The 111,959-nt window shown below is 73.8% G+C and carries 105 protein-coding genes and 1 pseudogene (2 of these 106 only partly in view); 45 read left to right on the top strand and 61 right to left on the bottom strand.

What is annotated here, in order from left to right; all coding sequences use genetic code 11:
• The 3 genes from FKD65_RS08015 to FKD65_RS08005 form a co-directional block, all read left to right on the top strand.
• Positions 1-449, top strand: partial view of a MarR family winged helix-turn-helix transcriptional regulator gene (locus FKD65_RS08015; RefSeq protein ID WP_141576869.1) — the 3' portion only. It extends 28 nt beyond the left edge of the window; the window shows 449 of its 477 coding nt (coding positions 29-477); its start codon lies beyond the left edge, outside the window; its stop codon occupies positions 447-449.
• Positions 450-556: 107 nt separating this feature from the next.
• Positions 557-1,492 carry an LLM class flavin-dependent oxidoreductase gene (locus FKD65_RS08010; RefSeq protein ID WP_141576868.1) on the top strand — a complete coding sequence of 312 codons (936 nt, stop codon included), beginning with the start codon at positions 557-559 and terminating at the stop codon, positions 1,490-1,492.
• A gap of 33 nt (positions 1,493-1,525) precedes the next feature.
• Positions 1,526-2,026 (top strand): hypothetical protein, encoded by a 501-nt coding sequence (locus FKD65_RS08005; RefSeq protein WP_141576867.1) that lies wholly within the window; start codon positions 1,526-1,528, stop codon positions 2,024-2,026.
• Here FKD65_RS08005 and FKD65_RS08000 read toward each other — a convergent pair.
• Both FKD65_RS08000 and FKD65_RS07995 read right to left on the bottom strand, forming a co-directional pair.
• Positions 1,965-3,362: an alpha/beta fold hydrolase gene (locus tag FKD65_RS08000; RefSeq protein WP_141576866.1), complete on the bottom strand. Its 1,398-nt coding sequence runs from the start codon at positions 3,360-3,362 to the stop codon at positions 1,965-1,967. The two genes, FKD65_RS08005 and FKD65_RS08000, sit on opposite strands and share 62 nt — an antisense overlap.
• Positions 3,359-4,270, bottom strand: coding sequence for a zinc-binding dehydrogenase (locus FKD65_RS07995; RefSeq protein ID WP_141576865.1), 912 nt, complete (start codon positions 4,268-4,270; stop codon positions 3,359-3,361). Before FKD65_RS07995 ends, FKD65_RS08000 begins: the two co-directional genes overlap by 4 nt.
• Before the next feature lie 89 nt (positions 4,271-4,359).
• On the opposite strand from FKD65_RS07995, the gene FKD65_RS07990 reads away from it, so the two are divergent.
• Complete coding sequence (locus tag FKD65_RS07990; protein WP_141576864.1) at positions 4,360-5,292, top strand: LysR family transcriptional regulator; 933 nt, start codon at positions 4,360-4,362, stop codon at positions 5,290-5,292.
• On the opposite strand, the gene FKD65_RS07985 is transcribed toward FKD65_RS07990, so the two are convergent.
• A complete protein-coding gene (locus tag FKD65_RS07985; protein WP_141576863.1) occupies positions 5,289-6,038 on the bottom strand; it encodes an FkbM family methyltransferase in 750 nt (249 codons plus the stop codon). The two genes, FKD65_RS07990 and FKD65_RS07985, sit on opposite strands and share 4 nt — an antisense overlap.
• 285 nt (positions 6,039-6,323) lie before the next feature.
• On the opposite strand from FKD65_RS07985, the gene FKD65_RS07980 reads away from it, so the two are divergent.
• Entirely contained in the window at positions 6,324-7,295 is a 972-nt protein-coding gene (locus tag FKD65_RS07980) for a hypothetical protein (protein WP_141576862.1), read from the top strand.
• Between the two features lie 16 nt (positions 7,296-7,311).
• On the opposite strand, the gene FKD65_RS44070 is transcribed toward FKD65_RS07980, so the two are convergent.
• The 7 genes from FKD65_RS44070 to FKD65_RS07945 all read right to left on the bottom strand — a co-directional run bounded on the left by FKD65_RS44070 (position 7,312) and on the right by FKD65_RS07945 (position 15,797).
• A complete protein-coding gene (locus FKD65_RS44070; protein ID WP_168220981.1) occupies positions 7,312-7,503 on the bottom strand; it encodes a hypothetical protein in 192 nt (63 codons plus the stop codon).
• A 429-nt stretch (positions 7,504-7,932) separates the two neighbouring features.
• Positions 7,933-8,685 carry an IPT/TIG domain-containing protein gene (locus FKD65_RS07970; protein WP_168220980.1) on the bottom strand — a complete coding sequence of 251 codons (753 nt, stop codon included), beginning with the start codon at positions 8,683-8,685 and terminating at the stop codon, positions 7,933-7,935.
• 97 nt (positions 8,686-8,782) lie between these two features.
• Positions 8,783-9,559: an IPT/TIG domain-containing protein gene (locus FKD65_RS07965; protein WP_141576859.1), complete on the bottom strand. Its 777-nt coding sequence runs from the start codon at positions 9,557-9,559 to the stop codon at positions 8,783-8,785.
• A gap of 600 nt (positions 9,560-10,159) precedes the next feature.
• On the bottom strand, positions 10,160-11,308 hold the full coding sequence (locus FKD65_RS07960; protein ID WP_141576858.1) for an acyl-CoA dehydrogenase family protein: 1,149 nt from the start codon (positions 11,306-11,308) through the stop codon (positions 10,160-10,162).
• Between the two features lie 3 nt (positions 11,309-11,311).
• Positions 11,312-12,241 (bottom strand): hydroxymethylglutaryl-CoA lyase, encoded by a 930-nt coding sequence (locus FKD65_RS07955; protein ID WP_141576857.1) that lies wholly within the window; start codon positions 12,239-12,241, stop codon positions 11,312-11,314.
• Positions 12,238-14,175 (bottom strand): biotin carboxylase N-terminal domain-containing protein, encoded by a 1,938-nt coding sequence (locus FKD65_RS07950; RefSeq protein ID WP_141576856.1) that lies wholly within the window; start codon positions 14,173-14,175, stop codon positions 12,238-12,240. Before FKD65_RS07950 ends, FKD65_RS07955 begins: the two co-directional genes overlap by 4 nt.
• Before the next feature lie 8 nt (positions 14,176-14,183).
• Positions 14,184-15,797, bottom strand: coding sequence for a carboxyl transferase domain-containing protein (locus FKD65_RS07945; protein WP_141576855.1), 1,614 nt, complete (start codon positions 15,795-15,797; stop codon positions 14,184-14,186).
• Positions 15,798-15,874: 77 nt separating this feature from the next.
• On the opposite strand from FKD65_RS07945, the gene FKD65_RS07940 reads away from it, so the two are divergent.
• Complete coding sequence (locus FKD65_RS07940) at positions 15,875-16,468, top strand: TetR/AcrR family transcriptional regulator (protein WP_141576854.1); 594 nt, start codon at positions 15,875-15,877, stop codon at positions 16,466-16,468.
• 9 nt (positions 16,469-16,477) lie between these two features.
• On the opposite strand, the gene FKD65_RS07935 is transcribed toward FKD65_RS07940, so the two are convergent.
• Both FKD65_RS07935 and FKD65_RS07930 read right to left on the bottom strand, forming a co-directional pair.
• Positions 16,478-17,869 carry an extracellular solute-binding protein gene (locus tag FKD65_RS07935; RefSeq protein ID WP_168220979.1) on the bottom strand — a complete coding sequence of 464 codons (1,392 nt, stop codon included), beginning with the start codon at positions 17,867-17,869 and terminating at the stop codon, positions 16,478-16,480.
• Positions 17,870-17,877: 8 nt separating this feature from the next.
• Entirely contained in the window at positions 17,878-19,953 is a 2,076-nt protein-coding gene (locus FKD65_RS07930; protein ID WP_141576852.1) for a vWA domain-containing protein, read from the bottom strand.
• Between the two features lie 222 nt (positions 19,954-20,175).
• On the opposite strand from FKD65_RS07930, the gene FKD65_RS07925 reads away from it, so the two are divergent.
• Positions 20,176-21,723, top strand: coding sequence for an AMP-binding protein (locus tag FKD65_RS07925; protein ID WP_141576851.1), 1,548 nt, complete (start codon positions 20,176-20,178; stop codon positions 21,721-21,723).
• Between the two features lie 76 nt (positions 21,724-21,799).
• The gene (locus FKD65_RS07920) at positions 21,800-23,230 is read left to right on the top strand and encodes a chromosome segregation ATPase (protein ID WP_141576850.1); all 1,431 of its coding nucleotides are present in this window, start codon (positions 21,800-21,802) and stop codon (positions 23,228-23,230) included.
• A 106-nt stretch (positions 23,231-23,336) separates the two neighbouring features.
• Here FKD65_RS07920 and FKD65_RS07915 read toward each other — a convergent pair whose 3' ends face one another.
• The 4 genes from FKD65_RS07915 to FKD65_RS07900 form a co-directional block, all read right to left on the bottom strand.
• Positions 23,337-24,017: an adenosylcobinamide amidohydrolase gene (locus FKD65_RS07915; RefSeq protein WP_240810300.1), complete on the bottom strand. Its 681-nt coding sequence runs from the start codon at positions 24,015-24,017 to the stop codon at positions 23,337-23,339.
• A gap of 2 nt (positions 24,018-24,019) precedes the next feature.
• Complete coding sequence (locus FKD65_RS07910; protein WP_141576849.1) at positions 24,020-24,790, bottom strand: ABC transporter ATP-binding protein; 771 nt, start codon at positions 24,788-24,790, stop codon at positions 24,020-24,022.
• Entirely contained in the window at positions 24,787-25,797 is a 1,011-nt protein-coding gene (locus tag FKD65_RS07905; protein ID WP_141586557.1) for an iron ABC transporter permease, read from the bottom strand. The genes FKD65_RS07910 and FKD65_RS07905 overlap by 4 nt, the downstream gene beginning before the upstream one ends.
• Positions 25,798-25,939: 142 nt before the next feature.
• Positions 25,940-26,860, bottom strand: a complete 921-nt coding sequence (locus tag FKD65_RS07900; RefSeq protein ID WP_240810022.1) for an ABC transporter substrate-binding protein — start codon at positions 26,858-26,860, stop codon at positions 25,940-25,942.
• Between the two features lie 275 nt (positions 26,861-27,135).
• Between FKD65_RS07900 and FKD65_RS07895 the strand changes: the two genes are divergently transcribed.
• Together FKD65_RS07895 and FKD65_RS07890 are read left to right on the top strand one after the other, a co-directional pair.
• Positions 27,136-27,756, top strand: a complete 621-nt coding sequence (locus tag FKD65_RS07895) for a TetR/AcrR family transcriptional regulator (protein ID WP_240810021.1) — start codon at positions 27,136-27,138, stop codon at positions 27,754-27,756.
• Positions 27,753-28,139, top strand: coding sequence for a VOC family protein (locus tag FKD65_RS07890; RefSeq protein ID WP_141576848.1), 387 nt, complete (start codon positions 27,753-27,755; stop codon positions 28,137-28,139). The genes FKD65_RS07895 and FKD65_RS07890 overlap by 4 nt, the downstream gene beginning before the upstream one ends.
• Here the strand turns inward: FKD65_RS07890 and FKD65_RS07885 are convergent.
• From FKD65_RS07885 to FKD65_RS44065, 3 genes and pseudogenes are all read right to left on the bottom strand, one after another.
• Positions 28,117-29,022, bottom strand: coding sequence for an LLM class F420-dependent oxidoreductase (locus FKD65_RS07885; protein WP_141576847.1), 906 nt, complete (start codon positions 29,020-29,022; stop codon positions 28,117-28,119). The two genes, FKD65_RS07890 and FKD65_RS07885, sit on opposite strands and share 23 nt — an antisense overlap.
• A 177-nt stretch (positions 29,023-29,199) precedes the next feature.
• Positions 29,200-29,349: pseudogene (locus tag FKD65_RS07880) on the bottom strand (RNA-guided endonuclease TnpB family protein); the annotation flags it as partial.
• A gap of 44 nt (positions 29,350-29,393) precedes the next feature.
• Positions 29,394-29,726 (bottom strand): hypothetical protein, encoded by a 333-nt coding sequence (locus tag FKD65_RS44065; protein WP_168220881.1) that lies wholly within the window; start codon positions 29,724-29,726, stop codon positions 29,394-29,396.
• Positions 29,727-30,063: 337 nt separating this feature from the next.
• Between FKD65_RS44065 and FKD65_RS07875 the strand changes: the two genes are divergently transcribed.
• The gene (locus FKD65_RS07875; RefSeq protein WP_141576846.1) at positions 30,064-30,894 is read left to right on the top strand and encodes an alpha/beta hydrolase; all 831 of its coding nucleotides are present in this window, start codon (positions 30,064-30,066) and stop codon (positions 30,892-30,894) included.
• Positions 30,895-30,976: 82 nt separating this feature from the next.
• Positions 30,977-31,888 carry a hypothetical protein gene (locus FKD65_RS07870; protein ID WP_141576845.1) on the top strand — a complete coding sequence of 304 codons (912 nt, stop codon included), beginning with the start codon at positions 30,977-30,979 and terminating at the stop codon, positions 31,886-31,888.
• A 970-nt stretch (positions 31,889-32,858) separates the two neighbouring features.
• On the opposite strand, the gene FKD65_RS07865 is transcribed toward FKD65_RS07870, so the two are convergent.
• The 3 genes from FKD65_RS07865 to FKD65_RS07860 all read right to left on the bottom strand — a co-directional run bounded on the left by FKD65_RS07865 (position 32,859) and on the right by FKD65_RS07860 (position 35,003).
• Positions 32,859-33,230: an MmcQ/YjbR family DNA-binding protein gene (locus FKD65_RS07865; protein WP_141576844.1), complete on the bottom strand. Its 372-nt coding sequence runs from the start codon at positions 33,228-33,230 to the stop codon at positions 32,859-32,861.
• A 41-nt stretch (positions 33,231-33,271) separates the two neighbouring features.
• A complete protein-coding gene (locus FKD65_RS46570; protein ID WP_368367231.1) occupies positions 33,272-33,655 on the bottom strand; it encodes a VOC family protein in 384 nt (127 codons plus the stop codon).
• Between the two features lie 397 nt (positions 33,656-34,052).
• Complete coding sequence (locus tag FKD65_RS07860) at positions 34,053-35,003, bottom strand: alpha/beta hydrolase (RefSeq protein ID WP_141576843.1); 951 nt, start codon at positions 35,001-35,003, stop codon at positions 34,053-34,055.
• A 464-nt stretch (positions 35,004-35,467) separates the two neighbouring features.
• Here FKD65_RS07860 and FKD65_RS07855 point away from each other — a divergent pair, with 464 nt between their 5' ends.
• The 5 genes from FKD65_RS07855 to FKD65_RS07835 all read left to right on the top strand — a co-directional run bounded on the left by FKD65_RS07855 (position 35,468) and on the right by FKD65_RS07835 (position 40,202).
• The gene (locus tag FKD65_RS07855; protein WP_141576842.1) at positions 35,468-36,112 is read left to right on the top strand and encodes an ABC transporter permease; all 645 of its coding nucleotides are present in this window, start codon (positions 35,468-35,470) and stop codon (positions 36,110-36,112) included.
• A complete protein-coding gene (locus FKD65_RS07850) occupies positions 36,109-37,119 on the top strand; it encodes an ABC transporter ATP-binding protein (protein ID WP_141576841.1) in 1,011 nt (336 codons plus the stop codon). The genes FKD65_RS07855 and FKD65_RS07850 overlap by 4 nt, the downstream gene beginning before the upstream one ends.
• A complete protein-coding gene (locus tag FKD65_RS07845) occupies positions 37,116-37,889 on the top strand; it encodes an ABC transporter permease (RefSeq protein ID WP_141576840.1) in 774 nt (257 codons plus the stop codon). The genes FKD65_RS07850 and FKD65_RS07845 overlap by 4 nt, the downstream gene beginning before the upstream one ends.
• A 19-nt stretch (positions 37,890-37,908) precedes the next feature.
• Complete coding sequence (locus tag FKD65_RS07840) at positions 37,909-38,865, top strand: glycine betaine ABC transporter substrate-binding protein (RefSeq protein WP_205718598.1); 957 nt, start codon at positions 37,909-37,911, stop codon at positions 38,863-38,865.
• Between the two features lie 122 nt (positions 38,866-38,987).
• Entirely contained in the window at positions 38,988-40,202 is a 1,215-nt protein-coding gene (locus FKD65_RS07835; RefSeq protein WP_141576839.1) for an RNA-guided endonuclease TnpB family protein, read from the top strand.
• Between the two features lie 27 nt (positions 40,203-40,229).
• Here FKD65_RS07835 and FKD65_RS07830 read toward each other — a convergent pair whose 3' ends face one another.
• Positions 40,230-41,648, bottom strand: a complete 1,419-nt coding sequence (locus FKD65_RS07830; protein ID WP_141576838.1) for a GntP family permease — start codon at positions 41,646-41,648, stop codon at positions 40,230-40,232.
• A 138-nt stretch (positions 41,649-41,786) separates the two neighbouring features.
• On the opposite strand from FKD65_RS07830, the gene FKD65_RS07825 reads away from it, so the two are divergent.
• Positions 41,787-42,488, top strand: coding sequence for a FadR/GntR family transcriptional regulator (locus tag FKD65_RS07825; protein WP_141576837.1), 702 nt, complete (start codon positions 41,787-41,789; stop codon positions 42,486-42,488).
• Between the two features lie 4 nt (positions 42,489-42,492).
• On the opposite strand, the gene FKD65_RS07820 is transcribed toward FKD65_RS07825, so the two are convergent.
• The gene (locus FKD65_RS07820; protein ID WP_141576836.1) at positions 42,493-43,344 is read right to left on the bottom strand and encodes a DUF72 domain-containing protein; all 852 of its coding nucleotides are present in this window, start codon (positions 43,342-43,344) and stop codon (positions 42,493-42,495) included.
• A gap of 149 nt (positions 43,345-43,493) precedes the next feature.
• On the opposite strand from FKD65_RS07820, the gene FKD65_RS07815 reads away from it, so the two are divergent.
• From FKD65_RS07815 to FKD65_RS07805, 3 genes are read left to right on the top strand one after another with little or no spacing between them, the layout of a single operon-like run.
• A complete protein-coding gene (locus FKD65_RS07815) occupies positions 43,494-44,636 on the top strand; it encodes a glycosyltransferase family 1 protein (RefSeq protein ID WP_205718596.1) in 1,143 nt (380 codons plus the stop codon).
• Complete coding sequence (locus FKD65_RS07810; protein ID WP_168220978.1) at positions 44,633-45,373, top strand: DUF2334 domain-containing protein; 741 nt, start codon at positions 44,633-44,635, stop codon at positions 45,371-45,373. The genes FKD65_RS07815 and FKD65_RS07810 overlap by 4 nt, the downstream gene beginning before the upstream one ends.
• The gene (locus FKD65_RS07805) at positions 45,370-46,458 is read left to right on the top strand and encodes a glycosyltransferase (RefSeq protein ID WP_141576833.1); all 1,089 of its coding nucleotides are present in this window, start codon (positions 45,370-45,372) and stop codon (positions 46,456-46,458) included. Before FKD65_RS07810 ends, FKD65_RS07805 begins: the two co-directional genes overlap by 4 nt.
• A gap of 17 nt (positions 46,459-46,475) precedes the next feature.
• On the opposite strand, the gene FKD65_RS07800 is transcribed toward FKD65_RS07805, so the two are convergent.
• The 12 genes from FKD65_RS07800 to FKD65_RS07745 all read right to left on the bottom strand — a co-directional run bounded on the left by FKD65_RS07800 (position 46,476) and on the right by FKD65_RS07745 (position 63,039).
• The gene (locus tag FKD65_RS07800) at positions 46,476-50,894 is read right to left on the bottom strand and encodes a cation-translocating P-type ATPase (protein ID WP_141576832.1); all 4,419 of its coding nucleotides are present in this window, start codon (positions 50,892-50,894) and stop codon (positions 46,476-46,478) included.
• A gap of 80 nt (positions 50,895-50,974) precedes the next feature.
• Positions 50,975-51,322, bottom strand: coding sequence for a barstar family protein (locus FKD65_RS07795; protein WP_141576831.1), 348 nt, complete (start codon positions 51,320-51,322; stop codon positions 50,975-50,977).
• A 15-nt stretch (positions 51,323-51,337) separates the two neighbouring features.
• Entirely contained in the window at positions 51,338-51,748 is a 411-nt protein-coding gene (locus FKD65_RS07790; RefSeq protein ID WP_141576830.1) for a ribonuclease domain-containing protein, read from the bottom strand.
• A 205-nt stretch (positions 51,749-51,953) separates the two neighbouring features.
• Entirely contained in the window at positions 51,954-52,364 is a 411-nt protein-coding gene (locus FKD65_RS07785) for a VOC family protein (RefSeq protein WP_141576829.1), read from the bottom strand.
• A gap of 128 nt (positions 52,365-52,492) precedes the next feature.
• On the bottom strand, positions 52,493-53,275 hold the full coding sequence (locus tag FKD65_RS07780; RefSeq protein WP_240810020.1) for a SigB/SigF/SigG family RNA polymerase sigma factor: 783 nt from the start codon (positions 53,273-53,275) through the stop codon (positions 52,493-52,495).
• Between the two features lie 161 nt (positions 53,276-53,436).
• Positions 53,437-54,309: an alpha/beta fold hydrolase gene (locus tag FKD65_RS07775; RefSeq protein WP_141586548.1), complete on the bottom strand. Its 873-nt coding sequence runs from the start codon at positions 54,307-54,309 to the stop codon at positions 53,437-53,439.
• A gap of 74 nt (positions 54,310-54,383) precedes the next feature.
• Positions 54,384-54,830, bottom strand: a complete 447-nt coding sequence (locus FKD65_RS07770; protein ID WP_141576827.1) for a response regulator — start codon at positions 54,828-54,830, stop codon at positions 54,384-54,386.
• Positions 54,827-56,623, bottom strand: coding sequence for a CHASE3 domain-containing protein (locus FKD65_RS07765; RefSeq protein WP_168220977.1), 1,797 nt, complete (start codon positions 56,621-56,623; stop codon positions 54,827-54,829). The genes FKD65_RS07770 and FKD65_RS07765 overlap by 4 nt, the downstream gene beginning before the upstream one ends.
• Entirely contained in the window at positions 56,620-57,885 is a 1,266-nt protein-coding gene (locus tag FKD65_RS07760) for a PP2C family protein-serine/threonine phosphatase (RefSeq protein ID WP_141576825.1), read from the bottom strand. The genes FKD65_RS07765 and FKD65_RS07760 overlap by 4 nt, the downstream gene beginning before the upstream one ends.
• A gap of 213 nt (positions 57,886-58,098) precedes the next feature.
• Positions 58,099-58,467 carry an STAS domain-containing protein gene (locus tag FKD65_RS07755; RefSeq protein WP_141576824.1) on the bottom strand — a complete coding sequence of 123 codons (369 nt, stop codon included), beginning with the start codon at positions 58,465-58,467 and terminating at the stop codon, positions 58,099-58,101.
• Positions 58,468-58,534: 67 nt separating this feature from the next.
• Positions 58,535-58,867, bottom strand: a complete 333-nt coding sequence (locus FKD65_RS07750; RefSeq protein ID WP_141576823.1) for an STAS domain-containing protein — start codon at positions 58,865-58,867, stop codon at positions 58,535-58,537.
• On the bottom strand, positions 58,864-63,039 hold the full coding sequence (locus tag FKD65_RS07745) for a SpoIIE family protein phosphatase (RefSeq protein WP_141576822.1): 4,176 nt from the start codon (positions 63,037-63,039) through the stop codon (positions 58,864-58,866). The genes FKD65_RS07750 and FKD65_RS07745 overlap by 4 nt, the downstream gene beginning before the upstream one ends.
• Positions 63,040-63,318: 279 nt before the next feature.
• Between FKD65_RS07745 and FKD65_RS07740 the strand changes: the two genes are divergently transcribed.
• Positions 63,319-64,638, top strand: a complete 1,320-nt coding sequence (locus tag FKD65_RS07740) for a PP2C family protein-serine/threonine phosphatase (RefSeq protein WP_141576821.1) — start codon at positions 63,319-63,321, stop codon at positions 64,636-64,638.
• The gene (locus FKD65_RS07735) at positions 64,635-64,994 is read left to right on the top strand and encodes an STAS domain-containing protein (RefSeq protein WP_240810018.1); all 360 of its coding nucleotides are present in this window, start codon (positions 64,635-64,637) and stop codon (positions 64,992-64,994) included. The genes FKD65_RS07740 and FKD65_RS07735 overlap by 4 nt, the downstream gene beginning before the upstream one ends.
• A gap of 27 nt (positions 64,995-65,021) precedes the next feature.
• On the opposite strand, the gene FKD65_RS07730 is transcribed toward FKD65_RS07735, so the two are convergent.
• Together FKD65_RS07730 and FKD65_RS07725 are read right to left on the bottom strand one after the other, a co-directional pair.
• On the bottom strand, positions 65,022-65,681 hold the full coding sequence (locus FKD65_RS07730; protein ID WP_141576820.1) for a response regulator transcription factor: 660 nt from the start codon (positions 65,679-65,681) through the stop codon (positions 65,022-65,024).
• Positions 65,678-66,835, bottom strand: coding sequence for a sensor histidine kinase (locus tag FKD65_RS07725; RefSeq protein WP_141576819.1), 1,158 nt, complete (start codon positions 66,833-66,835; stop codon positions 65,678-65,680). The genes FKD65_RS07730 and FKD65_RS07725 overlap by 4 nt, the downstream gene beginning before the upstream one ends.
• A gap of 165 nt (positions 66,836-67,000) precedes the next feature.
• Here FKD65_RS07725 and FKD65_RS07720 point away from each other — a divergent pair, with 165 nt between their 5' ends.
• Complete coding sequence (locus FKD65_RS07720; RefSeq protein ID WP_141576818.1) at positions 67,001-68,452, top strand: MFS transporter; 1,452 nt, start codon at positions 67,001-67,003, stop codon at positions 68,450-68,452.
• Between the two features lie 97 nt (positions 68,453-68,549).
• On the opposite strand, the gene FKD65_RS07715 is transcribed toward FKD65_RS07720, so the two are convergent.
• Entirely contained in the window at positions 68,550-69,041 is a 492-nt protein-coding gene (locus tag FKD65_RS07715; RefSeq protein ID WP_141576817.1) for a flavin reductase family protein, read from the bottom strand.
• Positions 69,042-69,126: 85 nt separating this feature from the next.
• Between FKD65_RS07715 and FKD65_RS07710 the strand changes: the two genes are divergently transcribed.
• The 7 genes from FKD65_RS07710 to FKD65_RS07680 all read left to right on the top strand — a co-directional run bounded on the left by FKD65_RS07710 (position 69,127) and on the right by FKD65_RS07680 (position 75,361).
• Positions 69,127-70,284, top strand: a complete 1,158-nt coding sequence (locus FKD65_RS07710) for an FAD-dependent oxidoreductase (RefSeq protein ID WP_205718595.1) — start codon at positions 69,127-69,129, stop codon at positions 70,282-70,284.
• A 47-nt stretch (positions 70,285-70,331) separates the two neighbouring features.
• The gene (locus tag FKD65_RS07705; RefSeq protein WP_240810017.1) at positions 70,332-70,871 is read left to right on the top strand and encodes an SMI1/KNR4 family protein; all 540 of its coding nucleotides are present in this window, start codon (positions 70,332-70,334) and stop codon (positions 70,869-70,871) included.
• Between the two features lie 221 nt (positions 70,872-71,092).
• Positions 71,093-71,566, top strand: coding sequence for a hypothetical protein (locus tag FKD65_RS07700; RefSeq protein WP_141576815.1), 474 nt, complete (start codon positions 71,093-71,095; stop codon positions 71,564-71,566).
• Between the two features lie 149 nt (positions 71,567-71,715).
• A complete protein-coding gene (locus FKD65_RS07695) occupies positions 71,716-72,402 on the top strand; it encodes a DUF4389 domain-containing protein (protein WP_141576814.1) in 687 nt (228 codons plus the stop codon).
• A 91-nt stretch (positions 72,403-72,493) separates the two neighbouring features.
• Positions 72,494-73,534 (top strand): zinc-dependent alcohol dehydrogenase family protein, encoded by a 1,041-nt coding sequence (locus FKD65_RS07690; protein ID WP_141576813.1) that lies wholly within the window; start codon positions 72,494-72,496, stop codon positions 73,532-73,534.
• A 70-nt stretch (positions 73,535-73,604) separates the two neighbouring features.
• Positions 73,605-74,438, top strand: coding sequence for a universal stress protein (locus tag FKD65_RS07685; protein ID WP_168220976.1), 834 nt, complete (start codon positions 73,605-73,607; stop codon positions 74,436-74,438).
• Positions 74,439-74,494: 56 nt separating this feature from the next.
• On the top strand, positions 74,495-75,361 hold the full coding sequence (locus FKD65_RS07680; RefSeq protein ID WP_141576811.1) for a universal stress protein: 867 nt from the start codon (positions 74,495-74,497) through the stop codon (positions 75,359-75,361).
• A 126-nt stretch (positions 75,362-75,487) separates the two neighbouring features.
• Here FKD65_RS07680 and FKD65_RS07675 read toward each other — a convergent pair whose 3' ends face one another.
• Together FKD65_RS07675 and FKD65_RS07670 are read right to left on the bottom strand one after the other, a co-directional pair.
• The gene (locus FKD65_RS07675; RefSeq protein WP_141576810.1) at positions 75,488-75,913 is read right to left on the bottom strand and encodes a pyridoxamine 5'-phosphate oxidase family protein; all 426 of its coding nucleotides are present in this window, start codon (positions 75,911-75,913) and stop codon (positions 75,488-75,490) included.
• 114 nt (positions 75,914-76,027) lie between these two features.
• Positions 76,028-78,445 carry a glycoside hydrolase family 65 protein gene (locus FKD65_RS07670; RefSeq protein ID WP_141576809.1) on the bottom strand — a complete coding sequence of 806 codons (2,418 nt, stop codon included), beginning with the start codon at positions 78,443-78,445 and terminating at the stop codon, positions 76,028-76,030.
• 183 nt (positions 78,446-78,628) lie between these two features.
• On the opposite strand from FKD65_RS07670, the gene FKD65_RS07665 reads away from it, so the two are divergent.
• Entirely contained in the window at positions 78,629-79,516 is an 888-nt protein-coding gene (locus FKD65_RS07665; protein WP_141576808.1) for a universal stress protein, read from the top strand.
• Here FKD65_RS07665 and FKD65_RS07660 read toward each other — a convergent pair whose 3' ends face one another.
• Complete coding sequence (locus FKD65_RS07660; RefSeq protein WP_141576807.1) at positions 79,517-80,041, bottom strand: HPP family protein; 525 nt, start codon at positions 80,039-80,041, stop codon at positions 79,517-79,519.
• On the bottom strand, positions 80,038-82,764 hold the full coding sequence (locus tag FKD65_RS07655; protein ID WP_141576806.1) for an HAD-IC family P-type ATPase: 2,727 nt from the start codon (positions 82,762-82,764) through the stop codon (positions 80,038-80,040). Before FKD65_RS07655 ends, FKD65_RS07660 begins: the two co-directional genes overlap by 4 nt.
• A gap of 199 nt (positions 82,765-82,963) precedes the next feature.
• Here FKD65_RS07655 and FKD65_RS07650 point away from each other — a divergent pair, with 199 nt between their 5' ends.
• Genes FKD65_RS07650 through FKD65_RS07640 form a run of 3 tightly spaced genes read left to right on the top strand, consistent with a single transcriptional unit; the run spans position 82,964 to position 85,205 of the window.
• On the top strand, positions 82,964-83,848 hold the full coding sequence (locus FKD65_RS07650; protein WP_141576805.1) for a universal stress protein: 885 nt from the start codon (positions 82,964-82,966) through the stop codon (positions 83,846-83,848).
• Entirely contained in the window at positions 83,845-84,342 is a 498-nt protein-coding gene (locus FKD65_RS07645) for a flavodoxin domain-containing protein (protein ID WP_141576804.1), read from the top strand. Before FKD65_RS07650 ends, FKD65_RS07645 begins: the two co-directional genes overlap by 4 nt.
• A complete protein-coding gene (locus tag FKD65_RS07640) occupies positions 84,339-85,205 on the top strand; it encodes a universal stress protein (RefSeq protein WP_141576803.1) in 867 nt (288 codons plus the stop codon). The genes FKD65_RS07645 and FKD65_RS07640 overlap by 4 nt, the downstream gene beginning before the upstream one ends.
• 56 nt (positions 85,206-85,261) lie before the next feature.
• Here the strand turns inward: FKD65_RS07640 and FKD65_RS07635 are convergent, their stop codons facing one another.
• Positions 85,262-85,954 (bottom strand): response regulator transcription factor, encoded by a 693-nt coding sequence (locus FKD65_RS07635; RefSeq protein ID WP_141576802.1) that lies wholly within the window; start codon positions 85,952-85,954, stop codon positions 85,262-85,264.
• A 202-nt stretch (positions 85,955-86,156) separates the two neighbouring features.
• On the opposite strand from FKD65_RS07635, the gene FKD65_RS07630 reads away from it, so the two are divergent.
• Positions 86,157-87,176, top strand: coding sequence for a hypothetical protein (locus FKD65_RS07630; protein WP_240810016.1), 1,020 nt, complete (start codon positions 86,157-86,159; stop codon positions 87,174-87,176).
• Here the strand turns inward: FKD65_RS07630 and FKD65_RS07625 are convergent.
• A complete protein-coding gene (locus FKD65_RS07625; protein ID WP_141576801.1) occupies positions 87,157-87,591 on the bottom strand; it encodes a pyridoxamine 5'-phosphate oxidase family protein in 435 nt (144 codons plus the stop codon). The two genes, FKD65_RS07630 and FKD65_RS07625, sit on opposite strands and share 20 nt — an antisense overlap.
• Before the next feature lie 145 nt (positions 87,592-87,736).
• Here FKD65_RS07625 and FKD65_RS07620 point away from each other — a divergent pair, with 145 nt between their 5' ends.
• Positions 87,737-89,404, top strand: a complete 1,668-nt coding sequence (locus FKD65_RS07620; protein ID WP_240810015.1) for a GAF domain-containing protein — start codon at positions 87,737-87,739, stop codon at positions 89,402-89,404.
• A gap of 13 nt (positions 89,405-89,417) precedes the next feature.
• Here the strand turns inward: FKD65_RS07620 and FKD65_RS07615 are convergent, their stop codons facing one another.
• Positions 89,418-90,017 carry a hypothetical protein gene (locus FKD65_RS07615; protein ID WP_141576799.1) on the bottom strand — a complete coding sequence of 200 codons (600 nt, stop codon included), beginning with the start codon at positions 90,015-90,017 and terminating at the stop codon, positions 89,418-89,420.
• A 224-nt stretch (positions 90,018-90,241) separates the two neighbouring features.
• On the opposite strand from FKD65_RS07615, the gene FKD65_RS07610 reads away from it, so the two are divergent.
• Positions 90,242-90,805 carry a DoxX family membrane protein gene (locus FKD65_RS07610; RefSeq protein ID WP_141576798.1) on the top strand — a complete coding sequence of 188 codons (564 nt, stop codon included), beginning with the start codon at positions 90,242-90,244 and terminating at the stop codon, positions 90,803-90,805.
• 171 nt (positions 90,806-90,976) lie between these two features.
• Here FKD65_RS07610 and FKD65_RS07605 read toward each other — a convergent pair whose 3' ends face one another.
• From FKD65_RS07605 to FKD65_RS07580, 6 genes are all read right to left on the bottom strand, one after another.
• Positions 90,977-92,458, bottom strand: coding sequence for an AAA family ATPase (locus FKD65_RS07605; protein ID WP_141576797.1), 1,482 nt, complete (start codon positions 92,456-92,458; stop codon positions 90,977-90,979).
• A 4-nt stretch (positions 92,459-92,462) separates the two neighbouring features.
• Entirely contained in the window at positions 92,463-93,140 is a 678-nt protein-coding gene (locus tag FKD65_RS07600; RefSeq protein ID WP_141576796.1) for a CBS domain-containing protein, read from the bottom strand.
• Between the two features lie 29 nt (positions 93,141-93,169).
• Positions 93,170-93,613 (bottom strand): universal stress protein, encoded by a 444-nt coding sequence (locus tag FKD65_RS07595; RefSeq protein WP_141576795.1) that lies wholly within the window; start codon positions 93,611-93,613, stop codon positions 93,170-93,172.
• Positions 93,614-93,726: 113 nt separating this feature from the next.
• Positions 93,727-94,506 carry a sulfite exporter TauE/SafE family protein gene (locus tag FKD65_RS07590; protein ID WP_141576794.1) on the bottom strand — a complete coding sequence of 260 codons (780 nt, stop codon included), beginning with the start codon at positions 94,504-94,506 and terminating at the stop codon, positions 93,727-93,729.
• Positions 94,507-94,539: 33 nt separating this feature from the next.
• Complete coding sequence (locus tag FKD65_RS07585; RefSeq protein WP_141576793.1) at positions 94,540-95,124, bottom strand: rhodanese-like domain-containing protein; 585 nt, start codon at positions 95,122-95,124, stop codon at positions 94,540-94,542.
• Complete coding sequence (locus FKD65_RS07580; protein ID WP_240810014.1) at positions 95,121-96,545, bottom strand: rhodanese-like domain-containing protein; 1,425 nt, start codon at positions 96,543-96,545, stop codon at positions 95,121-95,123. The genes FKD65_RS07585 and FKD65_RS07580 overlap by 4 nt, the downstream gene beginning before the upstream one ends.
• Before the next feature lie 222 nt (positions 96,546-96,767).
• Between FKD65_RS07580 and FKD65_RS07575 the strand changes: the two genes are divergently transcribed.
• The 3 genes from FKD65_RS07575 to FKD65_RS07565 all read left to right on the top strand — a co-directional run bounded on the left by FKD65_RS07575 (position 96,768) and on the right by FKD65_RS07565 (position 98,650).
• Positions 96,768-97,178: an OsmC family protein gene (locus FKD65_RS07575; protein WP_141576792.1), complete on the top strand. Its 411-nt coding sequence runs from the start codon at positions 96,768-96,770 to the stop codon at positions 97,176-97,178.
• Positions 97,179-97,272: 94 nt separating this feature from the next.
• On the top strand, positions 97,273-98,118 hold the full coding sequence (locus tag FKD65_RS07570; protein WP_141576791.1) for a universal stress protein: 846 nt from the start codon (positions 97,273-97,275) through the stop codon (positions 98,116-98,118).
• 106 nt (positions 98,119-98,224) lie between these two features.
• On the top strand, positions 98,225-98,650 hold the full coding sequence (locus FKD65_RS07565; protein WP_168220975.1) for a cyclic nucleotide-binding domain-containing protein: 426 nt from the start codon (positions 98,225-98,227) through the stop codon (positions 98,648-98,650).
• A gap of 18 nt (positions 98,651-98,668) precedes the next feature.
• Here FKD65_RS07565 and FKD65_RS07560 read toward each other — a convergent pair whose 3' ends face one another.
• The 7 genes from FKD65_RS07560 to FKD65_RS07530 all read right to left on the bottom strand — a co-directional run bounded on the left by FKD65_RS07560 (position 98,669) and on the right by FKD65_RS07530 (position 105,120).
• Positions 98,669-99,883, bottom strand: a complete 1,215-nt coding sequence (locus FKD65_RS07560; RefSeq protein WP_205718594.1) for an arginine deiminase — start codon at positions 99,881-99,883, stop codon at positions 98,669-98,671.
• Between the two features lie 14 nt (positions 99,884-99,897).
• On the bottom strand, positions 99,898-101,226 hold the full coding sequence (locus FKD65_RS07555; RefSeq protein WP_302931590.1) for an amino acid permease: 1,329 nt from the start codon (positions 101,224-101,226) through the stop codon (positions 99,898-99,900).
• A 73-nt stretch (positions 101,227-101,299) separates the two neighbouring features.
• Positions 101,300-102,148, bottom strand: coding sequence for a universal stress protein (locus FKD65_RS07550; protein ID WP_141576788.1), 849 nt, complete (start codon positions 102,146-102,148; stop codon positions 101,300-101,302).
• Positions 102,149-102,175: 27 nt separating this feature from the next.
• Positions 102,176-102,400, bottom strand: coding sequence for a hypothetical protein (locus FKD65_RS07545; RefSeq protein ID WP_141576787.1), 225 nt, complete (start codon positions 102,398-102,400; stop codon positions 102,176-102,178).
• 140 nt (positions 102,401-102,540) lie between these two features.
• Positions 102,541-103,314 carry an FAD:protein FMN transferase gene (locus FKD65_RS07540; RefSeq protein WP_205718592.1) on the bottom strand — a complete coding sequence of 258 codons (774 nt, stop codon included), beginning with the start codon at positions 103,312-103,314 and terminating at the stop codon, positions 102,541-102,543.
• Positions 103,307-103,747, bottom strand: a complete 441-nt coding sequence (locus FKD65_RS07535) for an FMN-binding protein (protein ID WP_141576786.1) — start codon at positions 103,745-103,747, stop codon at positions 103,307-103,309. The genes FKD65_RS07540 and FKD65_RS07535 overlap by 8 nt, the downstream gene beginning before the upstream one ends.
• A 14-nt stretch (positions 103,748-103,761) precedes the next feature.
• Positions 103,762-105,120 carry a ferric reductase-like transmembrane domain-containing protein gene (locus tag FKD65_RS07530; protein WP_240810013.1) on the bottom strand — a complete coding sequence of 453 codons (1,359 nt, stop codon included), beginning with the start codon at positions 105,118-105,120 and terminating at the stop codon, positions 103,762-103,764.
• 114 nt (positions 105,121-105,234) lie between these two features.
• Here FKD65_RS07530 and FKD65_RS07525 point away from each other — a divergent pair, with 114 nt between their 5' ends.
• The gene (locus FKD65_RS07525; RefSeq protein ID WP_141576785.1) at positions 105,235-105,975 is read left to right on the top strand and encodes a response regulator transcription factor; all 741 of its coding nucleotides are present in this window, start codon (positions 105,235-105,237) and stop codon (positions 105,973-105,975) included.
• Positions 105,972-107,405 (top strand): cell wall metabolism sensor histidine kinase WalK, encoded by a 1,434-nt coding sequence (locus FKD65_RS07520; protein WP_141576784.1) that lies wholly within the window; start codon positions 105,972-105,974, stop codon positions 107,403-107,405. Before FKD65_RS07525 ends, FKD65_RS07520 begins: the two co-directional genes overlap by 4 nt.
• Before the next feature lie 59 nt (positions 107,406-107,464).
• On the opposite strand, the gene FKD65_RS07515 is transcribed toward FKD65_RS07520, so the two are convergent.
• Entirely contained in the window at positions 107,465-107,815 is a 351-nt protein-coding gene (locus FKD65_RS07515; RefSeq protein ID WP_141576783.1) for a hypothetical protein, read from the bottom strand.
• Positions 107,816-107,922: 107 nt separating this feature from the next.
• On the bottom strand, positions 107,923-109,074 hold the full coding sequence (locus tag FKD65_RS07510) for a class I tRNA ligase family protein (RefSeq protein WP_141576782.1): 1,152 nt from the start codon (positions 109,072-109,074) through the stop codon (positions 107,923-107,925).
• Positions 109,075-109,183: 109 nt separating this feature from the next.
• Between FKD65_RS07510 and FKD65_RS07505 the strand changes: the two genes are divergently transcribed.
• Positions 109,184-111,826: a bifunctional GNAT family N-acetyltransferase/acetate--CoA ligase family protein gene (locus FKD65_RS07505; protein WP_141576781.1), complete on the top strand. Its 2,643-nt coding sequence runs from the start codon at positions 109,184-109,186 to the stop codon at positions 111,824-111,826.
• A 12-nt stretch (positions 111,827-111,838) separates the two neighbouring features.
• Positions 111,839-111,959, top strand: the beginning of a protein-coding gene (locus FKD65_RS07500; RefSeq protein WP_205718590.1) for a cation-transporting P-type ATPase. 2,603 nt of this gene lie beyond the right edge of the window; 121 of the gene's 2,724 nt are visible here — the first part of the coding sequence; it begins with the start codon at positions 111,839-111,841; its stop codon lies beyond the right edge, outside the window.

Here is a 111,959-nt window from a genome sequence, read left to right as displayed (position 1 = left end):
GCGTGGTGCCGGCGCTGGTGCGAGGGGCGTTCCTGGTGAACGCCGTCTATGCCGAATCGGCGCGGGAGTACGGCCTCACCTCCCAGCAGGGCAAGTTGCTGTGCGTGCTGATGGAGGGGCCCCTGGGGATGGGGGAGCTGGGTGCGATGCTCGGGCTGGCCAAGTCGAGTCTCACCGGCCTGGTCGACCGCACCGAGCGCAACGGCCTGGTGTGCCGGGAGTCGGCCCCGGAGGACCAGCGCGCGGTCAGGGTCGCGCTGACCCCCGAGGGAAGCGATCTTGTAGACGAGTTCTACGCCGAGACCTGCCGGCGGGTGGACGGGCTGCCGAAGGGGTTCAGTGACGCCGAGCGCGGCGTGCTCGCCGGCCTGCTCGGCCGCATCGTGCTGGACAACGACGTTCCCGTGCTGTTCGCGGAGCCCGATGAAATAGCCGCCCGCAGGCGCTGACATAGCCTGCCCCCGTGCAGAGCTTGCAGTTCGTAGTGCGAACTAATATGGTTCGTATTACGAACTGTAACCCCTGTCCGCGGGAGCGTGCAATGGTGAGCAACAAGATGTCAGTACGACTTCCCCTCTTCGGGTTCGGTGCGCACAGCGGCATAGAGGACGCCGCAGGCCTGCTGCACATGGCACAGCAGGCCGACCGGGACGGACTCGACCACTTCTCCCTGTCCGACCACCCCTACATCGGCGACCGCGTGGACGCATACGCCGCCATCGGTTTCATCCTCGGGCGCACCGAGCGCATCGCGGGCCTGGCCAACGTCACGAACCTGCCGACCCGTCCGGCTCCCATGCTCGCGCGGACGGTGACGTCGCTGTCGGCGCTCTCCGGTGGCCGCGTTGTCCTCGGCATGGGCGCGGGCGGGCTCTGGGACCGGATCTCCGACATGGGAGTGCCGCGGCTCTCCCCAGGCGACGCCGTGGACGCCTTCGAGGAGGCGATCGTCCTGGTCCGGAAGCTGGCGGGCGGGGGCCCGCCGGTCACCCACCTGGGCCGCCACTACCGGGTGGCGGAGATCGAACCCGCCCCCGTGGCCGCACCGCCGGTCTGGACGGGATCGGTCGGCCCGAAGTCCCTCGCCGCGACCGGCCGGGTGGCCGACGGCTGGATCCCCGGCCACGCGGCGGACTGGCTCAGCGAGCGCTACCGGACGTCGCGGCCGGTCATCGACGAGGCCGCGGCCGCCGCGGGACGCGACCCCCGCGAGATCGGCACGGTCTACAACCTCCCCGGGCGGATCACCGAGCGCCCGCTGCCCGCGACGCGCGACCGCGACGGACGCTGGATCGGCGGTTCGCCGGAGCAGTGGGCCGAGGAGCTGACCGGCGCGGTCCTGGAGCACGGCGCGTCGGGCTTCACCCTGTTCTCGCCCGGCGGCGGGACGCAGGACCCCGCCTCCCTCGCCCGCTGGGCCCGGGAGATCGCCCCCGCCGTCCGGGAGGCGGTCGCCAAGGAGCGCGGCCGGGAGCCGTCCCGCGAGGCATGAAGCGCCGGGCCGCCCCACCGCTGGCATGATCTGATGTCGCAGACCGGGGGGATCGCGCAGTTCGTCCGGCAGCCGAGTGACCTGGCCGAATGCCGGGCCGGAGTGGCCATGTTCGACAGGGACGAGTTGCAGGCGTTCCTGGCGTCCGTCACCGATCTCGATGCCGCCATGGCGGAACTGACCGCCTCCTTCGAAGAGGGCGATGTCTACCGCGCGGGGATGATGGCGTTCGTCTGCGGCATGCTGGTCGGGCGGAGCGGCAGCGTGACGGTCCCGGTCGACGCGGTCCTGCGGCTGATGGAGCGGCATCTGCACCTGGCGAAGGACTTCGCGGGAAAGGGCGGGGTGGACGCGGAGGACGACCTGTTCCGGGTGTCTCCCGACCTCGTCCGGGCCCACTACGCCCTGCCCTTCGTGCTGCTCGCGACCATGCGCTCGCGGCGTTCACGGACTAGGAGGGGAACCGCGCGGCTCAGGAGGGGAACAGGGTGCGCTCGACGTGCTGGGTGTCGGTGTACTCCCGCACTGACGTGATCCTGCCGTCCCGCACGGTGAAGACGCCGAGGCACGGGTTGTCGTAGGCGGCGCCGCCGCGGGCCGTTCCCCGTGACGTCCACTCGGCCACGACCTGGTCGCCGTCCGCGACCACGTTGGTCAGGGCGACCTTGGGCTCGCCGCCCGGCTCGAAGAGCTGCCCGGCGCCGCCGAGGAAGTCGTCGACGATCGCGTCCCGGCCCTTCCAGGTGCCGGTCAGCGGAAGGTCGCCGGGGTAGGTCCAGGTGGCGTCGTCGGCGAAGCTCGCCCTGATCGTGTCGAGGTCGCCGCTCGCGACCGCCTCGACGTAGCGGGTGACGACGGCCGCCGGACCCCGGTCCAGCCGGGCGGCGAGCCAGTCGAGAGTCTCGGGAAGCCAGGCCCACCGGCAGTTCTCCAGAAGGTGGCCGCCCTCCGGTATCAGCACGTACTCGCCCCCCGCCGCCCGGCGGGCCAGCTCCTCGCCGTTGGCGACGCCCGGGATGACGTCCAGCCCGCCGTCCAGGACCCGGAGCGGCTGGGGGAGCGGGGGAGCGGTCACCCGGTCGGCGAACTCGCGGGCGGCCGCCTCCCCGCCCGTGCGCAGAACGAACGACTCCGTCACGTACGGCGGAAGCTCGTCCCAGGTGATGGCGGTGGGCCCGCTCACGGTGACGACGGCGCCGATCCGAGGCTCGTGCCGTGCCGCGACCGAGGCGAGGAATCCGCCCATGCTGAGCCCGACCAGTCCGATGGCGGCGGGCGGGCCGTCCACGGCGTCGAGCGCCTGCGCCACGACCCGCTGGTAGTCGGGTTCCCAGGTGCTGCGGACGGCCAGTTCTCCCTGGCCGGGCCCGTCGATGGCGAGCACGCCGAGCCCACGGTGCACGAGCGCCTCGGCGAGCGGCATGAACTCGACCTTTCCGGAGTTCATCCCCGGCACCAGGACGACCAGGGGAGCGTCCGGAGACGGGCGTCGCAGGACGCCGGTGAAGTCGGGGCCGGCGAGGTGCTCGGCGTCCGGCGCGAGGACGGCGAGCGAACGGCGCAGCGCGTCGGCGGACGCGTCGGCGGCCCGGCCGTGCGCGGCCAGGTCCGGGTTCGGCAGCACCGTCGCGAAGTGGAACCACAGTGCGGCGTCGCGGAACGCCTCGCCCGCCGACCGCGGGAGCCGGGCCTTCTCGGCGAGGACGAGATGCTCCTGGCCGGTCCGCGTGAACGCGTCCGTCCACTCATGCAGGGTGGTCAGGCCGGCGGTGACCGCGTCGTACTGGTAGGGGTCGATGCCGGCGGCGATGGCGCGCGACCGGTTGGCGGCGGCGAAGGGGATGACGGGCTCGTCGAAGAAGGCGGTCATCGGTTCTGCTCCAGGGTGAGGACGGCTTTGCCGCGAACGCGGCGCTCGCGGAGGTCGGTGAGGACGGCGGCGGTCTCGCTCCAGTCGGCGACGCGGCCGAGTTCGGGGTGCAGGCGCCCGGCCGCGGTCAGGCGGACGAGCGTGGCGAGGTCCTCCCCGTACGGGTCGCCCGCGTAGTGGAAGTGCCTGATGGACGCCGACTCGGGGCCCTCGAAGAAGTCGAAGAAGCCCAGCGTGACGGGACGGCGGCTCGCCTGCCCGAACCAGATGAGCGTGCCCCCGGGGGCCACGCGCGCCAAAGCGTGCGGCAGGACGTCCCCGCCGGTCGACTCCAGGGCGACGTCGAAGGGACCGGCGGCGTCCCGCACATCATGGACGACCACGGCCCCCAGCTGGGCCAGTCGCCGGCCGCGCTCAGGAGAGGCCGTGACGGCGGTGACCTCGGCTCCGGCGGCGGCCGCGAGCTCGACGAAGAAATGGCCGACGCCACCGGACGCGCCCGTCAGCAGGACGCGCGTCCCCGCCGTGGCGCCGGACGCGCGCAGCAGGCGCAGCGCGGTGAGACCGGCCAGCGGCAGCGCGGCGGCCGCCCGCACAGGCACCGCGGCGGGGATCTCGGCGAGCGAGCCGGTCGGGACGGCGACGTACTCGGCCCACCCCGCCGACGGCGGGTGGCCCACGACCCGGCTGCCGGCCGCGGGCCCCGACCCGTCGGCCGCGGCCTGGACGACGAGGCCCGCGACGTCCTTGCCGGGCCGCCAGCCGGGCCGGTCGGACTCCAGCTGGAACGTCTCGCCCCGGTTCACCGAGAACGCCGCGACCTTCACCAGCGCCTCGCCCGGACGGGGGACCGGTTCGTCGACCTCGCCGAACGACACCGATCCCGATTCGGGAAGGAGTGCTCTCATGCCCCGCAGGAAACCGGCCGGACGCCGGGCCCGTCCAACAGCCGCCGGGCCGGTTTGACAACCATCGGTTGTCGCCCACGATGGGAGGCGTGGAGCTCGACCTCGGCCAGGTGCGCGCGTTCGTCGCCGTCGCGGGCCATCTGCACTTCGGGCGGGCCGCCGAGGAGCTGTCGATCAGCCAGCAGGCGGTGTCCAAACGGGTGGCCAGGCTGGAGGCGGCGCTCGGAGTCCCGCTCTTCACCCGCGGGAGCGTGGAGCTCACGGAGGCGGGGCGCCGTTTCCTCGATCCGGCGCGGGAGGCGCTGCGGGCCGCCGAAGCGGCGGTCGGCGCGGTCCACGCGGCCGGGCGGCCCTTGCGGATCGACCTCTGGGGCCACCTGTACGGCCCGGCCCGGACGGTCGCCCCGGTGATAGAGGAAGGGCCGGAGCTCGACGTCGAACTCGGCATGGGCCGCGACCTGCCCGCCGCGGCGGCGGCCCTGCTGCGCGGCGACGTCGACGCCGCGTTCGGGCGCGTCCACCCGCCGCTGCCGGACGGGCTGGCGCACCGCCTCGTCCGGCTCGAACCCGTGGACGTCCTGGTCGCCGCCGGGGACCCGCTGGCCGCGGCGGCCAGTGTCCGCCCCCGCGACCTCGCCGGACGCGTCCTCTGGTTCCCCGCGGCCGCCGACCGCCTCGACTTCATCAACCGGTTCTGCGAGGAGTTCGGCCTCCGCGCCGCGTCCGGCGGAGCCAACCTCGGGATGGAGCACCTGCTCTCCGGCCTGGCGGCCGAGCCGGGACGGATCACGCTGCTCCCCGCCGACGCCCCGCTCCCCGCCGGTTCCGGCGTCCGGGCGATCCCCGTGGTCGATCCGACCCCGCTCTACGCCTGGTCGCTGATGTGGCCGCGGCAGTCGCCGCACCCGATGCTCCCCGCGCTGCTCAGCAGGTTCGCCGAGTACGGGCGGCGGCACCGCTGGCTGGAGCACGACCCGGACCGCGACTGGCTGCCCGGTGAGGCGGCACCCTCGGCCCGCTAGTCGCCCGGCTGGCGGAGGCGGGCGTAGACGTCGCCCGAGCGCCCGCGCGGACGGATCATCTCGAGCCGCCGCCGCAGCTCGGACGCGTCGAGCCAGCGGGGGCTCGCCAGCCGCATCGTCTCGATGGGGGAGTAGTTGTAGACGTAGTCGCCCAGCCCGTCGACGAGGCTCAGCGCCTCCAGGGAGGCCTCGTGCGCCGACGGCACGTACTCGAAGGACAGCGCGGGAAGGGCCTGGGACAGCCCCGCCAGCACGTCGGCCTCGAAGCCCTCGACGTCGATCTTGCAGAACGCCGGCACGCCGTGGGCGGCGATGAGGTCGTCCAGCGTCGTCACCTCGACGCCGATCGAGCGGTCCCACCGGACGCGGGCGAAGCTCTGGTCCGTCGTCACCGCCTTGATCCACCCGGGTGACATCGAGGACACCGTCGGCGTCGCGGAGGACATGGCCAGGCGAGCCTCCCCGGGCTCGGCCCCGACGGCGCCCGGCACGAGCGTGACGTCCTGGTCGCGGCCGAAGAACAGCCGCAGGACGCGCAGGCAGTCGGGCTGCGGCTCCACCGCGACCACCCGCGCCCCGAGCCCGCGCCACACGCGCACCCGCCCGCCCACGTGCGCCCCGATGTCGAAGGCGAGGTCGCCGGGCCCGAGGAACTCCCCGTAAAGGCGGGACGCGCGCCGGTGCTTGCCCGGAATCCCGTAGTACATGACCAGAGAGCGGGCGATGCCGTAGGCGCGCAGCAGCATCCGCCGACTGTACCGCGCCGGACGCCCCGCCGCCCCGAACGATGCCGACGTGTCCGGTGCGGACGGTGCCGCCGGCCCGGTCGCATTTCGTCGGGCCGAGAGATCGCCATTGCATCGGCGATCATTCTTGACCAAATGGAAATGCGTCATGTACGGCAATATTCATTTTTCGTGGCTGCCTGGTTTGCCGGTTTATGTTTCACTGATTTCTGGCGTTCTGGCGTGCCGATGCCAGCGATTCCGAGGGCGATGCGGCGAATGTCGCATTTATCCGAAAGGGGCAAGATGGCTACATATCGTAGGGCGTTCCTCTGCGCGGGGGCTTCCCTCGCTCTCTCGGCGGGCGCGATGACCGCGGCCTCACCGGCGGTCTCCGCGCAGCCGGCGCCCCCCGGCCGGACCGGCCCGCAGGCGGCCCGCGCGTACACGGCCGCCGTTCACTGCAGCACGACGGAACTCACCTCGGCCATCAACACCGGCAACTCGAGGATCGCCGCGACGATCCAGCTGGCCCCCAACTGCACGTACAACTACACCGCTGCGGCCGGGCCGGCCTCGGCCCTGCCGCAGATCACCGGCAGGATCACCCTCGTCGGCCGCACGAACACCAAGATCATCCGGGACCCGTCGGCCACCGACCAGTTCCGCGTCGTCGACGTGGCCCTCGGCGCCACCTTCCAGGCGACGAACGTCTCCTTCGAGGGCGGCGACGTCGACGGCGACGGCGGCGGCATCCGCAACAACGGCACGACGTACCTCACCCTGACGAACATCCGCAACAACACGGCGACGGGCGACGGAGGGGGGCTGATGAACGGGACCGGCGCGAGCGCGCTGGTCTCCAGCAACAGCCTGATCAGCGGCAACAGCGGCTTCAGCGGCGGCGGCGTCGCCAACTACGGCAACGTCCGGATCGCGACGACTCGCATCACGGGGAACACCTCCCCGCAGGACGGCGGCGGCGGCGTCTACACGAGCGAGAGCGGCAACACGACCATCTCCTCCAGCCGCATCGACAGCAACTTCGCGGAGTTCGCGGGAGGCGGCGTCCTGAACTACGGCGTCACCGCGCTCTACGGGGTCGTGATCGAGAACAACCAGAACTCCGCCACCGAGGGCTTCCCGGGCGGCGGCGTCTACAACGTCATCTTCAACATCCCGAAGCCCGGCGTCGTCATCTCCTCGGGGACGACGATCCGGGCGAACATCCCGGACAACTGCTACCCGCCCGGCACGATCCGCGGCTGCGCCCCGTAGACCGGACCCGCGCCTCTTACACATAGGTGAAGGTTCCGGGATTGGACGGGCTCATCGCTATCACGTACACCTCCACGGGTCCCGGGCCGGGCCCGTCAGGGGCGAAGGCGACGGGCTCGCCATCCGAGATGACGGTGGCGACGGCAGGGTACCCGCCGAAGGCGACGATGATGGAGGGGCCGACGTAGCCCGTGCCGGTGATGATCAACGCAGTGCCACCGGGGCCGTGGTGGGGGGTCACGGTGTGGGGGAGATCGTGGGTGTGTCGTGGACGGTGTAGGCGTTGTTCAGCGTGGCGGTGCCGCCGGCGGTGCGGATGGTGACGTTCACGGTTTGGAAATAGGGGGATTCGCCCACCTCGATACGAGCCGTAGACCCCGGCCTCGGCTCTTTCTCGGAGGAGATTTGAGCGCGACCTTCGGGCGCCGGCATTACGGATCGTCTTTCAAGTGATCCGAGTGGTCGTCGGGGCTTCGCCGCCCAAGGACTCCCGGGCGGCGAAGCCTGCAACGTCATCGGGAACCTCCCTGCCCCGGGGACGCCGTCGCCTTCCGGTCGAGGATCCGGGGAACATGCCGGACAAACAGCTGACCTGCCGGGTTTGATTCGCGGTCGTGCGCCGTGGCCGGGCCACGGTTCAGTCGTAGGTATAGGGCACTGCGGGCGAACTCGACGCCAGCCTGTTCGACACGGCGACCAGGACGGTTCCGGTGCCGGGCGGGGCGATGGCGGTGATCTGGCTGTCGGAGATGACGACGAAGGGGACTATGGTGTCGCCGAACAGCACGGTGTCGACATCTGTCAGGTTCGAGCCGTTGATGACGACGGAGTTGCTGCCCGCGGCGGGGCCGTGGTCGGGGACCAGGCTGTCGACCGACGGGACTCCCATATAGGTGTAGGTGCCGCAGGTCCCCGCCCCTGGGCTCCCGCAGGGCGCGTTGACCGAGACATCGACGATTCCGGTGCCGGGGGGGACGGTGGCGGTGATCTCGCTGTCCGAGATGACGGTGAAGGCGAGAGCGGACGCCGTGCCGAACCACACCGACGTCACCATCGCCAGACCCGTGCCGTTGACCGTGACCGTGTTGCTTCCCTCGAAGGGCCCGACATCGGGGTCCACGCTGGTGACCCCGGCCGTACCGCTGCTGACGTAGCTGTAGAGCACGCCCTGCCTGCTGGTTCCGCGCGGAGTGGTGACGGTGACGTTGACCGGGGTCAGGGTGACCGCCGGTGGTGCTGTCGCGGTGATCCTGGTGTCGGAGTTGAAGATGAAGGCCGCATTGGCGGTGCCGAAACGGACACGCGTCACTCCGGTGAACCCGCTGCCGGTGATGAACACCGGGTTCCCGCCCGACGACGGGCCGGAAGTCGGATTCAGGCCGTTGACCACTGGGGGAGCGATGACTGATCCCTTCCTCGATGCCGATGAGGCGCCCTGGCCGGCGCCGGCCGGCCAGGGCGCGTTTCCTCCGGGGAGCCCCCGTTTCTCAGGTGTAGGTGTAGGCGCCGACCGCGGTGGCGGTTCCGCCCGCGGTCGTGACGGCCACGTCCACGGTTCCGGTGCCGGCCGGGATGATGGCGGAGATCTGCGTCTCCGAGAGGGCCGTGGCCACGGCCTCGTTGCCGTCGACGAGGACGGTGATGATGGGGCCTACGAACCCTGTTCCGGTGATGAGCACCTCGGTGCCCTCGGGGCCGCTGGAAGGCGCCACGGTCGTGATCGTCGGCGCGTCGTAGGCGATGTACGTGCCGTTCACCGTCGTGGTGCCGCCGGCGGTTCGGATGGTGGCGTTCACGCTCTGGAAGTAGGGCGAGGCGCCCACTTCGGTGATGCTGGCCGGCGTCGCCTGGGCCGCGCTGTCGTTGGTGGCGGTCGCGGTCACCGGGGTCGCGGCGCCGAACGTCGCCTGGTTGGCGGTCAGGAGGTTGTTCCCCGTGATGGTGATCGCGGGTGGGGCGGTCGCCGGTCCGTCGGCCGGGCTGAGCCCGCAGGCGTTGGGCGCGGGGATGTAGTAGAAGTTCAGCGAGTTGCTCCAGACGCCGCCGTTGAGGACGGCGACCGCGACCACTCCGCTTCCGGACGGGACCGTGCACGTGACCGACGTCGCGGTGGTGGCACTGGGCGTGACCTGGGGGCCGCTGGTTCCGAACCGTACCCGGGTGGATCCGGAGAGGCCGGTTCCGGTGATGACCAGGGTCTGGCCGGCGTTCCCCTGGTTGGTCGCCTGCGGGCCGCAGGAGAGGGAGGTGATGACGGGTGCCATGATGGATCTTCCTTCTGGGATGGTTGGTTTGGATTTGAGTGCGGTTCCAGAAATGCGGCGGTTGCGGTGGGTCTACCTGGAATTCACTCATATCAGACGCGGCTCGTGCGAAGAGCCGTGTCCGTAAACGATTTCGGTGGATTTCTCACGGGAAAGCGGCCTTCGGGGGGAAATGGCCCGATAGGAATTACGGGAAGGGCTCGCCCGACTGGGATCAGTGAGCCGCGCTGATCTCGTGCGGAAGTCCCGCGATGCCAGTTATGCGGGGTAGGGGTTCGGGATGAATCGTTGACCCCCTGGTGGCCGTACTCTCTCCATGTCCAACTTGGAGAATACCCTTCGCCAAACTCGATGAAAACTTGGCGGGGCATGAATCATGAAATGATTGCAGTAGATCTTTTTTCTCGAGTGGCGATCAAAGGAGCGGATGCCATTAAAAGGGATATGAGCGGTGGAAGTCAGGGGCTCGGCCTCGGGGCCCGGATCGGCCGGCCCCGAATGCCGGGCGGCACCGGGAGCGGCACGCTCCTTGGGGACATGAAAACGGCGGCCGGGCCGCTGGTGCGGGCCGGCCGCCGTGGTGGGGCGGGGTGAAGCGGGTCAGGCCGGGGGGAGGCCCAGGGCGCGGGCGATGAGCATGCGCTGGACCTCGGAGGTGCCTTCGCCCACTTCGAGGATCTTCGCGTCGCGGTAGAAGCGGCCTACGGCGTACTCGTTCATGAAGCCGTAGCCGCCGAAGACCTGGGTGGCGTCGCGGGCATTGTCCATGGCGGCGTTGGAGGCGACCAGCTTGGCGATGGCGGCCTCCTTCTTGAACGGCTCGCCCGCCAGCATCTTCGCGGCCGCCGCGTAGTAGGCGAGGCGGGCGGTGTGCGCGCGGGTCTCCATGTCGGCGACCTTGAACTGGATGGCCTGGTAGCGGCCGATCTCCTTGCCGAACGCCTCGCGCTCGCGGACGTAGCGCAGGCACTCGTCCACGCAGCCCTGGGCGAGGCCGACCGACAGCGCGGCGATCGCGATGCGGCCCTCGTCCAGGATCCTCAGGAACTGGGCGTAGCCCCGGCCGCGCTCGCCGACGAGGTTCTCCGCCGGGACGCGGACGTCGTCGAACGACAGCTCCCGCGTGTCGGAAGCCGACCAGCCGACCTTGGAGTACTTGCGGCCGACCGTGAAGCCGGGGGTGCCGTTCGGGACGATGATCGTGGAGATCTCGTTCTCGCCGGTGAAGGCGGTCACGGTCACGAACGCGGTGATGTCGGTGCCGGAGTTGGTGATGAACGCCTTCGAGCCGTTGATCACCCAGGAGTCGCCGTCCAGCCGGGCCGTGGTGCGCATGCCGCCGGGGACGTCCGAGCCGCCGCCCGGCTCGGTCAGCCCGAAGCCCGCCAGCCGCTCGCCCGAGGTCAGCCGCGGCAGCCACCGCTCCTTCTGCTCGGCCGACCCGAACCGGTAGATCGGCATGGCGCCGAGCGAGACCCCGGCCTCCAGCGTGATCGCGACGGACGAGTCGACGCGCGCCAGCTCCTCCAGGGCCAGGCAGAGCGTGAAGTAGTCGCCGCCCATGCCGCCGTGCTCCTCGGGGAACGGCAGCCCGAACAGGCCCATCTTCCCCATCGCGGCGACGATCTCGTAGGGGAACTCGCCGCGCTCGTACAGGTCACCGATCACCGGGGCGACGCTCTCGCGGGCGAACCGCTCGACCGTGCGCCGCAGCTCCTCCTGCTCCTCGCCGAGCGTGAAGTCGATCATGGGCTACTCCGATTCAGGTGACAGGGCTTGTACTACGCGGGACGGGCTGGGACGGCCGAGGTGGCCCGCCATCCAGCGGCTCGTGGACACCAGGCCGGCGAGGTCGACGCCGGTCTCGACACCGAGGCCGTTCAGCATCCAGACGAGGTCCTCGGTGGGCAGGTTGCCGGTGGCGCTCTCGGCGTAGGGGCAGCCGCCGAGGCCGCCCGCCGAGGAGTCCACGACGGTGACGCCGGCGCGGAGTGCGGCCAGGGTGTTGGCGAGGGCCTGCCCGTAGGTGTCGTGGAAGTGGACGGCGAGCCGCTCGGTGCCGATGCCCGCACCGGTGATCGCCTCGATGAGCGCGGTGACCTGGCCGGGCGTGCCGACGCCGATGGTGTCGCCGAGGCTGAGCTGGGAGCAGCCCATGTCCATCATCCGGGAGGCGACGGACACCACCTGCTCCACGGGAACGTCGCCCTCCCACGGGTCGCCGCACACCATCGACACGTAGGCGCGCACCCAGAGGCCCTCGGCCCGCGCGCGTTCCACGACCGGGGCGAACATCGCGAGCGACTCGTCCACGGTGCGGTTGAGGTTGCGGCGGGCGAACGTCTCGGTGGCGCTGCCGAAGACGGCGATCTCGGTGACGCCGTTGGCGAGCGCCCGATCGAGGCCCCGCTCGTTCGGCACGAGGACGGGATGGCGCAGCTCGGGGGAGCGCGGCAGGATGTCGAGCAGCTGCTCGGCGTCGGCCAGCTGCGGCACCCACTTGGGGTGGACGAAGCTGGTCGTCTCGATCGTGCGCAGCCCCGCGTCCGCGAGGCGGGTGACGAACTCCGCCTTGACCTCGACGGGGACGACGGCCTTCTCGTTCTGCAGCCCGTCCCGCGGCCCGACCTCGTAGATCGTGACCCGCTCGGGAAGCCCGGAGAGGGGTACCGGCACCGTCATGCCTCCTCGATCACGGCCAGCACCGCGTCGAGCGCGACCTGCGCGCCCGCGCGGACCGGCAGTTTCGCCACGACGCCGGCGAGCGGCGCGGTGACGGTGTGCTCCATCTTCATCGCCTCGACGACCACGAGCGGCTGCCCGGCCTCGACGCTGTCGCCCTCGGCCGCCTTGACCGCCAGGACCGTCCCGGGCATCGGGCTGCGCAGCACCCCGTCGCCCGCGGCCGCGGCGTCGGCTCCGCCCTCGGCGCGGACGTGCTCGCTCAGCGCCCACGCGTGACCGTCGCGCCCGAGCCACAGGGTGCGCCCGTCCCGGGCACTGGCGAACGAGGTCGTCCTCCCACCGTAGGTCAACGTGAACGGCCTGGTGAGAGACGCGGTGACCGGCGGCTCGTCGCCGACCGCGACGCGCGCGGACGCCGCCCTGCCCTGGACGCGGACCTCCACCGGCTCGCCGCCGGACGGGGTGATGATCCAGGGAGCCCAGGCGTGCGCGCCGGGCCGCCAGCCGTCCGGGACGTCCCACGGGTCGTCGCCGGACTCCAGGTCGAGCATCCGCTCCAGCGCGGCGGCGGCGAGCACCTCGGGCGGGACGGACGCGCCCGCGACCAGGTCGTCCAGGGCGCGCTCGACCAGGCCGGTGTCGAGATCGCCCGAAACGACCGAGGGGTGCCGCAGCAGGGCCCGGAGGAACGCGACGTTCGTCGGGACGCCCAGCAGCGTGTAGGACGCGAGCGCGCGGTCCATCTTGTGGAGGGCTTCGGCGCGATCGGCGCCGTGGACGACGACCTTGGCGAGCATGGGGTCGTAGGAGCCGCCGACCTCCGTCCCGACGTCCAGCCCGGAGTCGACCCGGGCGGTCTCGGGCTCGCTCAGCGCGAGCACCCGCCCGCCCGTGGGCAGGAAGCCGCGCGCCGGGTCCTCGGCGTAGACGCGGGCCTCGATGGAGTGCCCGTCGAGCCGCACGCCGTCCTGCGCGAACGGCAGCGGCTCTCCCGCCGCCACCCGGAGCTGGAGCTCGACCAGGTCGAGGCCGGTGACGAGCTCGGTGACGGGGTGCTCGACCTGGAGCCGGGTGTTCATCTCCATGAAGAAGAACTCGTCGGGGCGGTCGGCCGAGACGATGTACTCGACCGTCCCGGCGCCCACGTACCCGACGGCCTGCGCGGCGGCGACGGCGGCGGCGCCCATCCGCTCGCGGGCGGCGGCGTCCAGCAGCGGGGACGGCGCCTCCTCGACGATCTTCTGGTGCCGGCGCTGGAGGCTGCACTCGCGCTCGCCGAGGTGCACGGCGCCGCCGCGGGCGTCGGCGAAGACCTGGATCTCGATGTGCCGGGGGTTCTCCACGAACCGCTCGGCGAGCAGCGTGTCGTCGCCGAACGAGCCGCGCGCCTCGCGCCGGGCGGACGCGATCGCCTCCGGCAGGTCGGCGGCGTCCCGGACGAGCCGCATGCCCTTCCCGCCGCCGCCCGCCGACGGCTTGAGCAGCACCGGCAGCCCGACCTCCAGCGCGGCTGCCTCCAGTTCGGCGTCGGACAGGCCGGGCTCGTCGCGCCCGGGGACGACGGGGACCCCTGCGGCGGCGACGGTCCGCTTCGCGCGGATCTTGTCGCCCATCGCGTCGATCGCCTCGGCCGGCGGGCCGATGAACACGAGGCCCGCCTCGCCGCACGCCCGCGCGAACGCCGTGTTCTCGGCCAGGAACCCGTACCCGGGGTGCACTGCAGAGGCGCCGGAGTCGCGGGCGGCCGCGATGACGGCCTCGATGTCCAGGTACGACGGGATCAGCAGGGCCTCGTCGGCCTCCCGGACGTGGCGCGCCCGCGCGTCGGCCCCGGTGTGGACGGCCACGGACCGGATGCCGAGCCGCCGCAGCGTGCGGAACACGCGGACGGCGATCTCCCCGCGGTTGGCGACCAGGACGCTGTCGAACATCAACACCCTCACATCCGGAAGACGCCGTAGCCGACCGGCTCCAGCGGTGCGTTGGCCGCGACCGACAGCCCGAGCCCCAGCACGCGCCGGGTGTCGAGCGGGTCGATCACCCCGTCGTCCCACAGCCGCGCCGTCGAGTAGTACGGGTTGCCCTGCGCCTCGTACTGCTCGCGGATCGGCGCCTTGAACCCCTCCTCGTCCTCGGCGGGCCACTCCTCGCCGCGCGCCTCCATCTGGTCGCGGCGCACGGTGGCGAGGACGCTCGCCGCCTGCTCGCCGCCCATGACCGAGATGCGGGCGTTCGGCCACATCCACAGGAAGCGCGGCGAGTACGCCCGGCCGCACATCGCGTAGTTCCCGGCGCCGAACGAGCCGCCGATCACGACGGTGAACTTCGGGACGCGGGCGCAGGCGACGGCGGTCACCATCTTCGCGCCGTGCTTGGCGATGCCGCTCGCCTCGTACTCGCGGCCGACCATGAACCCGGTGATGTTCTGCAGGAACACCAGCGGCACGCTGCGCCGGTCGCACAGCTCGATGAAGTGCGCGCCCTTCTGGGCCGACTCGCCGAACAGGATGCCGTTGTTGGCCACGATCCCGACCGGGTGCCCGTGGATGCGGGCGAACCCGGTGACGAGCGTCGCGCCGTACTCCTTCTTGAACTCCTGGAAGCGGCTGCCGTCGACGATGCGGGCGATGACCTCGCGCACGTCGTAGGGGGTGCGCGAGTCGGGCGGGACGATCCCGTACAGCTCGGACGGGTCGGCGGCCGGCGCCTCCGGCGGCGCGACGTCCCACGGGCGCGGCTCGCGCGGCCCGAGCGTGCCGACGATGTCGCGGACGATCCGCAGCGCGTGCGCGTCGTCCTCGGCGAGGTGGTCGGTCACGCCGGACGTGCGGGAGTGCAGCTCGCCGCCGCCCAGCTCCTCCGCCGTCACGACCTCGCCGGTCGCGGCCTTCACCAGCGGCGGCCCGCCCAGGAAGATCGTTCCCTGGCCGCGGACGATGACGGCCTCGTCGCTCATCGCCGGGACGTAGGCGCCGCCCGCCGTGCACGAGCCCAGCACCGCCGCGATCTGCGGGATGCCGCGGCCCGACATCGTGGCCTGGTTGTAGAAGATGCGGCCGAAGTGCTCGCGGTCGGGGAACACCTCGTCCTGCCGGGGCAGGAAGGCCCCGCCGGAGTCGACCAGGTAGACGCAGGGGAGGCGGTTGTGCAGCGCCACCTCCTGCGCCCGCAGGTGCTTCTTCACCGTGACCGGGTAGTACGTGCCGCCCTTGACGGTGGCGTCGTTGGCGACCACGACGCACTCGCGGCCGGAGATCCGCCCGATCCCGGTGATGATCCCGGCGCCCGGCGCCTCGTCCCCGTACATGCCGTTCGCGGCCAGCGGCGACAGCTCCAGGAAGGGCGAGCCGGGGTCCAGGAGCGTGTCGACCCGGTCGCGGGGGAGCAGCTTGCCGCGCGCCACGTGCCGTTCGCGGGCGCGCTCGGGTCCGCCGCGGCCCGCCCGGTCGACGCGGTCGCGCAGCTCGGCGACGAGCGCCTCGTTGTGCGCGGCGCTCGCTTTGAACGCCTCGGCCGCGATGTCGGCGCGCGAGCCGATCTCGGGTCCGCTCATGACCCCCCTTCCCGGTTAACGTTCATTAACAATGCCGATGTTAACGGCCGTTAACAACTCTAGTCTAGACTGGGCGCATGACGTCCCATCCGGCCGAGGCGCCGCCGGGCGCGCCCAACCCGCGCCGGGCCGAGATCCTCGGCGCCGCCGCTGAGCTGTTCGCGCGCCGCGGCTACCACGGGGCGTCCATCGGCGACCTCGGCAGGGCCGTCGGGCTCACCGGCCCCGCCCTCTACCGCCACTTCAGCGGCAAGGAGGCCGTGCTCGCCGAGATGCTCCTCGACATCAGCGAGCGGCTGCTGGCCGAGGGGGCCCGCCGCGCCGCCGGCCCCGACGCCGGGCACGCGCTTGACGCTCTGCTTCGCTGGCACATCGCGTTCGCCCTCGACAACCCGGCCCTGATCACCGTGCACGAGCGGGAGCTGGACAACGTCCCCGAGCCGCAGCGCCACCGCATCCGCCGCCTTCAGCGAGCGTACGTCGAGGAATGGGTCGCCGTCCTGCGCCGCCTCGGCCCCGGGACGCCCGACGACCGCATCCGAGCAGCCGTCCACGCCTGCTTCGGCCTGCTCAACTCCACTCCGCGCAGCGCCGCGCAGGGCCTCGGCCGCGACGCGATGGGCGACCTCCTGCACGGCATGGCCCGGGCCGCGCTCGAACGCGCCCGGTAGCGCCCCCGGTCAGCAGGACGCGGTGCGCCCGTCGAGCGAGCGCTCCACGGCCTCGGCGAACGTCTTCGCATCCGTCCCCGGCCCGTCGAAGATCTTCTGGACGCAGCCGCGGAACGTGCCGGTGAAGGTGCTGTAGCGCGGCGTCACTGGACGGGGCTGCGCCCGGTCCAGGGCCTGGACCACGGCCTTCGCCAGTCCGGTCAGCTGCGCCTCGTCGAGTTCGACCTGCTCCGACTCGGCGGCGTCGGTCCCGGCGTCGCCGGACTTGAGGCCCTGCTTGGCGGCGGAACACCTCTCCACCCGCACGTCGGCCGCCGCGTGGCGTCCGGGGCTCAGGCCGAGCGCGCTGTAGCGGCCCGGCGCGAAGCCGCCGCACGAGAACAGCAGGCGCTGGCTGTCCGTCCCGCTGAGGAACTCCACCAGTTTCAGCGCGGCGTCCGGGTGGGGGGAGTACTTGGAGACGGCGAGGTTCTGGCCGCCGAGGACGGTCGTACCGGGCAGGGCGGTCACCGAGTACCGCAGGCGCGGCCCGTCGCGCATGCCCGGCTCGGTCGCGAGCGTGGAGAACGCGTACGGCCAGTTCCGCATCAGCGGCGCCCCCAGCATGAACGTCTCCATGCTCTTCTGCTCGTCGTACGACCGCGACGCCGTCAGCGGCCAGTGCGAGGACCGCGGCTCCTGCACGTGCGAGGCCAGCCGCTCCAGCGCCGGGTACACCTTCTCGCGCAGCTTTTTCTCGTCCGGGCGCTTCTCGCCGGTGAGCAGGCCGCCGCCTCCGTCGTTCCACACCGCTTCCAGGGCGTTGACCGTCAGCCCCTCGTAGTCGTCGAGCTGCGTCGCGATGCCGGAATCGAGCAGATCCGACCAGGTCGCCGGGGCCTGCGCGCCCTCCCGCTGGTAGAGGAGCCCGACGTCGACGTTGAACGGGACGGCGTACTGCTCGCCGTGCCACTGCCCGGTCTCCAGCGCGGCGGGGAAGAAGTCGCCGCGCTTCCCGATGCCGTCGAGCGGCCGCAGGTAGCCCGCGGCGGCGAACTCCGCCGTCCAGGTGTTGTCCATGACCAGCACGTCGTAACCGCAGCCGCCGGACTCCTCCATCGCCTTGATCTGGCTGTGCTGGGAGTCGGTGGACTCCGCGACCTCCACGAGGGTGGCGTGCGGGTTGCCCCTGGCGTTCCAGTCCTGGACCAGCTGCCGGCGCTGGCTGTTCAGGCTCACGTCGGTACCGCCCGCGACGACCAGCTCCGAGCGGTCGCAGGCCGGCGCCAGGGACCGGTAGCCGGAGGAGCCGGGCCACAGGGCCACCGCTCCCGCGCAGACCAGCACCGCCGCGGCCCCGCCCACGGCGCCGAGCCGGGACGCGCGGTCCCGGGGCAGGAACCGTCGCCGCCGTCCCGTCATGGTCGTCCTCATCGCAGCTCGGACAGGAGCTGGGCGGCCTGCTGCGGTTCGGGCGTCCGGGTCAGCGCCACGCATCCCGCACCTCCGGCGGGGCGGAACGCGCTCACGACCTCCTTGACGGGGGAGGCGTCGCAACCCGTCGGGCCCGTCAGCATCACGGTCACCCGCACGTCCCGATGCCGGTCACGGAACCTCGCGGCCGCCTTCCCGATCGATCCGGCGTCGGCGGATCCGCCGGACTGCCCGTCGGTGACGACGATCAGGTTCTTCGTCCCCTGGCCCAGCCCCGCCTGGCCGATCATGTCGCCCAGCGCGATGTCGCTCCCGGTGGTCGCGGCCGCCTGGAGATGGCTGGCGATCCGGTTCTTCTGCCGGGGGTCGGCGCCGGTGAGCCGCACGTTCTCCAGGGTGTACGGGCCGACCGGGGACTTCTTCTCCGACGCCACCTGCAACCCTGCGCTGTCATGGCTCTGGAGCTGGGCCACCAGGCTCTGCAGGAAGGAGACGCCGCGCGCCAGCCGGGTGTCGCGGCCCTCGGCGGGACGGCTCATCGACCCCGACACGTCCAGCATGAGGGCGACCGAGACCGGAGGGCGGGCGCCGGCGACGCGTTCGAGGTCCGCGGCCACGTCCCTGCCGCCGCCGTTCGCGGCGACCGGGGCCAGCTGGTTCGGGACGATGTTGGTGCCGGCCTTCCTCCGCAGGGCCACCAGATCGGGGCGGGCCGAGTCGCCCTCGTGCGCGGACGGGATGAGGCCCTGCTGGTCGCGGAAGCCCTGCCGGGTGAGCGGGTGGTCGACCAGCCAGCGGTGGAACCGGGCGACCGCCAGATCGCGCTCGCGCGTGTCCTGGCCCCGCCAGGTCACCTGGATGAACGGGTAGTCGAGCGTCGGCAGGTCACCGGCGTAGTAGGGGTACAGCATCCACTCGCCCCCGGCGGCGGGTGCGCCGGCGGCGCCGCACCGGTCCTCGAGGCGCCCGTTGTCGTAGTCGCTGACGACCTGCTCGGGGACGGCGAAGGCGATGCCGTCCGGGGGGCGGGAGCCCTGGCGTGCCTTGCACAGCAGCGTCACCGCGTCCGGGGCGACCAGGGCGGCGGGCGAGGCGAACTGCTCGTCCTGGCCTTCGCTGCCCGGCAGCGCCCGGTAGAGGACGGGCGTCACCGCCACTGCGGCGGCCGACGTCTCCGGGACGGGACGGGCGATGTTGCGCAACCTCACCCCCGCCTCGCCGAAGCGCTCCAGCAGGGCGGCCGTGGACCGCTCCGGCGGCTTGAAGGCCGAGTACCTCACCCCGTGGTCTCCGAACACGGCGAGGACCAGGGGCGACGAACCCAGGGAGCCCCAGGGGGTGAAGACGGGGTCGACCTTGTCGGGCGGGCCCGGGTTCGCGGCCCCGGTGCCCTTCACCTTGCGGATCTGGGCCGGGCTCTTCTCCACGTAGGCGAACTCCGCCCTGGACGACGGGACCCAGACGTCGGGCTGCGGGCCGTACAGGCGCTCGTCGGCCGGCGCCGGCGCCGCCTCGCCGCTCGGGGGCTCGCTGCGCCGCCACAGCCGCCCGAACGCCTCGGACAGCTGCACGAACTCCGGCTCCGGCGTGACGGTGACGCTGTACGCGCGGCAGCCCCGCTCCTCGCTGCCCGCCTCGAAGCCCCTCGCGGCGTCGCCCAGTGCGGGGAGCGCCTCCGGTGTGGTGACGACGCGCAACTCCAGGGGCCGCCCGCACGGCTGTGCGCCCTTGGCCAGCGCGACGACGCCCGTCTCCGCGAGCAGGACCGCCGCCATGACCGCCGCCCCGGCGAACGTCCACGCCACCGCTTCGGCGTTCCAGGGCAGGATCCCGAACACGCGCTTCAGGGCCGCCCCCGCCCGCCGGGAGCGGAACAGTGCCACCGACACCGCCACCGACCCCGCCGCGATGGCCAGGACGAGCAGGGCCAGCGTGAGGGTCTCCAGCCAGGAGACCGCGTTGATCAGTTTGACGATCAGCCCGGAGAGCACACCGAAGAGCAGGCCGGGGATCGCGGCCCGCACGAGCCGGTCGAGCAGCGCGTCAGAGTTCCCGTTGCCCGACTCACTCATTCCGGCTCCGTCGCAGCGGAAAGCGCGATGTTCCGTTCTTCGAACTGACGTCCAATGATAATTGCCCGGACGAGCAAGGTCATGGAAAACCGCTGTCCTGGACCGGACGATCTTCCCCGCCGGAGGCGGGCCGGCCGGGGGCGACCTTGACTCTCCCGGCGCCGCCCGGATCAGATGGTCGAACAGGATTCGGTTGCATGCCCCCTGGCAGAGGAGAGGCGTATGGGCGTCGAGGGTGTCGGCTTCTACGAGATCGCGCGCAACGACCCGGACCGCCCCGCGGTGCTGGCCCCCGGCGTGCCGATGTCCTACGGGGAGCTGCACGCCGAGGTGAACCGGCTCTCCAACGCCCTGGCGGCGATCGGGCTGGGACCGGGCGACACGCTGGCGACCGTCCTCGGCAACCGGCCCGAGTTCCTCACCGTCCTGCTGGCCGCGGTCCAGTCCGGCCTGTACCTGGTCCCGGTGAGCCGCCACCTGACCGCCCCCGAGATCGGCTACATCCTGGGCGACAGCGGCGCCAAGGCCGTCATCACCGAGAGCGAGCTGTCGGCGGCGGTGTCCGGCGCGGCCGACGAGGCGGGCCTCCCGGCCGAGGGGCGGGTGAGCGTCGACACCGCCGGCGGCTTCCGCTCGATGGCCGCGCTGTGCGCCTCCGGCAGCGCGGAACCGCCCGCCGGGCGGCGCATGGGCTCGATCATGCTCTACACGTCCGGGACGACCGGGAGGCCCAAGGGCGTCCGGCGGCCGCTGCTCGACATCTCGCCCGAGGTGCTGATCGACATCATGCGGCGGACGCTGGGGCGGCACCTCGGGCTCGTCCCCGGTGACGAGGTCCACCTCGCCGTCGCGCCGCTCTACCACTCCGCGCCCTGCGTCCACGCGATGATGGCGCTGAACCTCGGCCACGCCGTCGTCGTCGCCCCGCGGTTCCACCCCGAGCACACGCTGGAACTGATCCAGCGGCACGGCGTCACCAACGCGTTCATGGTGCCGACGATGTTCCACCGGATGCTGGCCCTGCCGGACGGCGTCCGCGCCCGGTACGACCTGTCGACGCTGCGGCAGGTGTACCACAGCGCCGCGCCCGTCCCCGTGGAGACCAAGCAGCGGATGATGGACTGGTGGGGGCCCGTCCTCTACGAGTACTACGGCTCCACCGAGAGCGGCGCGATCGTCGTCGCGAAGCCGCGGGAGTGGCTCGCCCGGCCCGGGACGGTCGGGCGCGCGGTCGACGGCGTGCAGCTCAAGATCCTCGACCCGGAGGGCGCCGAGCTGCCGCCGGGGGAGACCGGCCTCATCTACGCCTCGGGCCAGCCGGGGTTCGAGTACCACGGCGACCCGGCCAAGACCGCCGCCGCGATGCGGGGCGCCTACTACACCCCCGGCGACCTCGGCCGCCTCGACGAGGACGGCTGGCTCTACATGGGCGACCGCCGCACCGACCTCATCATCTCCGGCGGGGTGAACATCTACCCGGCCGAGATCGAGGCCGCCCTGCTCCAGCACCCCGCGGTCGGCGACGTCGCCGTCATCGGCGTCCCGGACGACGACTGGGGGCAGCGCGCCGTCGCGCTCGTCGAACCCGCCGAGGACGCCGTCCCGGGGGACGCCCTCGCCGCCGAACTCCTCGCGCACTGCGCGCCGCGGCTGGCGAAGATCAAGCATCCCCGGCACGTGGAGTTCCGCGAAACGCTGCCGCGGACGCCGTCCGGCAAGCTCAGCCGGCACCGCGTGCGGGAGGCCTACCTGCGGGAACGGGCGGGCTGACGCCGCCGGGACGGGCCGCGGCCAACTCCTCGCGCGAACGTCGAACGCCTCCGGGCGCCGGTGCGTACAACGGCACATGAAGGACCAGAAGGTCGCACCGCTCGACAACGCCCCGACCCCCGCCGCCCCGACGCAGACCGACCTTCCCGTCATCACCGACCCCGCCGCCTATGCCGAGGGGAACGACCCGGCGCCCCGCCCGGACCCGGCGCCCCGCCCCGAGCCGGAGGCGCGTCCCGAGCGGGCGGGCCCGCGGGCGTCCTCCGACGTGCTGCCGGACGCCCCGGCCGGGACCCCCGCCCCCGAAGACGACCGCGCCGGGATCGCACGCCTCGGTGACCCGGTCGCGGTCTGGCCGTGCGCCGGCTGCGGACGGCCCGTGCCGCAGCCGGTGCGCGGCGCCCGCACCGTCCGCTACTGCCAGGACGGCGACGGCTCGTGCGAGCGGGCCGCGCTCGAGAGCCGCGAGCGCGGGCTGGAGTCGCCCGGCCTCACCGGCCAGGTCGCCTGGACGTGGGAGATGGTCGACCGGCTGGAGGGCCTCGCCGACCGGCTCGCCGGGTCGCTGGTGTCGGAGCTGAGCGTCGCGGGCGTCGAGCGGCGGATCTCCGAGGCCCGCGCCGAGGCCGCCGGGCACGTCGCGATCGCCCAGCGCGAGCGCGACGCCTCGCAGCGGCAGGCCGAGGTGGCGTGGCGGGAGACCGCCACCGCCCGTGCCCGCGCCGAGGCCGCCGAGCAGGAGGCGGCGTCCGCCCGCGCCGAGGCCGAGCGGCTCGCCGCGGAACTGGAGGCCGCGCGGCGCGAACGCCAGGAGGCCAAGGACGACGCCGAGGGCGCCGGCGCCGCCCGGCTCGCCGCCGAGCGCGAGCGCGACCGCATGGCCGCCCGCGAGGGCGAGCTGCTCGCCTCCCTGGAGAGCGCCCGCTCGGAGCTCGTCACCCTGCACGGGCGGCTGTCGGAGGCCGACACCCTCGTGGAGGGGCAGCGCGTCGAGGCCGCCTCGGCCGTCCGCGCCGCCGAGGACCTGCGCTCCGCCGTCCGCGACGCCGAGGCCAAGCGGGGGCAGGCCGTCGCCGACCGCGACCAGATCCAGGCGCGGGCCCGCGAGCTGGAGCAGCACAACTGGCAGCTCGCCCGCGCCGTCGAGGAGCTGCGCGCCGCGGTGAAGGCGCTGACCGCCGAGCGGGAGGCCGCCCGGGCCGAGGCTGAACGCGCGCGCCGCCGCGTCGACGCGCTCACCGCGCTGTCGGAGGGGCGCGCGGACCCGGCCGCGACCGGGCCCCGCACGCCCGTCGACCGGGAGCCGCCCACCGGCCTGCACTCCCTGCCCCCGATGAACGGGTCCCTGCTGGACGGCGGCGACCCGCTGGCCACCGACCCGCTGCGGCACGGCGGATACGGGCAGGGCGGATACAGCGGGCAGGGCGGCTACGGCGAGCAGGGCGGTTACAACGACCAAGGCGGATACGGCGGACTCAACGGACATCGCCTTCCCCATGCCGGCTGATCGCCACGCCGGCCGCGCGACAGGTAGGAGGTGAGGCCCGAACCCACAACTGCACTGGCCCTGAGACCGGCCGCCGTACCGCACCGGGGTGGTACGGCGGCCGGTGCTAGCCGCGGGCGTCCAGCCGGGCGGCGTAGTCCAGGGCTCCGGCGCGGACGGCTGCGTGCACGGCTCGGGCGATCCGCGAACCCCAGGTGGAGCGGGGCCCCGCGAAGACCTCGGGCGTCCCGGAGGTCCCGGCCGCGACGCAGATCGCGTCGGACGCCGTGCCGGTGCACGGGAAGCCCGCCTCCAGCAGCGCCTGGGTCTTGGCCTCGGTGGCGGTGACGACCGCGTTGACCAGTGCCGCGTCGTTCATCGGGACGGGAACGGCGACCACGATGTTGATGGTCCCCGGCGTCCAGGCCGACGTCCCGTCCCCGTCCAGGGGGGCCAGTTCGGGATCGGGCGTCCCGGCGGGGGAGGCCGCCCATGTCGGCACGCGCAGCCCGACCGTCGCCGACACCCGCACGCCCTCGTCGTCCCGCCGCACCGTGCGCGCGACCGAGGCCGCCGTGAGCATCCCGACGCCGGGGCCCTCCAGCCCGCGCGCCGCCGCGAGCTCGGCGAGGTGGGCGACCGGGTCGGTCCGCGCGTACGCGCCGGGGACCTGCGCGTTCAGCACCCACCGGGCCGGGCCGATGCCGCCCCCCAGCATCGCCGAGGAGATCATCCGGTGGCCGGGGCCCGCCCGCCACACGGTGGAGGCGAGCCGCCTGCCGTCCTCCTCGCGCCACACCGTCTCCAGGTTCACGGGCGCTCCAGCGACAGGACCGGCCGGCCGCCCGGTCCGGGGGTGACGCGTACGCGGGCGTCGAAGTGCTCCTCGACGACCTCGCGGGTGAGGACGAGGGCGGGCGGGCCCGCCGCCGCCACCCGCCCCTCCGAGACCAGGACCAGCCCGTCGGCGTACTGGGCTGCGAGCGTCAGGTCGTGGATCGTGGTCACCACGGTCAGCCCGTCCGACAGCCGGAGCCGGTCGATCAGCTCCATGACCTGCTGCTGGTGGCCGATGTCGAGCGCCGTGGTCGGCTCGTCCAGCAGCAGCACCGAGGTCTGCTGGGCGAGGGCGCGGGCCAGCACCACGCGCTGCCGCTCGCCGCCGGACAGGTGGTCCAGGGGGCGGGCCGCGAAGGGGGTGAGGCCCAGCCGGTCGAGGACCTCCTCGGTGATGGCCCGGTCGCGGGCGCCCTCCCGTCCCAGATGCGGGATGTAGGGGGAGCGGCCCAGGAGGGTGTAGTCGAACACCGTCATACCGACGGGCAGGCTCGGGCTCTGCGGGGCGTAGGCGACGAGCCGGGCGCGCTGCCGCGGCTTCAGCGACTGGAGCTCCGCGTCCGCGAGGGTGATCTCGCCTTCGGACGGCACCAGGCCGAGGACCGCGCGCAGCAGTGTCGACTTCCCGGCGCCGTTCGGCCCGATGACCGCCGTCCACGAACCGGCCGGGACGTCCAGTGAGACGCCCTTCAGCACCTCGCGGCCGCCGAGGACGACGTCCAGGCCCTTCACCGAGACGGTCACGTGTCCACCTGCCTGCGGGACGCGCGCAGCACCGCGACGAAGAACGGCCCGCCGACGAACGCCGTCACCACGCCCAGCGGGACCTCCCCGGGCCTGATCACCGTCCGCGCCACGAGGTCGGCCACCTCGAGGAAGGCCGCGCCGCCGAGCAGCGACAGCGGCAGCACGATCCGGTACGACCCGCCCGCCAGCCGCCGCACCACGTGCGGCACGACGATGCCGACGAACGCGATCAGCCCGCTCACCGCCACCGCCGACGCCGTCGCCAGCGACGCCGCGACCAGCACCGTCAGGCGGACCCGCGCCGCCGACAGGCCGAGCGCCGACGCCTCCTCGTCCCCGACGCTCAGCACGTCCAGGAGGCGGCCGTGCGCGAGCAGCAGGACGCTGGAGACCAGCGCGTACGGGCCGACGAGGGCGAGCTGGTGCCAGTCGGCCGACCCGACCCCGCCGAGGATCCAGGAGTAGATCCGCTGCAGCTCCTCCGCCTTCATCTGCTGGATGAGCGTCTGCACCGCGGCGAGGAACGACGACACCGCGACACCGGCCAGGACCAGCGTCGCGGTCCCGTTCCCGCGCCCCGTGGCGACGCTGCCGAGCAGGTAGGCGAGGGCCACCCCGCCGATCGCGCCGACGAACGCCGCGAGCGGCACCCCGTACCCGGGGTCGCCGGGCACCAGCGCGATGACCAGCGTCGCCCCGACCCCCGCTCCCGCCGCCGCGCCGAGCAGGTACGGGTCGGCGAGCGGGTTGCGGAACACCCCCTGGTACCCGGCGCCCGCGACGGCGAGCATCCCGCCGACCAGCGCCGCCATCAGCGCCCTCGGCACCCGCAGCTGGAACAGCACGTTATCGTCGATGACGCCGAACCCGCTGTCGACGCTGACGAACGGGATCCGGTCGGCCAGCGCCTTCAGGACCCCGCCGGCGGGCAGCCCGGCCGACCCCACCAGCACCCCCGCCAGCAGGGCCGCGAGCAGCAGCCCGGCCGCCACCGCGAGCGGCAGCGGCCGGAGCCTGGCCTGGCCCTGCCGGAGGCGCGGCGGGCCCTGCCGGAGGCGCGGCGGGTCCTGCCGGAGGCGCGGCGGGACGCTGTCCGCGGGGCGCGGCCGACGCTCACTCACGGGCGGGCTTCCTCGGTGCCAGTGGTCACTGAACCTTCTGGACCGCGTCGCCGATCGCCTTGACGAACTCCGTCAGGCGCGGCCCCCAGCGGGAGGCGATGTCGTCGTCGAGCTCCACCACGCCGCCGTGCCCGACCGCGTCGAGGTCCGACCAGCCGGGGCGCTTGGCGAGTGCGGCGGCGCTCTGCCCGCAGCACTTGGTGTCGGCCAGGAAGATCAGGTCGGGGTCCTGCTTGAGCAGGTACTCGCGGGACAGCTGCGGGTAGCCGCCGGACGCCTTGTCCGCCTTGTCGGCGATGTTCTGCAGCCCGAACATCCCGTACACCTGGCCGACGAAGGTCCTGGACGTCACCGAGTGAAGCTGGTTGTCCAGTTCGTGGTAGTAGGTGAGGCCCTTGGCCTTGGCCGACGCGGCGACCGTCTTCTGGATCTCCGCGCGCATGCCGTCGGTGACCTTCTTCGCCTCGGCGGAGTGGCCGGTCGCCTGCCCGAGGTCGCCGATCTCGTCGTAGACCTCGTCCAGGTTCGTGGCCGCCGGCTCCAGCAGGACGGGGACCTTCACCTTCCCCAGCGCCTTGACGATGCCGTCCAGGTCGTCGGACAGCACGACGAGGTCCGGCTTGTAGGCGATGATCGCCTCGGCGTTGGGCTTGAAGCCCGACAGCTTCGTCCGCGGGGCGTTCGCCGGGTGGTTGGAGTAGTCGTCCACGGCGACCACCTGCGACCCGGCGCCGATGGCGAACAGCGTCTCGGTGTGGGTGGGGGAGAGGGAGACGATGCGCTTGGGCTTGGCCGGGACGGACACCGCCCCGTTGGCGGCCTGGACGGTGACGGACGTCCCGTCGGCCGTGCCTCCGGTCTTGCCGCCGCCGTCGCCGCCGCATGCGGCGGCGAAGGTGACGACGCCGATGGCGATCACCGCGCCCAGGGTGCGTACGGGTCTCACTAGAGCCTCCAGGCTGGAGGGAAGCCGCGGCCCGTCATGACGGATCGCCCTTCCACGAGGTCGACAATCGTCGGCGCGCGAGGAGGCGACCTGGCTCGGCCACTTCGAGAGGGGCACCACAGTTGCGGGACAGCGCCGGATTTTCCACCGGACTTCGCTCCTGGCGCGCAGCATCGCAACGGTATCAGCCACCGAATGCTGATCTGTCGGGTTGTGCGGAGTGAGTGCTCACTTCGCCATTGACGGAGTGAGTACTCACTCCGTACACTGGAGTCATGGAGCACAAGGCCAGGCGGCGCGCTCCCGGGATGACCCCCGAGCAGCGCCGCGAGATGATCATCCGGACCGCCCTGCCGCTCGTCGCCGAGCACGGCACGGCCGTCACCACCGCGCAGATCGCCCGCGCCGCCGGCATCGGCGAGGCGACGATCTTCCGCGTGTTCACCGACAAGGACGAGCTGCTGGACGCCTGCGTCGCCGAGGCGCTGCGGACCGACCACGTCCTCGCGGAGATCGGCGCGATCCCGCTCGACCAGCCGCTGCCCGACCGGCTCGCCGAGGCCGCCGCCGCGATCGACGCCTACCTCGCCCGCATGGGCCTGGTGATCGGCACCCTGCACGCCACCGGCCGGCGCGAGCGCCGCGATCCCGGCGGCGGCGAGCCGGGGCCCGACCGCGCGGCCTCGATGGCCCAGACCCGCGAGGCGCTCGCCGAGCTCTTCGAACCCGAACGCGACCGGCTGCGCCTGCCCGTCGAGCAGGTGGCGAGCCTGTTCATGGGGTTCGTGTTCAGCCGCGGCCGGGGCGGCGCGGGCCCCGGCGCGCCGCACCCGTCCGTCGAGGAGTACCTGGAGGTCTTCCTGCACGGCGCTCTCAAGGAAGAGGCCGCCGCGTGACGATCACCCTGAACCACGCGATCGTGACGGCCGCCGACAACGACGAGGCCGCCCGCTTCTTCGCCGCGGTCATGGGCCTTGAGTACACCGGCGCGCACCCGCAGGCGCGGCACTTCGTCCCGGTCCGCGTGAACGAGGGCCTCACCCTCGACTTCATGACCGTCGCCTACCCGCAGGGCCACCACCTGGCCTTCGACGTGGACGCCGTCACCTTCGACACGATCCGGGAGCGCCTCGACGCGCGCGAGATCCCCTACGGCGACGAACCCGCGCACGCCGACAACGGCCGCGTCGACGAGGAGCACCCGCTCGGGGGCCGGGGCCTCTACTTCTCCGACGCCAGCGGCAACCTCTACGAGCTCATCTCCCCGCGGCCGACTTGAGGAAGTCCCGGGTGCGCCGGTCGCCCGGCACGTACTCGGCGGCGACGAAATCGGTCACCCCGGCCTTCGACAGCTCCTCCAGCCTCGCCGCGACGGCGTCCTCGTCCCCGACGATCGCCAGGTCCTTCGGCCCCTCCACGCCTTCCCGGTCCATCATCGCCCGGTAGGACGGCAGGGCACCGTAGACGGCGAACGTCTCCCCGGCCTGCTCCCGCGCGGCGTCCACGTCGCCGGTGACGCACACGGGCAGGACGCAGACGACCCGCGGCGCGTCCCGTCCGGCCGCCTCGGCCGCGGCCGCGATGGTCGGCACGATGTGCTCGCGGACGGTGGCGGGCCCGGTCATCCAGAGCACCGTCCCGTCCGCGCGTTCGCCCGCGAGCTTCAGCATCTTCGGGCCGAGCGCGGCCAGCAGCAGCGGCACCCGCCCCTCGTTCGGCACGGTCAGCCCGATGTGGCCGCGGACCGTCTCGCCGGTGAAGGAGGAGTTCTCCCCGGCCAGCAGCGGCGCCAGCACCGACAGGTACTCGTCCATGTGCCTGAGCGGCCGGCCGAAGTCGTACCCGTACATGTCCTCGATGACGATCTTGTGGGACAGCCCGATGCCGAGCGTGAAGCGGCCCCGCAGCGCGAGGGCGACCGTCCTCGCCTGCTGCGCCAGGACGGCCGGATGGCGCGGGTAGGTCGGCACCACCGCCGTCCCCAGTTCGATCCCGGGCACCCCGCCGCCGGCCACGGCCAGCGCGGTCAGGGCGTCCACCCCGAAGATCTGCGACATCCACGCCGAGGAGAAGCCGTCGTCCGCCGCCCGGCGCGCGTCGTCGGCCAGCTTCCCCAGCGCCTCGGCGCCGCCCCGTTCGTTGAGCAGAACCCCGATCCGCACACGGACCTCCCAGAGAAGAATGGAGAGAGGAGAAAGAGGATAACCGGATCCTTACTTGACTTCCGCGCGGGCGGGTCTGCGGTTCCTGAGCATGTTGCCCACGGTCGACCAGCGGACGTCGAAGGGCTCGGTCATCTCGCCGGCGTGAGGTGCCCGTCGCGCCACGTGAAGGCGGCCGCGGGTGTACCCGGCCGACGCGCGGGATCTCCTGCGCGACCTGTAGCGCGGATAGGCGGCCCGCTTGGCGAAGAAGTTGGTGAACGCGGTCCGCGGATGCCGCAGCGCCCGCTGGAGCGGCACACACGACACCTGCGACAGGAACGCCAGGATCCACCTGGCTCGATCGACTTGTACCTGGAAGAGACGCGGGATCAGGTGCGGTCGGGTTCGGTTCGTCGGGGGCCGTACTGCTGGGCGAGGCTCCTGTCGTTGTCGGCCCATCGGCGGTGGCGCGCGGCCGACTGGAGATGAAGTTCCGCCTCCTCGGGATGTGCGGTCGCCATTCCCTCCAGGAGCGCCGCGGCGCGGTCGTGGGCGCGCGCCGAGGAGACCATCGCCTGCCGCGCGTACTCCTCGACCTCGCGCCTGTGCTCCGCGGCGGCGCCGGAGGGCTCGGAACCGTCCGGAAGCCGGATGACTCCGCGCTCACCGGCTCGCCGCGGGCGGCGTGCCCTCAACCGAAGCGTGCGATCTTCGCCGTCCATATCAGCCAATCCGACGCCTGAGTCCGTCGACCGACCAACCCACCGGACACGTTCGGATATCTACCCAGTGGCCTGCCGTTTCAGCCCACCCTGGTGGTGACACCCCCAAATCATCATTTCCCTATGGACAACTGCGGATGGGGGCCTGTTGCGACTGGGGTTCAGGAGCAGAAGCGGGCGGTGATGACATCGATTTCGGCTTGGGATATTTGTGTTTGGCGTGCCCGGGGGTCCGCTTTTGCAGTTCATTTCCCGTCAGACTGCAGAAGGTCAGCGCCGACCCAAGGAGAGGTGGTCCCATGACCGCTCGCCGTGGTCGATGCGCGATCATTGAGGCGTGGCGACTCCCGAACCGCTGACCCTCTACACCGCCGACGGCGTCCGCATCGACGCCGGTCACACGCGGGGCGAGGGCGGCGTGTGCTTCGTCCTGGCGCACGGGTTCACCTGCTCGTGGCGCCAACCCGCGCTTCGCCGGATCGCCGCGGCCCTCGGCCGGCACGGCGGCGTGATCGGGATCGACTTCCGCGGCCACGGGCGGTCCGGCGGCCATTCCACGGTCGGTGACCGCGAGGTCCTGGACGTCGACGCGGCGGTCGCGGCGGCGCGCCGCCGGGGGTACGAGCGGATCGTCCTCACGGGGTTCTCGATGGGCGGCGCCGTCGTCGTCCGGCACGCGGCGTTGCACGGTGGAGCCGACGCGGTGATCTCCGTCAGCGCGCCGGCACGCTGGTACTACCGCGGGACGGTGCCGATGCGGCGCGTGCACTGGGTGATCGAACGGCGCGCGGGCCGGATGGCGGTCCGGCTGGCGCGCGGGACCCGTATCGCCCCCAAGGGCTGGGATCCGGTCCCGGAGGCGCCTCACGAGGTCGCCGGACGGATCGCGCCGGTGCCGTTCCTGGTCGTCCACGGGGCAGCGGATCCGTTCTTCCCCGTGGAGCACGGCCGTCAACTGTACGGGGCGGCGTCCGAACCGAAGGAACTGTGGATCGAACCGGGGTTCGGCCACGCCGAGGCGGCGGCCACCCCCGACCTGATCGACCGTCTGGGCACGTGGGCGACGAACGCGGTCTCCGCAACGCCGGCCTCGACACTCCCCGAGGAGCCCCCGCCAGGCGGCCCGCTCCGCGAGGGGCCCACCCCAGGTAGCCCGCTCCGCGACTAGGGCTGCGGGCTGGGGAAACCAAAGTTATCCACATTCTTGAGGCTGCCTTCAGGGAAATGCCCGCCCGGGCATCATCGCTCCCATGAACGGATTCACCCTCACGTGGAAGCGCGCGACCTCCGACTCGGTCATTCCCGTCGGGCCGGGCGCTTTTCCCATTCCCGTCAAGGGCGCCGGCCTGGCCGCACGCGCCGCGGCACTGAGCAGCCTCCTGCCGCAGGAAGTTGTGATCGGGCGGCGCACGGCGGCATGGTTATGGGGCCTGGACGTATTACCTCCGGGGGTGAGGGAGATCGACTGGGACGTCGAGTTCCTCACTCCCCACTCCTCCGAGCTCTCATCGGCCCCGTCTCCGATCACCGCCGACAACGTCGAACTGCCCCCCGACCACATTGTGGAGGAAGGCGATGTACGTCTCACATGCCCGGCTCGCACGGCACTCGACTGCGCCCGCTGGCTTCCTCGCCACGAGGCGGTCGCGGCCCTCGACCAGTTCCTCCGGCGGGACGTGGACGTCGGGGACCTCGCCGCGATGGCCCGCACGCTGCGCGGCTACCGCGGCAACAAGCGCCTGCGCCAGATCCTGCGGCTCGGTGACCGCGGCGCGGCCTCCCCCGGAGAGAGCTGGATCCGTGTCGCCATCGTGGACGCGGGCTTCCCGCCCCCTGAGACCCAGATCCCCGTACGGGGCCCACAAGGCCACCGGCTCTACATTGACCTCGGTTACAGCGAATTCCGTGTCGGCGTCGAATACGACGGTGAACGCCACCACACCGGCCGAGAGGCCATGGCCCACGACACACGCCGCCGAGACTGGCTCGCCAAGGAGATGGGTTGGGAGATCATCCCCGTCACCAAGAATTTCTTGACGCGCCCGGCCCCCTACCTGGGCGCTCTCCTGACAGCGCTACAGCGCCGCGGCTGGGAGCCCGACAACGCAACGATGGAACGCATAGCCACCCGCCTGACCCACCTGAACCGCCGCCCACGCTGAACACCCCGCTGTGCCGCTCGCCCACACGAAGACCGCCGACCGCCGCCGCCACGCCCACCCCCCGCCCGCTCCACACGCTCGAGCGGAGCCCACCGCACAACGGCCAGGGCCCCGCACGGGCCGAGTACGCCGCACACACGGCCAAGCACGCCGTGCACGCGGGCCGGATACACCGTGCGCGCAGGGCGAGCACGCCGTGGCCCGGGTCGAGTGCGCCGCACAATTGGGGCGAGTACGCCGTGCGGCGTACGGCGAACCCCCCGTGCGGGGCGAGCATGTCGCACGCAAGGGGCGACCACGCGGTCCGGGTGAGCCCGCCGTACAGGCCAGGCGTGCCATATGCACGTGCCGAGCCCGCCGTGCACGTGGCCGACCCCGCCGCACGCATGGACGGAGCCCGCCGTCCACGTGGCGAGCCTGCCGCACGGAGCGAGCGTGCCGCGCGCGTGGGGCGAGCACGCCGAAGGCGGTTGAGGATGGCGCATGCGTGGGCGTGGACGCTGTGGGCAATGGGTCGTGCGCTCCGCATGGGGGGAGCGAGGAAAGGACGCCGTACGGGGCCAGGACGCCGTGCGGGGTGAGTATGTCGCACGCACGTGACGGGGTGCGGTACAGGTGAGCCCGCCGTAGAGGCCGAGCGTGTCGCGCGCACGGGCCGAGCCCGCCGTGCACGTGGCGAGCGTGCCGCAACGGGGAGAGTGTCCCCCGCGCATGGACGAACGTTGCGAGGACGTCGTCCGGGGCGAGCGTGGCGCAGGCGGTTGAGGATGGCGCATGCGTGGGCGTGGAAGCGGTGTGCAAGGGCCGTGCGCGCCGCATGGGGTGAGCGAGGTGGGGACGCCGTGCGGGGGGCTAGCGGGGCGCGCATGGGTCGTGCTCGGCCCGCGCATGGGGCGCAGGCGCTGTGCGGGTGGGGAGAGCTGGGATGCGCGGAACCGGGTGGGGCGGTGCGGGCGAGGGCGGTGGCGTGCTAGCGGGAGGAGGATTGTTCGGTGTCGAGAAGATCGAGCAGGCGCTTTGGCGCGATGAGCCGGTAGCTGTCTTCGATCAACTCGGTCAGCTCGTCCCAGTCGTGGTCGACGTCGAGACGCGCGCCGACCCAGCCCTTGGAGCCCACGTACTTCGGGATGAAGAAACGCTCCGGAGCCTCCGACACGAGGGCTTCCTGCACGCCGGGTCCGGCCTTGAACGTCAGGGACAGGCCGTCCTCGGAGGTCATCACGAACAGCTTGTCGCGAATACGGAAGGAGGGCGCCGTGTGCCCGCCGAAGGGCTTCTCCACCACCTCCGGCAACGACAAACAGATCTCCCGTACCCGGACCAACGGGTCGAAGTCACTCATTCCTGCCATCCCATCCTGGAGTCGGCACGTGCACAGAGGAGCTAGTCAATGAGAGAGGCGTGAGGCCGCAACGCACAGGACTCGTTGCACTCAGGGGCGGCGAGGACGACCCACGACAACTCGGCGGACTGGCCGATGTCGACTCGGCGGGCGCCCAGAGCGTGGATGCGCCGCCCTTCGGCGGTCTGGTTCCTTCGGGCCGAGGTCGATGCGCAGCCGGTTCTTCGAGGTCTTCGCTTTCGAGGTCTTCTCGCCGTCGTCGCGGATGAGGCGCAACCCGGGAGAGGTGTGCGGGTCCGCCCCCTCCGATGACCCTCGTCGTCCGAGTGGTGGAGGACAGGCTGCTCGCGGACGGCCGCCCAGAGTTCGGCGGAGGTAGGCGGTTCACGAGCATCGACGACCAGGTGGGAGAAGCGCGCTGCCATGGCCAAGAGGCTAGCCGTCCCCACTGACGCGCCCCGATGCGGGAACAGAGCTGCTGGCTAATCCCGAAGCAAGCGACGGCGTGCAATGCGCGGGTCGGGACGCGGATCGAACATGATCCTGGCGACTGGCGACTGGCGACTGGCGGCTGGCGGCTGGGGCTGGGGTGGGCGCGGCCCTGGGAAGCGGGGGCCGCGTCCAGCCTGGGGTGGGGGTAGGTGTCGGACGTTTGGATTCTTGCGGGTGTGCGTTGCTGGGGTGGGGGTTGTTTCCACTGTGCGGAAGGGGGGTGATCGGCGGGTGGCGAAGTTGTGAGGGTGCACGCGAGGGGGCTCGCGACTGCCGTTGGCGCGGTGCTGTCGTCTCAGTGGCTTGGGGCGTTGCCGTGGTCGTCTTGGGTCAGGCGGCGGGGTGTAGTGCGCGGCGGAGGGCGTCCATGCTGTCGGCGAGCATCCGTTTTGTCACGGCGGCGTCCCTGACCATCGTGGAGCCGTGGAAGGTGCCGGGGTAGTGGTGCACCTCCGTCGGGACGCCCGCCTGGATGAGTCTCTGCGCGTAGGCCAGCCCCTCGTCGCGCAGGGGGTCGAACTCGCAGGCCGTCACGTAGGCGGGCGGTAGCCCGGACAGGTCCTCGGCTCGGGCGGGCGCCGCGTACGGGGAGACGCCATCGGTGCCGCGGACGCCCTTGCCCAGGTAGTAGTCCCAGCTCAGTTCGGCGTTGGGGCGGTGCCAGATCGGGGTGTCGGTGAAGGCTCGCATGGACGGGGTGTCGAGGCGGTCGTCCACCTCCGGGACGCCGAGGAACTGGAAGCGCAGTGGGGGACCGCCCCGGTCGCGGGCGAGCAGAGCGACGGCGGCGGACAGTCCGCCGCCCGCGCTCTCACCGCCCACCGCCAGGCGGTCCGGGTCGATGCCGAGGTCCGCGGCGTTCGCCGCCGTCCAGGTAAGGGCGGTGTAGCAGTCCTCAAGGCCGGCGGGGAAGGGGTGCTCGGGAGCGAGGCGGTACTCGACGGACACCACGAGGGCGCCGACTTCTGCCGCGATGGCGGTCGCGTCGTCCTCCGACAGGTCGATGCCTCCGAGGGCGAATCCGCCGGGGTGGATGTAGACGAGGCCAGGGAGGAGGCCGCCCCGGTTCGCCGGGGCGTAGACGCGGAGGGGGATGTCGGGGGCGCCCTGCGGTCCGGGAATGGTGATGTCGCGGGTCTCGACCGGCACGGGAGGCACGTACTTCGGCATCCCGGCGAACATGTTCGCCTCGTCCCGGCGGGTCTGCTCGATGTCGGCGATCGTCAGCTTCGGGACCATCTCGACCCAGGGGAGGAGTTCCGGATCGTAGGCGTACGGCACCTCGGGGCTCCTTTCGACGGTGTGCCCCTTAGTGTCGGCCGCGTCTCGCTGTTTGCCCAGCCACCCTTCACGAGGGGGCGTCAGGGCCCGGTTTCCGAGGGGGCGTCAGGAGGGTTCGCCTCCCGGAGGGGGCCGTGGGGCCCGGTTTCCGAGGGGGCGTCAGGCGCTCGGATTCAGGGGAGCGTCAGGGAGGTTCGCCTTCCGGAGGGGGCGCGAGGGGGCGGTTCTGGAGGGAGGGGAGGGCGTGCTGTCCGGGCGGAGGGGCGGGGAGGGGGTGGGAGCGTTTGGAGGGCCTACGGAGGGGCGCGACGAGGGCTCGCATCGTGGAGGAGCGTTGGCGGGGTGGGTGGGGGTCTCACTGATCTGTTATTGCCAGACTGATCATCCGTAGGCAGCCTCTGAGGTATGGGAGACGCCGACTCCACTGCTGTCCGGGCTCCCGCCGACCCTCGCGGGAGGCGGCGATGAGCTTCTCCGAGTATCTGTCCGAACGCTGGCCCACGATCGCCCGGATGACGGGCGAGCACGCCGAGGTCGTCCTGATCGCCGTCGCGATCGCGGCGGTGGTCGGGGTCGGGCTCGGCATCGCGGTCGAGGGGCGGCCGAGGGCGCGGGGGCTGGCCCTCGGCGTCACCGGCACGATGCTGACCATCCCGTCGCTCGCGCTGTTCGGGCTGCTCATCCCGGTGTTCGGGCTGGGCCTGGCGCCCACCGTCACCGCGCTGGCGCTGTACGCGGTGTTCCCGATCCTGCGCAACACGATCACCGGTCTGGACGGCGTGCCGAGCGCCGTCGAGGAGGCGGCGCGGGGGATGGGGATGAGCCCGCTGAGCCGGATGCTGAGGGTCAGGCTGCCGCTGGCCTGGCCGGTCGTGCTCACCGGCGTCCGCGTCGCCACGATCATGACGGTGGCGATCGCGGCGATCGCCGCGGCGGTGGCGGGGCCGGGGCTGGGCGAGCTGATCTTCGGGGGGCTGGCCCGCATCGGCGGCGCCAACGCGCTGAACGACACCCTCGCCGGCACGCTCGGCGTCGCGGTCCTGGCGCTCGCCCTGGACGCGCTGTTCGTCCTGCTGTCCCGGCTCACCACCCCCAGGGGGCTGCGATGACCGAACCCGCCGCGACCGAGACCGAGCGGGCCGCCCCGGCCGGACGGGAGATGATCCGGCTGGAGGGCGTCACCAAGCGGTATCCGGGGCAGGACGCCCCGGCCGTCGACGACCTCACGCTCGGCGTCCGGGACGGGGAGATCGTCGTGCTGCTGGGCCCGTCCGGCTGCGGCAAGACGACCACGCTGCGCCTGATCAACCGGCTGATCGAGCCGACCGCGGGCCGGATCCTGCTCGACGGCCAGGACGTCACCCGCGCCGACCCCGACCGGCTGCGCCGCCGCATCGGCTACGTGATCCAGCAGGTCGGGCTGTTCCCGCACATGACGATCGCCGCGAACGTCGGGCTGATCCCGCGCACGCTCGGCTGGGACGGGGGCCGCGTCCGCGCCCGCGTCGACGAGCTGCTCGACATGGTCGGCCTCGACCCGGGCACGTACCGCGGCCGGTACCCGAAGGAGCTGTCCGGCGGGCAGCAGCAGCGCGTCGGCGTCGCCCGCGCCCTCGCCGCCGACCCGCCCGCGATGCTGATGGACGAGCCGTTCGGCGCCCTCGACCCGATCACGCGGGAGCGCCTGCAGGACGCGTTCCTGGGACTCCAGGAGCGGATCCGCAAGACGATCGTGCTGGTCACCCACGATCTCGGCGAAGCGCTCAAGCTCGGCGACCGGATCGCGATCCTCGGGCAGGGGGCGCGGCTCGTCCAGTACGACACGCCCGCCGCGATCCTCGCCGAGCCGGCCGACGGGTTCGTCAGGGAGTTCGTCGGGGCGGGCGCCGCGATGCGGCGGCTGCGGCTGGTCGAGGTCGGCTCGATCGGCCTGCGGCCCGCGGCGGAGGGGGCCCCGGACGCGACCGTCCGCGCGGACCAGTCCCTGTACGAGGCGCTCGACGCGATGCTGCGCGCCGGGACGGAGACCGCGACCGTCCTGGACGGGGACGGGCGCCCCGCCGGCGCCGTCTCGTGGCCGGAGATCGTCCGGCAGGCCCCGGAGCCGCGGCGATGACCGTCACGGCGGTGCCGGAGCGGACGAGGACCGGCGGCGAGGCCGCCGGGCGCTCCCTCACCGGGCTCCTCGCCACACCCGTCGTCCTCGCCGCCGTGTCGGCGGCCCTCTACCTGTACGTGCGCGGCCTGGACCTCGACGCGATCGAGCGCCGATCCCTCGACCGCTCCGAGATCACCCACCAGTTCCTCCGGCACATCTCGCTGGTCGCGGTGTCGACGGCGCTCGTGCTGGCGATCGCGATCCCGCTCGGCGTGCTGCTGACCCGGCCGCGGCTGGACCGGCTGTCGGCGCCGTTCCTCGCGCTCGCCAACGTGGGCCAGGCCGTCCCGTCCATCGGGGTCCTCGTCCTGCTCGCCGTCACCGTCGGCATCGGCTTCCAGAAGGCGGTGATCGCGCTCATCCTGGTGTCGGCCCTGCCGGTGCTGCGCAACACGATGGTCGGCCTGCGCGGGGTCGACCGGTCGCTCATCGAGGCGGGTCGCGGCATCGGCCTGTCCAGGGCGGCGGTCCTGTTCCGCGTCGAGCTGCCGCTCGCCGTTCCGGTGATCCTCGCCAGCGTCCGGGTCGCGGTGATCCTCAACGTGGGCAGCGCCACGCTGGCCGCGTTCACCAACGCGGGCGGGCTCGGCGACCTCATCAACACCGGCATCTCCCTCAACCGGACCCCGATCCTGCTCACCGGAAGCGTCCTGACCGCCGTGCTCGCGATGGCCGCCGACTGGCTGATCGGCATCGTCGAGTTCGTCCTGCGCCCCCGCGGCCTCTGAACCCCTGAGGAGAGTCACCATGCGCATGCTCCCCGCCGCCGCGTCCCTCGCCGCCGCCGCCCTGACCGCCGGATGCTTCAGCTCCGCCGGCACCGACGCCAAGGCCGGGAGCCTGGCCGAGGGCGCGTCGCTGAAGGGCGTCACCCTGACCGTCGGGTCCAAGGAGTTCACCGAGCAGCTCGTCCTCTGCCAGATCACCGCGCTCGCGCTGCGTTCGGCGGGCGCGACCGTCAAGGAGAAGTGCGGGCTCCAGGGCAGCAACACGACCCGCGCCGCCCTGACGTCCGGCAGCGTCGACACGTACTGGGAGTACACGGGGACGGCCTGGATCAACTACCTCAAGCAGACCGAGCCGATCGGCGACCCGGCCGGGCAGTACGCGGCCGTCGCGGAGCAGGATCTCGCGAAGAACAAGGTGAGATGGCTGGCGGCGGCTCCGGCCAACAACACCTACGCCATCGCGGTGAAGACGACGACCATGCGGCGGCTCGGGATCGCGGACCTGTCGGGCTACGCGCGGCTGGCGAAGAGCGATCCGTCGAAGGCGTCCACGTGCGTGGCGAGCGAGTTCGCGGGACGCAGTGACGGGTGGCCCGGCCTCCAGAAGGCCTACGGCTTCGGCCTGCCGAAGTCGGCGGTCGCGACCCTGGCCGAGGGCGCCATCTACGACGCCGTCGGCAAGGGCAAGCCGTGCGCCTTCGGGGAGGTGGCCACGACCGACGGGCGCATCAAGGCGCTGGGCCTGACCCCCGTCCCGGACGACAAGAGGTTCTTCCCCGTCTACAACCCCGCCCTCACCGTCCGGGAGTCCGTCTACAAGGAGGCTCCCGGCATCGGGAAGATCGTGAACCCGATCGCCGCGGTGCTCACCGACTCGGTGCTCCAGGAGCTCAACGGCGAGGTGGACATCAAGGGGAAGCAGCCCGAGGAGGTGGCCGAGACCTGGCTGAAGTCCAAGGGCTTCATCGGCGGGTAGCAACCTGACGGCCGTGTCCTCTGCCTTCGCGGAAGCGTGCCATTGTGACGGGACCGCGACCGCCCTCGTGCAGGTCAGTGGATGCCGCCACTTTCGGCATGAGTCGATGGCACGATGGCGTCGTGCAGCTACGTTACAACTACCGTGTGTACCCGACGCCCGGCCAGCAGCTCCAGTTGGCGAAGGCGTTCGGGTGCGCCCGTGTGGTGTTCAACGACGGATTGCGCGTACGCCAGGGCGCCCGCGAGGCGGGGCTGCCGTACATCTCCGACGGAGAGCTGTCCAAGCAGGTGGTCACCAATGCCAAGAAGACCGGCGAGCGAGCATGGCTGGGCGAGGTATCGGCCGTCGTCCTGCAACAGGCACTGGCGGACCTGAACACCGCCTACCGCAACTTCCTGGCCTCTCTAGGCGGTCAGCGGAGGGGGCCCAAGGTGGCCGCGCCCCGGTTCCGGTCGCGCAAGGACAGGCGGCAGGCGGTCCGCTTCACCCGCAATGCCCGGTTCTCGATCACAGTGGCCGGGAGGCTACGCCTGCCGAAGATCGGTGACGTGCGGGTGCGCTGGTCACGGGAGCTGCCCGCCGAGCCGTCCTCGGTCACGATGATCAAGGATGCGTCCGGGCGCTACTTCGCCTCCTTCGTGGTCCAGGTCGCCGCCGAGCCGTTGCCGACGACGCCGGGCGATCTGGGGATCGACCTGGGGTTGACACATTTCGCGGTCCTGTCGGACGGCCGAAAGATCACAAATCCTCGATTCCTGCGCCGGGCAGAGGGACGACTGCGCAAGGCGCAGCAGACCCTCAGCCGCAAGGAAAAGGGCTCGGCGAACAGAAAGAAGGCCCTCGTCAAGGTCGCGCGGGCGCACGCCCGGGTGGCCGACGCGCGCCGGGACTTCGCCCACAAGCTTTCCACGAGCATCATCCGCGACAACCAAGCGGTGTACGTGGAGAACCTGTCGGTGAAAGGTCTGACGCGCACGAATCTGGCCAAGAGCATCCATGATGCGGGCTGGTCGGCCTTCACCCGGATGCTGGAGTACAAGGCCGCCCGATACGGTCGGACCTTGGTCAAGATCGACCGCTGGTTCCCCTCGTCGAAGCTGTGCTCGGCGTGCGGCGCCGTCGCCGATTCGATGCCGCTTGGCGTCCGGTCGTGGACCTGCGCCTGTGGCGCGGAGCACGACCGGGACGTCAACGCGGCGATCAACATCCTGGCCGCCGGACGGGCGGACAGGTCAAACGCCTGTGGAGACCTGGTAAGACGACCGCTCGCGGTCGCGCGGGTCAGCGAAACAGGAAGCCACAGAGGTGCCGCGTCAACGCGCGGCACGGACTGACCCCCGGCCGTCAGGCCGGGAAGCGCGTCAAACCACCAGGTTCAGCAGGAGGACGAGCACCAGTCCGGACACCGAGATCACGGTCTCCATGATCGACCACGTCCGGATGTTCTGCCCGACCGTCAGCCCGAAATACTCCTTGACCAGCCAGAATCCCGCGTCGTTGACGTGCGAGAAGAACAGCGACCCGGCCCCGATCGCGAGGACGAGCAGCGAGGTCTCCCCGCTGTCGAGCGTGCTGACCACCGGCGCGAGGATCCCCGCCGCGGTGACGGTGGCGACGGTCGCCGAGCCCGTGGCGAGCCGGATGAGCACCGCGACCAGCCACGCCAGGAACAGCACCGACAGGTCGCTGTCCTTGACCCAGTCGGCCACCAGGTCGCCGATCCCGGTGTCGACGAGCGTCTGCTTGAAGCCGCCTCCCGCGGCCACGATCAGCAGCGGCCCGGCGATGGGCGGCAGCGACCCGGCGAGCGAGGAGGCGATCGCGTCCCGGTCCATGCCCGAGCCGAGCCCGAAGGTGAACATGGCGACGACGACCGCGATGATCAGTGCCACGAGCGGGGTGCCGAGGTTGTCCAGGACGGTGCGCGCGTGGCCGCCCTCGTCCAGCGTGATGTCGGCGATGGCCTTGCCCAGCATCAGCACGACCGGGAGGAGCACGGTGAGCAGGGTGACGGGGAAGGAAGGACGGCGCCGCGGCTTGACCTTCATGCCGCCCTCGGCGGGGGCGGCATGCTCGTCCTCGGCCTCGCGCTCGTCCGCGCCGGTGACGTAGAGGTCCGGCGCGGGGACGTCCACCCAGCGGGCCGCGTACCGGGCGAAGACGGGGCCCGACAGCGCGATGGTCGGGAGCGCGACGAGGATGCCGAGGCCGAGCGTGAGGCCGAGGTCGGCCTTGAGGGCGTCGATCGCGACGAGCGGGCCCGGATGCGGCGGGACGAGCCCGTGCATCGCCGACAGGCCCGCCAGCGCGGGGATCCCGACCGCGATGATCGACATCTGGGCGCGGCGCGCGACCAGCACGATGACCGGCACCAGCAGGACCAGCCCGATCTCGAAGAACATCGGCAGCCCGATCAGCGCTCCGACCAGGGCCATCGCCCACGGCAGGAAGCGGCGCCCGGTGCGTCCGATGATCGTGTCGACGATCTGGTCCGCGCCACCGGAGTCCGCCAGCAGCTTGCCGAACATGGCACCGAACGCGATCAGGGCGCCGACCCCGGCGGCGGTGTCGCCGAACCCCTTGACGAACGCGTCGATGGTGTCGGCGACCGGCAGCCCCGCGACGGCCCCGACCAGCAGCGAGCCGAGCGTCAGGCTCAGGAACGGGTGCACCTTGAAGTAGGTGATCAGTACGACGATCAGCGCGATGCCGGCGAGCGCGGCCGGCACGAGCCTCCCGCTGGAGGCCGCCGGCGCCGCGGCCAGCACGATCGGGTGCATGCGTCATCCTCCTGGGAGCCGGAGCGAACGATGATGGTCGCCCGAGTGTCGCGGGTATAACCTGCCTTTAACAAGGGATACGTTCGTAAAATCGTATCTTTGTCGGCATATGTGCCAGTTCATGTGATGATTGGCCGCATGGCGGAGACCCCTCCGGCGGGGCTGCACGGCAGCGTCCTCGACCGGCTCGGCATGCTGATCACCTCCGGCGACCTGCCCGCGGGCGAGGTGCTGCGGATCGAGCAGCTGGAGGCGCGGTTCGCGGTGTCCCGGTCGGTGGTCCGGGAGGCGATCCGGGTCCTGGAGTCGATGGGCATGGTCACGAGCCGCCGCCGGGTCGGCGTCACGGTGGCCCCGCGCTCGGTCTGGAACGTCTTCGACCCGCAGATCATCGGCTGGCGGCTGGAGGGCGACGGGCGGGAGGAGCAGCTGCGCTCGCTGGGCGAGCTGCGCCGCGGGCTGGAGCCGGTGGCCGCCGCCCTGGCCGCCGGCCGCGCGACGCCGGCGCAGTGCGGCGCGCTGACCGGCGCGGTCATGGAGATGGCGGTGCACGGCAGGTCCGGCGACCTGGAGGCCTACCTCGCCGCGGACATCCGCTTCCACCGGACGCTCCTGGAGGCGTCCGGCAACGAGATGATGGGCGCGCTGAGCGGCGTGGTCGCCGCCGTCCTGACCGGCCGCACCCACCACGACCTGATGCCCGCGCACCCCGAGCCGGCCGCGATCCGCTGGCACGCCGAGGTGGCGCAGGCCGTGCAGGCCGGCGACGCCGAGGCCGCCGAACGCGCCATGCGCGACATCGTCGAGGAGGCGACCCGGGCGATGCTGGAACCCGGCTGACCGGTCAGAACAGCGTCGGCGGCTCGGCCGGGACGGGCTCGGGCAGCGGCTCGACCCCGGGCACGCGCGCCCTCACCTCGTCGTGGAAGCGGCGGGCGAGCTCGAGCGCGTCGGCGTTGTCGGGCGTGTGGACGAACACGGTCGGGGAGCGCCCCTCGGCCAGCCACTCGGCGACCCGGCCGACCCAGAACCGCCAGCCCTCGACGGTGCGCGCGGCGTCGTCCCGCCCGAGGTAGCGGACGATCGGGGCGCCGGTGAGCGCCGCCGCCCGGCGCGGCACCCGCGGCTTCTTGGTCCAGGCGTCCCGCTCGGCGTCGCTGGTCGGACGGCTCCGGAAGAACTCGGTCGTGTCGAACGGGACCCACTCGGCGCCGGCCAGGGACAGCACCCGTTCGAGGTCGCGCGCGCGTCCGGCGTCCTCGAAGAACGCCCGGTGGCGCACCTCGACGGCGTACCTGTGCTCGGCGGGCAGGCCGCGCAGGAACGCCGCCAGCGTGCCGAGGTCGCCGGGCCCGAAGGATGCGGGGAGCTGCACCCACAGCGCGTGCGCCCGCGACCGGAGCGGCTCGATCGCGTGCAGGAACGCCCGCAGCTCCTCCCCGCCCCCGGCGAGCCGCCGCTCGTGCGTGATCGGCTTCGGCAGCTTGAGCACGAACCGGAAGTCCGGCCCGGTCTGCTCCGCCCACGACTCCACGGTGGCCCGTCCGGGCGTCGCGTAGAAGGTGGTGTTGCCCTCCACCGCGTTGCACCAGCTCGCGTAGGCCCGCAACCGCTCGCCGGGAGGCAGCGACGGCGGGACGAACCGCCCCTGCCACCGCGCGTGGGCCCACATCGCGCACCCCACATGAAGCCGCATCCCCCGACGCTACCGGGGATCGAGAATCTCCGGGCCCGGCGAGGGCGGGTGCGAACGCGGAGCCGCCGAGCGGAAGGTTCGCACGTTGTTCGCCTTCCCGGTCGGCGAGCGCGGCTGGGACGTTGTTCTGGACGGCCAGCTTTTGCGCCGTGAAGGTCGCCATCGTGACCGAGTCGTTCCTGCCCCGGTTCAACGGGGTCACCGGCTCGGTCTGCCGCATCCTCGAACAGCTCGCCGCGGGCGGGCACCAGGCCCTGGTCGTCGCCCCCGGCCCCGGACCGGACACCTACGCCGGCGCCCGGGTGGAACTCGTCCCCGGGTTCGCGCTCCCCTTCTATCCCTCCTTCGTGCTCGGCCTCCCGGTCCGAAGGGTCACCGCGCTGCTGCGGGAATTCGGGCCCGACGTCGTCCACCTGGCCTCACCGCTGGTGCTCGGCGCGTCCGGGCTGGCGGCGGCCGAACGGCTGGACGTCCCGTCCGTGGCGGTGTTCCAGACCGACATCGCCGGATTCGCCCGGCGGTACGGGCTGCGCGGCACCGACCCGCTCGTGTGGTGGTGGCTGCGCCGCCTGCACGGGCGCGCCGACCGCACGCTCGCCCCGTCCACCCCCGTGCTGGCGGAGCTGGAGCGCCGCGGCGTCCCGCGCCTGTCGCTGTGGGGACGGGGCGTGGACCGGCGGCGCTTCCGTCCCGCACACCGCTCGGCCGAGCTGCGGGGGCGACTGGCCCCGGACGGTGAGGTCCTGGTCGGGTACGTCGGGCGTCTCGCCGCGGAGAAGCGGCCGCGGATGCTCGCCCGGTTGGCGGACCTGCCGGGGACACGGCTCGTGGTCGTGGGGGACGGGCCGGAGGAGCGGCGCCTGCGCCGCCTGATGCCGGACGCCGTGTTCACGGGGTTCCGCACCGGCACCGAACTGTCGCGGCTCATGGCGTCCCTGGACGTGTTCGTCCACACCGGCGCCGACGACACGTTCTGCCAGACGATCCAGGAGGCGCTCGCGTGCGGCGTCCCCGTCGTGGCGGCGGCGGCCGGAGGCCCGCTCGACCTGGTCCGTCCGGGGACCAACGGGCTGCTGTACGCGCCCGACGAAGGCGACGGGCTGCGCGCGGCCGTGGCCGCACTGGCGGCGGACCCCGCCCTGCGGCGGCGGCTGGGCAGAGGCGCCCTGGCGTCCGTCGAGGGACGCGGATGGGACACCGTGTGCGAGGAGCTGATCGGCCACTACCGCCAGGTGGCCTACGGGACGTCCGCGCGGCAGGGAGCCGTCCGGCGCGCGAAGCACGCCGCATGAGCCGGGACCGCTTCCCGTTCGTGGTGTCGGTGCACGACGTGGCCCCGAGCACCGCGGACGCCACCGCCCGCTGGATCGCCGACCTGGACGCCCGCGGCGTCCCCGCCACCCTGCTGCTGATCCCGGGGGCGTTCGCCGGAGGGCCCGCGCTTCCCGACGACCCCGAGCTGGTCGGGTTCCTGCACGGCGCGGCCGACCGCGGCCACGAGCTCGCCCTGCACGGCTACCTGCACGAAGGCGTGCCCGGCGGCCCGCGGTGGCGGCGCGGTGTGAACCAGGCGCTCGCCAGGGGCGCGGGGGAGTTCTGGACGCTGACCGAGCAGCAGGCCCACCAGCGGCTCCGGGCCGGCCTGGAGGCGCTCGCCGGCGCCGGCATAGGGGTGGCGGGCTTCACGCCACCCGGATGGCTGGCATCCGGGGGCACGCGACGCGCGCTGGCCGCACTCGGGTTCGCCTACTGGACCAGCCACCTGGCGGTCCACTGCCTGCCCGGCGGGCCGGTCCGCCGGATGCCCGCCCTCTCCCACCGGCCGGGCGGGACCGGCGAGCGCGCCGGCGCCCGCCTGATGATCGACGCGGCCCGCGCCTTCTCCCGGCTGCGGACGCCGTTCCGGATCGCCCTGCACCCCTCCGACCTGGCCCGGCCCGGCCTGCGCGGCGCCGCGCTGACCGCCGTCGACGCGGCGCTGGCCGCGGGCGGCCGGCCGATGACCTACGAGGCGGTGGTGACGGCGTGAGGATCGTCCAGCTGGCCAACCTGTACAGCCCGGTGTCCGGCGGGCTGCGCACGGCGGTGGACATGCTCGGATCCGGATACGCCGCCGCCGGTCACCAGCGGGCGCTGGTCGTCCCCGGCCGCGCGCACACGCGGACGGAGAGCGAGAAGGGCCTGCTCATCACGGTGCCGGGCGCGTCGGTCGCGCCCGGCTACCGGTTCGTCCTGGATCCGCGGCCGGTGCTGCGGGTGCTGGCGCGGCTCGCCCCCGACGTGGTCGAGGTGTCCGACAAGGCCAGCCTCACCGTGGCGGCCCGCTGGGCCCGCAGGCGCGGTGTCCGCGCCGTGCTGTTCTCGCATGAGCGCCTCGACGCGATCCTCGCGCCGCACACGCCGGGCCGGGTGCCGCTGGCGCCGCTCACCGACCGCTGGAACCGCCGGCTCGCCTCGGGGTTCGACGCGATCGTGACGACCTCGGCGTTCGCCGCGGCCGAGTTCGCCCGGGTCGGGGCGCCCCACCTGCACCGCGTGCCGCTCGGCGTCGACCTCGCCACCTTCCGCCCGGCCGCCGTCCCCGGCGGCGACGACCGCCTCCGGCTCCTGCACCTCGGACGCCTCTCGCGGGAGAAGGCCCCCGCCCTCGCCCTCATGACGCTGCGCGAACTCCGCCGCCGGGGTGTCCGCGCCCACCTGGACGTCGTCGGCAGCGGTCCGCTGTACCCGGCGCTGCGCGGGCTGGCCGCGCGCGAGGCGCTCCCCGTCCGGTTCCACGGGCACGTCGAGGGGCGCGGCGACGTGGCCGCGCTGCTGGCCGGAGCCGACGTGGTCCTCGCCACCTGCGCCGTCGAGTCGTTCGGCCTCGCCGTGCTGGAGGCGCTCGCCTGCGGTACGGCCGTCGTGGCGGCGGACGGCGGCGCGGCCCAGGAGCTTCTGGCGCCCGGAGCGGGCGTCGCCGTCCCCGCCACGCCCGGAAGGTTCGCCGACGCCGTCCGGGAGATCGTCCGGTCGCCGCGGTCCGAGCGCCGGGCCGCCGCCCGCGCCCGGGCCGAGCACTACCCCTGGACCACCGCGACCGCGCGGATGCTGGAGATCCTCGAGGGGCCCTGACCGGCCTCGCGCGCCTGTCAGGGGGCGGAGTGCCGGTCGGCGGCCGGGAGGAGGCGGCTCGCCAGCATCGCCCCGGCGATGGCGGCCGCGGCGGTGGCCCAGGCGACCGGGTCGAGGGGGACGCAGCCGAAGAAGCCGCTGACGACGGGCGTCTGGACGATGAGCGCCAGGAGGGCGGCCGAGCCGAGCGCGCTGAGCAGGACGGCGCGGTCGTTGTGGCCCGCACTGAGCGTCTGGGCGAGCTGGGTGCCGATGAGCGCGACCATGCCGATGGTGCGGGCGCGTACGGCCGGGCCGGTGAAGCGCCCCGCCAGCCACCCGGCCAGGGCGCCGAGCGTCGTCACGGCCGCGCGGTGCGCGATGTCGTGGGTCAGGGCGGAGCCGAGCGAGGTCTCCGGGCCCTCCGACAGCAGCACCGTGGTGGCCTCGTCGGTGGGGACGCGGACGGCCACGGCCAGGGCGGGGGCCAGGTCCGTGAGCATGTTCATCAGCAGCATCTGGCGGGCCGACAGCGGGGCGCGGCCGGTCAGCAGGGAGCCGATCAGGGTGAAGGCGATCTCGCCGAGGTTGCCGCCGACGAGGATGGCGAGGGCCTCGCGGACCGACGCCCACATGGCGCGCCCCTCCACCAGCCCGAAGATGATCGTCTCCAGCCGGTCGTCGGCGACGATCAGGTCCGCCGACGCCTGCGCCGCGGCCGTGCCGCGCTCGCCGAGCGCGATGCCCACGTCGGCGAGGCGGATCCCGGCGGCGTCGTTGGCGCCGTCGCCCGTCATGGCGACGATGCGGCCGCGGCCGCGCAGCGCGCGCACGACGCGGACCTTGTGGACGGGAGTGCACCGGGCCACCACGTCCACGCCGACCAGGGCGTCCGACAGAGCGTCGTCGTCGAGCCGGTCGATCTCGTCGCCGGTGATGACGCGGTGCTCGACGCCGCCGCCGGCGACCTGGTCGGCGATCGCCGCGGCGGTCGCCGGATGGTCGCCGGTCAGCATGATGATCTGGACGCCGGCGGCGCGCAGGTCGGCGACGGCGGGCGCGGCGGTGGCGCGGACGGTGTCGGCGAGTCCGAGCAGCCCGAGGAAGGTCATGCCGGTCACCTCGTCCTCGCCGACCGTCTCGCTGCCGTCCGGCATCCGGCGCTCGGCGACGGCGAGGACGCGGTGGCCGCTGGACGCGAGCTTCTCGACGCGCCCGCGCAGGCGCCGCCGGGCGGCGCGGTCCAGTTCCCCGTCCGGAGTGCGGGCGCAGAGCGGGAGCACGACCTCCGGGGCCCCCTTGACGAAGACCGTCCGTTCACCGTCGGACGAGCCGAGCGTCGCGTGGAACGCGCGCGACGGCTCGAACGGCATGCTGTGGATCTGCTTCCAGGCCCCGCCGAAGTCGCGGTCCACGCCCGCCCGCGAGGCGCCCTCGTCCACGGCGGCGTCGGTGACGTGGCTGTGCCGCCCGTTGGCGGGGACCGGCGTGGCGCGCAGGGCGGCGGCGAGGACGCCGCGGAGCGGATCGTCCGGCTTCGCGGCGTCGCCCTCACGGCGGTGGTCGGCGATGCGGGCCAGGGTGATGCGCCCTTCGGTCAGGGTTCCGGTCTTGTCGAAGCACAGGACGTCGACCCGGCCGAGCGTCTCGATGGTCCGCGGGTCGCGGACGAAGATCCCCCGTTCGGCGAGCCGCCGGATCGCGGCCACCTGGGCGGCGCTGACCAGCAGCGGGAGCCCCTCCGGGACGGACGCGACGGCCAGCGTGACGCCCTCGGACAGCGCGCGGCGCAGCGGGCCGCCGCGCAGCAGGCCGGAGGTGACGACGCCGAGGGCCGCGCCGACCGCCATCGGCGTGGTGGCCTCGGTGATCTGCTTGAGGCGGGCCTCCACGCCGCTGGGGGAGGAGCCCGCGGCCAGCGACGCGGCCATGGCCCGCCCGCTCTCGGTGGCGTCGCCGAGCGCGACCACCGCGGCGGTGCAGTCCCCGGCGGCGATCGTGGTGCCCTCGTAGAGCATGCAGCGGCGTTCGGCGAGGTGCCGGGCCAGGGTCGGCTCCGCGTCCTTGGCCACCGGGAGGGACTCGCCGGTGAGCGAGGACTCGTCGGCCTCCAGCCCGTTCGCGGTGACGATCCGGCAGTCGGCCGGGACCGCGTCTCCCGCGGTGAGCACCAGGACGTCGCCGCGGACGAGCCGTCTCGCCGGAACCCGGGTCTCCTCGCCGTCCCGCAGCACGCGGACCGGCTCCCCGGACCGGGCCGAGATCCTCGCGATGATCCCGTCGGCGGAGACCCGCTGCCGCCCGCCGACCAGCCCGGACACGCCGATGGTCGCGGCGACGAGCGCGGCGTCGGCCGGCGACCCGACCGCGGCGGCGCCGGCGGCGCCCGCGGCCAGCACCGCCGTGAGGGGGTTGGCCAGTTCCTCGGCCACGGCGCGCAGCAGCGGACGGCGGCCCCCCTCGCGGCCCGGGCCGCGCGTGCCGCGAGCGCGCGCCTCGTCGCCCGAGAGCCCCTCGGCACCGCTGTCCAGGCGGTCCAGCACCGCCTCCACGGGCATGGCGTGCCACGGCGTGGACGGCAGCGGCGGCGCGGGAACGTGCCGCATCACCTCGCGGGCCGTCCAGGCGCCGTGGACCATGCCCAGGGCCGCCGCGCCGTTGACGGCCGCCAGGGCGCGGTCCGCCGCCCTTCCGGGCGGCCCGGTGAGGGCGAGCAGCGCGGCCACGCCGGTGCCCGACCACGCGAGCGTGACGCCCCGCTCGCTGACGCGGCGCGCGGCGGCGACCGCCTCGACGACGTGGGCGGCGGCGGCCTGGTCCCGCAGGACCATCAGGTGCGCGCCCCACGGCGGCGGCGCGCCGTCCGCCCGGACCGCCACGCCGAGGTCGGCCGCGGCGAGCGCCCCGGGGTCGCCCGAGACCAGCAGGACGCACGCGCCGTCCTCCTGCAGCCCGCGGACGGCGGCGGCGAGGTCCGCGCCGCCGGGCGCGGTGGCGTCCGGAGGGACCGGCAGCTCGACGCCGGGACCGGCCAGCACGACCTTCACACCGGCCTCCCGCGCGGCGGTCACCAGGGCGTTCGTCTCGTCCCGCAGCGAGCGGCGCATGCGGATGAGGGCGCGCGGCCGTCCCTTCTCGGCCAGGGCCAGCACCGGACCGGGTCCCTGGAGGAGAGCCCTGCCCTTGGCCGGGACCTTCCCGTCCGGCAGCACGCGCCCGACCGGCCCCAGAGTCCATCCGGCCGCCTTCCGGACCTTGTCCGGCGCCCCGGGGTCGAACAGCGCGTGGACGCGCTCGGCCACCTCGCCCTCCGCGGCCTTCCCGAGCAGGGCGACCTCGTCCACCACCAGGTCACCGGTCTGGAGGACGTCGGCGTCCAGCACCACCGTGTCGATCCGGTCGAGGCGGCGCAGCGCCGCCGGGTCCACGGCCAGCACTCCCCGCCCGGCGAGGCGGGTGTCGAGCTCGGCCGCGAAGACCTCGCGCGCGGCGTGGGGCGCCTTCGGCACCGCGGAGACGCCGACGTCCAGCGCGCGGCGAGCGCTGCCGGTCAGGAGCCCGCCGAGCGCGAGCCCCCCGAGGCCGACGGCGAGCATCCGGCCCGCGTGCCGTTCCGGCGGCCCCTCGGGCAGCTCCCGCGAGCGCCCGGCCGGGGCGGCGGTGCATCCGGCCAGCTCGGGGTCGCCGGTCAGCTCCGCTTCGGCGAGCCGCCACAGCCGGCCGGTGGCGGCGGCCTCGCGGCGCTGCCACAGCCGCTGCGCCACGTCGACCGACAGCCCGGACCCGCCGGGCGCGAAGGCCTGCACGGCGGCCTGGGTCAGCGGCAGCCACCGCTCGACCGGCGCACCCGGGACGCTCCGCGCCAGAACCCCGCGCAGGAGCGGCACCGTGTCCGCGAACGCCACCAGTCCGGAGAGCTCGGACGGCAGCGGAGCCCGCCCGAGCGCCCACTGCGTCCCCGTGATCGTGAGCCCCACCAGGTCGGCGCCGAGGGCCAGCGCCGTCGGCGGCGCCGCGAAGCGGCCCGCGCCGGGCTCCTCGCCCTCCAGGACCGCGTCCAGCGTCTCGACGACCTCCAGCACGGTCTCCGGTGAGACCTCGTCGGACACATGGACGATCAACCGCCCCAGCGCCGTGTTGACCCGCGCCCAGCGGACGTCGGGGAGCCCTTCGATGGCGTGCTCCAGCGCCCGCGCCTCGGAGTGCCTGCCGGCCTTGTGGAGATGGCGGAGCTCGATGTGGAGCCGCTCCGGATACCTGTGGACGGTCCGCGCGGGGCGTAGGGCCCGCCCCACCATGCTCTCGACACCGCCGAGCGCACGTCTCGTCTGCCCGATGGGCACGGACGCCGCACGGCTCCCCAGAGTCCCCGCAAGGTCCGCCGCGGAGACGACGGTTCCTCCGCCCGGGAGGCCGCCGGCGGCCGCCAGGCCGCGTCGCAGGAAGTCAAGGGCCATGACGCTGCCCTAACCCCTCAACCAAGGCCTAAGCGCGTGTCAAAACCTGTTTGCGGAACTTCACCGCCCCCGTGACCTGGTCAAGGGAGTGCGGCGGCCAGGCGGGTGCGCAGGGCGGGCATGCGGTCGGGGGCGGCGGCGAAGGTCGCGGACGGCTGCTGCGCGGACAGGATCTCCAGGAGGACCGCCAGCTCCCGCGGGTCCTCGTCCGCGAGGAGTTCGTCGGCGCGCGCCACGGTGAAGGCGGGTCCGTCGAGGTCGCGCAGGCAGTCCAGGAACGCGTCCCAGTTGTGGCCGAAGTAGTCGGGGAAGCCGAGGGCCCGCGCCGCCTCCCGGAAGAAGGCGGCGCGGGTCCGGCAGTCGTGCCCGTCGACGTCGGCCCGCACCGGGTCACTGGTCAGCGTCAACCACGGCGGCGGCGAGGTCATCGGACGGGTTCCGTTCTAGGAGATCTTGTAGAAGTTGGAGTAGTGGTCCGGGGAGAAGTAGACGGTGCCGGTGCTGCCGTGGACGATCCGGTAGGCGTCGCGGGAGGCGCCCTTGTTCCGCGAGTACACGTCGTACTCGTGGTAGGTGGCGCTGGACGGCAGCTGGCCGTCGTAGTTGTGGTACACCCCGCCGGTGTAGTTGTACAGCCCGTCGGGCCAGGTGTACCAGCCCGAGCCGGATGGCCATCCCTTCCCGGCCCACAACGAGGCGGCGTAGCGGCCGTCGGAGCAGCGTGAGATCGTGCAGGAGCCGTAGACCGTCGCGCTTGCCGGGACGTTGGCGGTGACGCCCGTCGCGCATGCCGCGGCCACCAGGGTGGCGGCGGTTCGTTTCGTCCAGGACGGCCGGGAGCGCTGCCTGAGCACAGGTACCTCCTACGAACGAGTGCGTCCCCGGATGGGGACGGCCTCCCCCGGACCGGGCGGTGCCGGAGCCGGGGCGAACGCCGCAATGATGACCTTGTGCATAAGGCGCAGTCGAGACAAAGCCGTCAAGTTTCTATGAACAGCCCGCGACCGCCCGGCTCCGGATTCGAACGAATGAAGCGGACACCTGTGCCCCCCGGCCAGGTCAGCGCAGCTCCTTGATGCGGATCATGTTGCCCGCGGGGTCGCGGAAGGCGCAGTCGCGCATCCCGTACGGCTGCTCGGTCGGCTCCTGGACGATCTCGGCGCCCGCGGCCCGGACCTTGTCGAAGGCGCCGTCGAGGTCCGGGGTGGCGAGCAGGATCCAGCCGTAGGTGCCCTTGGCCATCATCTCGGCGATGGTGCGGCGCTCGTCGTCGGTGACGCCGGGATCGGTGGCCGGCGGCGCGAGCAGGATGGAGGTGTCCGGCTGATGGGGCGGGCCGACCGTGATCCAGCGCATCCTGCCGCCGCCGACGTCGCTGCGGACCTCGAAGCCGAGCGCGTCGCGGAAGAAGGCCAGCGAGGCGTCCGGGTCGTCATGGGGGAGGAAGGTGGTGTGAATGGTGATGTCCATGCGATCACGCTAGCCGCGGCACCTTCAGCCGCGCGCCTCGACACATCATGGGTCTCGCCATGGCCCGCCAGAGCATCGCCATGAGCGGGCCGGAGCGGCGTCCGCGGCGCGCGGCCCGCGCGGAGGGTCTATGCGCCGGCGAGCAGTCCCCGGCGGAGCCGCTCCAGGGTCTGGGCGAGGAGCCGGGAGACGTGCATCTGTGACAGGCCCAGTCGCGCGGCGATCTGGGACTGGGTCTCGTTGCCGAAGAACCGCAGCAGCACGATGGTGCGCTCGCGCTGGGGAAGCCCGTCCAGCAGCGGCCGGAGCGTGTGGGCGTCCACGATTCCCTCCAGGTCGGGGTCGTCGGCTCCCAGGGTGTCGCCCAGCGTGCCTGGGCCGTCCTCCTCGGCGCCGCCGGAGGGGGCGTCCAGGGACAGCGGCCGGTAGGCCTCGCTGGCCGTCAGCGCGTCGAGCGTCTCCTCCAGGTCGACGCCGAGCCGGTCGGCGAGCTCCGCGGCGGTGGGGGAGCGGCCGTGCGCGGCGGTGAAGTCGGTCATGGCCCGGTGCAGCATCGGGCGCAGCTCCTGCATGCGCCGCGAGACCTTGACGCCCCAGGTCCGGTCGCGGAAGTGCCGCCGGACCTCCCCCGTCACCACCGGGTAGGCGTAGGCGAGGAAGCGGATGCCCCGGGTCGGGTCGAACCGGTTGATGGCGGAGACGAGGCCCACATAGGCGGCCTGCTCGAGGTCCTCCACCGGTTCGCCGCGCCCGGCGTAGCGGCGTGCGACGCTGCGCACGAGGGCGGTGTTCAGCGTGACGATCTCGGTGCGGAGCCGCTCGCGGGCGGGATCGTCCGAGCGGAGCCGGTGCAGCCGCTCCAGGAGCACGTGGGTACGCCGGTCGATCGATGCGCGCCTGTCCTCTGCCAATGATCGCCTCTTCCCGCGGCGCGCGGCGCACGACCTGTCGAGTCGTCCTCGGGCGGGGGGCGGTGCCCGCGCGACCGCCATGATCCTTGCACTAGGCAACAATTCGCCGATGCGGTCCCTACCCGGTATCGGCGGGCTCACACGGTGTGGCGGCCGCGGTCCTAGGAGACGTGCGGATCGAGGAAGGCGCCGATCGCGGAGGCCACGGCCTCCGGGGCCTCCTCGGCCATGTGGTGGCCGGAGTCGACGGGACGGCCGCGGACGTCGTCCGCCCAGTCCCGCCAGATCTTCACCGGGTCGCCGTAGAGGTCCTCGAGGTCGTCACGGGAGGACCACAGCACCAGCGTCGGGCACTGGACGCGGCGGCCGGCGCGGCGGTCCTCCTCGTCGTGCCGGCGGTCGATTCCGAGGCCGGCCCGGTAGTCCTCCAGCATGCCGTGCACGGTCGCCGGGTCGTGGATCGCCTCGCGGAAGTCGTCCCAGGCCTCGGGGGCCATGTGCTCGGCCGTGGCGGTGTACCAGGCGTCGGGGTCGGCGCTGATGACCCGCTCCGCGGGCTTGTCCGTCTGCCCGAAGAACCACCAGTGCCACCACTGCGCCGCGAACCGGGCGTCGCAGCGCTCCAGGTGCTCGACCACCGGGAGCCCGTCCATGGCGATCAGCGCGGTGACCGCCGCCGGGTGGTCCATCGCCGTCCGGAACGCCACGAGCGAGCCTCGGTCGTGCCCCGCGACGGCGAACACGTCGTGGCCGAGCGCCCGCATCAGGGCGAGCATGTCCGCGGCCATCGCGCGCTTGGAGTACGGCGCGTGGTCGGCGTCGGTCAGGGGTTTGGACGATTGACCGTAGCCGCGCAGATCGGGACACACGACACGGAACCGCTGCGCGAGGAGTGGAGCGACCTTGTGCCAGGTGGCATGCGTCCGGGGGTGGCCGTGCAGCAGCAGCAAGGGCGCCCCCGTCCCGCCGTGCCGCACCCGCAGCGTGACCTCACCGACGTCGATCCGGTCGAGTGTGAAGCCGTCGAAGAACACCACGGCGCACTACCCGCGCCGCGCCCCGCCAACCGCGGGCACCGGGCCCGGCCGCGGCGAAGGAGCGGGCCCGGTCAGCGGCGGGTGGGGAGCCGGACGACGGTGACGAAGAAGTCGTCGATCTGCTGGATGGCCTTGATGAACTGGTCGAAGTCGACGGGCTTGGTGACGTAGGCGTTGGCGTGCAGCTTGTAGCTGCGCAGGATGTCCTCCTCGGCCGACGACGTGGTCAGCACCACCACCGGGATGGACGCCAGCTCCGGGTCGGTCTTGATCTCTTCGAGGACCTCGCGCCCGTCGCGCTTGGGCAGGTTGAGGTCGAGCAGGACCAGGTCGGGGCGGGGCGCCTCCGGGTGCTCGCCGCGCCGGTAGAGGAAGTCGAGCGCCTCCGCGCCGTCGCGGACGACGTGCAGGGTGTTGCCGACCTTGTTGTGCTCGAAGGCCTCGCGGGTCATCAGTTCGTCACCGGGGTCGTCTTCGACCAGCAGGACGGTGATGGGCTGGACGGCGGTGCTGGTCACGAACTGGCTCCTTGGAGATCGGTGGTCGGGGACGGGGCGCCGGCGTCGGGCGTGCCGGGCTCGGCCGCGGCGGCGTCGTCCGGGGCGCGGTCGGCGGCGGGGGCCGCCGTGCCGGAGGACTGGTCGGACCGGTCGGACTGCTGTTCCGGCTCGCCGGGCTGCTCGGTCCGCTCTTCGACCGGAAGGGTGAAGTGGAAGCGGGAGCCCTCGTCGAGGTCGGGGTCGAGCCAGATCCGGCCGCCGTGGTACTCGACGATCTTCTTGCACAGCGCCAGGCCGATGCCGGTGCCGGCGTAGGCCTCGCGGCTGTGCAGCCGCTGGAAGATGACGAAGATCTTGTCGGCGTACTCGCCGGGGATGCCGATCCCGTTGTCGGTGACGGTCAGGTGCCAGAACCCGTCCTCCCGCTCGCACGTGACGCGGACCACCGCGTCGCGGTCGGGGGAGCGGAACTTGACCGCGTTGCCGAGCAGGTTCTGCCACAGCATCACCATGAGCGTCGGGTCCGCGGTGACCTCGGGCAGGTCGTCCGGCCTGTCGACGCGGGCGCCGGCCTCGGTGACGGCGCCGTCGAGGTTGGCCAGCGCCTGGTCGAGCGGGTCGCTCAGCGAGAGCGTCCGCTGGTGCTGGTGCAGCCGGCCGACCCGGGAGAAGGTCAGCAGATCGTTGATCAGCACCTGCATCCGCTTGGCGCCGTCCACCGCGAAGGCGATGTACTGGTGGCCCCGCTCGTCGAGCTGGTCGCCGCAGCGGCGCTCCAGCAGCTGGCAGAACGAGGCGACCTTGCGCAGCGGTTCCTGGAGGTCGTGGCTGGCGACGTAGGCGAACTGCTCCAGCTCGGCGTTGGAGCGGCGCAGCTCCACCGTCTGCGCGTCCAGCTCCGCGGTCTGGCTCTGCAGCAGGCGCTCGCGCTCGGTGGACCTCTCCAGGGCCATCGTGATCCGGCCGCGCATCGCCTCCACGGCGTGGGCCACGTCGCGCACGTCGGCGGGCCCGTGCGCGCCGATGACGTGGGTGAAGTCGCCCTCGGCGACGCGCCGCGAGGCGGTGCGCAGCATGCGCAGCGGCCGGTCCACGGCGTAGTGCAGCAGGGCGGCCAGCAGTACCGCGGTCGCCAGCAGCGCGATGAACAGGGAGGTCAGCGTCCAGTCCCGCACCGCGCGGGTGTGGCGGAGATCGGCGCGGCTCTCGGCGCGGACCTCGGCCAGGTGGCGGTTCTGGATCGCCCAGGTGGCGCGGACGGCGTCGAAGGCGGGCTTGCCGCGGGCCGTGGTGGTGGCGGCGCCCCCGCCGGGCCCCTGCTCGCCGACCTGGTCGATCACGACGGTGCCGTAGTCACGGCGCCACACGCCGATGGTCCGCTGGGTGGCGTCGAGGTCGGCGCGCAGTTCCGGCTCGTCGGCCAGCAGCCGCCGCAGCCGCGCGAGGGACTCCTGCTCGGTGGCCAGCCCGTCGGTGTAGGGCCGCAGGAACTGCCGGTCGCCCGTCAGGGCGTACCCGCGCACGCCGGTCTCCTGGTTGAGCATGGCCATCTGCATCCGGCTCGCCTCGACCTGCGCCGGCGCGATCCGGTCCACCAGCCGGTCGGAGCCCGCCGCGGTCTCCTCCAGCAGGTTGTGGACCACCACGCCGCCGGTGACGGTGAGCACGACGATCAGCAGCGCGGCCAGCATGAACCACGCCCGGACCGTCGGTCCGGGCCGCCGCGGGGGATCGGTCGCCGGCGCCGGCGCGGTGAGAGCGGCGGGTTCGGCCGTCTCGGCGTCGGGCGCCGTCAGGGGCGGAGTGCTCATGCGGGAGTCCATCCAAGGTGTAGGACCGCGACGTCGTCGTCCAGGCCGCCGTGCTGGAGCGAGGCCGCCTCGACATCGGTGATCAGTGTGTCGACGAAGTCGTCGGGGGAGCGTGTGCGGTGGCTCTGGGCGAGCCGGAGCAGACCTGTGAGGTCCAGGCGGCGGCCGCCGGAGTCGATCTGGCCTTCGAACAGCCCGTCGGTGAACAGGACGAGCGAGGAGCCGGGCGGCAGCGGCACCTCGTGCTCGCGCCAGGTGGCGAGGCCGGGCACCATGCCCACGCCGAGGCCCCCCGGCGGCTCGACCAGCCGGACCTCGCTGCGCCCGTGCAACAGGAAACCGGGGTGGCCGGCGCGGACGACCTCTGCCACCGGGCGATCGGGGAACAGCGTCGCCGTGGTGAGGGTGACGAACATCTCCGAGCCGCCCTCCTCCCCGGACAGCAGCTCCTCCAGCAGTTCGAGCACCCGGGCTCCGCGGGTCCCGGCCAGCACGAAGGAGCGCCACGCCACCCGGAGGCTGACCCCGAGGGCCGCGGAGGCGGGGCCGTGGCCGGCCACGTCCCCGATCACGGCGTGCACCAGTCCGTCGCCGGTCTCCACCACGTCGTAGAAGTCCCCGCCCAGCAGGGAGTGCGCCCGCCCGGGCCGGTAGCGCGCGACGATCCGCAGCCGCGGGTTGGACACGCGGGGGCGCGGCAGGAGGCCCCGCTCCAGCCGGGCGTTCTCCTGGGCCCGCATCTGCTCGACCTGGAGCGCCGCGACCGCCTGCTGGACCTGGCGCCGCTGCACCGCGTAGCGGATCGCCCGGCCGAGCCGGTCCGACTCGAGCTGGTCCTTGGAGAGGTAGTCCTGCGCCCCGGCTGCCAGCGCGGCGCTGCCCGCCTGCGACTCGGCGAGGCCGGTCAGCACCACCACCGCGGCGCCGGGCGCCCACTCCAGCACCTGCCGGAGCACCGCCAGCCCCTGCGACTCGCCGAGGTTCAGGTCCAGCAGCACGCAGTCGGGCATGGGCTGCGCGGACAGCGGGCCCCGCGCCTCGGGAAGCGAGCGCACCCACTGCAGCGCCGCGCGCAGCCCGGTGTCGGCCAGCGTGTCCTCGACCAGGATCGCGTCGGCGGAGTCGTCCTCGACCAGCAGCACGCGCAGCGGCCCGAGCTCCGGCCCGCCGCCGGCGGCGCCGTAGACCGGGACCGGTACCCGCGGCCCGGGCAGCGCGGGAGAGGACGCCTCAAGGCCGGCCGCCCCGAGACCATGCGACATCAGTCCGTCCACCGCCTCTCGCCCTCCGCCCCGCCGGTGCCGCGCCGATAGTAGTTGCCTTATGGCAAATATGCATCCGCGGCGCACCGCGCTCGGCGCACGGTGCCCGCACGGCCTGCCAGGCCGCGACCGTAATGTACCGGGGGCGGCCACCCGTCGGGGCAGGGCCCGCAGGGGTGGTCCGCCGCGCCGCGCGCGGACCGGCGGGCGGCCTCAGTTCCTCCGGACGTCGGCGCCGGGCGGCCGCGCGCCGGCCAGCGCGTCGTCGAGGGTCGGGTGGATGGTCAGGCGCTCGTCGACGTGCGTGATCTGCAGGACGCGCCGGACCGCGTCCTGCAGCGGCCCGGCCAGCACGGCGCTTCCACCGCGCCCCTCGGCCGCCAGGTAGAACCGCATCAGCAGGCTGAGGCCCACCGAGTCCAGGTACCGCAGGCCGCTCAGGTCGAGCACCAGGTGCTCGCCGTGCTCGCTGCGCAGCCGGCGCATCTGCTGCTCGGCCTGCTGCGCGGTGTCCAGGGCCAGGTCCCCGGTCATCGTGATCACCGTGCGGCCGTCCCGCGCGTGGCCGGTCACCTCGGCCATGCCGTTGCCTTCACGTAGCTTCCGTTTCCTCTGGGTCGGGGCCCGGCGCCTCCGGGGAGCCGGGAGGTCAGATGCGGTCGGTCTCCGGCGGCGCGGTCTCGGGCGGAGCGAGGTGGACGGTGGCCAGCTCCGGAAGCCCGGAGAGGGTCAGCACCGGTTCCAGGAGCTGCGGAGCGATCAGTTCGAGATGTTCCGCGTGGGCGAACAGAACGCTCAGTCCAGCGCTATCAAGGTACTCGACCGCGGTGAGGTCCAGGACGAGTTCGCCCCTCTCCTCGTGCGCGGTGTCCAGCACGGCGGCGAGGTCCCCGCTGTTGCTCATGTCGATCTCGCCGGCGGCCGTCACGAGCGCCCTCCCGTCCGGGCGCCGCGCGGTCGTGAGGGTCAGGGGTGTGCTCATGAGCCAATCCTGGTGTGCATGTGAACGGTGGTGCCGTCCGGTCCGGGCGTGATCGTGAGCTTGCTCATCAGCGCGCGCATCAGGGCGGTACCGCGCCCGCGGTTGAGGTCGGCGTCCCCGCCGGGCGGCTTCCAGCGGCCGGTGTCGGCGATGGTCAGATGCAGCTGGTCGACGAAGGCCTCGGCCCGCAGCCGGACGGTGTGCACGCCCCCGGCGGCGCGGCCGTGCTCGACGGCGTTCGCGCACGCCTCGCCGGCGGCCACGAGGACGCCCTGGGCGGTGCGGCGGGGGAGCTGGCACTGGGCGAGCCAGCCGCGCAGCGCCTCCCGCAGGGGGGCGAGCTGCGAGGACTCGGCGGGGAAGCTCACGTCGAGCGGCGCGGGGTGCCGGTAGAGCATGAGCGCGACGTCGTCGTCGTAGCCGTCCGGCGGGGCCAGGCTCGTCATGATGAAGGTGGCGAGCTCGTCGACTCCCTGCTCTCGGCCGTCCTGGACGGCGTGGCCGACCTGCCGGATGCCGTCGTTCAGGGAGCGGCGGCGGCGTTCCACCAGGCCGTCGGTGTACAGCAGGACGGTGCCGCGGGCCGGGATGGTCGTCGCGGCGTCGGGCCTCGGCCGCGGGGCGCCGGCGGCGATCGGGACGGACCGGCCCCCTTCGAGCAGCTCGGTGCTGCCGTCCGCCCGGGCGAGGATGGCGGGCGGGTGCCCGGCGCTGGAGTAGGTCAGCTCGCCCGTCGCGGGGTCGAGGACGCCGCAGAAGACGGTGGAGCACCGCGCGCCGGGGATGCCCGCGGCGAAGCGGTCCAGGGCCATGAGGGTCCGGGCCGGCCCGGCGTCCTGCAGCAGGAGGGCCCGGGAGGCGCTGCGCAGCTGGCCCATGACGGTGGCCGCCTCCAGCCCCCGGCCGACGCAGTCGCCCACGATGATGCCGATGCGGCCGTCGGGGAGGGCGAAGATGTCGTACCAGTCGCCGCCGACCTCCAGCGGCCGCGCCGCGGGCTCGTAGCGGACGGCGAACCCGTCGGGCAGCTCGGACGGGCCGAGGATGGCGCGCTGGAGGGCCAGGGCGGTCTCGCGCTGCTGGTCGATCAGGTTGGCGCGGGACAGCCCCTGGGCGAGGCGCCCGGCCAGCAGGGACAGCAGCAGCGCGTCCTGGTCGGTGAAGGGGCGGCGGTCGTCCAGCTCGATCCAGAGGACCAGTGTCCCGTGCGGGTGTTCGAGCGTGATCGCGGTGGGGTGCTCGGCGACGGGGGTGAGGGTCGGGTGCTCGCGCAGCGCTGCCAGCCGCACGCGGCGCTCCTCGGGCAGGTCCTGCCAGGTCAGCCCCGGCTCGGTCGAGGTCAGCTCGGGCTCGTCGCCGGTGAAGACGGCGGCGAGCACGCGCTCGGCGTACCAGAGGCCGCGCAGCTCCTCCAGCGCGCCGGCCAGGGTGCCGGGCAGGTTCACGGCCTCGGTGAGCCGCATGCTGAGGGCCGCGAGGGCGCTCTCGCGCTGGATGGCGTAGTGGTCGGCCGTGACGTCCCGGAAGGTCCCGACGATGACGCGCCGCCCGGTCTCGGGGTCGTGGACGTGGTTGTAGGCCATGCTGACCCAGACCCGGTGCCCGTCGCGGTGGCGAAGGGGGACGTTGCAGGTGCCGCGTTCCTGGACCAGCATGTCGTCGAAGGCGGCGGTGACCACCCGGCGCGCCTCGGGGTCGGCCTTCTCGTCCGGCCACCAGGGGGGCTCCGGGGGATAGGGCAGCCCGGCGGCCTCGTAGCCGAGGATGTCGGTGAAAGCGGTGTTGAACTCGATGCAGGAGCCTTCCTCGTCGCAGACGAAGAACGCCTCCTGCATGGAGTCGACGAGCGCGGTGCGCCAGCGGGCGTGGTGGCTCCGCAGCCGGGCCAGCTCCACGTTCGCCCGCACGCGGGCCAGCAGCTCCGCGGCGGCGAAGGGCTTGAGCAGGTAGTCGTCGGCGCCCGCCCGCAGGCCCTCGATCGAGGCCTCCTGCCCCGCGCGGGCCGACAGCAGCAGCACCGGCAGGGCGGCGGTGCGCTGGTCGCCGCGCAGCGCGGCGACCAGTTGCAGCCCGTCCACGTACGGCATCATCACGTCGCTGACCACCATGTCGAAGGCGGTCCCGCGGATCGCCTCCAGGGCGGCCCGGCCGTCGGCGACGGCGTCGACCTGGTAGCCGGCGCCGCGCAGCAGCCGGCTGAGGTACTCGCGCATGTCGGCGTTGTCGTCGGCGACCAGCACCCGTGCGGGGACCTCGGGGCCGAGTGCCGGGATCGGCTCGGGCGGGGTCGGGTCGGTGGAGTTCGGGTCGCCGCCGGGGTGCTCGGCGGGCAGCCAGCGCAGCGCCTCCTGGACGTAGGGGTCGGCGGTGACCGACGCCGCCGTGGTCGAGCGCGGCGGGGCGACGGCGTCCGGGGGCAGGTGCTCGCTCCCGAACGGCAGCCGGATGGTGAAGCCGGTGCCCTCGCCTTCGCTGCTGGCGGCGGTGATGGACCCGCCGTGCAGGGCGACGAGCTCCTTGACCAGGGCCAGGCCGATGCCGCTGCCCTCGTTGGAGCGGGCACGGGTGTTCTCGACGCGGTGGAACCGCTCGAACAGCCGGGGGACCTCGTCGGCGGCGACACCGACCCCGGTGTCGGCCACCGTCACCTGCGCCATCCCGTCCTCGACGGCCACCCGGACATGGATCGACCCGTCGAAGGTGAACTTCAGCGCGTTGCTGAGCAGGTTCAGGATCACCTTCTCCCACATGTCGCGGTCGACGTACACCGGCGCGGGGAGCGGCTCGCACTCGACGACGAAGCCGAGGCCCGCCTTGTCCACGGCGGAGCGGAAGACGCTGGCGAGCTCGGCGGTGACCTCGGGCAGGTCGACCGGCTCGTAGCGCGCCTGCATCCGGCCGGCCTCGATGCGGGAGAAGTCCAGCAGGGAGTTGACGAGCCTGCCCAGGCGCAGCCCGTTGCGGTGGATGACGTCCAGCTCCTGGCGCACCTGGTCGTCGGCGCCCTCGAGCCTCGTGCGCAGTTCCTGCACCGGGCCCATGATCAGGGTCAGCGGGGTGCGGAACTCGTGGCTGATGTTGGAGAAGAACGTGGTCTTGGCGCGGTCGAGCTCGGCGAGCTCCTCGGCGCGCCGCCGCTGCGCCTGGTAGCTGCGGGCGCTGCCGATGCCCGCCGCGATGTGGCCGGCGGCCAGTTCCACGAAGCCGCGGTAGCCCTCGTCGAGCTGGCGGTAGGGGTTCAGCGCGGCCACAAGGAACCCGTACGGCGCGCGGCCCTGCCGCAGCAGCGGCGCCACCAGCGCCTGGTCGGGGGGCTGGGTCCAGGTCCCGGAGGGCAGGACCCCGAACCGGGGATCGTCGAGCTGCATCAGCACCGATTCTCCCCGGGCCAGCGCCGCCGTGGGCCAGGTTCCGTCCGGTTCGTCCGCCGGAAGTTCGGCACGGGCGGCCGGATGGTCGCGGGCGATGCCGGTCGCGCCCGCGAGCCGCGCGGACCCGCCGTCCCGGAACAGGTACGTCAGTGTGAAGGGCAGGTCCTCGCGGTTGCGGTCGAGCTGCCGGTCGGCGAAGGCGAGCGTCTCCTGCTCGGTCCGGACCACGCTGGGGTCGGACCCGAGCTCGCGCAGCGTGGTCATCCGCCGGTCGCCGATGATCCGCTCGGTCTCCTCGCTGACCACGCAGAGCATCCCGACCACGCCGCCGCTGTCGTCGCGGAGCGGGCTGTAGGAGAAGGTGTGGTAGGTCTCCTCGGGGTACCCCGACCGCTCGAGGAACAGCAGCAGCCCCTCGTCCCAGGTGGCCTCCCCCGTGCCGAGCACCGTGTCGATCCTCGGCCCGATGTCGCTCCAGATCTCGTTCCACACCTCGCGGGCCGGCCGCCCGAGCGCCCACGGGTACTTTCGTCCGAGCGTGTCGCGGCGGTAGGCGGCGTTGCAGAAGAACGTCAGCTCCGGGCCCCAGGCCATCCACATCGAGAACCGCGACGACAGCAGGATGTCGACCGCCGTCTGCAGGCTCTGGGGCCAGCCGTCCGGCGGTCCCAGCGGGGTCGCCGTCCAGTCCACCGCGGCGAGATCCCGGCCGATCTCCCCGTCGGCGGAGAAGACGCCGGTCCCCGCCCGCGGCTCGCGTCCCGCGGACTCGGCACGTCCGGGGTCCTCCGATAGCGCCACCGCACCCCTCTTTCGCTCAGGTGATCACCCACCGCATCGGACGGACGCCCCGCGCGTCCGCACACCGCATGGCCAACCCTTTACCCCCGATAGCCCGGAGGCAACAACCGTTTCCCCGGTACCGGACGCCCGGCGCGGCGCGTCCCGCACGGCGCACCCCCTCCGCCGCCGCCGGCGGCCGTCCGGGTCGCGGTCGAGGTGATAAGCAGTACAAATAGGGTAAAGCCCTTTTTCTGGCGGGACTGCCGCCGGCCCCGGTCCCCACTACAGGAGGTGACGGTGACGGACCCCGCCCGCCACCTCGACCCCGCGCCCGCTCCCCCCGGCGAACGGGAGCGGCTCGCGGCCGTCCGCCGCTACCGGATACTCGACACCCCGCCCGACGGCACGTTCGACATCATCGCCTCCCTGGCCGCGCGCAGCTGCGGCACGCCCATGGCCGGCGTGACCGTCGTGGACGGCGACCGCATCTGGTTCAAGGCCGCCCACGGGCTGCCCGGCGTCTCGCAGATCGCCCGCGATCCGGGGCTGTGCGCCTCCGCCATCCTGCACGACACCCCCTATGTCGTCGCGGACGCGCTCGACGACCCGAGGACGGCGGCCAACCCGCTCGTCCACGGCGAGCCGGGCGTCCGCTTCTACGCGGCCGCGCCGATCACCACCGCGGACGGCCACCGCCTCGGCGCCGTCAGCGTGCTGGACACCCGTCCGCGCGAGGCGACCGAGGAGCAGCTGGCCGTCCTGAGCGACCTGGCCGCGCTGGTGGCGCAGGAGCTGGAGCGGCGGCTCTCCTCGATCTGCACCATCACCGCGGAGCGGACCATGCGCGCCGGAGCGGAGCGCCTGGTCCGCACGCTGCAGCGCACCCTCCTGCCGCCCGCGCTGCCCAAGGTCCCGGGCCTGCACGCGGCCGCCGCGTACCACCCCGTCTCCCGGGACGAGGTCGGCGGCGACTTCTACGACCTGTTCCCGCTGGACGACGGCCGCTGGGCGTTCTTCCTCGGCGACGTGTGCGGCAAGGGCGCCGAGGCCGCCGCCCTGACCTCCCTCACCCGCTACACCCTGCGCGCCGCCGCCATCTACGACCCCGACCCCTGCACGGCGCTCGGGAACCTCGACACCGTCCTCAAGGGCGAGTACCAGAGCGACCCCCGCTTCTGCACCGCCCTGGTCGGTGTCATGGCGCCCGAGCCGGACGGCTCCTTCTCCGTGATCCTGGCCGGGGGCGGCCACCCGCCCGCCCTGGCCGTCCGCGCGGACGGCACGGTCGAGGCCGTCGACACGCCCGGCGGGCAGCTCATCGGGATACTGCCCGACCCGCGCTTCGCCAAGGCCGAGGTCCGCCTCGCACCGGGCGACGCGCTGCTGCTCTACACCGACGGCCTCACCGAAGCCCGCACGCCGGACGGTGCGATGCTCGGAGGCGAGGGACTTACCGCCCATCTGACCAGCACGCCCTGTGATGGAGCGGATAATCTGCTGGCGAACATCCATAAACTTCTCACGGAACTGGGCGCGGGAGTCAGCGACGACACGGCGTTGCTGGCCCTCTCCGTGCCCCGCCGTCCAGCAACGTCCGGACAGGAGCCTCCTCGGTGACCGACCACACCTTCACCGTCAACCTCCCGTCCGAGGGAGCGGAGGTCCCCGTGCTGCGCGTCGCGGGAGACCTCGACTACCACACCGCCCCGCGCCTGCGGGAGGCACTCGAGGCCCTCCCGCTGGCCCCCGGGGGCGGCGCGGTCCTCGACGTCACCGACCTGAACTACTGCGACTCCACGGGCATCACCGTGCTCATCGCCGGCTACCGCCGGGCGCAGGCGGCCAAGAGCAGTATCGTGCTCGCCGGGCTGAACCCCGACCTCACCCGGGTCTTCGAGATCACCGGGCTCGACCAGGTCTTCACCTTCCACGCCACCGCCGAAGAGGCCGTCAAGGCCCTGCGCGAGGGGTGAGCCCGCGCGGGCGGCGGGGCCGCGGGGTCAGCCGCGCCGCGGGGTGACGAGGCCGGACTCGTAGGCGAACACCACGAGCTGGGCGCGGTCCCTGACGTGCAGCTTCGCCAGGACCCTGCTGACGTGCGTCTTCGCGGTGGCCGGGCTGATCACCATGTGCGCGGCGATCTCGTCGTTGGACATGCCGCGCGCCACCAGGACGGTGACCTCCCGCTCGCGCCTGGTCAGCATGTCGAGCCCCTCGGGGGAGGGTTCGGGCCGGCGCGCGACGTACTCGCCGATCAGCCGGCGGGTGATCGAGGGGGACAGCAGCGCGTCCCCGCGGGCCGCGACCCTGACGCCCTGCACCAGGTCCGCGGGCTCGGTGTCCTTGACCATGAACCCGCAGGCGCCCGCGCGGAGCGCGTTGAAGACGTACTCGTCGAGCCCGTAGTTGGTGAGGATCACGACGTGGACGCCGCCCAGCCGCCGGTCGGCGGCGATCAGCCGGGTCGCCTCGATGCCGTCCATCACCGGCATCTGGACGTCGACCAGGGCGACGTCGGGCCGGTGCTCGGCGGCGAGCGCGACGGCCTGCTCGCCGTTGGCGGCCTCGGCCACCACCTCGATGTCGTCCTCGATCTCCAGCAGCGCGCGGAAGCCGCCGCGGATGAGGGCCTGGTCGTCCACCAGCAGCACGCGGATCACGAGGGCTCCCCGAGGGGGAGTTCGGCGCGCACGGTGAAGCCGCCCTCGGGACGGGGCTCGGCCCGCAGCCGGCCGCCGAGCGCCGCGACGCGCTCGCGCATGCCGAGCAGGCCCGTCCCGGGGACGGGCGGCGCGTCCGGGCTCGCCTCGCCGTCGTCGTCGACCTGCACGACCAGCTCCGCGCCCGCGTAGTCGATCCGCACCGCGGCGGCCGCTTCACCGGCGTGCCGGGAGACGTTGGTGAGGGCCTCCTGGACGATCCGGTACGCGGCCCGGTCCACGTCGGGGGGCAGCTCCCGCCGCGTACCGGAGATCGTCACCGTGGCCGGGAGCCCGATGGAGCGGGCCCGCTCCACCAGGCCGTCGAGCCGGTCGAGGCCGCTGGTCAAGGGCTCGCCGCCGGAGTGCCCGGTGTCGGACTGCTCGGTGTCGCGCAGCACCTCCAAGGTGGCGCGCAGCTCGCGCATGGCGTCGCCGCTGGCCTCCTGGATGGCCAGCAGGGCGGGCGGCACGTCCTCGCCGCGCCTGCGCGCGAGGTGGACGGCGACCCCGGCCTGCACCTTGATGATCGAGATGCTGTGGGTGAGCGAGTCGTGCAGCTCCCTGGCGATGCGCAGGCGCTCCTCGCCCGCGCGCCGGAGGGCCGCCTCCTCGCGGGTGCGCTCGGCTTCGGCGGCCCGCCGCTCGGCCTCCTCCAGGTAGGCCTGCCGGTGCCGGGCCACCGTCGCCGCCACGCCGGCCGCCACGAACCAGCCGACCAGCAGCGAGAGGCTCTGGAGACCGCGCAGGGCCCCGTCGGGGCTGGGCAGCTCCACCACCAGGCCGGTGCCCAGGAAGGCCGCGACCACCAGAGCCGTGGCCACCCGATGCCCTGCGTTGAAGGCGGCGAACACCGCCACGATCACGGGGAAGGCGGCCGCCGGACCGGGGTGGACGTGCGCCGCGAGCGCCAGCATGCAGCCCGCGCTCACGACCAGCGCCACCAGGGGCGCCCGCCGCCAGGCGACGAGCGCGAGCGAGCCGGCGAGGGCGGCCGCGAGGTCGAGCGCGCCCGCGCGCGGGGTGATGGCCACGACGACCGACATGAAGAGGGCCATCGCCACGGCGAGCAGCCCGTCCTGGGCGAGCGGCCGCCACCGGTTCATGGAGCTCATTGGTGCAGATTAGGACTCTTTCCACCGAGATTCCTCGGCGTCGCGGCGGAGAAGTCCACTACTCCCAGCGGTGTAGCGGCGCCGGGCGTACGCCGCCGGCGTCAGGCTGAGAAGCCATCCCCGGCCGGATGACCGATGACCTGCTGGAACAGCACGATGTCGGGCATGCAGACGATCCAAGACAAGGGCGGTACCCGCCCCGGGCCGACGCTCGCCGCGGTGGCCGTCGTGCAGTTCATGGTGTCGCTGGACCTCTCGGTGGTGAACGTCGGGCTCCCGCAGATCGCCGCCGGTCTCGGGTTCAGCGCGATGGGCCTGACCTGGGTGATCCACGCCTACGCCCTCTCCTTCGGGGGGCTGCTCCTGCTGGGCGGCAAGGCCGCCGACCGGTACGGGCGCAAACCCGTCCTCCTGCTCGGGCTCGGCCTGTTCGGCCTGGCGTCCCTGGCCGGCGGCCTGGCCCAGGCGCCGGGCCAGCTCGTCGCCGCGCGCGCCGCCCAGGGGGTCGGCGCGGCCGCGCTGGCGCCGGCCGCGCTGGCCCTGCTGACCGCGACGTTCCCCTCCGGCCGCGAGCGGGTCCGGGCCTTCGGGATCTGGAGCGCGATGAACGCCGCCGGAGGCGCGCTCGGCGTCCTGATCGGCGGCGTGCTCACCGACTACGCGGGATGGCGCTGGGTGATGCTGGTGAACGTGCCGATGGCCGCGGGCGCCCTGGCGCTGGCGTGGCGCGGCGTCGCCTCGGGCCCGCCCCCGGACCGCGGCCGCCGTCCGGACGTCCTCGGCGCGTTCCTGGCCACCGCGGGGATGACCCTGCTGGTCTTCGGCGTCGTGCGCACGGACCGGAACGGGTGGACCTCGCCGGTCACCCTCACGACCCTGGCGGTCGCCGCGGCGCTGCTGGCCGCCTTCCTCGTGCAGGAGCGGACCACCGCCCGCGAACCGCTGGTCAGGCTCGGCCTGTTCGGCAACCGCTCGGTCGCCGGCGCCAACGCCTTCAACCTCCTGGTCGGCGCCGCCATGGCCTCGTCCTTCTACTTCATGTCCCTCTACCTGCAGCGGGTCCTCGGGCACGGGCCGGCGCTGACCGGGACCATGTTCCTGCCGTTCGCGCTGGGGGTCGTCGCCGGATCGGTCCTGGCCGTCAAGCTCGGCTACCGGCTGCCCCCGCGGACCCTCATGGTCGCCGGCGGGCTGATGACCGCGACCGGGTTCGCCTGGTTCGCCATGATCAGCGCGGACGGCGCCTTCGCCACCGACGTGCTGGGGCCCTCCATCGTCGCCAGCGTGGGCTTCGGGCTCTGCCTGGCGCCGCTGGTCTCCATCGCCACCGCAGGGGTCGCGCCACGGGAGACCGGGACCGCCTCGGCGCTGCTCAACAGCTCGCGCCAGATCGGCGCCTCGCTCGGCCTGGCCGCCCTCGGCACCGCCGCCCAGCACCGCACCGGCCGCGTCTCCACCCCCGGGACCCTCAACGACGGCTACGCGCTCGGCCTCGGCCTCGGCGCCGTGCTCCTGGCCGCCGCCGCCCTCGTCGCCCTCACCGTGCTGCGCGGGACGGGCCACCCGGCGCAGGCGGAGCGCGCCGACGAGCGCGACCTGCTGCCCGTGACCGAGTGAGGGACGTCTCCGCGGCGGCCCCGGGGCGGCGGGCCGGCGCCCGCGACCGAGCCGGGCGCCGGCCCGATGCGCGGGCCACGGGGAATCGGGGGAGCGGTCAGCCGGCCTCGTGGCCCGGTTCCAGATCGGGCAGCGTCCGGAAGGTGAGCGGGTCGGCCTCGGCCCCGACCGCCACGTCGATCGGGGCCAGGAGGAACCCGACGTGGTCGCCGAGGTCGACGCGCTCCTCGATCCGCCCCACGAGGCGGCGGGGAGCCTCGGTCAGCAGCGGCACGCCCTCGGGGCCCGGCCGCCACGAGCAGCGTTCGAACTTGTCGATCTCGTCGCCCGTCCGCTCTCCGAACAGCGACGCCAGCCGCTGCTGCTCCCCGCTCCGGCCGAGGACGTGCACGGCGAGGAACTCGGCCGCCTCCGCCGCCCGGTAGGTGCGGTTCTGCCGGGACAGGCACACCAGGAACCTGAAAGGTTCGATGCTGGTCTGCGTGGTGAACCCGACCAGGCACCCCGCCCGCGTCCCCGTACCGGGGTCGACGGTGGTCACCACGAACATCGGGTAGTCGAATCCGGCGACGAAGCCATCGCTGTCCATCCGCTCACCCTATGGCGACGCCGGCCGGGCGGGACCCGAGGCCGGGGGGTGGTTCGCGCCACTCCTCCCCGGGTAGGCGATCTTGGTGGGTACGTTCATCGTCGTCGGGGCCGGCCTCGTCGGTGCCGCGACCGCGTGGCAGCTGGCCCGGCGCGGGCACGAGGTGACGGTGCTGGAGCGCGACGTCCCGGCCGGCGCCGCCGGCAGTTCGCACGGGTCGGCGCGCATCCTCCGCTACGGCTACGCCGACCCGTTCTACGTCCGGGCGATGGTCGACGCACGGCGCGAATGGGACGAGCTGGAGCGGCTGGCCGGCGAGCGCCTCGTCACCCGGACGGGCTCCCTGGACGCCGGGGCGGCCCGCGACCCCGCCGCGCTGGCCGAGGTGTTCGCGGCGGCCGGCGTCGAGCACGAGCTGCTCGGCGCCTCCGAGGCCGCCGCGCGCTGGCCGGGGTTCCGCTTCGAGGGCGGGACCGGCGTGCTCTGGCACCCGGCAGCCGGTGTGATCGACGCCGAGGCCGCGGTGTCGGCCATGCTGCGGCTGGCGGGGGCCGAGGGCGCCCGGATCGAGACCGGCCGCCCCGTGGTGTCGGTCGAGCGCGCGGGCTCCGGGTACCGGACGGTGGGCCCGGACGGGCGATCGGAGGAAGCCGGGAAGGTCGTCGTCGCCGCCGGCGGCTGGCTGCCCGACATCCTCGGCGGGCTCCCGCTTCCGCGGGCGTTCCTGTCGGCCTTCCCGCCGCTCCGGGTGATGCAGGAGAACATCTTCCACTTCCCCTACCGCGAGGTCCCGGCGGAAACGTGGCCGACGTTCATCCACAAGGAGTCGGCCACGCTGGTCTACGGGCTGCCCGGTGGCAGGGACGCTGCCCTCCCGGACGGCCGGAGCGGCCAGAAGGTGGCCGAGTTCAACGGCGGCCGGCCGATCCGCAGCGCCGCCGCGCGGACCGGTGCGGTCGACCCGGCGGGCCGTGAGCGGATCGTCGCCTACGTCCGGCGGGCCCTGCCCGGCGTCGTCCCCGAGCCCTACGCGGAGACGATTTGCCTGTTCACCAACACCCCCACCGAGGACTTCGTGATCGACGGCGCCGGCGGCGTCACGGTCGCCTCGCCGTGCTCGGGGCACGGCGCCAAGTTCGCGCCGCTCCTCGGCCGGATCGTCGCCGAGTCGGCCGCGGACGAGCGCCCGCCCCCGGACCGCTTCCGGGTCCGCGCCGGCCGCGCGACCCGGTCCTCACCCTGACCGGCGGCCGCGGCCCGGGACCGGCGAAGATCGTCTAACCTGCCGGGGTGACCGACGCGACCGACGACCTCGCCCTGCCCGCCGCTCTCGCCGAGGTGGCCGCGGTCGGCTTCGAATGGGAGTACGACGAGGAGACCGACGAGGCGCGCGGCTGCGACTTCGAACCGTACGACCGTTTCGAGGACCCCGCGAAGACGGCGTGGTGGTTCCGCCTGCGGACCGGCGACCCGGACGCGGACGGCGGCGAGTTCCGCTTCTTCGGCTCGACCGGAGCCGGCGACTACGCCGGCTTCTGGCTGGCGCGGCCCGGTGTCCCGGTCACCGGCCAGCCCGTGGTCCTCATCGGCTCCGAGGGCGACCGCGGGGTGATCGCACGCGATCTCGGCGACCTGCTGTGGCTGTTCGCCGCGGGACTCGGGCCGTTCGAGGCGTTCGAGGACCCCGAGGCCCCCGGGGAGCCGAACGAGGCCTTCCGCGCGATCGCCGAGCGCCACGCCCCCGGCCGGCGCTCGCCCGCCGAGATCGTGGCCGCCGCGCGGGCGGAGTTCCCGCACTTCTCCGACCTCATCGACGCGATGTGCCGCTGAATCCGCTGTGCCCCTGAATCCGCTGTGCCCCTGAACCCGATGTGGGGCTGAGCGGGAGCCGCCCGCCCCACGTCGCGAGGCCGGGCGGTTCGGGACTTTCGTCCCTTCGTGCGGGACCTCCCTCCCTTGCCGCGCGCCCCCCGGCGCCGGGATCGTCGAGGTGCGCGACGGCCGGGACGGGCACGGCGGGCCGGCGTGGCGCCTCGGAACGGAGAGGGAACATGAGCGGCACGGGCACGGGCGTGAGGGAGCGGACGGCTCCGCAGGACCGGCTGCGCGAGCACCACAGGCGCTGCCTCCCCGCGCTGAGCAGGCTCAGGCTGGTGGCGAGGAGCGGCCTCGGGACGGGCGTCGACGTGCGGGCCGCCACCGCCGAGGTCATGGCCGAGCTGAGCGCCGCCGAGGCGGTCCTCCTCGACACCATGTCCGAGAGCGTGCGCCGCGAGGCGCTCGCCCACTTCCTGGCGTGCCGCGTCAACCGGCTCACGATCGTGGCCGAGCACGCCGCCGCGACGGCGTCGGCCGGAGACCTCCCCGTCCTGCGGCGCCTGCTCTACCAGTTCCACGCCCTCGCCGAGGCCATGTGGAAGGTGCAGCTGGGGCTGCAGAGGCCCGAGCCGCGCCCCGCGGCCGTGCCCGGCGCGGACCCGCGGCCCCGCCGGACGCCGCAGAGGCGGCCGGTGGCGAGGAGCTGACCGCCCCTGGCGGTTCGTGCACGGACCTTGGTCCTTCCCGGCGCGGGACGTTCCTCTCTACGCCTCGGCGGGCCGGCGACCGAAGGTGGGTCTAGGACATGCCCGGCCCGCACCGGGGCCGCCGGGCGCTCGCCTCAGGGGAGGTCGAGATGAACGGTCGGGACATGCCGGTCCACGTGGAGGGCCGGCTGGAGGAGCCGCTGTCGCGGTGGCTGTGGCTGGTGAAGTGGCTGCTGCTGATCCCGCACTACATCGTGCTGTTCTTCCTCGGCATCGCGTTCGCCGTGCTCACCGTGGTCGCGTTCTTCGCGATCCTGGTCACCGGCCGGTACCCGCGGGCGATCTTCGATTTCGACGTCGGGGTGCTGCGCTGGGCGTGGCGGGTGGCCTTCTACGGGTACGGCGCGCTCGGCACCGACCGGTACCCCCCGTTCACGCTCCAGGACGTGCCGGACTACCCGGCCCGGCTGCGGATCGACTACCCCGAGCGGCTCTCGCGGGGGCTGGTGCTGGTGAAGTGGTGGCTGCTGGCGATCCCGCACTACCTGGTGGTCGCGGTCTTCACCGGCGGCGGCTACGGCGGTGACGACTCGAACTGGAACCCGCCCAGCCTGGTCGGCCTCCTGGTGCTCTTCACCGCGATCGCGCTGCTGTTCACCGGCGGCTACCTGCGGGGGGTCTTCGGGTTCGTGATGGGGATGGACCGGTGGGTCCTGCGGGTCGCCGGCTACGCCTTCCTGATGACCGACCGGTACCCCCCGTTCCGGCTCGACATGGGCGGTTCCGAGCCCGGTTCCGAGCCGGTGCCCGCGGCGCCGGGCGCGCCGGGACGTTAGACCCGTCCGGCGGGACGTTAGGCCCTGCCGCCGCCCCGCCGCCGGATCCGACCCTGGTAGCGAACCTGAGGACGGACGAGGGAGGCTCGCCATGCGAGCGCTGGTGTACCACGGGCCCGGGCGCAAGTCCTGGGAGGACGTGCCGAAGCCGGAGATCGTCGAGGACGGCGACGCGGTGGTGCGGGTGGACGCGGTGACCATCTGCGGCACGGATCTGCACATCCTGAAGGGGGACGTTCCCGCGGTCACCGACGGGCGCGTCCTCGGGCACGAGGCGGTCGGCACGATCGAGGCCGTCGGGCCGGGCGTGAAGACGGTCAAGCCGGGCGACCAGGTGCTCGTCTCCTGCATCACCGCGTGCGGCACGTGCCGGTTCTGCCGCGAGGGCCGCTACGGGCAGTGCCTCGGCGGGGGCGGCTGGATCCTCGGCCACAAGATCGACGGGACGCAGGCCGAGTACGTGCGGGTGCCGTTCGCCGACACCTCGGTGCACCCCCTGCCGCCCGGGGTGCCCCCGCAGGACGTGCTGATGCTGGCCGACATCCTGCCGACCGGCTACGAGGTCGGCGTGCTCAACGGAACCGTCCGCCCCGGCGACGTCGTGGCGGTCGTGGGCGCCGGCCCGATCGGCCTCGCGGCGATCATGGGGGCGCGGCTGTTCAGCCCGAGCCACATCGTCGCGATCGACCTGGCGGACAGCAGGCTGGAGGCGGCCAAGCAGTTCGGCGCCGACAGCACGCTCAACAACTCCCGGCAGGACGCCCTGGCCGCCGTGCGCGAGATGACCGGCGGCCTCGGCGCGGACGTGACCATCGAGGCCGTCGGGGTTCCCGAGGCGTTCGAGCTGGCCGTCGCGCTGGCCCGGCCGGGCGGCCACATCGCCAACATCGGCGTGCACGGCGCACCCGCGGCGCTGCACCTGGAAGAGCAGTGGATCCGGGACGTCACCATCACCACGGGCCTGGTGGACACCTTCTCCACGCCCACCCTGCTCCGCCTCGTCGCCGGACGCCAGCTCGACGCCGGACGGTTCGTCACCCACCACTTCACGCTGGACGAGTTCCCGAAGGCCTACGAGGTCTTCGGTGACGCCGCCCACACCGGCGCCCTCAAAGTCGTCCTGACCCGCTGATCACCGTCCCGCCGCCGGCCGGGGGCCGCGCCGCCCGGCCGGCGGCGGAACGGCTCCGAAAGGAATGACCATGCCGACTCGGATCATCGTGGGGATCGACGGCTCCGCCCACGCCTGGCAGGCCCTCGACTGGGCCTCCGACTACGCCGTCCGGCACCGGATGCCGCTGGAGCTCGTCCACGGATCCCGCGCGCTGGTGGACGACGGGACGATCCCGAAGGACGCGCTGCGCCGGCTGGCCGCCGAGCGGGAGGACCTGCTCGGCGAGGCGCGGCTGTACACGCTGAAGGTGCACCCGGACCTCGACATCGCGACGCGGCTGGTCCGGACGGATCCGGGAAGCGCGCTGGTGGAGGGCAGCGGGGACGCGGCGCTCGTGGCCGTGGGGTCGCGCGGCCTCGGCGGGTTCGAGGGGCTGCTGTTCGGGTCGGTCGGCCTGTACACCGCCGCGCACGCCCGGTGCCCGGTCCTGGTGGTGCCGCGCGCGGCGCCCTACCCCGCCGACGCCCCCGCCATGGTCGTGGTCGGGATCGAAGGGCGGCCCGGGGAGCGCGCGGTGCTCGGCTGGGCCTTCGAGGAGGCCTCCTCGCGCGGCGCGGGGATCCTGGCGCTGCACGCCGTGGGCGGGGAGTTCGGGTCCCCGCGCCGGCGGGTGCTCGAGGACCTGGAGCTGTCGGAGGCCCTCGCCGGCCTGCGCGAGCGGTATCCGGACGTCCGGGTCGAGCAGCTCGTCTCCGATCGCACGGCGCCCCAGGCCCTGGTCGAGGCGTCGCGGTCCGCCGCCCTCGTGGCGGTCGGGGCCGCCCGCCGGACGGGGCGGATCGGCATGGCGCTGGGCCGGGTCAATCACGCGGTCCTGCACCACTCGCAGTGCCCGGTGGCCGTGGTGCCCATCGACCAGTGACCGGGGCCGCCCCGGCGGGACGTCCGCCCGGGCAGGGACCGAAAGAGGAGTTGACCATGTCCGATCCGATCATCGTCGGAGCCGACGGCTCCGTCCCGTCCGAACGGGCCGTGGCCTGGGCCGCCGACGAGGCCGCCCGGTACGGGCGCGAACTGAAGATCCTGCACGCGGTGGAGAGGTGGGCCTACGACGTGCCGCTCAACACCGCCCCCGGCGAGGCGGTCTTCCTGTCGCGGGAGGGCGAGGAGGTGCTGGCCGCAGCCGAGCGCGTCGCGCACGCCCGGCGGCCGGAGGTGCCGGTGCTCCTGGAACTGGCCTCCGCGAGCACCGTCCGGACGCTGGCCGAGCACTCGGAGGAGGCGTTCGAGCTCGTGGTGGGCCACCGCGGTCTCGGCGGCTTCGCGGGCCTCGTCCTCGGGTCGGTGGGGCTGGGCGCCGTCCGCCACGCCGCCTGCCCGGTCGTGGTCGTGCGGGGCGAACCGTCCACCGAGCGCCGTGAGATCGCCGTGGGGATCGGCCTCGGCGACGACTCCGCCGCTCTGGAGTACGCGTTCCGGGCAGCCGCGGTGCGGGAGGCCCGGCTCCGCGTCGTGCACGCGTGGCCCTTCCCGGCGGCCCTGGACGAGCCCGGAGCGGCCGTCGACATCCGCCGCGTCGAGGAGCGCGCCCGGTGGCGCGTCATCGAGGCCCACGCGCCGATGCGCAAGCGCTTCCCGGGCGTGGACGTCGTGGAGGACATCGTCCAGGACAACCCCGCCGCCGCCCTTGTCGCCGCGTCCCGCGACGTCGACCTGGTGATCGCCGGTTCGCATCCCCGCGAGGGCCTGACCGTCCCGCGCAGCCGCGCGGTGACGCACGGGCTGCTGCACCACGCGCACTGCCCGGTCGCCGTCGTCCCAGCCGCGGGCGCCGCCGCGCCGTGACAGGGACCGCGCCGTGACAGGGACCGGACAGGGTGAACGCCGCATGACGAAAGGCCCGGCGACCGCCGGGCCTTTCGTCATGGATGCTCGGCGCCGGGGGCGGGTGGCCGCCTCCGCCGCCGGCGTTCACGCCGCGGTCTCGCACTCGCCGGCCACGGCGGCTCCGACGCGCAGGCCGGTGACCCGCTGGCAGGACACGCGGATGAACTCCGCGTCCGTCCCGGCCGTCCAGGGGCGGAGGGCCTCGTGGGCGCCGTCTCCGGGATCGCGGACGACCCGCGCCCGGCCGATGGCGGTGACCGACCAGCCGGTGCGGCGGGAGGCGTCCAGGTCGTCGGCCTGGAAGGCCACGATCGCGCCGCGCGTCGCGGCGACCAGCCGGGAGCCGCGCGGCACGGGGATCACCACGTCCCCGCCGTCGAGGACGAAGCCGACCGGCGCCACCGCGGGGAGCGCCTGCTCGGTGAAGACGATCCGGCCGACCGTGGCGGTGCCCATGAGGCGCATGCACTCCGCTCGCGTGAGGCCCGCCGCCTCGTCCGCGCTGCTCATGACTTCCTCCTTCATGACTCCATCCTCGCCGCCGCCCGCGACGGGCGGCAGAGGGCCAAGGTCACTCGGCCGGACGCCGTCGGTCCCCTCCCGGCAGGGCCCTTCGCACCCGGCTCAGCCGGCCGCCGGCGGCGGCCTGCCCGCCAGCAGCGGGCTCTCCCAGGAGGCGCCGGGCTGGATCTCGACGTCCTCGGAGCCGTAGGAGACGCGGATGGGGGAGGCCGCGCCGGGCCGGAGGGCGACGCGGATCAGGTCCTGGCGGCAGGTCAGGTCGATGCCCCAGTGGCCGCGGTAGCGGAGCCCGAGCCGCAGTTCGCCGATCGCGGAGGGCAGGCGCGGCTCCAGCCGCAGCGAGCCGCCCCGGGTGCGGATCCCGGCGTGGCACCGCTGGACGAGGTCGACGGTGCCGGCCATCGCGCCCAGGTGGACGCCCTCGGCGATGGTGCCGCGCGGGCCGCCGTTGATGTCGGCGAACAGCGACTCGAGGAAGACGTCCCAGGCCGCGTCCCCGTCGGTGTGCGCGAGGATCCAGGCGTGGACGAGCGAGCTCAGCGTCGAGCCGTCGCAGGTGCGCGGCAGGTAGTAGGCGATCGTCCTCGCCGCCAGCTCGGGCCCGTGCTCGTACCCGAGGTGCCGCAGGACGGCGTCCAGCTCGCCGGGCGCGAGCACGTAGAAGAGCATGAGCACGTCGGCCTGCTTCGACGCCTTGTAGCGGTTGGGGGAGTCGTCCTCGGCCTCCAGGATCCGGTCCAGCCTGCGGATGTCGCCGTAGCGCTCCCGGTAGCGGGCCCAGTCCAGCTCCTCCAGGTCGGCGTAGCCCTCGAACTGGCTGATCACGCCGGAGTGGAACGGGACGTACATCTTGCGCGCAACGTCCTCGAACCGGGTGATCTCCTCGCGGGTCAGCGCGAGCCGCTCGCGCAGCTCACCGCGGCGGTCCTCGGGGAGCGAGGCGAGCGCCTCCAGCGCCCGCTCCAGCAGCCAGGCGGCGAGGACGTTGGTGTAGGCGTTGTTGTCCAGGCCCGGCCGGTCGCGTCCCGGATAGGCGTCGTGGTACTCGTCCGGGCCCATGACCCCGCGGATCACGTACCGGTCGGTGGAGTGGTCGTAGACGGTCAGGTCCGCGAAGAACCGGGCGACCTCCAGCATGATCTCGGCGCCGTACTCGGCCAGGAACTCGGCGTCGCCGGTCGCCTCGTAGAAGCGCCAGACGTTGAGGGCGATGGTCAGCCCGACATGCCGCTGCAGGCGCGTGTGGTCGGGCAGCCACCGGCCCGACCGCGGGTTGAGGTGGACGAGCTGGGTCTCCTCGCGCCCGTCGGCGGCGCTCTGCCACGGGTACATGGCGCCGCGGTGCCCGGCGGCCGCCGCCGCGCGCCGGGCCGCGGGCAGCCGCCGCCACCGGTACAGCAGCAGCGCGCGGGCGATCTCGGGGAACCGCATGGTCAGGAACGGGAGGATGAACACCTCGTCCCAGAAGACGTGGCCGCGGTAGGCCTCGCCGTGCAGGCCGCGGGCGGGGACCCCGACGTCGAGGTCCACGATGTGCTCCGACACGGTCTGGAGCAGGTGGAAGGTGTGCAGGTTGAGGATCCGCTGGACCTCGATGGGGTCGACGCTCAGCTGGCAGCGCCGCCACAGCCGGTTCCACGCCAGGGTGTGCCGCTCCAGCAGGGCGTCGAAGCCGCCCGCTCCCGCCGCGGCCTCCAGCGCCGCCTCACCGCACTCCTCGATGGCGCGGTCGCGGGAGGTGTAGACGGCCGCGACCTTCTCGATCGTGACGTGCGCGCCCCGCTCGGCGTCGACGGTCAGGTCGCAGGCGACCCGCCCGGCCTCGGCGAGCCGGGACGCCTCGGCCGGTACCGACGCGCGGGTGCGGGCCGCGACCCCGACGCCGATCTTCGAGGAGAGGGTCGTGGCGCGCAGCAGGAGCGGTTCCGTATCGCGTCCCGGCGCCGGGTCCTCGCGGGTGAGGTGGATTCCCGGCAGGTTCCGGTACCGCTCGACGCCGGCGTTGGCGACCCGTCCGTCCAGCCCGGACCGGATGTGCAGCGTGCCGCTCCAGTCCTCGGCGACGATCGTGGTCTCCAGCGCGGCCAGGTGGGGCTCGTCCATGGACACGATCCGGCGCTGGGCCAGGCGGAACGTCCGCCCCGCACGGTCGCGCACGTGGACGAGCCGCGTGAGGACGCCGCGCCGCAGGTCGAGCTCCTGCCGGTAGGACAGGAGCCGGCCCTCGTCGAGGGCGGCGTCGGGGTCGAACCACTCGCCGTCCTCCGCGCGGAAGGTCAGCGGCAGCCAGTTCGGCATGTTGACGAGATCGGCGTTGTCGGCGTGCAGCCCGCCGACCTCGGTCTGGAGCCGGTCGTAGCAACCGGCGACGTAGGTGCCGGGATAGTGGACGCCGTCGGCCGACGACTCCGGCGCGGCGCCCCGGGTGGCGACATAGCCGTTGCCGAGGGTGCACAGGGCCTCCCGCAGCCCCTCCGCCGCGGGATCGTAACCGTCGTACGCCAGGATCCACCGGGTCATGGCGTCTCCTCACACCGTCGTCAAGGCCCCTGCGGTGGGCCTTCCCTCCGACGCTGCCCGCATCCCCCCGCCGTACGGCAGTACCGGAGGACCCGGCGCGGCGGGACCTTCGCCCCTCCCCGGGGGTGGTCGACCGTCGAAAACTGAAGTCGAGACCGTCGTTCGAGGAAGGGGGCCGGACGGATGGCCGCGCTGACGAGGGCCCAGAGGTCGAACGTCCTGTTCGGCTACGACGGGACCAAGGAGAACGACCCCGCGCTGCGCTGGGCGGTCGAGGAGGCGCGGCTGCGCGGGCTCGACCTGGTGCTGTGCTACTGCTGGCACTGGCCGTACCCGAGCGGACACGCCGACCCCGGAGTGCAGGCGGTCTTCCAGCGGGCGGGCGAGAACCTCCTGCGCAAGGGGGCGCGCCGGGCCCGCGACCTGGGAGCGCAGGGGAAGGTGCGCACGCTGCTGAGGCGCGAGCCCGCCTGCGAGACCCTCGTGCACGAGTCCGACGACGCGGAGCTGATCGTGGTCGGCTCGCACGAGCGTCACCGGCTGCCCGACGGATCGACGGCGATGGAGCTGCCCGCCCGGACCCGCCGCCCCGTGGTGGCCGTCCGCGACACGGGCGGCGACCGCGGCCTCGTCGTGGCCGGCGTCGACGCCTCGGCGCACGCGGACGCGACGGTGGGCTTCGCCATCGAGGAGGCCGCGCTGCGCGACTGCGGGCTGCGCGTCGTCCACGGGGCATGGGAGCCGGGCGCCGTCCCCGAGAGCGACCTCTCCCTGTTCACGGACAAGGCCAGGCTCTACCAGGCGCGGGCGGCGATGCTGGAGAAGACCGTCCATCCCTGGCGGCGGCGGTACCCGAAGGTGCGCGTGGACGTCTCGCTGCTGCTGGAGCGCCCTCGTGAGACGCTGCTCGACGCCGCCGCCCACGCCGACCTGCTCGTGGTGGGGGACCGCGGTACCGGGGGCTTGGACCCGCTGCTGCTGGGCGCGACCAGTTCGGCGATGCTGCACCACGCCCCGTGCTCGGTGGCGATCGTCCCGACGCCCCGGTACGCCGCCCGGCGCGCCGCCTGATCAGTCGGGTTCGAGGGCGCTCCGTCCCGGGTGGCGGGACGGCGTCTCGCGCGGCAGCACGGGCTCGATCCGGTACAGGGACGGCATGCCCCCGGAGCGCGCCGGAATGTCGCGGTGCACCCCGGCGAGGGCGCCGATCAGGTCCCGCGCGGTGATGAGGCCGGCCAGGGCGCCGTGCTCGTCCGTCACCGCCGCGTAGTCCCTGTCCGACTCCAGCATGGCCAGCGCGGCGTCGGCGACCGAGGCCGAAGGGCGCACCGTCGGAGCGGGCGTCGCGGGCAGGAGGCCGGTGACGGGGCGGCGGGCGTCGCGGGGAGCGGTGGCGCTCCAGGCCGAGGTGAGCGTCTGGGCGTCGAGGACGCCGAGGAAGCCGCCCTCGACGTCGGTGACCGGCAGGTGGTGGATCTCGGCCCGGCACATCAGCTCCCAGGCCATGATCACGGACTCGTCCGCGGCGATGGTGAGCAGGTCGCGGCTCATCAGCTCGGCGACGGTGCGCTGCTCCAGTGGTGGGCGCGTGGTCATGGGACCTCCTCCTGCGGGCCGGGCGGCGTGCCTCCGCCTCCAGCCTCCTGCGGGGCGGTGCGCTGCGGCAGGGGCGAACGTCCCGTACCGCCGCGCGGCAGGGCCGGACCGGCGCCCCGCTGGAAGAACTTGAGGACCTCGATCACCAGATAGGACACGACGGCGATGAGGGCGATGCGGGCCCAGGCGGCGGCCCCGAGCGGGGCGGAGTGGAACAGGCCGTTCATGAAGGGCGCGTAGGTGTACAGCGCCTGGATGGCGATGAGGGCCAGGACGCTGGCGCCGACCCAGGGGTTGCGGCGGACACCGCGCCACAGCAGCGGGCGGTCCAGCGACAGGCAGTTGAACAGGTAGGTGAGCAGCGTCAGCGCGAAGACGTTGACGACGATCGTCTGCGCGACCCGCGGGTCGGCCCCGTGGGCGCGTTCCCAGTGCTGGAGGCCGAACGCCCCGGCGAGCAGGATCGCCGAGACCGCCAGGACGCGCAGCGTCAGCGCGCGGGTGAGCAGCGGCAGGGACGGGTCGCGGGGCGGGCGGCGCATGATGTGCTCGTCCTTCGGCTCGACCGAGAACGGCAGCCCGAGCACGAGCACCGCGGTCATGTTCAGCCACAGCACCTGGAGGGGCAGGACGGGCAGCGCCGTGCCCGCCACGATCGCGGCGACCAGCACGAGCCCGAGCCCGATGTTGGACGGCAGCGCCCAGACGATGAACTTCACGAGGTTGTCGAAGACGCCGCGCCCCTCCTCGACGGCCTTCTCGATCGAGGCGAAGTCGTCGCCGGTGAGCACCATGTCGGCCGACTCCTTGGCGGCGTCGGTGCCGGCGGCTCCCATGGCGACGCCGATGTCGGCCTGCTTGAGCGCGGGCGCGTCGTTGACGCCGTCCCCGGTCATCGCGATGACGTGCCCGCAATCCTGAAGTATCCGGACGAGCCGGAGCTTCTGCTCGGGGGAGACCCGGGCGAAGACCGTGGTGGCCTGGACGCGTTCGGGGGACACGTCGGCGGTGAGCTCGGCGCCCGTCATCACCTCGCCCTCCAGGCCGACGCCCGCCCCGACGGCGCGGGCGGTGGCGGCGTGGTCACCGGTGATCATCTTGACCTGGACGCCGGCGTCGTGGCAGGTCCGCACGGCCCGGGCGGCGTCCGGGCGGGGCGGGTCGAACATGGCCTGCAGGCCGAGGAAGGTCAGCGGCGGCGCCTCGTCCAGCCCGGGGCCCTCGGCGCGGCCCCGGGCGAAGGCCAGCACGCGCAGCGCCCGGCCGCCGTACTCCTCGGCGCGCGCGGCGACCGCCGCGCGGTCGAGCGGGACGGGCGCGCCGTCCGGGCCGGCGGCGGCCTCGCACAGCTCCAGGATCCGCTCGACGGGGCCCTTCACGTAGACGGTGCCGTCCTGGTGCAGGGTGGCCATGTAGCGGCGCTCGGCGGTGAACGGCAGCGTCGCGACGCGTTCCGGCACGCCGTCGAGGCCGGCCTTCGCGGCGCTGGTCAGCAGGGCGCCCTCGGTCGGGTCCCCGGTGATGTGCCAGCCGTCCCGCCGGTGCAGCTCCGCGTCGTTGCAGCCGAGGCCGGCCAGCAGCGCCTCCCGCAGCGCGGGGTGGCCGGCCGGGTCGACCTCCCGGCCGTCCCGCAGGATCGTGCCGGCGGGCTCGTAGCCGGTGCCCGTGACGGTGTAGTCGCGCCCGCCGGCGGTGACGGCCGTGACGGTCATCTGGTTCTGGGTGAGGGTGCCGGTCTTGTCGGTGCAGATGACGGTGGTGCTGCCGAGCGTCTCGACGGCGGGCAGGCGCCGGACGATGGCGCCGCGGCGGACCATGCGGGAGACACCGAGCGCGAGGGTGATCGTGACGACCGCGGGCAGCCCCTCGGGGATCGCGCCGACCGCGAGCGCGACCGCCGCGGTGAGCATCTCGGTCGCGCCCCGCCCGCGCAGCACGCCGATGAGGAAGGTCAGCGCGGCCAGCGCCAGGATCGCCACCGTCACGATCTTGCTGAAGTGGGTGATCTTGCGGGTGAGGGGCGTCTGGACCCCGCCGGTGCCCTGCACCAGCCGGTTGATGCCGCCGAGCTCGGTGTCCGCCCCGGTCGCCACCACCAGGCCCGCGGCGCTGCCGGCGGTCGCCAGCGTGCCGGAGTAGGCCATGCCGGTGCGGTCGGCGAGGGCGGCCTCGTCCTGCGCCGCGGTGTCCTTGGCGACGGGCACCGACTCTCCGGTGAGCGCCGACTCGTCCACGGCGAACTCGTCGGTGCGCAGGAGCCGCAGGTCGGCCGGGACCTTGTCGCCGGCCTCCAGCCGCACGAGGTCGCCCCGCACCAGGTCGGCCGACGGCGCGCGCTGGGCAGTGCCGTCGCGGACGACCAGGGCCGTCGTCCGCGCCATGGCGGCCAGGGCGCCGAGCGCCTTCTCAGCGCGCGACTCCTGGACGAACCCGACGACGGCGTTCACGACCACCACGCCGAGGATCACCAGCGCGTCCACGTGCTCGCCGAGCAGGCCCGTCACCAGCGCCGACGCCAGCAGCACGTAGATCAGCGGGCTGTTGAACTGCAGCAGGAAGCGCACGACGGGACCGGGCCCGCGCGCGGCGGGCAGCGTGTTGGGCCCGTCCCGCTCCAGCCGACGCGCCGCCTCGGCCGAGGCCAGCCCGTCGGAGGCGTCACCGCCGAACTCGCGCACGACGTCGTCGGCGGGCCTCCGGTAGGGCGCCGCGGTCGCGGTCATCGCGGCCCGCGGCCGCGGCCGCCGGGTCGGGGGGCCGGGCGGCCGTAGCGGATGTTCATCGTCGCACCTCCTGGCACCCCAAGCCTGGCGGACCGCGGCGCCGTTGTTGAGGGCCGAAGGTCCCGGCCCGCGCGGACCCACGACTCTGACCACCGCGCCCCCGCGGTTGTGAGGCTGGGGGATCTGGAGGTGGAAGACGATGGACGGACCACATGTCCTGGTCGGGTTCGACGGTTCGCCCGCGGCCGGGCGCGCCCTGCGCTGGGCGGCCGAGGAGGCGTCCCTGCGCGGCCTTCCCCTGCGGGTCTGCCACGCCTGGAACTGGCCCTATCCGCCGGGCCCGCGTGGGGACGAGGCGCTGGAGATCGTCCGCGGCATGGCGGTCATCACCTTGGAGGACGGCGTCCGCACCGCCCGGGAGGCCGCCCCGGACCTGGACGTGCGGCCGCTGCTGTCCAAGGGAACGCCGTCGGCCGCGCTCCTGGAGGCGTCGGGGGACGCCGAACTGATCGTGATCGGCGCCCGCGGGGCGGGCGGTTTCGACCGGCTGCCGCTCGGCTCCACGGCCGTCCACGTTCCCGCTCACTCCGATCGTCCCGTCGTCGTGGTGCCCTCCCGCGAACCGGGCCGGGTCGACAAGCGGATCGTCGTCGGCGTCGACGGGTCGCCCGCCAGCCGGGCCGCGCTCGGGTTCGCCCTGCGCGAGGCGGCACTGCGGAACGCCTCGGTGACGCTGGTGTGCGCGTGGTGGGATCCCGCCGTGCTCCCGGGCCCGGACCGCCTGCCGTTCACCGATCCGCAGGCGGTCAAGGAGGAGGGCAAGGCGCGGTTCGCCGCCGCAGTCGCGCCCGTCCTGGCCGCGCACCCCGAGGTCGGGGTCGAGCAGCGGTTCGTCCTGGAGCGCGCCGGGCGCGCCCTCGCCGACAACGCCCGGGACGCGATGCTGCTGGTCGTCGGCGACCGCGGGATCGGATCGTCCCCCAGGACCACGCTCGGCGCCGTCACGCGGTCCGTGCTGCACGAGGCGCCGAGTCCGGTCGCGGTCGTCCACGACCGCGACGAGCACGTGAAGGAGCCGTCATGATCCGAGTACTGGTGGCGTACGCCTCCGAGCGCGGAGGAACCGCCGAGATCGCCGAATGGGTCGGCGCCGCCCTGCGCGAGTCGGGCGTGGAGGCCGACGTGCGCCCCGCCGGAGAGGTCGAGGCGCTCGACGGGTACGACGCCGCCGTCGTCGGCGGGGCCCTGTACGTCGGGCGCTGGCACCGGGAGGCGCGCCGCTTCGTCCGGCACCACGCCGACGAGCTGGCGCACCGGCCGGTGTGGCTGTTCAGCAGCGGTCCGCTGGACGACAGCGCGCGCGAGCGCACGCTCGACCCCGTGTCCGGCGTCGCCAAGTTCGCCCGCCGCCTCCATGCGCGGGGCCACGCCACCTTCGGAGGGAGGCTGGCTCCCGACGCCGAGGGCTTCATGGCCGCTAAGGTCGCCCGGACCGCGTCCGGGGACTTCCGCGACCGCGACCGCGTCGCCGACTGGGCCGCCGGCATCGCCCGCGACCTGCGGAGCGTGCCGGCATGAACAGGATCGTCGTCGGGGATGACGGGTCGGAACCGAGCCTGCTCGCGGTCGACTGGGCCGCTGACGAGGCCGCCCGCAGGGGTGCCTCGCTGCACGTGGTGTACGTGGTCACGCCGTGGCTGTTCGACGTTCCGACGGACCCGGGCGCGGCTCAGGTCCGGGAGCAGCTGCTGGACGGCGGAAGGGACATCGTCGAGCTCGGCGTGGAGCGGGCCCGCGGGCGCGTTCCGGGGCTCGAGGTGACCGGCGAGCAGACCGGCGGGCAGCCCGCCAAGGTGCTCGTCGAGCGGGGGCGCGACGCGCTGATGGTCGTGACCGGCTCGCGGGGGTCGGGCGGTCTCTCGGGCCTGCTGCTGGGATCGGTGGCGATGCAGGTCGCGACGCACGCCACCTGCCCCGTGGTGGTCACCAGGGCCCCGAGCGCGGATGCCCGGGGAGACGTCGTGGTCGGTGTGGACGGTTCCCCGGCGGGGGCGGGCGCCATCGGGTTCGCCTTCGAGGAGGCGGCCCTTCGCGGGGCGCGGCTGCGGGCCGTGGCGGCCTGGTCGCACCCGGTGCCCTCGGGCCGCGGCGACATGCAGCCTCTGGTCTACGACCACGCCCTCGTGGCCGCCGAGGAGGAGCGGGTCCTGTCGGAGTCGCTCGCCGGATGGTGGGCGAAGTACCCCGACGTCGACCTGGTGTCCGAAGCCGTCCACGGCGGGGCCGCCCGGGTCCTCGCGGGGGCGTCGGTCAACGCCGGCCTGCTGGTCGTCGGCTCGCGCGGACACGGGGGCTTCGCCGGGCTCCTGCTGGGGTCCGTCGGCCACGCGATGCTGCTGCGCGCGCACTGCCCGGTCGCCATCGTCCGCGGGCGGGGGTGAGGTTCGCCGGGGTGCCTGGCCCGACCGCCCCCCCAGGGATCGGCCGGGCCAGGGTCTCAACCGCGCCCCTCCCTCGTGGAATGGGCGCCGTCGGCCTTGAGCTGCGCGGCCAGCGCCGCGGCCTGGGTCCGGCGGCTCATGCCGAGCTTGGCGAAGATGTTGGAGATGTAGTTCTTGACCGTCTTCTCGGCCAGGAAGAGGCGCTCGCCGATCTGCCGGTTGGTCAGCCCCTCGCCGATGAGCTCGAGGATGTGCCGCTCCTGCTCGGTCAGGCCCTTGAGCGGGTCGCTCTTCTCCTGGCGGGTGCGGAGCCGTTCGAGCATGCGGGCCGTGCTGCGCGGGTCGAGCAGGGACTGCCCGGTGGCGACGGTGCGGACGGCGCCGACCAGGTCCGAGCCGTGGATCTGCTTGAGGACGTACCCGGACGCGCCCGCCATGACCGCTTCGAACAGGGCGTCGTCGTCGTCGAAGGAGGTCAGCATCAGGCAGGCCAGCTCCGGCAGCTGGGAGCGGAGCTCGCGGCAGACGCTCACGCCGTCCCCGTCGGGCAGGCGGACGTCCAGGACGGCCACGTCGGGCCGGACGGCCGGGATCCGCGCCAGGGCCTCGGCGGCGGTGCCGGCCTCGCCGATGACCTCGATGTCGTCCTCGGCGGACAGCAGCGCGGCCACGCCGCGGCGGACGACCTCGTGGTCGTCCATCAGAAAGACCCGGATCGTCCCCGCGTGCTCTGGCGTCTCGGCGGTCATGGCTCTCGTTTCCTCGGTGCAGTGGTGACGGAATGGACGCTACCCCGCCGAGGGGCCGCTCCCCAGCCAGCGTTCGTCCCCCGGCCGCGGGACGAACGTCCCGAGCCGGCGCGCGTCCCCGCGCCCCTTCGGGACGGACCTTCGGCCCTGCCGCAGGGCAGGGGGCGCGGGCGAGGCTGAAAGGTGACGGAAGGAGCGATCCATGCAGACCAGGTACAGGACCGCCGCGGACATGGGCGAGGACATGCGGCGTGCCGTCGAGGACGCCCTGTGGGCGCCGTCGGTGCACAACACCCAGCCGTGGCGGTTCGGCGTGCGCGGCTCGCGGATCAGCCTGCGGGCCGACCCGGACCGCCGGCTGGGCGTCGCCGACCCGAAGGGCCGCGAGATGCTCATCAGCTGCGGCGCCGCCCTCTACAACCTCAGGCTGTCGCTGCGCGCGCAGGGCTACGACCCCGTCCTGCGGCTGCTGCCCGACCCGGACCGCCCGCACCTGCTCGCCGACGTCCATCTGGAGCCCGACGAGGAGCCGGACCAGCAGACCCTGCGCGAGCACGCGCAGATCCGCCGCCGGCGCAGCCACCGGGGCGCGTTCCGCCCCGAGACCGTCTCCGCCGGGGTCCTCACGGCCATGCGGTACGACGTCGAGCGCGAGGGCGCCCGGCTGATCGAGGCCGTCGACTCGCACGTCAAGGGGGCCCTGGCCGCCCTGACCGACGCGGCCGAGCACCTCCAGCGCCGCACCCCCGCCTACGCGGCGGAGATCGGCCGCTGGGCGCCGTCGCCCCGGACGGCCCGCAAGGACGGCATGCAGGAGGGCGCCTACCCCAGGCAGGCGCCTGAGACCAGTCCTAACTTCCCGGCCCGCGACTTCGCGCGCGGCCAGGGCTGGGGGACCGAGCCCGCGCAGGGCGAGGCGCAGCGCGAGGGACAGGGCGTGGCTGGGGTGGCGCTGCTCCTGGTCTCCGACGGCGACGGCCCGGCCGACTGGGTGCGAACGGGCCAGGCGCTCCAGCGGGCGCTGCTGAGGGCGGCGGAGGGCGACCTGGCGGCCGCCTTCCACACCCAGGCGCTCGAGGTGCCGGAACTGCGCGCCTTCATCCGCGCCCACTTCTGCAGGGACGCCTACCCGCAGATGCTCCTGCGCATCGGCGCGCCCGAGGGGGAGGGGCTGGACACCGTGCGCCGGCCCATCGACGACGTCATGATCGTGGAGCCCTGAGCGGCACGCGGTCCGGGATCCGGCGGCCGGTGATGAGCCGGGGGCGGACGACGATGAACTGGTCGCGCTCGCCGGGCGCCCAGCTGCGCAGGGGGAGCGTGGAGAGCCGGGCGATCTCGGCGGGCTCGGTGACGCGGCGCGCGGGCCCGACCGTGACCACCGACCAGCCCGTGCCGGCCTCCGCGTCGATGTCGTCGATCTCGAAGGCGACGATCGTGTCGGAGGCGGCCGTCGCGAGGCGCGAGGCCGAGGACGTCTTCACCACGATGAGCTCGCCGTCGAAGACGAAGTTGACCGGCTGTACGGTGGGCAGCGCCTGGAGGGTGAACACGATCCGGCCGATCGTCGACCGGCGGAGCAGTGACCGGCATTCCCCGTCGTCGAGGATCTCCATGCCGCTGTGGTCGAGGTGCATGCCCCCCAGGGTGGCGCATCGGTGACCAAGGTCATCAGGGACGAAGGTCCCTGACCTGACTTCTCGTCGCGGGCAGGGTAATACTGGACCTGTGGCACACGATTCGGGCGCTGGCCAGGACCGGGCACGACTGATTCTGCCGCAGTTGCAGCTCGACGACCTGCTGTCGGAGCTGCAATCGCGGCTGGAGGCGGCGCGCTCGACACGCGACCGCGTGCACGCGCTGCTGGAGGCCGTGGTCTCGATCGGCAGCGAACTCGACCTCGAGTCGGTGCTGCGCCGGATCACCGAGGCGGCCACCACGCTCGTCGACGCCCGCTACGGCGCCCTCGGCGTCATCAGCGAGGAGGGCGAGCACCTGGTGCAGTTCGTCACCGTGGGCGTGAGCGAGGAGGAGATCGAGGCGATCGGCCACTGGCCGCACGGGCACGGGATTCTCGGCCTGCTGATCCGGGACCCGCGGTCGCTGCGGCTGCCGGACCTGGGCGAGCACCCCGCCTCGAGCGGCTTCCCGGCCAACCACCCGCCGATGCGCACGTTCCTCGGCGTCCCGATCCGCGTGCGGGACGAGGTCTTCGGCAACCTCTACCTGACCGAGAAGGCCGGCGGCGGCCAGTTCGAGGAGGAGGACGAGGTCGTGGTGATCGCGCTGGCCACGGCCGCCGGCGTCGCGATCGAGAACGCCCGCCTGTACCAGGAGACGCGCCGCCGCGAGCGGTGGCTGGAGGCGTCCGCGGAGGTCTCCACCGCGCTGCTGTCGGGCACCGACCCGCACGAGGTGACCACGCTGGTGGCGCAGCGCGCGCAGGAGATCGCGGAGGCCGACCTCGCTGCCGTGGCGCTGGTGGAGGACGGTGGCGAGCACTTCGTGGTCGAGGCCGTCCGCGGCGCGGGCGCCGAGCAGTTGCAGGGGCTGCGGGTGCCGCTGGAGCACTCGGTCGCCGGGCCGGTGTTCACCGAGGGGGCGGCCCTGCGGCTGGCCAACGGGGAGAAGGCGGCGCGTGAGGCGAGCGTGCCCACGCGGGTGCCGATCGGTCCGCTGCTGGTCGTGCCGCTGGGGCTCGGCTCCGCGGCGCGCGGGGTCATCTCGGTGGTCAACCCGCCCGGCGGGGCGCTGTTCTCGGAGGGGACCCAGCGGCTGCTGGAGGCGTTCGCGGGCCAGGCGGCGGTGGCGCTTGAGCTGGCCGAGCGCCGCCGGGACGCCGAGCGGCTGACGCTGCTGGAGGACCGCGACCGGATCGCCAAGGACCTGCACGACACCGTCATCCAGCGCCTGTTCGCGACCGCGATGGGGCTGATGGCCGCGATCAAGATCACGCAGAAGCGGGAGGTCGCCGTCCGGGTGCAGCGGGCGGTGGACGACCTCGACGACACGATCCGGCAGATCCGCTCGTCCATCTTCGCGCTGCAGGGCCCCGAGACCGACGAGGCGTCGCTGCGGAGCCGGGTCCACGCGCTGGCCGACAGGGCGGCGGAGCACCTGGGGTTCGCCCCCTCGGTGCGGCTGGACGGGCTGCTGGACACCTCGGTCGACGAGGAGATCGGCGAGCAGCTCCTGGCCGTGGTCCGGGAGGCCCTCTCGAACGTCGCCCGGCACGCCCAGGCCACCGCGGCCGCCCTGAACATCGACGTCGGGGACGAGGTCACGGTGCGGGTGGAGGACGACGGCGTCGGCATCACCGAAGGCGGCCGCCGCAGCGGGCTCCGCAACATGCAGGCCCGCGCCGAGGGGCTGGGCGGGACGTGCATCGCCGAGCGGCGCCCGGAGGGCGGCACGGTGCTGTGCTGGCGCGTCCCGCTCAAGGCCGACTGAGAGCGTCCGCGGCTCACGGGCCGATGCGGTGGTTGTCGAGGCGTGCCCAGTCGGCGTCCCACATCCGGTAGCGGAGCCGGTCGCACCGCGCCCGGACGAACCAGTAGAGGCAGAGCGCGGGCAGGCCCGTGGCGAGGACGACCCCCGTCCCGTTCACCGCGGAGTGGATGACCGTCTGCGCGTGCCGGCGGGGCGGTGTGATCGAGACGCCGTCGGGACCGGCCCACAGGATGAGGCGCTCCCCGACCCCCGCCCCCCGCCAGGTCGTGTAGTCGTCGGTCCGCCTCGTCCCGTCGGGGTCGGTCCAGGCGACGGTCACCGTGCGCCTGCCCCCGGGATCGCGCACCTTCACGATGGTGGCTTCGACGCGGTGCCGGGTGGCGGCCTGCCGGTGCTCGGCCCGTACGCCCGAGCCGTAGGCGGCCCGGACGGCATGGGCGACCAGCGGCGGGGTCGCACTGAGGAACACCATGAGCAGCAGGAGGCCGATGCGCCACTGGAGGCGGTCCACGCCGCGCCGCAGGTCGTTGCGGTCGAAACCGCAGCTGCGGCGCCGGCGGTCGATGCGTTCCCGCCAGCGGCCCGTCCGTGCTCGCATGGTGGTCGCTCCCATGACGCGGTCCCTTCACCTGCCTTCCATGGCGACGCTACGCATCCGCCCCGGGGCCGCCGCAGAGGCGGAAGCCCCCCGCGCGCGGGACGTCCCGGGTCCTCGGACCTCCGCGTCCGGGGACCTTGGTCCCGCCGAACATGCGCCTAACGGTCCTACAGGCAAAGGCCGCTTCAGGATTTAGTCATAGGTGACGAGATCAACGAAGCGATGGAAGGTGAGAGGCGATGGCACTCTCCGAGCACAAGACCCACGTGGGACGCGAGACCCTCATCCGCGTGGTCACCCCCAAGCCGCTGACCGAATCGCCCGCCGCCCGCTACATGTGGGCCGCCGCCCGCTTCGCGCTCGGCTGGGTCTTCCTCTGGGCGTTCCTGGACAAGACCTTCGGGCTCGGCCACGAGACCCCCGCCGCCAAGGCGTGGATCGACGGCGGCAGCCCCACCGAGGGGTTCCTGAAGCACTCGCCCGCCGGGCCGTTCGCCGACTTCTACCACGACATCGCGGGAGCGGGCTGGGCCGACTGGCTGTTCATGATCGGGCTGGGCGGCATCGGCGCGGCGCTGATCCTCGGCGTGGGCATGCGGATCGCCGCCGGTGCGGGAGCCGCCCTGCTGGTCATGATGTGGTCGGCCGTCCTGCCTCCGGAGAACAACCCCTTCATGGACGACCACCTCGTCTACGCGATCCTGATCATCGGCCTGGCCCTCGTCAGCGCCGGCGACACCCTGGGCCTCGGCCGCTGGTGGGGTGGTACCCCCCTGGTCAAGCGCCTCCCCTTCCTCAAGTGACCTGATCCCCGGCAACGAGGGGCGCTCCCCGAGGAGCGCCCCTCGTACGCGTGTCCCCGCCCTTCCACGCAGCGCAGCGCCTCCCATGCCGCGCTGCGTTTCGCGCTTGGCGGTGGGGGCGTCCGGTACTCGGTCGGTACAAGGAGGATCAGGGGCATGCGGCGCCGCGCGTCAGGCGGAGCGGGGCTCCGGCGAGTCCGCGGGCGGTCCTGCCGGGTGGCGGAGGACCGCGAGGGCCTGCTCGACGGCGTGGGGGAGCTCCCGGCCGGTGTCGACGGCCGTCGATCCGGGCCAGGGCGCGGAGTCGGCGCGCATCGCGGCGGCGATGCCGGGGTCGGCGTCGGAGCTCCCGCGGGGGCGGGTCCGCATGCGTTCGGCGCAGACGGCCTCGGGCGCCTCGCAGCGCAGCGCCGTCAGGTGCGCGTGCTCCTGCTCGGCGACGGAGGCGAGGAGCTCCCGGTGGTCCTCGGAGGTCCAGGAGGCGTCCAGGACGACCGTCTCGCCCATCCGGAGCAGCCGGGCGGCGCGCGCGGCCATCTCCCGGTAGGTGCGCCGGCCCCACTGCGGGGTGTAGATGCCGGAGCCGTAGGGCGCGGCCGCCGAGGCGGCGGGCGCCAGCCCGGCGAGTTCCTTGCGGATCCGGTCGCTGCTGAGCACCGTGCAGCCGAGCCGGTCGGCCAGCGCGCCGGCCAGGGAGGTCTTCCCGGTGCCGGGGAGCCCGCCCACCATGATCAGACCGACGCGCCCGGCGCGCAGGTGGCGCAGCGCGACGCCGGCGTAGGAGCGCGCCTCGGCGGCCGCGTCCGGGGCGCCCTGGCCGTGCCGCAGGCACGCCACCTTGGCGCGGACGAAGGCGCGGTAGGCGACGTAGTGGTGGCGGAGCGAGGACGGGGCGGGGTCGGCGGCGAACTCGGCGTACCAGCGGAAGAACCGCTCGGCGTGCTCGGGGGCGCCCAGGCGTTCGAGGTCCATCGCCAGGAACGCGGCGTCGTCCAGGCCGTCCAGCCAGCGGAGCCGCTCGTCGAACTCCAGGCAGTCGAGGATCCGCGGGCCGTCGTCCAGGCAGAAGATGTCGCCGGCCAGCAGGTCGCCGTGCCCGTCGACCACGCGGCCGTCGGCGATGCGCGCGTCGAACAGGGGCTCGCGGCCGGCGAGGAACTCGTTCGCGAGGTCCTGCGTCTCGGCGGCGGCCCCGGCGGGCAGGACGGTCCCGTGGAAGGGCCTGACCTGGTCGAAGCTGTCGTGCCAGCGGCCCCGGACGGCGTCGCGGGTCTCCTGCGCGGCGATGCGGGGGCCGCGCGGCGCCTTCGCGTGCCAGGCGGCCAGGGTCCGCGCGGTCTCGCGCAGGGCGTCGCGCACCGGCGCGCCGGCCCCGACCAGGGTGGCCAGGCGCCGGTCGGCGGGCATCCGCCGCATCATCACGAGATGGTCGAGGACGCCGCCGTCCGGCCCGCGCACGTCGGCGACGCCGAGGTAGACGTCCGGCGCGAACCGCCGGTTCAGCCTGACCTCCTCGTGGCACGCGCGCTCGCGCAGCTCGCGGGTGCTGAAGTCCAGGAACCCCAGGTCCACCGGCTTCTTGAGCTTGTAGGCGCGGTCCCCGACGAAGAAGACCACGCCTATGTGGGTCTCGGCGACGGCGGCGTCCTGCACGGGCTCACGCCCTCGGATAGGCGGTGGGGCGGGTGTCGTCGTAGTCGTAGCCGAGGTTCTGCACGACGTCCACGACGCCCTCGGTGGCGGCGGTCATCCGCACGATGATCGGGATCAGGCTCTTCCGCTCGACCCGCCCGGTGAGGTGGACGACCCCTTCCAGGACGCGGACGTGCACCTCGGCGGGGTCCTGCCACAGCCTGCTGATCAGGACGTCCTCGATGATCTCGTCGCGGATGGCGGGGTCGGAGCGGTGGAACACCGAGAGCAGGTCCCGGCGGGCCACGATCCCGGCGAGCCTGCCGTCCTTCTTGACGACGGGCACCGCCTTGAACCCGCGGGCGTTCAGCAGCCGGGCGGCCTCGGCGACGGGGGTGTGCGGTTCGACGGTCGCGACCGGCGTGCTCATCAGCCCCCGCGCGTCGAACGCGGCGGCCTTGGCCTGTGCCTGGGGACGCCGCCGCAGCGCGAACCTGCGTGGTTCGGCGCCGCCCCGGTGCTCCTGCTTGCGCAGGAGGTCGGCCTCGGTGACGATGCCGGTGAGCCGGCCGTCGTCGTCCACGACGGGCACCGCGCTGATGCGGCGCTCGGCCAGCGTGTCGGCGATCTCGATGAACGGGGTGTCCTCGGAGACCGTCACGACGTTCCTGGTCATGACGTCCCCGACCGTACGGCGCTTCATGGCTGCCCTCCCGGATTTCCCGCTGGGCCTCAGCGGCTCTCGCCCGCCGCGGCCGTCTGGTCCGCGCAGATCACGACCTCGCAGCGAGCGCGCTCCCGCACGATCGGGACGGTGTCGCCGCCGAGGGGGTTGCCGTGCTCGGAGTGGAGCCGGGCGCCGACCACCAGCAGTTCGGCCCGCTCGGCCGCCTCGACCAGCGCCTCGCCCGGGACCCCGGAGACCACGCGGAGCCTGGTGGTCAGGTGCCGGGACCGGGGGATCTCCCGGGCGGCCAGGCGCCGGAGCGCCAGCCACTGCCTGACGGCGTGGAACGGCCGCCGTACCGGGCTCTCACCGGGCTCCAGCACGCGGACGACGTCCAGGCGCGCGCGGCGTTCGGACGCCTCGCGGGCGGCCCGGCGCAACGCGGCCATGGAGTTGGGGGAACCGTCCACCCCGACGACGACGGAACGCTGTTCGGGCACGACCCACATCGGCGACCTCCTAAGTCACCCTCACTGTCGCGCGCGTGACGGTTTCCGGGTCAGTGCCGAGCGTCCCGCGGGGCCGGGACCTTCGGCCCGAGCCGGGCCCGGCGCGGGCGGGGTCAGCCGGAGGCGCCCGGGTTGAGCACGGCCTGCGCGGCGACGAAGGCCGCGACGGCGAAGACCAGGTAGGCGAACCAGCGCCGCAGGCGGTCGGCGTCCAGGCGCCGGGCGAGGCGGGCGGCGCCGAGCGATCCGGCGACGGCCGCGAGGGTGAACGCCGCGATGACGCCGTAGTCCAGTGCCGCCTCTCCGGCGTGCGCGGCGAAGCCGGCCACCGAGTTGACCACCACGATGACCAGCGAGGTCCCGACCGCGGCGGTCATCGGCAGGCCGAGCCCGACGACCAGGGCCGGGATGATGAGGAACCCGCCGCCGACGCCGAACAGGCCGGTCAGCACGCCGACGGCCGCGCCCGCGCCGATCGACTTGGGCAGGCAGCTGCGCCAGTCGACGCCGCCGCCCGGCAGGGCGCACGCCCCGCCCAGCCGGTCCCGCCCGGCGAGCATCCGCCAGCCGGCCGCCACCATGAGCGCCGCGAAACCGAGCAGGACGGCCTGGTCGGGCAGGAGCCGGTTCAGGGCCGCGCCGCCGAAGGCGGCCGCCGCGCCCGCCGCGCCGAAGACCCCGGCGATCCGCCATCGCACCTGCCCCGCGTGGACGCGGGGGAGCGCGGCCGCGGCGGAGGAGATCCCCACGACCAGCAGCGAGGCGGGGACCGCCGAGGCCAGCGGCAGGCCCGCGCCGTAGACGAGGGCGGGGACGGCGAGGATGGAGCCCCCGCCGCCCAGGAGCCCGAGCAGGACGCCGATGAGGGCGCCGAGTACGAGCGCGGTCAGCATGCCGTCACCTCCTGGGCGGGCGCGGGGGGCGCGTCATGGGCGGTCCGCCGCCAGGGCGTCCAGCACGGCGGACATGTCGCTTTTCGGTCCGCGGTTGTACGGGAGCTTGGCCAGGACCATCCCCATGGCGCAGGTGTTGGACAGGGCGGCGAAGGTGAGGCCGCCGCCGATGCCGGCCGCGACCCACTTGGCGCGCGGGACGACCGTGCTGGCGAGGACCGAGCCGAGCACGATCGAGCCGGCGACCAGGCGGACCTGGCGCTCCAGGTCCCAGCGGGCGCGTCCGGCGGCGACCGGTTCGCCCGCGGCCTGCCAGGCGCCGATGCCGCCGCTCAGGACGCGCAGGTTGGGCAGGCCCGCGGACGCCAGCGCCCGCGAGGCCTGGTCGGCCCGCTGCCCGGAGCGGCAGACGAGCACGACCTGCTCGTCCAGGTGGGCGCGCAGCTCCGCGCGGTGCTCGCGCAGCAGGTCGAGCGGCACGTTGTAGGAGCCGGGGATGTGGCCGGTCTCGAACTCGCCCGGAGTGCGGACGTCGATGAGCCGCGGACCGTCGGCGGACTCCAGGAGCTCGCGCAGGGCGGGGACGTCCACGGTGGAGGCGTGGGGCGGGGTGGTCACGAGGTCTTCTCCCGTGTGTCGTCGGTGGATCGCTGATCGGTGATGGCGAGGCCCGCCGGGGCGGCCTCGGAGTAGTCGTCGTCGATGTGCACGGCCCGGCGCCCGGCCCGCTGGAGCAGGCTGGTGGCCGCCGCGGCCCGGTACCCGGACCCGCAGTGCACCCAGACGGTCCCGTCGGGGACCTCGTCCAGGCGGCCCGGCAGTTCCGGCAGGGGAAGGTGGACGGCGCCCTCGATGTGCCCGTCCCTCCACTCGTTGGTCATGCGCACGTCCAGGACGGCGTCCGGCGCGGGCAGGTGCCGGGGGACGCGGCCGGCCCACGCGGCGGCCAGGTCGCTGAACGTCGCGATGGGCGTGTCCTCCAGCAGGCCGGGGTCGCCCCCGGCCCATTGCTCGGGCGTGCCGGAGGAGGCCGCGGCCGGCCGGTCGACGCCGATGCGCGCCAGCTCCCGCTGGGCGTCTGCGATCTGCTCGGGGCTGTCGCCGAGCAGCGTCAGGGGGGCTCCCCACGGGGCCAGCCAGCCGAGCCACGTCGACATCGCCCCGTCCAGGCCGAAGCTGAGGGTCCCGGCCAGGTGCCGCTGGGCGAAGGCCTTGCGGGAGCGCAGGTCCACGACCCACTCCCCGGCGGCGACGCGGTCGCGCAGCTCGCCCGCGTCGGCGACCCGCGCGGGAGTGAGGTCGATCAGGTCGGCCCCGGCGGCGTTGCGGACGCCCATGTGCGCGTAGTAGGCGGGATAGGCGTCGAGTCCCGCGAGGGTCTCGGTGACGAAGTCGTCGGCTTCCAGCCGCAGCGCCGGATTGGCCCGCCTCTCCTGCCCGATCGTCGAGGAGGCCGCGTCGGACTGGCTCGCCGAGCAGAAGCTCCCGAACCCGTGCGTGGGCCAGACGTTCGCGCCGTCGGGCAGCAGGTCCGCCAGGCGCCGCGCCGAGGCGTGCTGCCGCTCGGCCAGCAGGTGGGCGTGCTCGGCGCCGAGCAGGTCGGTGCGGCCGGTGGTGCCGAACAGCAGCGACCCGCCGGTGAAGACGCCTTCCGGCCCGCCGGGTCCGGACAGGACGTAGGACAGGTGGTGGAAGGTGTGCCCGGCGGTGGCGACGGCGCGGACGCGCAGCGCGTCGGAGACCGTGATCTCGTCGTCGTCTCCGACGCCGGTCCGGTCGAACTCGACGTCCTCGTCGGCCGAGATCAGGTAGGCCGCCCCGGTCGCCCTGGCCAGCGCGAGCCCGCCGGAGACGTAGTCGTTGTGCAGGTGGGTCTCCAGTACGTGCGTGATGCGGACGTCCAGCCGTCCGGCCAGGGCGAGGAAGCGGTCGATGTCGCGCTGCGGGTCGACCACCAGGGCCACGCGGCCGTCGTGGGCCAGGTAGCTGCGGTCGCCCAGGGACGAGGTCTCGACCACCTGGACATGAACCATCTGCATCCACTCCCTACACCCGGCGGGGTATCCATCGCTCGCAACGCGGTCACGGTTCCGGCTCGCGCCCTTCCCGGGGAAGCATACCCCCAGGGGTATGTACCTCGCGGGTGAGTTGCCTCACCCGGGCCGGGACGTCCGGCAGGACCTTCGGCTCTACCTGCGAAGACGCCCCGGACCCGAGACTGGGCCCAAGTCAGGCAACCGCCAGTGGAGGAGGTGGCACCGATGAGCGAGATGCTGGTCGTCCACCGGGAGGACGACGCCTTCGCGGTGATCGTCCGCGATCACGTCATACATGTGGACCAGCCGTACATGGTGGGAGGAATGGACGCCGGGCCGACGCCGGTCGAGCTGTTCGTCGCGTCCCTCGCCGCGTGCACGGCACACTACGCGCGTCGCTACCTCGTGCGACGCTGCCTGCCCGCGAACGGTCTGGAGGTCACGGCCGACTACACGATGAGCCCGGAGGGCCCCGACCGCGTGTCGCGCGTCGAGCTGCGCCTGCGCCCGCCCGTCCGGCTCCCCGACCGCGACGTCGGTGGACTGATGGCGGCCGCCATGGCCTGCACGGTCCACAACTCGATCCTCGACACCCCGCGCATCGGCGTCCGCCTGGAGAGCGAGGTCGCCGCCTGAGAGGCGCCGGAGGTCCCGCCGCCGAGGGCCGTTAGGCCCTGGGGCCCGGGTCCGGCCGGACGGTGCAATGGAGGCGGACGAGGAGGAGGGCGTCATGAGCCACGTGGTCGTCGGATACGACGGAACGAGCGAGAGCGAGCGGGCGCTGCGCTGGGCGGTCGAGGAGGCCCGGCTGCGGAGGCTGCCGCTCACGGTGTGCCACGCCTGGCGGTGGCCGTATCCGATCAGCTTCATGGACTACGAGGGCGTGGCCATCGTCCGCCGGATGGGCGAGCACATGCTGGACCACGGAGTGTCGCTCGCGCGCGAGCTGGCCCCCGGCGTGAAGGTGCACAAGCGGCTCGACAGCGGCGGTCCCTACGACTCGCTGGTGAACCAGGGGCCGGACGCCGAGCTCATCGTCATCGGCTCGCACCCGCCGGACGAGATGCCGGTGGGGTCGACCGCGCTGCGGGTGCCGGCCCGGGCCGACCGGCCGGTCGTGGTCGTGCGCTCGGCCGCCGCGCGCGACGGCCAGGTGGTCGTCGGCGTCGACGGCTCCGCCGGCGCGGACGCCGCGCTGGCGCTCGGCTTCGAGGAGGCCGCGCTGCGCGGCTGGCGGCTGCGCGCGGTGTACGGATGCTGGGAGCCCGGGGCCGCCCCCGACGGGGACCTGTCGCTGTTCGGTGAAGAGGACAAGCTCCGCCACGTGTGCGGATCGGTGCTGGAACGGGCGGTCGCGCCCTGGCTGGTCAAGTACCCCACCGTCCAGGCGACGACGTCGCTGCTGCTCGAGCCGCCCCGCCAGGCGCTGCTGGAGGCGGCCGAAGGCGCCACGCTGGCGGTGGTGGGAGCGCGGGGGGCCGGCGAGGTCGCCCCGCTGACGCTCGGCGCGACGAGCGACGCGCTGCTCAAGCACGCGCCCTGCACCGTCGCGATCGTCCCGCAGCGGATCGGATAGCGGCCCCGTCTCCATCCGGGACGGGGCCCTCGGACATCGAAGGTAGGCGAGTCAAGTGGGCATGGTGACCGCGGTGGATCTGGCGCGCGAGCCTTTCTTCGAGGGCATGAGGACCCTGGATCTGTCCAGGCTCGCGAAGGCGGCCCGGCACAGCGAGGTCCCGGCCGGGCGGCGCATGTTCGCGGAGGCCGCCCCGGCGGAGCGGTTCTGGCTCGTCCGGGACGGGATCGTGGCCGTGGACATGCTGGTCCCGGGCAGCGGGACGCTCGTCATCGACACCTTCGGGCCCGGCTCGGTGGTGGGCTGGTCATGGCTGTTCCGCCCGCACCGGTGGCGGTTCGGGGCGGTCGCCAGCACGCCGGTCCTGGCGATCGAGTTCGACGGCCGGCTCGTCCGGACGCTCAGCGCGGTGGACCCGTCGCTTGGCTACGAGCTGACGCGCCGCTTCGCCGAGCAGGTCGTCGGCCGCCTGGAGGCGACCCAGGCACGGCTCGCCCGGACCGCCCCCGAGACGCTGGGGCAGGCCGGCTGACGAGCGGAGCGGGGCTCTTCACGGAGCCGTTCGGTCGCGTTGGAGGGGGCAGCTCATGCATCGGGGTCCGCCGCGTCCGCGGCCGAGTTCGCCGCCGGGGATGGTGATGACCTCGATGCCGTGGTGGCGGAGCGTGGTGTTGGTGGTGGTGTTGCGTTCGTAGGCGATGACGGTGCCGGGGGCGATGGCCAGGACGTTGTCGCCGTCGTCCCATTGCTCGCGTTCGGCGGCGCGGACGTCCTGCTCGGCGGTCAGGACGCGGACGCGGGGCAGGTCCAGGGCGCGGGCGATCGCGGGGAACAGCGCCTCGTTCTCGTGCACGAGGACTTCGCGGCCGTGGTCGTGGCCGGGGGTGAGGGTGTAGGACCGCAGCGGCGGCAGCCCGGCGTAGACGGTGAAGGCGTCGTGGTCGACCATGGTCATCACGGTGTCCAGGTGCATGAACGCCCGCCGTTTGGGCAGCTGCGCGGCGATGACGCGGCGGACCGTGCCCGCGGTGAACAGCCGTTGGGCGAGCAGCTCGACGGCTTGCGGTGTGGTGCGTTCGCTCATGCCGATCAGGGCGAGGTCTTCGCTGAGGACGTGGATGTCGCCGCCCTCGATGGAGGGGAGCGCGTAGTCGGCGCCGGGGTACCAGACGGGGACGTTGTGGTCGGTGAACAGGGGGTGGTGGCGGTAGATGGCGTCGAGGTGGAGGGTTTCGCGTCGTCGGGCGGGTTTGGCCATGGGGTGCAGGGTGACGCCGTGGTGGATCCAGGCGGAGGGGTCGCGGGTGAACAGGTGGTTGGGCAGGGGCGGCAGGACGAAGTCGCTGTCGTCCAGTGATGCCAGGAGCAGGCTGTGGGCGGCCAGGCCCGTTTCGGCTTTGGTGAGTCCGCCGATGAGGTGGCGGGCCAGGGCGGCGGGGTCCAGGTCGTCCAGTGCGGCGCGGACCGGTCCGGCCAGGGTGGGGCCCAGGGCGGTCTGGGAGGCGGTGTGGTCGAGGACCAGGGCCCGGGCGTGGTCGAGTTTGAGGGTTTCGGCGAGCAGGTCGGTCAGGTAGTGGACGTGGACGCCGCGTTCGCGGAGGGTGTCGGCGAACACGTCGTGCTCCTGGCGGGCGCGTTTGGCCCACAGCACTTCGTCGAAGAGCAGGTCGTCCTTGTTGGCCGGGGTGAGGCGCAGCAGTTCCAGGTCGGGGCGGTGCAGCAGGACCTGCCGCAACCGCCCCACCTCAGAGGTGACGGTGAACACCGATGTCCCTTCTCTCAGGCGGCCCGTGCGGGCGGTTCGGGCTCGTCGGCCTGGACGGCCCCGAGGGCGGTGCGCTGGTCGCGGTATTTGAGCCAGGCGTAGACGGGCATGCCGGCGAAGATCAGCAGGGTGCCCTTGTAGACGACCTCGTAGCCCGACCCGGCGATGGCCCACACCGAGTACCCGAACGCCAGCAGCGCGATGACCGCGTCGCGGGCCAGCCGCCCACCCGAGAACGCGGCGCGGTCGGTGGCCAGCAGCACCAGCTCGGCGACCGCCGCGTAAGCGTAGGGAATGACGGTGGTCAGCGTGGCCAGCAAGATGATGAAGGTGAACTGGTCCACCAGGCCGGCGTTGTAGTTCATCAGCATCAGCCCCGTCACCAGCACACTGGACACCACCAGTCCCACCACCGGGACCCCGCCGCGCCCGGTGCGGGCGAACACCTTCGGGAACAGGCCGTCGCGCGCGGCGGCGAACGGGATCTGGCCCTGCAGCAGGATCCACCCGTTCAACGCCCCGAACGCGCTGATCGCCGCGCCCGCGGCGACCAGATCGGCCGCCCACCCCCCGAACGCCGCATCGGCGGCATCGGCGAACGGCGCCGTCGAGTCCGCCAACGCGGCCGCCGGGACCAGCCCCAGCACCGCCACCGTCCCCAGGATGTACACCAGCGCGGTCACAGCGGTCCCCGCGACGGTCGCACGCGGGATCGTCTTCTGGGGGTCCTTGACGTCCTCGGCCGGGACCGTCGCCGACTCCAGCCCGATGAACGACCACAACGTCAGCGCCGCCGCCGCCGTCACCGCACCGAACGCGCCCTGCCCGCTGGCGTTGAACTCCCCGAAATTGCCCGACTCCACGAAGAACAGCCCACCCACCGCGATCAGCAGCAGCGGCACCAGCTTGATCACGGTGGTGACCAGCTGCACCGCCCCGCCCTGCCGGACCCCGTAGGCGTTGACCGCCGTCAACCCCCAGATCGCCGTGAGCCCGACAGCCGCGGCCAGCACCTTGTCCTCGCCCAGCGAAGGCCAGAAATGCGCCAGGTAACCGACGAACGCGACCGCGATGGCCGCGTTCCCGGCCCACACCGCGATCCAGTACCCCCACGCGGTCTGGAACCCCACGAAATCACCGAACGCCCGCCGCGCGTAAGCGTAAGGACCACCGGTGCGGGGGTAGGCGCGGGCCAGCCGCGCGAACACCAGCGCCAGCAGGACCGCCCCCGCCGCGGTGAACCCCCACGCCACCACACTGATCGGCCCGTACTCGGCCAGCGAACTGGGAAGCAGGAACACCCCAGACCCGATCATGTTCCCCACCACCAAAGCCGTGGCCATCCACGGCCCCAACCTCCGGCGGACCGGCTGCGCACCCATCACTGCCTCCTCCTGTCAGCGGCCGTATCGCCGCTCAGACGTAGGGGCGGACGACGGCGACGGGGCAGTGGGCGTGGTGGATCACGCCGTGGCCGACCGACCCGAGCGGGAACGACCGCCCCCGCGACCCGACCACGACCAGATCCGCCTCGGCGGAGGCCTGCGCGAGCATCTGGACCGGGTGGCCGATGACGACGTCTTCGACGACCTTGAGGTCGGGGTGGCGCCTGCGCCACGGTGCCAGGGCCGCCGCAAGGCGGTCGTAGCGGGCGTTGGCGGCGAGTTCCACGTCCACGCCCGAACCGGCGGAGGACGCGGCGGGCCGCCAGGTGTGCAGGACGCGCAGCCGGGCGTCCCGGGCCTCGGCCGCGGCGAACGCGTGGTCGAGCGCGGGCGCGGGGTCCTCGGAAAGGTCCAGGCCGACCACGACCTCGCCGAGGGGGGTGTCCGAGTGTCCCCGGACGATGACCACCGGCCCGGGGTACTGCCCGGCCAGGTGCAGGCCGGTGGAGCCGAGCAGCATCGAGGCGAAGCCGCCCCGGCCGCGGTGGCCGACGACGACCTCGACGGCCTCGCCGGTGTAGTGCCGCAGCCCGCCGGCCACCGTCCTGTCGTGGACGAGCATGGTCTCGACCTTGAGGCCGGGGTGGCGGCGCAGGGCCGCGTCCCTCCCGGCGCGCAGGACCGGGTTCCAGGAGTCCACGAGCGCGGCGACTTCGCCGCCCGTGTTCCCGGGCGCGGTCTTCGTGGGGGTCTCCAGGACGTGCAGGACGTGCAGTTCCTTGCCGAGGCGCGCGGCCTCGTCCGCAGCCCAGCAGATGGCGCGATCGGAGGAGGCGGACCCGTCGGTTCCGACCAGGATCGCCGTTCGCTTCGTGGACATGTGCTTCTCCTGGGGGGTCGGTGGGGGTCAGTGCCCGGCGGTGGGGATCAGCGGAGGAAGCAGGAGCAGCTCATGAGCCCGCCGTGCCGTCGGCGCCGTGTCGCCGGTACCGGGGGTGTCCCGAGGGGTGCCCTCCAGGGCGGCGGCCAGCAGCCGGGCCGCCTCGGTCAATGCGGCGACCTGCCGCTCCAGCACCGCGACGCGATGTTCCAGAGCCGGGACGGACGAACCATGGGCAATCTGCCTCGCCATCGCGAAGCTCCTTTACGTCGGCGAGCCGCCCCGATGGCGGCCCCGGTGCCGACTCAAGCGTCGACCGTGGGCCCTTCCGCCCGTAGGGACCAACGTCCCCGCCCCGGCGGCGAGGGTCCCCTACGTCCCGGAAGAGGCACTCAGGCCCGTTCGCCGGAGAGCAGGGCGATGCCCTCGAAGCCGGGCGTCCACCAGAGCCGGCCCTCGGACGACACGCCGAGCGCCTCGACGTCCGGACGGGCCTCGGCCCATTCCCGGGCCGCGTCGCCCATGACGAAGGCCGCGGTGGCGAGCGCGTCGACGTCGGTGAGGTGGCGTCCGGCGAGCGTGATGGACGCGAGCCCCGCGGCGGGGCGCCCGGTGCGGGGATCGACGATGTGGTTCCCGCGCTCGGCGGTGCCCGAGGTCGCGACGGCGATGTCGCCACCGCACACGACCGCGATGAGCCCGGCGCGGTCGCGGGGGTCGGCGAGGCCGATCCGCCAGGGCTCCCCGGGCCCGGCCCCGCCGCGCGCCTGGATGTCGCCGCCGCCGTTCACGCAGTGGTCGTGCGCTCCGGCCTTGTGGAGGATCGTGGACGCCCGCTCGATCGCCCAGCCCTTGACCAGGCCGCTGGGATCGAGCCGGCCGCCGGGCCGGCAGGTGAACGCGCCGCCGGTGACCCGTTCGATCTCGGCGCCGAGTCGCAGGATCTCGGCGACCTCGGGATCGCAGTCGCCGAGCACCGCGCGGCCGTCCGCCAGCCGCGTGATCTGGCTGTCGGGACGGTAGGGGGAGAAGATCCGGTCGACGTGGTGCAGCCAGGCGACGGCCTGGGCGAGGGCCGCGGCGATCGACGGCGTGCGCGGGGTGCGGACGTCGAAGGAGAACACCGTCCCCATCACATGCTCGACGTGGCGGATCCCCTCAGGCACGGGCCTTGTCCAGGGCGCTCTGCAGGGAGGTGATGTACCCCTCGCTGGTGTAGGTGGCACCGGACACGGTGTCGATGCGCGCGTTGCCCGCCGCCAGGGCCTCCTTGGTGAGCTTGGGCAGGGCGAAGGCGGCGATCTCGCGGTCGCGGCCGTTCTCCGACGGGGAGCGCAGGACGCGGACGCCGGTGAGGTGGCCGGACGACATCGTGATCTGGACCTGGACGGGCCCGTAGCGGGTGTCGACGGTCTGGCCCCGGTAGGTCCCGTTCGCCAGGTTCGTTCCACCGCCCGACCCTCCGGCGGCCCCGCTGGTCGCCCCGCCGCCCGCGGTGGCCGGGGGAGCGGCGGGAGTCTCCTGCTGGTGCGGCTTCAGCGACAGCAGGAGCACGACCCCCGCGATCGTCGCGCTCGTCGTGAACACGGCTCGGCGCATGTGGTGGGGTCCCCTCAGAGCTCGAAGGATTCGGTCCGGACGTGGCGGCGCCGCACGCCCGCCTGCTGGAGTGCGCGATGGGCGGCGGCCATCATGCCGGGCGGTCCGCACAGGTAGACGTCCCGGTGCCGGATGTCGGGGACGAGGCCGCGCAGCGCCCGGCCGTTCAGCGGCAGGGAGTAGTGGGACGGCTCGTCCACGAAGTAGTAGGCCTGCGCGCCCCGCACGCGGGCGATGTCGTCCAGCTCGCCGCGCAGCGCCAGGTCCTCGGGGCGGCGGGCGAGGTAGACGAGGGTCACGTCGCCGGGCAGGGTCTCGAACAGCGTCCGCAGCGGGGTGATGCCGACGCCGCCGGCGATCAGGAGGGCCCGGTCGTGGCGCGGCCGGGCTCCGGTGAGCCCGCCGTAGGGCCCCTCCGCCCACACCCGCGTCCCGGGGCGGAGCCGGGCGAGGGCCCGGCTGTGGTCCCCGGCCTCCTTGACGGTGATCCGGAGCCGGTGCCCGCGGGGCGGTTCCGACAGGGAGTAGGGGTTGGCCGTCCACCAGTGGCCCGGGGCGAGAAACCGCCAGCGGAAGAACTGGCCCGGCTCGGCGCGCAGCTCGTCCAGGTGGCGGCCGCTCATGTAGACCGAGAAGACTCCGGGCGCCTCGGCGTGGACGGCGGTGACCCGCAGCCCGTGCCGGATCCCGCGCACCGCGGGCATCAGGAACCGGAACCAGGCGAGGGTGACGGCGACGCCGATGTACAGGGCGTACCAGGCCGCCTTCGCCCACGGCGATCCGGCGAACTGGGCGCCGTTGGCGAGCTGGTGCGAGAACGCGAGGAAGATCGCCAGATAGGTGGCGAAGTGCAGGTAGTGCCACGTCTCGTAGCGCATCCGCCGCCGGGCCGCCCGAGCGGAGGTGATCCCGACGGCCAGGAGCAGCAGGAACCCGGCCGTCCCCTTGAGCATCTCGGGATAGTCGATCACCACGGTCGCCGTCTCGTGGACGACGCTCGTGCCGGCCGTGACGGCGTACCCCCAGATGATCAGGAGGACGTGCGCGAGCACGAGGCAGACGGTGTACCGGCCGCCCATCGCGTGCCAGCGGGCGAGCCGGTCGGTGCCCACCCCGCGCTCCAGCGCCGGCACGCGGGCCATCAGGGCCAGGAGGACGGCGCACCCGTACCCGGCCAGCAGCCCGGTGACGCGCCCCGCCTCCGTCAGCCAGCCGTCGAGGCCGGTGACCGGTCCGGTGCTCTGCCACCACAGCGCCAGCACGGCGGCCGCGCCGGCGTAGATCAGCACCAGCGGCCACCACTGCGGGACGCGCCACGCCCGCCGCTTGACCCGCGGGGGCGGCCGCATGATGTCGTACCTGGTCGTGGTCATGGCGGCCACCATGCCAACGCAGTTTCTGCGTTCCCTCTGACACGATGGGGGAACGCGCCTCTCAGAGCCTTTTCAGAGGAAAGGCAGAAGTTGGAGAGGGATGCTGTCCGGACCATGACAAAGGACGAGCCCGCGGTGGCGGGCCTGCGGCGGGCCGACGGGACGCCCGTACGGGTCCTCGTCGTCGACGACGAACCGGACCTGGCGGAGGTGCTGTCGCGCGTGCTGGCCTCGGAGGGCTGGGCCGTGCGGACGGCCGGCGACGGTGCGGGCGCGCTCGCCGCCGCGCGCGACTTCGGCCCGGACGCCGTCGTGCTGGACGTGATGCTCCCCGACATCGACGGGCTCCAGGTGCTGCGGCGGCTGCGCGCCGACTCGCCCGACGTGTGCGTGCTGTTCCTGACGGCGAAGGACGCCGTCGAGGACCGCATCGCCGGCATCACCGCGGGCGGCGACGACTACGTGACCAAGCCGTTCAGCCTGGAGGAGGTCCTCGCGAGGCTGCGCGGGCTGCTGCGCAGGGCGGGCATGGCCCGGCAGGCCGACGCCGGGCGGCTGCTCACCGTCGGCGGCCTGGCCATGGACGAGGACGCCCGGGAGGTGACACGCGACGGCGAGGTCGTGGAACTGACCCCCACCGAGTTCGAACTGCTGCGGTTCCTGATGCGCAACCCGCGCCGGGTCCTCAGCAAGGCCCAGATCCTCGACCGCGTCTGGGACTACGACTTCGGCGGCCAGGCCCACGTCGTCGAGCTGTACATCAGCTACCTGCGCAAGAAGATCGACGCCGGCCGGTCGCCGATGATCCACACCGTGCGCGGCATCGGGTACGTGCTGAAACCGGGTGCTTCGTGAGGGGCCCGCGCACGCTGCGGGCCCGGCTCACCGCCGGGCTGCTCGTCCTGCTGGCACTGAGCTGCCTCGCCGTGGGGATCGCCACGGCGACCGCTCTCGACCGGTTCCTCGTCGGCCGGCTGGACGAGCAGCTCACGGCGTCCGGCGGGCGGTTCCCGGCGAGCCTGGAGCACGAGCGGCGCAAGGACGCCGACGACCACCCCGACACCCGCGGGCAGGCGCCCGGGACGTTCGGCGCGCGGCTCTTCGGCCGCACCGTGACGGAGGCCGCCGTCGTGCGCGACAGTTCCGACGAGCCCGTGCCGCTCGACGACGCCGACAGGCGCGCCCTGGCCGACCTCCCGCCCGACGCCCGGGGGCGCTCCCTCGACCTGTCGGCGCTGGAGGAGTACCGGGTGATGGCGCTCCGCGGCGACGACGGCGACGTCCTGGTCACCGGGCTGCCGCTGCGGCCCGCCGAGGAGACGCTGCACCGCCTCATCATGGTGGAGGCGGTTGTCTTCGCGGCCGTGCTCGCCGTCGCCGGGATCGCGGCGGCGGCCTGGGTGCGCCTGGCCCTGCGCCCCCTGCGGCGGGTCGCCGCGACCGCGTCCCGGGTCACCGAGCTGCCGCTGGCCAGCGGCGAGGTGGCGATGCCCGAGCGCGTCCGGGGCACCGACCCCCGCACCGAGGTCGGGCAGGTCGGCGCCGCGCTCAACCGGATGCTCGGCCATGTCGAGAACGCGCTGGCCCGCCGGCACGCGAGCGAGGAGCGCCTCCGGCGCTTCGCCGCCGACGCCAGCCACGAGCTGCGGACCCCGGTCGCGGCGGTCCGCGGCCACGCCGAACTCGCGCTGCGCACGTCCGAGCCCGTCCCGGCCGAGGTGCGGCACGCGCTCGGGCGCATCGAGGCCGAGTCGGTCCGGATGTCCGAACTGGTCGACGACCTGCTGCTCCTCGCCCGCCTGGACGCCGGCCGCCCGCTGGAGGCCGACGCGGTCGACCTGACCCGCATCGTCCTGGACGCCACCGCCGACGCCCGCGCGGTCGGTCAGGGGCACCGCTGGGAGCTGGTCCTGCCGGAGGAGCCCGTGACCGTCACCGGGGACGCGCGCCGCCTCCACCAGCTGGTCGCCAACCTGCTCGCCAACGCGCGCGCCCACACGCCCTCGGGCACGCACGTCACCGTGCGGCTCGCCGTCGAGGGGTCCGCCGTAGTGCTCGACGTGGAGGACGACGGCCCCGGCATCCCGGCCGAGCTGCGCGAAGAGGTCTTCCAGCGCTTCGTCCGCGCCGACAAGGGCCGGGCGCGCAGCGCGGGCGGCACCGGGCTGGGGCTGGCCATCGTCCAGGCGGTGGCCGCCGCCCACGGGGGCCGCGCCGAACTCGTCGCCGGGGAGCACACCGTCTTCCGCGTGACCCTTCCGATCTCCGGGGCCGGAGCCCCGTAGCGGGCTCCGGCCCCGTGGACGGCGCGGACGGCCGTGCGTGTCGCTACCGGGGTGCGCCGCTACCGGGGTGCGGGCGTGTGCCGGCGGCGGGTGTCCCCGTACTGGGCGGTGCTCTCCACCCGGGCGCGCAGCCGGGTCCCGGCCAGGCTGATCGCCTCCGGCATCGTGGCCGCCGCGGCGTGGGCGTTGACCGGCTGGCCGTTGAGGTCCACCCGGAACGAGACCAGGTGGGGCCGCGGGACGGCGGGGTCGTGGAGGACGCTGAGCGTGGCCTTCGCGTACAGGACGGGACGCGGGGCGTGCGCCAGCGCCCGGGCGACGACCTCGCGCGCCCGCCGCAGGTCGTCCTGCGAAACGTCCTTGGTGGTCGCGAACTGGATGTGGAGCTCGTCCGGAGCTATGGCGGGCAACGTGGGCCTCCCTATTCGCTTGGGCGGGTGACACCAGCATTGGCCTCGTCCGGGGGGCTCCCCAGGGACCTTGGTCACTTCAGACCCGGCCTTAGGGCCGCCATGAATCAGCCGAGGGCGAGGATCCGCATGACAAGGCGCGCGGTCCGGCCGCCCTCCTGCTCCGCGACACCGAGCGCCGCCGGAACGTCGAGGTCGTCGAGGAGCGCCCGCACCGCGGCGGCCTCGGCCGCGTCGGAGGAGTTCCCCCGGCCCGCCGCGGCGTGCAGCCGCTCCAGGTCGGCCGCGGCGCGGTCGAGGGAGCCGGGCGCGTAGTCCCAGTCGCTCGCCCAGGGCTCGGTGAGGAGCATGAACCGGACGGCCGCCGGCGGGTGGTCCTGGATCAGGTCGGAGACCAGCACCAGGTTGCCGGTGGACTTGGCCATCTTCGCGCCGTCGCGGCAGACCATGCCCACGTGCAGCCACGCCCGGGAGAACGGCCGTACGCCCGTCAGCGCCTCGGCCATGGCGGACTCGTAGGCGTGGTGGGGGAAGCGCAGGTCGGTGCCGCCCGCGTGCAGGTCCAGGGCGGGGCCGAACGCCGTCATGGCCATCGCGGCGCACTCGGCGTGCCAGCCCGGCCGTCCCGCGCTCCAGGGGCTGGGCCAGGCCGGTTCGCCCGAGCGCGACGGACGCCAGACCGCGACGTCGAACGGATCGTCCTTGCCGGGATCGCCCGGTGCGTCGCCGTACTCGGCGAGGAGAGCACGGGCCTCCTCGGCGTCGAGGCCCGCGTGCCGCGGGACGTCGCCGCCGCGGAAGAGGACCGCGCCGTCCCGGACGTAGGCGCGGCCCGAGGCGAGGAGGCCCTGGGCGAGCGCGACGACCTCGCCGACATGGGTGTGCGCGCGGGGCTGGAGGTCGACCGCGTGGACGCCGAGGGCCTCCAGGTCGCGTTCGAAGTAGAACTGCTGCACGGCGGCGAAGCTGTCGTACGGGCTGCCCGCGCGGTGCGCCGCCTGGTCCAGCACGTCGTCGACGTCGGTGACGTTGCGGCAGACCCGCACCTCGGCGCCGGCGTGCCGCAGGACGCGCGCGGCGACGTCGGCCCAGACGAACGTGCGGGCATGGCCGAGATGGGTCGCGTCGTACGGGGTGATCCCGCAGACGTACATGCGGGCGGGGCCGACGACCGGGAGGGGCCGGCCGCCGATCCGCAGGGTGCGGTCGGGTGCGTTGAGGTCCACGAGCGTGCCGTTCGTCCGGGTGCCAGGGCGCATTCCTCCTGTTCTACCCGGGACGGGGCTTTCCCGCCGGGGGACGAAGGTCCCGGCGACCGGTGACCTTGGGGCGCTGACCCGCGGTGCCGGCCCGTCCGACGCTGGGGGCATGACGGAGAGCCTTTCCGGCACGCGCGTGTTCGCGCTGCTGACCGACGGGACGCAGGTCGAGATCAGGGGGCTGGGCGAGCCGGACCGGGAGGCGGTGCGCGACCTGCACCGGGGGCTGAATGACGAGAGCCTCTACCTCCGTTTCTTCGGCCTCAACCGGGCCGTCGCCGAGCAGGTCGCCGCCCGGGTCTGCCGCGCGGACGGCGAGGGCCACGCGGCGCTCGGCGCGTGGCTGCGGGGCGAGCTGGCCGGCATCGCGGAGTACGAGCCGACCGACGTGCCGGGGGAGGCCGAGTTCGCGGTGGTCGTCGCCGACCGGGCGCACCACCGGGGAGTCGGGACGCTGCTGCTGGAGCACCTCGGATCCCTGGCCCGCTCGCGGGGGATCGTGGCCTTCCGCGCCGACACCCTCGCCGAGAACACCGCGATGCTGCGCGTCTTCGCCGACGCCGGGATGGCGGCCCGGCGCCGGTCCTCGGGAAGCGTGGTCGAGCTGACGCTGCCGCTGGTCTCCGACGAGGGGTACCTGGACGCGGTGGCCGAACGGGAGCGGCGCGCGGACGTGGCGAGCCTGGAGCCGCTGCTGCGGCCCCGGACGGTCGCGGTCGTCGGGGCGTCCCGGCGGCCGGGGACGGTCGGGGCCGAGATCCTGCGCAACATCCTCTCCGCCGGGTTCGAGGGCGCCGTCCACGCGGTGAACCCGCACGCCGCCGGGGGCGACCTGCACGGGGCGCCCTGCGTGGCGACGCCCGCCGACCTGCCGGAGCGGCCCGACCTGGTGGTCGTCGCGGTGCCCGCCGCCGCCGTCGTCCGCGCGGCGGCCGAGTGCGGGCGCGCCGGGGCACGCGCGCTGGTGGTGGTCGGCTCGGGGCTGACCGCGGTCCAGGGGCGCGACCTGCTGGCGGTCTGCCGGGAGCACGGCATGCGGCTGGTCGGCCCGAACTGCCTGGGCACCGCGAACACGGCGATCTCGCTCGACGCGACGTTCGGCGCCGCGCATCCCGTTCCGGGGACCGCGGGCGTGGCGGTGCAGTCGGGCGGCGTCGGGATCGCGCTGCTGGAGCAGCTGTCCCGGCTGGGGATCGGGGTCTCCTCGTTCGCCTCGGTCGGCGACAAGTACGACGTCAGCGCCAACGACCTGCTCATGTGGTGGGAGTCGGACGAGATGACCCGGGTCGGGATCCTGCACGTGGAGTCGTTCGGCAACCCGCGCAAGTTCGCCAGGACGGCGCGCCGGGTGGCCGCCCGGATGCCGCTGCTGACCGTGCTCGCCGGGCGCTCGGCGCCCGGCACGCGGGCCGCCGCCTCCCACACCGCGGCCGCCGCGACCCCGGAGACCACGCGCCGGGCCCTGTTCCGGCAGGCGGGCATCGTCGCCACCGACGATCTCGGGGAGCTGGTGGACGCCGCGGCGCTGCTGGCGAGCCGGCCGCTCCCGGCGGGGCCGCGCGTCGCGGTGGTGACCAACGCGGGGGGCGCGGGGGTCCTCGCGGCCGACGCCTGCGCCGACGCGGGACTCACGGTCCCCCTCCTCGGCTCGGCCGCGCGGCGCCGCCTCTGCGCGATGCTTCCCGAGTGCGCGGCGGTCACGAACCCCGTCGACACCACGGCCGCGGTCTCCGCCGAGCTGTTCCGGGAGGCCCTCGACGCGGTCGCCTCGGACGAGTCCGTCGACATGGTCCTCGCCATCGTGGCGCCGACGGCCCTGGCCGATCTGCGCGGAGCGCTCGGCGGCGGCGGCAAGCCGGTCGCCGCCGTCGTGCTCGGCCAGGCCGAGACCGTTGTGATCAACGAGAGGGGCGTCCCCTGCTACGCCTATCCGGAGAACGCCGTCCGCGCGTTCGCCCGCGCCTTCTCCTATGCGCGGCGGCGGGGACTGCCGCCCGGCGCGCCCCCGGAGCTGCCCGGCCTGCTGCCGGTGGAGGCGGCCGCCATCATCGAGGAGTTCCTGGCCGCGGAGCCGGAGGGCGGCTGGCTGCCGCCCGTCGACGCCTTCCGGCTGCTGGAGTCCTACGGCCTCCCCCTGGCCCCCTGGTGCTGGGGCCGGACCGAGGACGAGGCCGCCTCGGCGGCCCGCGAGATGGGCGTCCCGGTCGCGATGAAGGCGCACGTGCCGGGCGTCCTGCACAAGACGGCCGCGGGAGCCCTGCGGCTGGGTCTGGAGGGGGAGCGGGACGTCCGCGAAGCCTTCCGGAGCCTCGCCGCGCGTTTCGGCGAAGGCCTGGAGGGCGTGGTCGTCCAGGCCATGGTGGACGAGGGCGTCGAGGTGCTGTGCGGAGCCGTCCAGGAAGAGGTGTTCGGGGCGGTCGTCGTCTTCGGCGCGGGCGGCGTCGACACCGACGCCCTCGCGGACCGCACCGCCCGGCTCGCTCCGCTGACCGAGCAGGAGGCCGACGACCTGATCCGCGAGCCGCGCCTGTCGGCGCTGCTGCTCGGCCATCCCGCCCGTCCGCGCGGCGACGTCGCCGGGCTGCGCGAGGTCCTGCTGCGGCTGTCCAGGCTCGCGGCCGACCACCCCGAGATCGCCGAGCTCGACCTCAACCCCACCGTCGTCCGCCCGGACGCGGTGGTGGCCGTCGACGCCCGCGTCAGGCTCGTGCCCAGGCGTGCCTGGGACCCCTATCTGCGCCGCCTCCGGTGACGGGAAGAGACCGTGAGACATCACCAAGAGACCGCCCTGCGTCGCCCCCAGGGACCGAGCGGCGCCCCGGACGACAGCGTCTCGACCGCCGATCCGCGCGACCCCCTGCCCCGGCTCCGCGAGGAGCTGCGGA

It is taken from the genome of Actinomadura sp. WMMA1423, assembly GCF_006547145.1.
Lineage (GTDB): Bacteria > Actinomycetota > Actinomycetes > Streptosporangiales > Streptosporangiaceae > Spirillospora.
Note: the sequence above shows the minus strand (reverse complement) of the source record. Positions and strands in the feature narration are given on the sequence as shown.

Bases quoted from the DNA above. Each gene is read 5' to 3' on its own strand.
- FKD65_RS07980 (WP_141576862.1), top strand. From the start codon at position 6,324: ATGGCTACATATCGTAGGGCGTTCCTCTGCGCGGGGGCTTCCCTCGCT.
- FKD65_RS07720 (WP_141576818.1), top strand. From the start codon at position 67,001: ATGCAGACGATCCAAGACAAGGGCGGTACCCGCCCCGGGCCGACGCTC.
- FKD65_RS07675 (WP_141576810.1), bottom strand. From the start codon at position 75,913: ATGAGCAGCGCGGACGAGGCGGCGGGCCTCACGCGAGCGGAGTGCATG.
- FKD65_RS07785 (WP_141576829.1), bottom strand. From the start codon at position 52,364: ATGGACATCACCATTCACACCACCTTCCTCCCCCATGACGACCCGGAC.
- FKD65_RS07825 (WP_141576837.1), top strand. From the start codon at position 41,787: ATGGCGGAGACCCCTCCGGCGGGGCTGCACGGCAGCGTCCTCGACCGG.
- FKD65_RS07935 (WP_168220979.1), bottom strand. From the start codon at position 17,869: ATGACGGGACGGCGGCGACGGTTCCTGCCCCGGGACCGCGCGTCCCGG.
- FKD65_RS07865 (WP_141576844.1), bottom strand. From the start codon at position 33,230: ATGAGTGACTTCGACCCGTTGGTCCGGGTACGGGAGATCTGTTTGTCG.
- FKD65_RS07715 (WP_141576817.1), bottom strand. From the start codon at position 69,041: ATGGACAGCGATGGCTTCGTCGCCGGATTCGACTACCCGATGTTCGTG.
- FKD65_RS07795 (WP_141576831.1), bottom strand. From the start codon at position 51,322: ATGACCTCGCCGCCGCCGTGGTTGACGCTGACCAGTGACCCGGTGCGG.
- FKD65_RS07615 (WP_141576799.1), bottom strand. From the start codon at position 90,017: ATGGGAGCGACCACCATGCGAGCACGGACGGGCCGCTGGCGGGAACGC.
- FKD65_RS07565 (WP_168220975.1), top strand. From the start codon at position 98,225: ATGAGGACCCTGGATCTGTCCAGGCTCGCGAAGGCGGCCCGGCACAGC.
- FKD65_RS07680 (WP_141576811.1), top strand. From the start codon at position 74,495: ATGTCCGATCCGATCATCGTCGGAGCCGACGGCTCCGTCCCGTCCGAA.
- FKD65_RS07525 (WP_141576785.1), top strand. From the start codon at position 105,235: ATGACAAAGGACGAGCCCGCGGTGGCGGGCCTGCGGCGGGCCGACGGG.
- FKD65_RS07695 (WP_141576814.1), top strand. From the start codon at position 71,716: ATGAACGGTCGGGACATGCCGGTCCACGTGGAGGGCCGGCTGGAGGAG.
- FKD65_RS07985 (WP_141576863.1), bottom strand. From the start codon at position 6,038: ATGCTGCTGCGCGCCTACGGCATCGCCCGCTCTCTGGTCATGTACTAC.
- FKD65_RS07920 (WP_141576850.1), top strand. From the start codon at position 21,800: ATGAAGGACCAGAAGGTCGCACCGCTCGACAACGCCCCGACCCCCGCC.
- FKD65_RS07960 (WP_141576858.1), bottom strand. From the start codon at position 11,308: ATGATCGACTTCACGCTCGGCGAGGAGCAGGAGGAGCTGCGGCGCACG.
- FKD65_RS07940 (WP_141576854.1), top strand. From the start codon at position 15,875: ATGACGTCCCATCCGGCCGAGGCGCCGCCGGGCGCGCCCAACCCGCGC.
- FKD65_RS07755 (WP_141576824.1), bottom strand. From the start codon at position 58,467: ATGGCCGAGGTGACCGGCCACGCGCGGGACGGCCGCACGGTGATCACG.
- FKD65_RS07555 (WP_302931590.1), bottom strand. From the start codon at position 101,226: ATGGCCACGGCTTTGGTGGTGGGGAACATGATCGGGTCTGGGGTGTTC.
- FKD65_RS07690 (WP_141576813.1), top strand. From the start codon at position 72,494: ATGCGAGCGCTGGTGTACCACGGGCCCGGGCGCAAGTCCTGGGAGGAC.
- FKD65_RS07530 (WP_240810013.1), bottom strand. From the start codon at position 105,120: ATGACCACGACCAGGTACGACATCATGCGGCCGCCCCCGCGGGTCAAG.
- FKD65_RS07660 (WP_141576807.1), bottom strand. From the start codon at position 80,041: ATGACCACGCGCCCACCACTGGAGCAGCGCACCGTCGCCGAGCTGATG.
- FKD65_RS07670 (WP_141576809.1), bottom strand. From the start codon at position 78,445: ATGACCCGGTGGATCCTGGCGTACGACGGTTACGATCCCGCGGCGGAG.
- FKD65_RS07510 (WP_141576782.1), bottom strand. From the start codon at position 109,074: ATGCGCCCTGGCACCCGGACGAACGGCACGCTCGTGGACCTCAACGCA.
- FKD65_RS07965 (WP_141576859.1), bottom strand. From the start codon at position 9,559: ATGGCACCCGTCATCACCTCCCTCTCCTGCGGCCCGCAGGCGACCAAC.
- FKD65_RS07535 (WP_141576786.1), bottom strand. From the start codon at position 103,747: ATGCGCCGAGCCGTGTTCACGACGAGCGCGACGATCGCGGGGGTCGTG.
- FKD65_RS07545 (WP_141576787.1), bottom strand. From the start codon at position 102,400: ATGGCGAGGCAGATTGCCCATGGTTCGTCCGTCCCGGCTCTGGAACAT.
- FKD65_RS07840 (WP_205718598.1), top strand. From the start codon at position 37,909: ATGCGCATGCTCCCCGCCGCCGCGTCCCTCGCCGCCGCCGCCCTGACC.
- FKD65_RS07645 (WP_141576804.1), top strand. From the start codon at position 83,845: ATGATCCGAGTACTGGTGGCGTACGCCTCCGAGCGCGGAGGAACCGCC.
- FKD65_RS07850 (WP_141576841.1), top strand. From the start codon at position 36,109: ATGACCGAACCCGCCGCGACCGAGACCGAGCGGGCCGCCCCGGCCGGA.
- FKD65_RS07750 (WP_141576823.1), bottom strand. From the start codon at position 58,867: ATGAGCACACCCCTGACCCTCACGACCGCGCGGCGCCCGGACGGGAGG.
- FKD65_RS07505 (WP_141576781.1), top strand. From the start codon at position 109,184: ATGACGGAGAGCCTTTCCGGCACGCGCGTGTTCGCGCTGCTGACCGAC.
- FKD65_RS07995 (WP_141576865.1), bottom strand. From the start codon at position 4,270: ATGAGAGCACTCCTTCCCGAATCGGGATCGGTGTCGTTCGGCGAGGTC.
- FKD65_RS07870 (WP_141576845.1), top strand. From the start codon at position 30,977: ATGAACGGATTCACCCTCACGTGGAAGCGCGCGACCTCCGACTCGGTC.
- FKD65_RS07590 (WP_141576794.1), bottom strand. From the start codon at position 94,506: ATGCTGACCGCGCTCGTACTCGGCGCCCTCATCGGCGTCCTGCTCGGG.
- FKD65_RS07800 (WP_141576832.1), bottom strand. From the start codon at position 50,894: ATGGCCCTTGACTTCCTGCGACGCGGCCTGGCGGCCGCCGGCGGCCTC.
- FKD65_RS07955 (WP_141576857.1), bottom strand. From the start codon at position 12,241: ATGACGGTGCCGGTACCCCTCTCCGGGCTTCCCGAGCGGGTCACGATC.
- FKD65_RS07830 (WP_141576838.1), bottom strand. From the start codon at position 41,648: ATGCACCCGATCGTGCTGGCCGCGGCGCCGGCGGCCTCCAGCGGGAGG.
- FKD65_RS07845 (WP_141576840.1), top strand. From the start codon at position 37,116: ATGACCGTCACGGCGGTGCCGGAGCGGACGAGGACCGGCGGCGAGGCC.
- FKD65_RS07945 (WP_141576855.1), bottom strand. From the start codon at position 15,797: ATGAGCGGACCCGAGATCGGCTCGCGCGCCGACATCGCGGCCGAGGCG.
- FKD65_RS07700 (WP_141576815.1), top strand. From the start codon at position 71,093: ATGAGCGGCACGGGCACGGGCGTGAGGGAGCGGACGGCTCCGCAGGAC.
- FKD65_RS07765 (WP_168220977.1), bottom strand. From the start codon at position 56,623: ATGAGCACTCCGCCCCTGACGGCGCCCGACGCCGAGACGGCCGAACCC.
- FKD65_RS07820 (WP_141576836.1), bottom strand. From the start codon at position 43,344: ATGCGGCTTCATGTGGGGTGCGCGATGTGGGCCCACGCGCGGTGGCAG.
- FKD65_RS46570 (WP_368367231.1), bottom strand. From the start codon at position 33,655: ATGGCAGCGCGCTTCTCCCACCTGGTCGTCGATGCTCGTGAACCGCCT.
- FKD65_RS08005 (WP_141576867.1), top strand. From the start codon at position 1,526: ATGTCGCAGACCGGGGGGATCGCGCAGTTCGTCCGGCAGCCGAGTGAC.
- FKD65_RS07810 (WP_168220978.1), top strand. From the start codon at position 44,633: ATGAGCCGGGACCGCTTCCCGTTCGTGGTGTCGGTGCACGACGTGGCC.
- FKD65_RS07950 (WP_141576856.1), bottom strand. From the start codon at position 14,175: ATGTTCGACAGCGTCCTGGTCGCCAACCGCGGGGAGATCGCCGTCCGC.
- FKD65_RS07655 (WP_141576806.1), bottom strand. From the start codon at position 82,764: ATGACCGCGACCGCGGCGCCCTACCGGAGGCCCGCCGACGACGTCGTG.
- FKD65_RS07600 (WP_141576796.1), bottom strand. From the start codon at position 93,140: ATGAAGCGCCGTACGGTCGGGGACGTCATGACCAGGAACGTCGTGACG.
- FKD65_RS07685 (WP_168220976.1), top strand. From the start codon at position 73,605: ATGCCGACTCGGATCATCGTGGGGATCGACGGCTCCGCCCACGCCTGG.
- FKD65_RS07625 (WP_141576801.1), bottom strand. From the start codon at position 87,591: ATGCACCTCGACCACAGCGGCATGGAGATCCTCGACGACGGGGAATGC.
- FKD65_RS44065 (WP_168220881.1), bottom strand. From the start codon at position 29,726: ATGGACGGCGAAGATCGCACGCTTCGGTTGAGGGCACGCCGCCCGCGG.
- FKD65_RS07930 (WP_141576852.1), bottom strand. From the start codon at position 19,953: ATGAGTGAGTCGGGCAACGGGAACTCTGACGCGCTGCTCGACCGGCTC.
- FKD65_RS07635 (WP_141576802.1), bottom strand. From the start codon at position 85,954: ATGACCGCCGAGACGCCAGAGCACGCGGGGACGATCCGGGTCTTTCTG.
- FKD65_RS07665 (WP_141576808.1), top strand. From the start codon at position 78,629: ATGGCCGCGCTGACGAGGGCCCAGAGGTCGAACGTCCTGTTCGGCTAC.
- FKD65_RS08010 (WP_141576868.1), top strand. From the start codon at position 557: ATGTCAGTACGACTTCCCCTCTTCGGGTTCGGTGCGCACAGCGGCATA.
- FKD65_RS07580 (WP_240810014.1), bottom strand. From the start codon at position 96,545: ATGCAGATGGTTCATGTCCAGGTGGTCGAGACCTCGTCCCTGGGCGAC.
- FKD65_RS07925 (WP_141576851.1), top strand. From the start codon at position 20,176: ATGGGCGTCGAGGGTGTCGGCTTCTACGAGATCGCGCGCAACGACCCG.
- FKD65_RS07640 (WP_141576803.1), top strand. From the start codon at position 84,339: ATGAACAGGATCGTCGTCGGGGATGACGGGTCGGAACCGAGCCTGCTC.
- FKD65_RS07595 (WP_141576795.1), bottom strand. From the start codon at position 93,613: ATGTGGGTCGTGCCCGAACAGCGTTCCGTCGTCGTCGGGGTGGACGGT.
- FKD65_RS07575 (WP_141576792.1), top strand. From the start codon at position 96,768: ATGAGCGAGATGCTGGTCGTCCACCGGGAGGACGACGCCTTCGCGGTG.
- FKD65_RS07725 (WP_141576819.1), bottom strand. From the start codon at position 66,835: ATGAGCTCCATGAACCGGTGGCGGCCGCTCGCCCAGGACGGGCTGCTC.
- FKD65_RS07650 (WP_141576805.1), top strand. From the start codon at position 82,964: ATGGACGGACCACATGTCCTGGTCGGGTTCGACGGTTCGCCCGCGGCC.
- FKD65_RS07895 (WP_240810021.1), top strand. From the start codon at position 27,136: ATGGAGCACAAGGCCAGGCGGCGCGCTCCCGGGATGACCCCCGAGCAG.
- FKD65_RS08000 (WP_141576866.1), bottom strand. From the start codon at position 3,362: ATGACCGCCTTCTTCGACGAGCCCGTCATCCCCTTCGCCGCCGCCAAC.
- FKD65_RS07610 (WP_141576798.1), top strand. From the start codon at position 90,242: ATGGCACTCTCCGAGCACAAGACCCACGTGGGACGCGAGACCCTCATC.
- FKD65_RS07630 (WP_240810016.1), top strand. From the start codon at position 86,157: ATGCAGACCAGGTACAGGACCGCCGCGGACATGGGCGAGGACATGCGG.
- FKD65_RS07570 (WP_141576791.1), top strand. From the start codon at position 97,273: ATGAGCCACGTGGTCGTCGGATACGACGGAACGAGCGAGAGCGAGCGG.
- FKD65_RS07760 (WP_141576825.1), bottom strand. From the start codon at position 57,885: ATGTCGCATGGTCTCGGGGCGGCCGGCCTTGAGGCGTCCTCTCCCGCG.
- FKD65_RS07550 (WP_141576788.1), bottom strand. From the start codon at position 102,148: ATGTCCACGAAGCGAACGGCGATCCTGGTCGGAACCGACGGGTCCGCC.
- FKD65_RS07855 (WP_141576842.1), top strand. From the start codon at position 35,468: ATGAGCTTCTCCGAGTATCTGTCCGAACGCTGGCCCACGATCGCCCGG.